The 115,343-nt window shown below is 32.4% G+C and carries 107 protein-coding genes, 15 pseudogenes, 1 riboswitch and 1 other annotated feature (1 of these 124 running past the window's edge); of the genes and pseudogenes, 94 read left to right on the forward strand and 28 right to left on the reverse strand.

Going from position 1 to position 115,343, the window contains the following annotated elements; genetic code table 11:
- The 4 genes from PQF83_RS06565 to tdcB form a co-directional block, all read left to right on the forward strand.
- Positions 1–43: the final stretch of a BadF/BadG/BcrA/BcrD ATPase family protein gene (locus tag PQF83_RS06565; protein ID WP_000876597.1), read on the forward strand. Its footprint begins 857 nt before the window's first position; 43 of the gene's 900 nt are visible here — the last part of the coding sequence; its start codon lies off the left edge, out of view; its stop codon occupies positions 41–43.
- 132 nt (positions 44–175) lie between these two features.
- Complete coding sequence (plsY, locus tag PQF83_RS06570; RefSeq protein WP_000610840.1) at positions 176–724, forward strand: glycerol-3-phosphate 1-O-acyltransferase PlsY; 549 nt, start codon at positions 176–178, stop codon at positions 722–724.
- A gap of 70 nt (positions 725–794) precedes the next feature.
- Positions 795–2,378 carry an aminotransferase class V-fold PLP-dependent enzyme gene (locus tag PQF83_RS06575; protein WP_000523074.1) on the forward strand — a complete coding sequence of 528 codons (1,584 nt, stop codon included), beginning with the start codon at positions 795–797 and terminating at the stop codon, positions 2,376–2,378.
- A gap of 74 nt (positions 2,379–2,452) precedes the next feature.
- On the forward strand, positions 2,453–3,454 hold the full coding sequence (gene tdcB, locus PQF83_RS06580) for a bifunctional threonine ammonia-lyase/L-serine ammonia-lyase TdcB (RefSeq protein ID WP_000628911.1): 1,002 nt from the start codon (positions 2,453–2,455) through the stop codon (positions 3,452–3,454).
- Between the two features lie 66 nt (positions 3,455–3,520).
- On the opposite strand, the gene PQF83_RS06585 is transcribed toward tdcB, so the two are convergent.
- Complete coding sequence (locus PQF83_RS06585) at positions 3,521–3,850, reverse strand: YkvA family protein (RefSeq protein ID WP_000414827.1); 330 nt, start codon at positions 3,848–3,850, stop codon at positions 3,521–3,523.
- Between the two features lie 224 nt (positions 3,851–4,074).
- Positions 4,075–4,212 (reverse strand): annotated as a pseudogene (locus PQF83_RS28480) (SMI1/KNR4 family protein); the annotation flags it as partial.
- Between the two features lie 216 nt (positions 4,213–4,428).
- On the opposite strand from PQF83_RS28480, the gene PQF83_RS06590 reads away from it, so the two are divergent.
- Together PQF83_RS06590 and PQF83_RS06595 are read left to right on the forward strand one after the other, a co-directional pair.
- Entirely contained in the window at positions 4,429–4,689 is a 261-nt protein-coding gene (locus PQF83_RS06590) for a hypothetical protein (RefSeq protein ID WP_000513520.1), read from the forward strand.
- A 131-nt stretch (positions 4,690–4,820) separates the two neighbouring features.
- Positions 4,821–5,507 carry an MBL fold metallo-hydrolase gene (locus PQF83_RS06595; RefSeq protein WP_000691138.1) on the forward strand — a complete coding sequence of 229 codons (687 nt, stop codon included), beginning with the start codon at positions 4,821–4,823 and terminating at the stop codon, positions 5,505–5,507.
- 43 nt (positions 5,508–5,550) lie between these two features.
- Here PQF83_RS06595 and PQF83_RS06600 read toward each other — a convergent pair whose 3' ends face one another.
- Complete coding sequence (locus PQF83_RS06600; protein ID WP_033671929.1) at positions 5,551–6,342, reverse strand: hypothetical protein; 792 nt, start codon at positions 6,340–6,342, stop codon at positions 5,551–5,553.
- 29 nt (positions 6,343–6,371) lie between these two features.
- On the opposite strand from PQF83_RS06600, the gene PQF83_RS06605 reads away from it, so the two are divergent.
- The 3 genes from PQF83_RS06605 to PQF83_RS06615 all read left to right on the forward strand — a co-directional run bounded on the left by PQF83_RS06605 (position 6,372) and on the right by PQF83_RS06615 (position 8,521).
- Positions 6,372–6,641 (forward strand): hypothetical protein, encoded by a 270-nt coding sequence (locus PQF83_RS06605; RefSeq protein WP_000054525.1) that lies wholly within the window; start codon positions 6,372–6,374, stop codon positions 6,639–6,641.
- Positions 6,642–6,714: 73 nt separating this feature from the next.
- Positions 6,715–8,079, forward strand: coding sequence for a DEAD/DEAH box helicase (locus PQF83_RS06610; RefSeq protein ID WP_002163650.1), 1,365 nt, complete (start codon positions 6,715–6,717; stop codon positions 8,077–8,079).
- Positions 8,080–8,260: 181 nt separating this feature from the next.
- Positions 8,261–8,521 carry a hypothetical protein gene (locus tag PQF83_RS06615; RefSeq protein ID WP_001177683.1) on the forward strand — a complete coding sequence of 87 codons (261 nt, stop codon included), beginning with the start codon at positions 8,261–8,263 and terminating at the stop codon, positions 8,519–8,521.
- 877 nt (positions 8,522–9,398) lie between these two features.
- Here PQF83_RS06615 and exsF read toward each other — a convergent pair.
- Both exsF and PQF83_RS06625 read right to left on the reverse strand, forming a co-directional pair.
- Complete coding sequence (exsF, locus tag PQF83_RS06620) at positions 9,399–9,902, reverse strand: exosporium protein ExsF (RefSeq protein ID WP_001257912.1); 504 nt, start codon at positions 9,900–9,902, stop codon at positions 9,399–9,401.
- A gap of 586 nt (positions 9,903–10,488) precedes the next feature.
- The gene (locus PQF83_RS06625) at positions 10,489–10,701 is read right to left on the reverse strand and encodes a hypothetical protein (protein ID WP_000033169.1); all 213 of its coding nucleotides are present in this window, start codon (positions 10,699–10,701) and stop codon (positions 10,489–10,491) included.
- 485 nt (positions 10,702–11,186) lie between these two features.
- Here PQF83_RS06625 and PQF83_RS06630 point away from each other — a divergent pair, with 485 nt between their 5' ends.
- The 6 genes from PQF83_RS06630 (at position 11,187) to PQF83_RS06655 (ending at position 17,586) form a co-directional block, all read left to right on the forward strand.
- Positions 11,187–11,822, forward strand: coding sequence for a TetR/AcrR family transcriptional regulator (locus tag PQF83_RS06630; RefSeq protein WP_001223577.1), 636 nt, complete (start codon positions 11,187–11,189; stop codon positions 11,820–11,822).
- A 62-nt stretch (positions 11,823–11,884) separates the two neighbouring features.
- Positions 11,885–13,132 (forward strand): MFS transporter, encoded by a 1,248-nt coding sequence (locus PQF83_RS06635; RefSeq protein WP_002163649.1) that lies wholly within the window; start codon positions 11,885–11,887, stop codon positions 13,130–13,132.
- Between the two features lie 6 nt (positions 13,133–13,138).
- Entirely contained in the window at positions 13,139–15,478 is a 2,340-nt protein-coding gene (locus tag PQF83_RS06640) for an FtsX-like permease family protein (protein WP_002163648.1), read from the forward strand.
- 11 nt (positions 15,479–15,489) lie between these two features.
- Positions 15,490–16,251, forward strand: a complete 762-nt coding sequence (locus PQF83_RS06645; RefSeq protein ID WP_000721687.1) for an ABC transporter ATP-binding protein — start codon at positions 15,490–15,492, stop codon at positions 16,249–16,251.
- Between the two features lie 97 nt (positions 16,252–16,348).
- Positions 16,349–17,059 carry a class I SAM-dependent methyltransferase gene (locus tag PQF83_RS06650; protein ID WP_000787480.1) on the forward strand — a complete coding sequence of 237 codons (711 nt, stop codon included), beginning with the start codon at positions 16,349–16,351 and terminating at the stop codon, positions 17,057–17,059.
- Between the two features lie 119 nt (positions 17,060–17,178).
- Positions 17,179–17,586 (forward strand): VOC family protein, encoded by a 408-nt coding sequence (locus tag PQF83_RS06655; RefSeq protein WP_000072485.1) that lies wholly within the window; start codon positions 17,179–17,181, stop codon positions 17,584–17,586.
- Positions 17,587–17,905: 319 nt separating this feature from the next.
- Here the strand turns inward: PQF83_RS06655 and PQF83_RS06665 are convergent, their stop codons facing one another.
- Positions 17,906–19,591, reverse strand: coding sequence for an alpha-keto acid decarboxylase family protein (locus PQF83_RS06665; protein ID WP_033670814.1), 1,686 nt, complete (start codon positions 19,589–19,591; stop codon positions 17,906–17,908).
- A 96-nt stretch (positions 19,592–19,687) separates the two neighbouring features.
- On the opposite strand from PQF83_RS06665, the gene PQF83_RS06670 reads away from it, so the two are divergent.
- From PQF83_RS06670 to spoIISB (PQF83_RS06690), 5 genes are all read left to right on the forward strand, one after another.
- Positions 19,688–20,170, forward strand: a complete 483-nt coding sequence (locus tag PQF83_RS06670) for a MarR family winged helix-turn-helix transcriptional regulator (protein WP_000191884.1) — start codon at positions 19,688–19,690, stop codon at positions 20,168–20,170.
- Between the two features lie 167 nt (positions 20,171–20,337).
- Positions 20,338–21,075, forward strand: coding sequence for a 2,3-diphosphoglycerate-dependent phosphoglycerate mutase (gpmA, locus tag PQF83_RS06675; protein WP_000594124.1), 738 nt, complete (start codon positions 20,338–20,340; stop codon positions 21,073–21,075).
- A gap of 188 nt (positions 21,076–21,263) precedes the next feature.
- Positions 21,264–22,001, forward strand: coding sequence for a type II toxin-antitoxin system SpoIISA family toxin (locus PQF83_RS06680; RefSeq protein ID WP_001997496.1), 738 nt, complete (start codon positions 21,264–21,266; stop codon positions 21,999–22,001).
- Between the two features lie 112 nt (positions 22,002–22,113).
- Positions 22,114–22,239: a hypothetical protein gene (locus PQF83_RS06685; protein ID WP_000594783.1), complete on the forward strand. Its 126-nt coding sequence runs from the start codon at positions 22,114–22,116 to the stop codon at positions 22,237–22,239.
- Positions 22,240–22,314: 75 nt separating this feature from the next.
- Entirely contained in the window at positions 22,315–22,491 is a 177-nt protein-coding gene (gene spoIISB / locus PQF83_RS06690) for a stage II sporulation protein SB (protein WP_000819051.1), read from the forward strand.
- A 43-nt stretch (positions 22,492–22,534) separates the two neighbouring features.
- Here spoIISB (PQF83_RS06690) and PQF83_RS06695 read toward each other — a convergent pair whose 3' ends face one another.
- Positions 22,535–22,810 (reverse strand): hypothetical protein, encoded by a 276-nt coding sequence (locus PQF83_RS06695; protein WP_001041552.1) that lies wholly within the window; start codon positions 22,808–22,810, stop codon positions 22,535–22,537.
- Between the two features lie 558 nt (positions 22,811–23,368).
- Between PQF83_RS06695 and spoIISB (PQF83_RS06700) the strand changes: the two genes are divergently transcribed.
- Positions 23,369–23,545, forward strand: coding sequence for a stage II sporulation protein SB (gene spoIISB / locus PQF83_RS06700; RefSeq protein ID WP_000852621.1), 177 nt, complete (start codon positions 23,369–23,371; stop codon positions 23,543–23,545).
- A 23-nt stretch (positions 23,546–23,568) separates the two neighbouring features.
- On the opposite strand, the gene PQF83_RS06705 is transcribed toward spoIISB (PQF83_RS06700), so the two are convergent.
- Positions 23,569–23,958 carry a YxeA family protein gene (locus tag PQF83_RS06705; RefSeq protein ID WP_000808872.1) on the reverse strand — a complete coding sequence of 130 codons (390 nt, stop codon included), beginning with the start codon at positions 23,956–23,958 and terminating at the stop codon, positions 23,569–23,571.
- 215 nt (positions 23,959–24,173) lie between these two features.
- Between PQF83_RS06705 and pepD the strand changes: the two genes are divergently transcribed.
- Positions 24,174–25,643, forward strand: coding sequence for a beta-Ala-His dipeptidase (gene pepD / locus PQF83_RS06710; RefSeq protein ID WP_000287532.1), 1,470 nt, complete (start codon positions 24,174–24,176; stop codon positions 25,641–25,643).
- Between the two features lie 580 nt (positions 25,644–26,223).
- Here pepD and PQF83_RS06715 read toward each other — a convergent pair.
- The gene (locus PQF83_RS06715; protein WP_000771836.1) at positions 26,224–26,694 is read right to left on the reverse strand and encodes a DUF5065 family protein; all 471 of its coding nucleotides are present in this window, start codon (positions 26,692–26,694) and stop codon (positions 26,224–26,226) included.
- 454 nt (positions 26,695–27,148) lie between these two features.
- Between PQF83_RS06715 and PQF83_RS06720 the strand changes: the two genes are divergently transcribed.
- From PQF83_RS06720 to PQF83_RS06740, 5 genes are all read left to right on the forward strand, one after another.
- Positions 27,149–27,808, forward strand: coding sequence for a CatB-related O-acetyltransferase (locus PQF83_RS06720; protein ID WP_000682535.1), 660 nt, complete (start codon positions 27,149–27,151; stop codon positions 27,806–27,808).
- A 328-nt stretch (positions 27,809–28,136) separates the two neighbouring features.
- Positions 28,137–28,757 (forward strand): SGNH/GDSL hydrolase family protein, encoded by a 621-nt coding sequence (locus PQF83_RS06725; protein ID WP_001997501.1) that lies wholly within the window; start codon positions 28,137–28,139, stop codon positions 28,755–28,757.
- Positions 28,758–29,204: 447 nt separating this feature from the next.
- Positions 29,205–31,172, forward strand: a complete 1,968-nt coding sequence (locus tag PQF83_RS06730; protein WP_000737753.1) for a penicillin-binding transpeptidase domain-containing protein — start codon at positions 29,205–29,207, stop codon at positions 31,170–31,172.
- A 371-nt stretch (positions 31,173–31,543) separates the two neighbouring features.
- Positions 31,544–32,077 carry an RNA polymerase sigma factor gene (locus tag PQF83_RS06735; RefSeq protein ID WP_000438320.1) on the forward strand — a complete coding sequence of 178 codons (534 nt, stop codon included), beginning with the start codon at positions 31,544–31,546 and terminating at the stop codon, positions 32,075–32,077.
- Positions 32,067–32,894, forward strand: coding sequence for a hypothetical protein (locus tag PQF83_RS06740; RefSeq protein ID WP_001060776.1), 828 nt, complete (start codon positions 32,067–32,069; stop codon positions 32,892–32,894). The genes PQF83_RS06735 and PQF83_RS06740 overlap by 11 nt, the downstream gene beginning before the upstream one ends.
- 11 nt (positions 32,895–32,905) lie before the next feature.
- Here PQF83_RS06740 and PQF83_RS06745 read toward each other — a convergent pair whose 3' ends face one another.
- Positions 32,906–34,672: a peptidoglycan D,D-transpeptidase FtsI family protein gene (locus tag PQF83_RS06745; RefSeq protein WP_000903322.1), complete on the reverse strand. Its 1,767-nt coding sequence runs from the start codon at positions 34,670–34,672 to the stop codon at positions 32,906–32,908.
- A 364-nt stretch (positions 34,673–35,036) separates the two neighbouring features.
- Here PQF83_RS06745 and PQF83_RS06750 point away from each other — a divergent pair, with 364 nt between their 5' ends.
- From PQF83_RS06750 to PQF83_RS06780, 7 genes are all read left to right on the forward strand, one after another.
- Positions 35,037–37,169 carry a peptidoglycan D,D-transpeptidase FtsI family protein gene (locus PQF83_RS06750; protein WP_000662968.1) on the forward strand — a complete coding sequence of 711 codons (2,133 nt, stop codon included), beginning with the start codon at positions 35,037–35,039 and terminating at the stop codon, positions 37,167–37,169.
- 230 nt (positions 37,170–37,399) lie between these two features.
- A complete protein-coding gene (gene bla / locus PQF83_RS06755) occupies positions 37,400–38,326 on the forward strand; it encodes a class A beta-lactamase Bla1 (RefSeq protein WP_033671989.1) in 927 nt (308 codons plus the stop codon).
- A 249-nt stretch (positions 38,327–38,575) separates the two neighbouring features.
- Positions 38,576–39,418 (forward strand): metallophosphoesterase, encoded by an 843-nt coding sequence (locus PQF83_RS06760; RefSeq protein WP_000827830.1) that lies wholly within the window; start codon positions 38,576–38,578, stop codon positions 39,416–39,418.
- Positions 39,419–39,633: 215 nt separating this feature from the next.
- A complete protein-coding gene (locus PQF83_RS06765; RefSeq protein WP_000548624.1) occupies positions 39,634–39,885 on the forward strand; it encodes a hypothetical protein in 252 nt (83 codons plus the stop codon).
- Positions 39,886–40,069: 184 nt separating this feature from the next.
- A complete protein-coding gene (locus PQF83_RS06770; protein WP_000812704.1) occupies positions 40,070–40,795 on the forward strand; it encodes an ABC transporter ATP-binding protein in 726 nt (241 codons plus the stop codon).
- Positions 40,792–41,811 (forward strand): ABC transporter permease, encoded by a 1,020-nt coding sequence (locus PQF83_RS06775; protein ID WP_001266743.1) that lies wholly within the window; start codon positions 40,792–40,794, stop codon positions 41,809–41,811. The genes PQF83_RS06770 and PQF83_RS06775 overlap by 4 nt, the downstream gene beginning before the upstream one ends.
- A gap of 24 nt (positions 41,812–41,835) precedes the next feature.
- The gene (locus PQF83_RS06780) at positions 41,836–42,489 is read left to right on the forward strand and encodes a TetR/AcrR family transcriptional regulator (RefSeq protein ID WP_000711171.1); all 654 of its coding nucleotides are present in this window, start codon (positions 41,836–41,838) and stop codon (positions 42,487–42,489) included.
- 121 nt (positions 42,490–42,610) lie between these two features.
- Here PQF83_RS06780 and PQF83_RS06785 read toward each other — a convergent pair whose 3' ends face one another.
- Positions 42,611–42,910, reverse strand: coding sequence for a WGxxGxxG family protein (locus PQF83_RS06785; protein ID WP_000728162.1), 300 nt, complete (start codon positions 42,908–42,910; stop codon positions 42,611–42,613).
- A 233-nt stretch (positions 42,911–43,143) separates the two neighbouring features.
- Between PQF83_RS06785 and PQF83_RS06790 the strand changes: the two genes are divergently transcribed.
- The 8 genes from PQF83_RS06790 (at position 43,144) to PQF83_RS06825 (ending at position 52,329) form a co-directional block, all read left to right on the forward strand.
- Positions 43,144–44,112 (forward strand): YbgA family protein, encoded by a 969-nt coding sequence (locus PQF83_RS06790; protein ID WP_001248635.1) that lies wholly within the window; start codon positions 43,144–43,146, stop codon positions 44,110–44,112.
- Between the two features lie 216 nt (positions 44,113–44,328).
- Positions 44,329–45,474 carry an acyl-CoA dehydrogenase gene (locus PQF83_RS06795; protein ID WP_000397274.1) on the forward strand — a complete coding sequence of 382 codons (1,146 nt, stop codon included), beginning with the start codon at positions 44,329–44,331 and terminating at the stop codon, positions 45,472–45,474.
- 15 nt (positions 45,475–45,489) lie between these two features.
- Positions 45,490–46,827 carry an acetyl-CoA carboxylase biotin carboxylase subunit gene (locus tag PQF83_RS06800; protein ID WP_000486739.1) on the forward strand — a complete coding sequence of 446 codons (1,338 nt, stop codon included), beginning with the start codon at positions 45,490–45,492 and terminating at the stop codon, positions 46,825–46,827.
- Between the two features lie 26 nt (positions 46,828–46,853).
- Positions 46,854–47,069, forward strand: a complete 216-nt coding sequence (locus PQF83_RS06805) for an acetyl-CoA carboxylase biotin carboxyl carrier protein subunit (protein WP_001985297.1) — start codon at positions 46,854–46,856, stop codon at positions 47,067–47,069.
- A 21-nt stretch (positions 47,070–47,090) separates the two neighbouring features.
- The gene (gene mvaB, locus PQF83_RS06810; RefSeq protein ID WP_000775427.1) at positions 47,091–48,002 is read left to right on the forward strand and encodes a hydroxymethylglutaryl-CoA lyase; all 912 of its coding nucleotides are present in this window, start codon (positions 47,091–47,093) and stop codon (positions 48,000–48,002) included.
- Between the two features lie 4 nt (positions 48,003–48,006).
- Positions 48,007–48,795 (forward strand): enoyl-CoA hydratase, encoded by a 789-nt coding sequence (locus tag PQF83_RS06815; RefSeq protein WP_000939789.1) that lies wholly within the window; start codon positions 48,007–48,009, stop codon positions 48,793–48,795.
- A gap of 2 nt (positions 48,796–48,797) precedes the next feature.
- Positions 48,798–50,339 carry an acyl-CoA carboxylase subunit beta gene (locus PQF83_RS06820; RefSeq protein WP_000566937.1) on the forward strand — a complete coding sequence of 514 codons (1,542 nt, stop codon included), beginning with the start codon at positions 48,798–48,800 and terminating at the stop codon, positions 50,337–50,339.
- Between the two features lie 49 nt (positions 50,340–50,388).
- Positions 50,389–52,329 (forward strand): AMP-binding protein, encoded by a 1,941-nt coding sequence (locus PQF83_RS06825; protein WP_000806466.1) that lies wholly within the window; start codon positions 50,389–50,391, stop codon positions 52,327–52,329.
- A 229-nt stretch (positions 52,330–52,558) separates the two neighbouring features.
- Here the strand turns inward: PQF83_RS06825 and PQF83_RS06830 are convergent, their stop codons facing one another.
- The gene (locus PQF83_RS06830; RefSeq protein WP_001112247.1) at positions 52,559–52,795 is read right to left on the reverse strand and encodes a hypothetical protein; all 237 of its coding nucleotides are present in this window, start codon (positions 52,793–52,795) and stop codon (positions 52,559–52,561) included.
- Positions 52,796–53,703: 908 nt separating this feature from the next.
- Here PQF83_RS06830 and exsK point away from each other — a divergent pair.
- The 4 genes and pseudogenes from exsK to PQF83_RS06850 form a co-directional block, all read left to right on the forward strand.
- Positions 53,704–54,033 (forward strand): exosporium protein ExsK, encoded by a 330-nt coding sequence (gene exsK, locus PQF83_RS06835; RefSeq protein WP_000535712.1) that lies wholly within the window; start codon positions 53,704–53,706, stop codon positions 54,031–54,033.
- 120 nt (positions 54,034–54,153) lie between these two features.
- A complete protein-coding gene (locus PQF83_RS06840; protein ID WP_002163646.1) occupies positions 54,154–54,693 on the forward strand; it encodes a GNAT family N-acetyltransferase in 540 nt (179 codons plus the stop codon).
- A gap of 46 nt (positions 54,694–54,739) precedes the next feature.
- Positions 54,740–55,300, forward strand: a complete 561-nt coding sequence (locus PQF83_RS06845) for a hypothetical protein (protein WP_002163645.1) — start codon at positions 54,740–54,742, stop codon at positions 55,298–55,300.
- A pseudogene (locus tag PQF83_RS06850) lies at positions 55,293–55,367 on the forward strand (alpha/beta hydrolase); the annotation flags it as partial. The gene PQF83_RS06845 and the pseudogene PQF83_RS06850, both read left to right, overlap by 8 nt.
- Before the next feature lie 100 nt (positions 55,368–55,467).
- Here the strand turns inward: PQF83_RS06850 and PQF83_RS06855 are convergent.
- The 3 genes from PQF83_RS06855 to PQF83_RS06865 all read right to left on the reverse strand — a co-directional run bounded on the left by PQF83_RS06855 (position 55,468) and on the right by PQF83_RS06865 (position 58,508).
- Positions 55,468–56,484 (reverse strand): D-alanyl-D-alanine carboxypeptidase family protein, encoded by a 1,017-nt coding sequence (locus PQF83_RS06855; RefSeq protein ID WP_001160077.1) that lies wholly within the window; start codon positions 56,482–56,484, stop codon positions 55,468–55,470.
- A 181-nt stretch (positions 56,485–56,665) separates the two neighbouring features.
- On the reverse strand, positions 56,666–57,823 hold the full coding sequence (locus PQF83_RS06860; RefSeq protein ID WP_001243301.1) for a sensor histidine kinase: 1,158 nt from the start codon (positions 57,821–57,823) through the stop codon (positions 56,666–56,668).
- A complete protein-coding gene (locus PQF83_RS06865; protein WP_001038815.1) occupies positions 57,813–58,508 on the reverse strand; it encodes a response regulator transcription factor in 696 nt (231 codons plus the stop codon). Before PQF83_RS06865 ends, PQF83_RS06860 begins: the two co-directional genes overlap by 11 nt.
- A 192-nt stretch (positions 58,509–58,700) precedes the next feature.
- Here PQF83_RS06865 and yqeK point away from each other — a divergent pair, with 192 nt between their 5' ends.
- The 14 genes and pseudogenes from yqeK to PQF83_RS06935 all read left to right on the forward strand — a co-directional run bounded on the left by yqeK (position 58,701) and on the right by PQF83_RS06935 (position 71,224).
- On the forward strand, positions 58,701–59,309 hold the full coding sequence (yqeK, locus tag PQF83_RS06870) for a bis(5'-nucleosyl)-tetraphosphatase (symmetrical) YqeK (protein WP_000965880.1): 609 nt from the start codon (positions 58,701–58,703) through the stop codon (positions 59,307–59,309).
- Between the two features lie 12 nt (positions 59,310–59,321).
- Positions 59,322–59,883 (forward strand): annotated as a pseudogene (locus PQF83_RS06875) (DUF3885 domain-containing protein).
- The gene (locus tag PQF83_RS06880) at positions 59,880–60,617 is read left to right on the forward strand and encodes a phosphorylase family protein (protein WP_000218304.1); all 738 of its coding nucleotides are present in this window, start codon (positions 59,880–59,882) and stop codon (positions 60,615–60,617) included. The pseudogene PQF83_RS06875 and the gene PQF83_RS06880 overlap by 4 nt, the downstream one beginning before the upstream one ends.
- 15 nt (positions 60,618–60,632) lie before the next feature.
- Positions 60,633–61,268 (forward strand): SDR family oxidoreductase, encoded by a 636-nt coding sequence (locus tag PQF83_RS06885; RefSeq protein ID WP_000446311.1) that lies wholly within the window; start codon positions 60,633–60,635, stop codon positions 61,266–61,268.
- A gap of 102 nt (positions 61,269–61,370) precedes the next feature.
- Positions 61,371–62,219 (forward strand): GNAT family N-acetyltransferase, encoded by an 849-nt coding sequence (locus PQF83_RS06890; RefSeq protein ID WP_000617075.1) that lies wholly within the window; start codon positions 61,371–61,373, stop codon positions 62,217–62,219.
- A 251-nt stretch (positions 62,220–62,470) separates the two neighbouring features.
- Positions 62,471–63,013 carry a hypothetical protein gene (locus PQF83_RS06895; RefSeq protein WP_002163643.1) on the forward strand — a complete coding sequence of 181 codons (543 nt, stop codon included), beginning with the start codon at positions 62,471–62,473 and terminating at the stop codon, positions 63,011–63,013.
- Between the two features lie 441 nt (positions 63,014–63,454).
- Complete coding sequence (locus PQF83_RS06900) at positions 63,455–63,829, forward strand: hypothetical protein (RefSeq protein ID WP_001059029.1); 375 nt, start codon at positions 63,455–63,457, stop codon at positions 63,827–63,829.
- 170 nt (positions 63,830–63,999) lie between these two features.
- On the forward strand, positions 64,000–66,675 hold the full coding sequence (locus PQF83_RS06905) for a M4 family metallopeptidase (RefSeq protein WP_000791133.1): 2,676 nt from the start codon (positions 64,000–64,002) through the stop codon (positions 66,673–66,675).
- Positions 66,676–66,698: 23 nt separating this feature from the next.
- Positions 66,699–67,076, forward strand: a pseudogene (locus PQF83_RS06910) (class I SAM-dependent methyltransferase); the annotation flags it as partial.
- A gap of 269 nt (positions 67,077–67,345) precedes the next feature.
- Positions 67,346–67,825, forward strand: a complete 480-nt coding sequence (locus PQF83_RS06915; RefSeq protein WP_000559856.1) for an SRPBCC family protein — start codon at positions 67,346–67,348, stop codon at positions 67,823–67,825.
- Between the two features lie 179 nt (positions 67,826–68,004).
- Positions 68,005–68,346: a PadR family transcriptional regulator gene (locus PQF83_RS06920; RefSeq protein ID WP_033671928.1), complete on the forward strand. Its 342-nt coding sequence runs from the start codon at positions 68,005–68,007 to the stop codon at positions 68,344–68,346.
- Positions 68,343–68,855, forward strand: coding sequence for a hypothetical protein (locus tag PQF83_RS06925; protein WP_002163641.1), 513 nt, complete (start codon positions 68,343–68,345; stop codon positions 68,853–68,855). The genes PQF83_RS06920 and PQF83_RS06925 overlap by 4 nt, the downstream gene beginning before the upstream one ends.
- On the forward strand, positions 68,855–70,309 hold the full coding sequence (locus tag PQF83_RS06930; RefSeq protein WP_000751421.1) for a serine hydrolase domain-containing protein: 1,455 nt from the start codon (positions 68,855–68,857) through the stop codon (positions 70,307–70,309). Before PQF83_RS06925 ends, PQF83_RS06930 begins: the two co-directional genes overlap by 1 nt.
- A 105-nt stretch (positions 70,310–70,414) precedes the next feature.
- Positions 70,415–71,224, forward strand: coding sequence for a MerR family transcriptional regulator (locus PQF83_RS06935; RefSeq protein WP_000472661.1), 810 nt, complete (start codon positions 70,415–70,417; stop codon positions 71,222–71,224).
- A 91-nt stretch (positions 71,225–71,315) separates the two neighbouring features.
- On the opposite strand, the gene PQF83_RS06940 is transcribed toward PQF83_RS06935, so the two are convergent.
- Complete coding sequence (locus PQF83_RS06940; protein WP_000772537.1) at positions 71,316–72,542, reverse strand: MFS transporter; 1,227 nt, start codon at positions 72,540–72,542, stop codon at positions 71,316–71,318.
- A 422-nt stretch (positions 72,543–72,964) separates the two neighbouring features.
- Here PQF83_RS06940 and PQF83_RS06945 point away from each other — a divergent pair, with 422 nt between their 5' ends.
- The 5 genes and pseudogenes from PQF83_RS06945 to PQF83_RS06965 all read left to right on the forward strand — a co-directional run.
- On the forward strand, positions 72,965–73,894 hold the full coding sequence (locus tag PQF83_RS06945) for a serine/threonine protein kinase (protein ID WP_000608205.1): 930 nt from the start codon (positions 72,965–72,967) through the stop codon (positions 73,892–73,894).
- Positions 73,891–74,643 carry a class I SAM-dependent methyltransferase gene (locus PQF83_RS06950; RefSeq protein ID WP_001003851.1) on the forward strand — a complete coding sequence of 251 codons (753 nt, stop codon included), beginning with the start codon at positions 73,891–73,893 and terminating at the stop codon, positions 74,641–74,643. Before PQF83_RS06945 ends, PQF83_RS06950 begins: the two co-directional genes overlap by 4 nt.
- 248 nt (positions 74,644–74,891) lie before the next feature.
- Entirely contained in the window at positions 74,892–75,686 is a 795-nt protein-coding gene (locus PQF83_RS06955) for a VOC family protein (protein ID WP_000628024.1), read from the forward strand.
- A 116-nt stretch (positions 75,687–75,802) separates the two neighbouring features.
- Positions 75,803–76,078: pseudogene (locus PQF83_RS06960) on the forward strand (aminoglycoside phosphotransferase); the annotation flags it as partial.
- A pseudogene (locus PQF83_RS06965) lies at positions 76,074–76,844 on the forward strand (AraC family transcriptional regulator); the annotation flags it as partial. The pseudogenes PQF83_RS06960 and PQF83_RS06965, both read left to right, overlap by 5 nt.
- A 14-nt stretch (positions 76,845–76,858) precedes the next feature.
- Here PQF83_RS06965 and PQF83_RS06970 read toward each other — a convergent pair.
- Positions 76,859–78,550 carry a M3 family oligoendopeptidase gene (locus PQF83_RS06970; RefSeq protein ID WP_001190019.1) on the reverse strand — a complete coding sequence of 564 codons (1,692 nt, stop codon included), beginning with the start codon at positions 78,548–78,550 and terminating at the stop codon, positions 76,859–76,861.
- A gap of 187 nt (positions 78,551–78,737) precedes the next feature.
- Here PQF83_RS06970 and PQF83_RS06975 point away from each other — a divergent pair, with 187 nt between their 5' ends.
- Together PQF83_RS06975 and PQF83_RS28485 are read left to right on the forward strand one after the other, a co-directional pair.
- Positions 78,738–80,114, forward strand: a complete 1,377-nt coding sequence (locus PQF83_RS06975; protein WP_000280090.1) for an aminotransferase-like domain-containing protein — start codon at positions 78,738–78,740, stop codon at positions 80,112–80,114.
- A 69-nt stretch (positions 80,115–80,183) separates the two neighbouring features.
- A pseudogene (locus PQF83_RS28485) lies at positions 80,184–80,464 on the forward strand (carboxypeptidase regulatory-like domain-containing protein).
- A 127-nt stretch (positions 80,465–80,591) separates the two neighbouring features.
- On the opposite strand, the gene PQF83_RS06980 reads toward PQF83_RS28485, so the two are convergent.
- Together PQF83_RS06980 and PQF83_RS06985 are read right to left on the reverse strand one after the other, a co-directional pair.
- Positions 80,592–82,022: a 4-hydroxyphenylacetate 3-hydroxylase family protein gene (locus PQF83_RS06980; RefSeq protein ID WP_001180373.1), complete on the reverse strand. Its 1,431-nt coding sequence runs from the start codon at positions 82,020–82,022 to the stop codon at positions 80,592–80,594.
- A gap of 18 nt (positions 82,023–82,040) precedes the next feature.
- Positions 82,041–82,485, reverse strand: a pseudogene (locus tag PQF83_RS06985) (cysteine dioxygenase).
- A 211-nt stretch (positions 82,486–82,696) separates the two neighbouring features.
- Here PQF83_RS06985 and PQF83_RS06990 point away from each other — a divergent pair.
- From PQF83_RS06990 to PQF83_RS07005, 4 genes are all read left to right on the forward strand, one after another.
- Entirely contained in the window at positions 82,697–82,897 is a 201-nt protein-coding gene (locus PQF83_RS06990; protein ID WP_000279690.1) for a hypothetical protein, read from the forward strand.
- 332 nt (positions 82,898–83,229) lie between these two features.
- The gene (locus PQF83_RS06995) at positions 83,230–83,397 is read left to right on the forward strand and encodes a hypothetical protein (protein WP_000343608.1); all 168 of its coding nucleotides are present in this window, start codon (positions 83,230–83,232) and stop codon (positions 83,395–83,397) included.
- Between the two features lie 213 nt (positions 83,398–83,610).
- Positions 83,611–84,108, forward strand: coding sequence for a DUF421 domain-containing protein (locus tag PQF83_RS07000; RefSeq protein ID WP_001055961.1), 498 nt, complete (start codon positions 83,611–83,613; stop codon positions 84,106–84,108).
- Between the two features lie 235 nt (positions 84,109–84,343).
- The gene (locus PQF83_RS07005; RefSeq protein WP_000397616.1) at positions 84,344–84,973 is read left to right on the forward strand and encodes a class I SAM-dependent methyltransferase; all 630 of its coding nucleotides are present in this window, start codon (positions 84,344–84,346) and stop codon (positions 84,971–84,973) included.
- 252 nt (positions 84,974–85,225) lie between these two features.
- On the opposite strand, the gene PQF83_RS07010 is transcribed toward PQF83_RS07005, so the two are convergent.
- Both PQF83_RS07010 and PQF83_RS07015 read right to left on the reverse strand, forming a co-directional pair.
- Positions 85,226–85,927 carry a class I SAM-dependent methyltransferase gene (locus tag PQF83_RS07010; protein WP_001079924.1) on the reverse strand — a complete coding sequence of 234 codons (702 nt, stop codon included), beginning with the start codon at positions 85,925–85,927 and terminating at the stop codon, positions 85,226–85,228.
- Positions 85,924–86,826, reverse strand: a pseudogene (locus PQF83_RS07015) (SMP-30/gluconolactonase/LRE family protein). The gene PQF83_RS07010 and the pseudogene PQF83_RS07015 overlap by 4 nt, the downstream one beginning before the upstream one ends.
- Positions 86,827–86,969: 143 nt before the next feature.
- Between PQF83_RS07015 and PQF83_RS07020 the strand changes: the two are divergent.
- On the forward strand, positions 86,970–87,140 hold the full coding sequence (locus PQF83_RS07020) for a DUF2197 domain-containing protein (RefSeq protein WP_000551046.1): 171 nt from the start codon (positions 86,970–86,972) through the stop codon (positions 87,138–87,140).
- Between the two features lie 72 nt (positions 87,141–87,212).
- Positions 87,213–87,469: a binding site (T-box leader), on the forward strand.
- 82 nt (positions 87,470–87,551) lie between these two features.
- Positions 87,552–89,104, forward strand: a pseudogene (lysS, locus tag PQF83_RS07025) (lysine--tRNA ligase).
- A 59-nt stretch (positions 89,105–89,163) separates the two neighbouring features.
- Here the strand turns inward: lysS and PQF83_RS07030 are convergent.
- The gene (locus tag PQF83_RS07030) at positions 89,164–89,592 is read right to left on the reverse strand and encodes a cell wall hydrolase (RefSeq protein WP_001128419.1); all 429 of its coding nucleotides are present in this window, start codon (positions 89,590–89,592) and stop codon (positions 89,164–89,166) included.
- Between the two features lie 155 nt (positions 89,593–89,747).
- On the opposite strand from PQF83_RS07030, the gene PQF83_RS07035 reads away from it, so the two are divergent.
- The 3 genes from PQF83_RS07035 to PQF83_RS07045 all read left to right on the forward strand — a co-directional run bounded on the left by PQF83_RS07035 (position 89,748) and on the right by PQF83_RS07045 (position 92,476).
- Positions 89,748–90,662 carry an acetamidase/formamidase family protein gene (locus PQF83_RS07035; protein ID WP_000285747.1) on the forward strand — a complete coding sequence of 305 codons (915 nt, stop codon included), beginning with the start codon at positions 89,748–89,750 and terminating at the stop codon, positions 90,660–90,662.
- Between the two features lie 126 nt (positions 90,663–90,788).
- Positions 90,789–91,496: a response regulator transcription factor gene (locus PQF83_RS07040; protein WP_000238970.1), complete on the forward strand. Its 708-nt coding sequence runs from the start codon at positions 90,789–90,791 to the stop codon at positions 91,494–91,496.
- On the forward strand, positions 91,493–92,476 hold the full coding sequence (locus PQF83_RS07045) for a sensor histidine kinase (protein WP_002163637.1): 984 nt from the start codon (positions 91,493–91,495) through the stop codon (positions 92,474–92,476). The genes PQF83_RS07040 and PQF83_RS07045 overlap by 4 nt, the downstream gene beginning before the upstream one ends.
- A 299-nt stretch (positions 92,477–92,775) precedes the next feature.
- Here PQF83_RS07045 and PQF83_RS07050 read toward each other — a convergent pair whose 3' ends face one another.
- Entirely contained in the window at positions 92,776–93,402 is a 627-nt protein-coding gene (locus PQF83_RS07050; protein WP_000376248.1) for a DUF6518 family protein, read from the reverse strand.
- 531 nt (positions 93,403–93,933) lie between these two features.
- Between PQF83_RS07050 and abc-f the strand changes: the two genes are divergently transcribed.
- The 5 genes and pseudogenes from abc-f to PQF83_RS07075 all read left to right on the forward strand — a co-directional run bounded on the left by abc-f (position 93,934) and on the right by PQF83_RS07075 (position 99,373).
- Positions 93,934–95,562 (forward strand): ribosomal protection-like ABC-F family protein, encoded by a 1,629-nt coding sequence (gene abc-f, locus PQF83_RS07055; protein WP_002163636.1) that lies wholly within the window; start codon positions 93,934–93,936, stop codon positions 95,560–95,562.
- A 20-nt stretch (positions 95,563–95,582) separates the two neighbouring features.
- Positions 95,583–95,681 (forward strand): annotated as a pseudogene (locus PQF83_RS07060) (acetyltransferase); the annotation flags it as partial.
- 282 nt (positions 95,682–95,963) lie between these two features.
- A complete protein-coding gene (locus PQF83_RS07065) occupies positions 95,964–96,734 on the forward strand; it encodes an ABC transporter ATP-binding protein (protein ID WP_000511813.1) in 771 nt (256 codons plus the stop codon).
- Positions 96,709–98,634 (forward strand): ABC transporter permease, encoded by a 1,926-nt coding sequence (locus tag PQF83_RS07070; protein WP_000144168.1) that lies wholly within the window; start codon positions 96,709–96,711, stop codon positions 98,632–98,634. The genes PQF83_RS07065 and PQF83_RS07070 overlap by 26 nt, the downstream gene beginning before the upstream one ends.
- 67 nt (positions 98,635–98,701) lie before the next feature.
- A complete protein-coding gene (locus tag PQF83_RS07075) occupies positions 98,702–99,373 on the forward strand; it encodes a lipoprotein BA_5634 family protein (RefSeq protein WP_002163634.1) in 672 nt (223 codons plus the stop codon).
- 76 nt (positions 99,374–99,449) lie between these two features.
- Here the strand turns inward: PQF83_RS07075 and PQF83_RS07080 are convergent, their stop codons facing one another.
- Positions 99,450–99,791, reverse strand: coding sequence for a DUF3914 domain-containing protein (locus PQF83_RS07080; RefSeq protein ID WP_001165503.1), 342 nt, complete (start codon positions 99,789–99,791; stop codon positions 99,450–99,452).
- A gap of 254 nt (positions 99,792–100,045) precedes the next feature.
- Here PQF83_RS07080 and PQF83_RS07085 point away from each other — a divergent pair, with 254 nt between their 5' ends.
- The 9 genes and pseudogenes from PQF83_RS07085 to PQF83_RS07120 all read left to right on the forward strand — a co-directional run.
- Entirely contained in the window at positions 100,046–101,287 is a 1,242-nt protein-coding gene (locus PQF83_RS07085) for an esterase/lipase family protein (RefSeq protein WP_000517043.1), read from the forward strand.
- Between the two features lie 87 nt (positions 101,288–101,374).
- Positions 101,375–102,418 (forward strand): homoserine dehydrogenase, encoded by a 1,044-nt coding sequence (locus PQF83_RS07090; protein WP_000695906.1) that lies wholly within the window; start codon positions 101,375–101,377, stop codon positions 102,416–102,418.
- A 121-nt stretch (positions 102,419–102,539) separates the two neighbouring features.
- Positions 102,540–103,973 carry a MocR-like pyridoxine biosynthesis transcription factor PdxR gene (gene pdxR, locus PQF83_RS07095; protein WP_000471615.1) on the forward strand — a complete coding sequence of 478 codons (1,434 nt, stop codon included), beginning with the start codon at positions 102,540–102,542 and terminating at the stop codon, positions 103,971–103,973.
- A gap of 171 nt (positions 103,974–104,144) precedes the next feature.
- Complete coding sequence (gene ddlB / locus PQF83_RS07100; RefSeq protein ID WP_001219732.1) at positions 104,145–105,059, forward strand: D-alanine--D-alanine ligase; 915 nt, start codon at positions 104,145–104,147, stop codon at positions 105,057–105,059.
- Between the two features lie 74 nt (positions 105,060–105,133).
- Positions 105,134–105,239: riboswitch (TPP riboswitch) on the forward strand.
- A gap of 123 nt (positions 105,240–105,362) precedes the next feature.
- On the forward strand, positions 105,363–106,052 hold the full coding sequence (gene tenA / locus PQF83_RS07105) for a thiaminase II (protein WP_000144503.1): 690 nt from the start codon (positions 105,363–105,365) through the stop codon (positions 106,050–106,052).
- Positions 106,053–106,264: 212 nt separating this feature from the next.
- Positions 106,265–106,435, forward strand: a pseudogene (locus PQF83_RS28555) (helix-turn-helix domain-containing protein); the annotation flags it as partial.
- Positions 106,434–106,535, forward strand: a pseudogene (locus PQF83_RS07110) (TenA family transcriptional regulator); the annotation flags it as partial. The pseudogenes PQF83_RS28555 and PQF83_RS07110, both read left to right, overlap by 2 nt.
- 295 nt (positions 106,536–106,830) lie before the next feature.
- A complete protein-coding gene (locus PQF83_RS07115) occupies positions 106,831–109,218 on the forward strand; it encodes an RNaseH domain-containing protein (protein ID WP_272792290.1) in 2,388 nt (795 codons plus the stop codon).
- Between the two features lie 92 nt (positions 109,219–109,310).
- A pseudogene (locus tag PQF83_RS07120) lies at positions 109,311–109,675 on the forward strand (N-acetylmuramoyl-L-alanine amidase C-terminal domain-containing protein); the annotation flags it as partial.
- A gap of 69 nt (positions 109,676–109,744) precedes the next feature.
- On the opposite strand, the gene PQF83_RS07125 reads toward PQF83_RS07120, so the two are convergent.
- The 4 genes from PQF83_RS07125 to PQF83_RS07140 form a co-directional block, all read right to left on the reverse strand.
- Positions 109,745–110,173: an SMI1/KNR4 family protein gene (locus PQF83_RS07125; RefSeq protein ID WP_001022908.1), complete on the reverse strand. Its 429-nt coding sequence runs from the start codon at positions 110,171–110,173 to the stop codon at positions 109,745–109,747.
- A 123-nt stretch (positions 110,174–110,296) separates the two neighbouring features.
- Positions 110,297–110,575, reverse strand: coding sequence for a hypothetical protein (locus PQF83_RS07130; RefSeq protein ID WP_001997557.1), 279 nt, complete (start codon positions 110,573–110,575; stop codon positions 110,297–110,299).
- 14 nt (positions 110,576–110,589) lie between these two features.
- Positions 110,590–111,591 (reverse strand): WXG100 family type VII secretion target, encoded by a 1,002-nt coding sequence (locus PQF83_RS07135; protein ID WP_000249924.1) that lies wholly within the window; start codon positions 111,589–111,591, stop codon positions 110,590–110,592.
- A 183-nt stretch (positions 111,592–111,774) separates the two neighbouring features.
- Positions 111,775–112,125 (reverse strand): hypothetical protein, encoded by a 351-nt coding sequence (locus tag PQF83_RS07140; protein ID WP_001997558.1) that lies wholly within the window; start codon positions 112,123–112,125, stop codon positions 111,775–111,777.
- Between the two features lie 189 nt (positions 112,126–112,314).
- Between PQF83_RS07140 and PQF83_RS07145 the strand changes: the two genes are divergently transcribed.
- The 4 genes and pseudogenes from PQF83_RS07145 to PQF83_RS07160 all read left to right on the forward strand — a co-directional run bounded on the left by PQF83_RS07145 (position 112,315) and on the right by PQF83_RS07160 (position 115,302).
- Complete coding sequence (locus tag PQF83_RS07145) at positions 112,315–113,505, forward strand: FtsK/SpoIIIE domain-containing protein (RefSeq protein ID WP_000571535.1); 1,191 nt, start codon at positions 112,315–112,317, stop codon at positions 113,503–113,505.
- Between the two features lie 31 nt (positions 113,506–113,536).
- Positions 113,537–114,065, forward strand: a pseudogene (locus PQF83_RS07150) (replication-relaxation family protein).
- A gap of 111 nt (positions 114,066–114,176) precedes the next feature.
- Entirely contained in the window at positions 114,177–114,305 is a 129-nt protein-coding gene (locus PQF83_RS07155) for a hypothetical protein (protein WP_255256521.1), read from the forward strand.
- Between the two features lie 208 nt (positions 114,306–114,513).
- Positions 114,514–115,302 carry a DUF3959 family protein gene (locus tag PQF83_RS07160; protein WP_272792291.1) on the forward strand — a complete coding sequence of 263 codons (789 nt, stop codon included), beginning with the start codon at positions 114,514–114,516 and terminating at the stop codon, positions 115,300–115,302.
- Positions 115,303–115,343: the final 41 nt, after the last annotated feature.

The following is a 115,343-nucleotide window of genomic DNA, read 5'->3' on the forward strand; positions in this document are numbered from 1 at the left end:
AGGAACATATTATTTAATGAAAAATACATATTTTAAAAAATAGCTGTATGAGAATTTTTGTATGATTTGTAAATATATGATGTTAAAATGTATAAAGGGATGTGGATAGAAACGTACAATATACATTGTTCTTGAATATTGTATAAGTACTCCTACGTAGAAAGTGAATGATTATATGATTAATAGTATGCAATTTTTGTATTTGGTGGCTTTTTATTTATTTGGAAACATATTGACTGCTTATATAGTAACGAAATGGAGACATAACGTTGATATTCGGGATGAAGGAAGTGGTAATCCTGGCGCAAGAAATATGGGGCGTGTATATGGAAAAGGATATTTCATCGCTACATTTTTAGGTGATGCAATTAAAGGGGCAATTGTAGTTTCTATTGCAAAATACCTTTTTGAAGATTCTACATTTGTAATGCTAACATTATTGGCTGTAATAATTGGACATATTTATCCAGTTTTATTTAAAGGTAAGGGCGGTAAAGGTATTTCAACATTTATCGGAGGACTAATCGCATTTGATTATTTGATAGCGCTTACCCTCGTTGCAGTTTTCATTATATTTTATTTAATCTTTAAAGGATTTACGAAGCCAGGACTAATTACAATTGCTTGTTTACCACTTTGCATGATTTTGTATTCTTACTCAATTGTTACGACTATTTTAAGTGCACTCATCATTGTACTTATTTTATATGTAAATCGCGAATGAAATAAACATTTAATAAGTGGGGTTAATCTCCACTTATCATTTTTTATTAAATAGATAAAGGAGATAGGGCATGGGGTTAATTTATAAAGTTGCTGATCAAGTTTGGGAATTTGAAAGTATACATAAATTGAATTATAAAACATTTGTAGAAGAAATTCCGCAACATGAAGAAACGAAAGATCGTGTTCGTATAGATCGTTTTCATGAAGAAAATACATATTTAATTTGTTTAGATGACGATAAGTTAGTAGGTATGGTTGCGTTGCGAGGAAAACGACCATTCTCGTTAGATTATAAAATTTCAAATCTAGATTTTTATTTGCAAGAACATGGAGAAAACGTATATGAAATTCGTTTACTTTCAGTAGAAAGTGAATATCGAAATGGAAGAGCGTTATTAGGTTTAATTCGCTTTTTACATCGTTATTTGCTTCTAAATGGATATGAATTGGCACTCATTTCTGCAACAACACGTGAACTACCTTTATATGAGCAAATGGGATTCAAATCTTTCCATTCGTTAGTTGGTACAGAAGCAGCAGCATTCCAGCCTATGTATGTTACCCCTGCTATGTTTGAAGCGTCGAGTGTTGGGGGAATTATGACGAAAGAGTATACGTTTTTACCCGGACCAGTAGATATTGAAGAGAATGTTCGAAAGGCATTTTCTACTAAGCCTATTTCACACCGTTCTAAGTCATTTCAAGTGACGATGGATAATGTAAAGAAACGATTACTTCAAATGACAAAAGCAAAACGTGTGCAAATCATGTTAGGAACAGGGACATTAGCGAATGATGCCATTGCTTTACAGTTACGTTCTTTAAAAGGAAAGGGGCTCGTATTAACAAATGGGGAATTTGGTAATAGATTAGTCGGGCATGCAACACGTGCAGAGTTACATTTTGATACGTATAAAAAAGAAATGGGAGAACCGTTTATTTATACAGAATTGGAAAAAATAATGGGAGCTGGACATTATGAATGGCTTTGGTTTGTTCACCACGAAACATCAACTGGAATGTTAAATGATTTAGACGAGCTAAATGTTTTATGTGAAAAGTATAAAGTGAAACTATGTGTAGATTGTATTAGCTCAATTGGAGCGATACCGATAGATTTAAAGGATGTATATTTTGCGAGTGGCGTGAGCGGAAAGGCAATTAAATCGTTGACTGGATTATCTTTCATTTTTCATAATCATAATGTGAAAGTAAACGAGACATTACCAGCCTATATGGATATTGGTATGTACGAAGAAAATGAAAGTATTCCATATTCCCATTCATGGAATTTAATTAATGCTTTGCAAGAAGCGTTGAAGAGATTTGAAGATGAAAAAGCATTTGTAAAAATTAAAGAGACATATGATTATATGGAAGAAGCTATTACTAGTATAGGGTTAAAACTTGTTTCACCTAAAGAATATGCCGCGCCAATTATACTTACGATTCAATTAAATGGAGGTCTTTCTTCTAAAGCGGTCGGTGATGCGTTAGCGTTACAAGGATATATTGTTCATTATGAATCAGCGTATTTACGAAAGAATAATTGGATCCAAATTGCATGCTTAAATCATTATAAAGAACGTGATATGAAGAGGATGTTGAATTGTTTGCAGATGTATGTATTACAGAGTGGGGTACATATATAAAGACTTTTTCATTTCGTATAAAGGAGTTGCGACTTACGAAAACTTAGGAATAGAACATTGGAAGAGGTGTTAGTATGATAACTAAAAAACTACCATTGCATATAGACGATATTAAAAAAGCTCAAACTATTTTGGACAGAAATGCTCGTAAAACTCCATTAGTAAAATCATTTTATTTGACTAGTAAAACAGGTGGAGAAATTCACTTGAAATTAGAAAATATGCAATTAACAGGTTCGTTTAAATTCCGTGGTGCGTTTAATAAAATGTCACAGCTGACAGATCAAGAAAAAGAGAGAGGAGTAATTGCTTGTTCTGCTGGTAATCATGCGCAAGGAATTGCTTTATCTGCTCATTTACTCGGTATTAAAAGTAAAATTGTAATGCCGATTTCTGCCCCTCAAGCGAAAGTTGATGCAACGAAAGGATATGGATCTAAAGTGGTTTTACATGGTGAAACCTTTGATGATGCGAAGGCAAAATGTGAGGAGATTATTAGAGAAACAGGTGAAACATACTTACATCCATATGACGATGTAGAAGTAATGGCTGGTCAAGGTACAATAGGATTAGATATTCTTGATGATATGTGGGATGTTGATACGGTCATTGTACCAATTGGTGGAGGAGGAATTATTTCTGGAATTGCTGTTGCATTAAAATCTTTTAATCCGTCGATTCATATAATTGGTGTCCAAGCAGAAAATGTTCATGGGATGAAGGCATCTTATGACAAAGGTACAATTATAGAACATTATGAGGCACCTACGATAGCAGATGGTTGCGCGGTAAAAATACCAGGCAATTTAACTTTTGAAGTTGTAAAAGAATTAGTAGATGATATTGTAACAGTATCAGAAAAAGAGCTGGAATTAGCGATGAAAGACTTATTACAACGCGGGAAAGCTGTTGTAGAAGGTGCAGGCGCATTAGCTACTGCTGCTCTACTTGCAGGGAAAGTGGATACATATATTAAGGGGAAAAAAGTAGTAGCGGTTATATCTGGTGGGAACGTAGACTTACAGCGCATATCGAGTGTTTGTGAACAATTTTTTGTGGCGAATGAAGTGAAATGAAATAGTACATTTAAACATTGTGTAATAAAAGAGGAGCTAAGTAACATTATATTAGCTCCTTTTTCATTATGTTTGTGCGGGAGTAAATAATGACTCCATTTTTACTTTGCTCTTTTCTCGAATTTCGGCGTCTGCATGGCGCATCACGTATTTATGAGCTACAGCGATCGCCAAAACATCATCTAATAAGCCAATCCCAATAATAGCAGCTATATCTGGAATAAAGTCGATTGTTAATACGAAATAGGATAGAGCGGCTAATATGATGAATTTCGCTTTAGTAGGTAACCCTTTTTTTCTCATTGTGTAATATAAAATAATACTTTCATATACGCTAGATTTACCGAGATCTGCTGAGCTTTTCTTGAATTTTTTCCAAAGTTTCTGTTTCTCCATATAAACACTCCTTTTACAAAAAAATAGATTTTTTAAAAGGATAGACAAAGAAGTGAGAGACTAATCAATTTTATAGTTTTTCTTAATGTATATTTCAATAAAAATAGGGAATTACCTGTTCAAAATAATAGAATGTTGGTTATGTAACGACTTACAGTGTATATGTTCGTTCCAAGTAAAGGTACTACGTAGATAACGTTTTGTGGTAATGCGTATTAAAGTTAATTTTTCACATTAATCTCTGCATTCGTACAATGTTGAATTACTTCTAAATAATCTATTGATGAGAAATTTAGTAATTCTTGAATAGCCCCTTTCCTCGCTGGTGATTCATAGGCTTCTAATGTGATTCTGTTATTAATCGATTAGCTGCTTCATCTAGCATTTCAGGTGTTACTTTGTTTTGAATTATTTTTTCCTCTCTTTTCTCCCATCTTCTTGAAAGTAGTCACTTCGGTGATGTTTTTTTATTTTCTCAGATGAAGCCGATGAGTTTGAGTTTTAGAATTTTATCGTGGTATTATTTATGTAACGAGGGGATGTTGTAAAAAAAAATACAATTTTTTGGGGGAATGAGAATGGGAATTTATAACTATGAAGCGAAAGAGGATTTGCAAGTAGGAGAAGTTTGTTTAGAACGAGATATTTATGAAATTGTAAATTTTTACAAGAAAGGGTCAATAGTTTTATGTGATTCAGTATCTCGGTTCAGTGCGAATTCAGACAGAATGTTTAAAGTGATAAATAGGATAGAAACATATATGCATAAAAATGAAGACTATACATATCAGGTTTCGGATAGGCCAAAGTTGATTTATGTAGTTGAACAGGTAAGATAAGGAAAGCATTCATAACGGATGCTTTTTTCTTTGCTATATAGAAAGTACACATTAAACGTAAATTTGAACGAAATGTATGTAAATGATTTAGTTTTTATTAAACATTTATTAAGTGGTATGGGGGAAGAAAAATGAAGATAATAGAACTACCAATTGAATTCGAATTTAACGAGCAAAAACAATGTATTTATCCAAGTTTAATAATAGTAAACGATGAATTAACTTTAGTAGATACAGGGTATATGAATTTTTTACCTTTAATTGAAGAGGCAATTTTAAAACATGGATACAAGATGAAAAACTTAAAAAATATAATTATTACTCATTATGATGACAATCATATAGGATCTTTATATGATTTTAAAGTGAAATATCCTCAAGTTAATATTATTGCTAGTGAAATTGAATCTAACTACATTAATGGTGATATAAAATCAGAGAGATTAGTTCAAGCAGAAGAAATGTTAGAACGTATGCCAAATGAAGAAAAAGAATTTGGTAAATGGTTTATACAACAGTTAAAAAATATAAGACATATTTTCGTCGATGAAAAAGTACATGATGGACAAATAATTTTGAATGGTGAATGTCAAATAGTAGCGACCCCAGGACATACTTCGGGACATATTTCATTATATTTTCCGGACTTACACAGTGTAATTACAGGAGATGCAGCCGTTCAAGATAATGGTGAATTAGTAATAGCTAATCCGAATTTTTGTTTAGATATAGAAAAAGCGGAAGAGTCTTTAAAGAGGATTAAAGACCTTAAAGCTGTAAAGTATTATTGCTATCATGGAGGGGAATTCAATATATAAAATAATAAAAAACCGATCTTTCTTATATAGAAAAGATCGTTTTTTAATTCATAGATTCTGCAATTTGAATTAAATCCTTGATGTTATATTTTCCTTGTATATAGCGTTTGTTACCAATTGCAATTGTGTATTGAAAACCATTTTTCTGAAAAAGGAGCTCATATGCTGAATCGAAATGAGGATTGTATAATGCTTTTATATTATTTTTTAAGCTATAGAACTTAGCGCCCCTATGTACATAGAAATTTAATTTGTTTTGAACTGGTGAAACAGTGATTTTAAAAATCCCATTAATATCTTCATTGTAGTATTGGAGGTTTAAGTAATCGTTATAGATGTATCCTTGAAATTCGTGAATTTCGAACGGGAATTTTGTAGGAGTAAGTATATGTTTCTTACACTTCATTTCATATTCTTTTACGATAGTAGCTTCTTTCATAAATGGATTCGTTCCATCATAAATTTGATTAATTCGAGATATTTTATTATTCTTTGTTACTATTTCCAAAATGAAACCGATAGTAAATTCATCATTAGTGCCTTTGAAATAAGAAATAAGAATTGTAGTATCTTCTTTTGGAGATAGTACGGTTTTAATTTCATGAATAGGTTTTTCCTTTTGGAAAGTAGGTAGTTTAACTCCTTCTGTTACATATGACTGCATTAATTCTTTATCATTTTTGAGCAAAGCATGTTTGAATTCACTGATTACATCTGTTTGAGATTTTGCCGTTATAATTGTGGTGGATTGAAAATATAGTAAGTAAAATATGCAAAAGATCCTTATGAATGGAGTTGTCAATTTTATCACCCTATAACTATATTTCCGTAACATTGAAATATATATGTACAGGAGGGGAGAAGATGAGTTTATTATTTGATGTAATAGCAGATATCATTTTATTTTTCCCTCAAAATGACATGAAATTAAAACATCATATTGCTAAATTAAGCGAATTTGAGTGGTTTCGAAAGCTACACGAAGATACAAAGTATACAAAATTAATTTGGAGTAATAGAAAAATTAAGAAGTTCATTTTGAATTCTGCAAATATGAAAGCATTAATAAATTCTGAGATAAAACAAAAAGAATTTGTCCACCTAGTACACGATGAATATAAAAAAAGAAGATAAGAATTTTTTTATTTTTCATATTTGGCGAAACAAATGGTACAATGAAAGCTAATGTGAAAAATAAGGAAAAGAAGTGGTCAATTTGAAAAACTTTTTAGAATTAGGAATTAGTGAAACTTTTAATCATACATTACGTGAAAATGGAATAACAGAAGCAACACCAATTCAGGAGGAAGCAATTCCTGTTATACTGTCTGGTAAAGATATTATTGGGCAGGCAAAAACAGGTACGGGTAAAACGTTAGCATTCGTGTTACCGATTTTAGAAAAAATCGATCCAGAGTGTAGTGATGTTCAGGCTTTAATTGTTGCGCCAACAAGGGAACTAGCACTGCAAATTACAACTGAAATTAAAAAAATGCTTGTGCAAAGAGAAGATATTAATGTATTAGCGATTTATGGCGGTCAAGATGTAGCACAACAATTGAGAAAGTTAAAAGGTAATACACATATTGTTGTTGCGACACCAGGACGATTATTAGATCATATACGACGTGAAACAATTGATTTGAGTAATCTTACAACCATTGTACTAGATGAAGCGGATCAAATGCTTTATTTCGGTTTCTTATATGATATTGAAGATATTTTAGATGAGACACCTGGTAGTAAACAAACGATGTTATTCTCAGCAACGATGCCAAAAGATATTAAAAAATTGGCGAAGCGTTATATGGATGAACCGCAAATGGTTCAAGTACAAAGTGAAGAAGTAACGGTAAATACAATAGAGCAACGTGTCATTGAGACGACAGATCGTGCAAAGCCAGATGCACTTCGTTTTGTTATGGACCGTGATCAGCCATTTTTAGCAGTTATTTTCTGTCGTACAAAGGTTAGAGCGAGTAAGCTTTATGATAATTTAAAAGGACTAGGTTATAATTGTGCTGAACTTCATGGTGATATACCTCAAGCGAAACGTGAAAGAGTTATGAAGAGTTTCCGCGAAGCTAAAATTCAGTACTTAATCGCAACGGATGTAGCAGCTCGTGGACTTGATGTAGATGGTGTAACGCACGTATTTAACTATGATATCCCTGAAGATGTAGAAAGTTATATTCACCGCATTGGCCGGACAGGACGTGCAGGTGGATCAGGTATTGCAATTACGTTCGTTGCAGCGAAAGATGAAAAACATTTAGAAGAAATTGAAAAAACGCTTGGTGCACCAATACAAAGAGAAATAATCGAACAACCGAAGATAAAACGTGTAGATGAAAATGGAAAACCGGTACCAAAGCCGGCTCCGAAGAAATCAGGCGAGTATCGTCAAAGAGATAGCCGTGAAGGTTCAAGAAGTGATTCAAGACGTGGTTCGAGAAATGGCTCAAGAAGTGATTCAAGAAATAGTTCAAGAAATGAAAACAACCGATCATTTAATAAGCCAAGTAATAAAAAAGGTAGTACAAAGCAAGGTCAGCAAAGACGTGGCCGTTAAATAATTATAATTGTAAAGAGTCGCAAAATATTGTGGCTCTTTTTTTGTTTGTATAGAACAAGGATGATAGCAAGAAAAAAACGGAAATTTCATTCACCGTATTTAAAACTTACAAAGGAAAGTTTATAGTCCAAAACCAGTAGAACAAGGGTATTACAACCATGTCGTAATTCAAGAACAAGTGCAACTTACGTATGGACAATATTTAATCGAAAAAAATCGAGAGAAAGCAATTCGTACTAGCTCCTCTGATGATGATACGAATTATGAAAAAATCAATTGGTATAACGATATAAAAACATCTTTTGCAAACAAAGAATTGGCCGATTTGGTGAAAGAAATTTGTAACTTTGTTAGTTTTGTTCGATGGGAACTTGAGATGCACAACTACCATCCTTATTGGGAAGTTACTTACTACGGCGATGAAGGTAATGTAGTGTGAAGTTAACAGAAGGGATAGTATGCGAAATAAGAAAAAGGACTAGCAGTCGTACCTGCTGTCCTTTAATAGGAGAAAAAGTAATCTTGTTTAGAACTACGCATAAACAGAAAATCTGCTTGTGATTAGTTTTACCCTAAATATAAGTGTCTATACAAAAAAAGGGATAAGTAAAAAATACTTATCCCCGGAAGGGAAATCCCAAGCACCAAAATGGCTCGTATTGGTCTGCAGGTTCAAAAGTAGTATATGTAAAACAAAAAATCTCATACAAAAAGCAGACAACGATTTTGGTTGTCTGCCAGTGAGCTCAATGAGTTAGCTAATTGTGATAATTTGCATCCCCATTGCGAGAAGAGTGAAGCTGCTAGTTCAAACAGCTTGTTCGTATTATTTTCGATTCCCTAAAAAATATACAGAGAAAGCAGATAAGTGAAAAATCTATCTGCTTCTGCTGTAACAAAAGAAAGAAGTATTAGCCGTGGACACGGCGGCTTGAAAATAGTATGTATTTTTATTTGGAAAATATTCAGGGGGTGAAGAAACATGGAATGTTTAATAAATGGTGTTTGCGAAATTAATCAACTAATTAGTAAAACAAAGTAGAAAAAGAATGAGCAAATATAACAATAAAAAGGTAAATGTTCAAAAGAGTGATGAGTATAAAGTAAAACAAAATAGCTATATTAAAGCTTGATTTTCATAAAAAATAAAGCACACATATAAGTGTGCTCTTATGAACGCTTTAGATTTGTGTGACTACATAGTCACCATACAATAAAATATGCTTGTTTGATATAAATGTGTGTCAAATCTATAACATATATTTTGGGGTGTATAAGGAATATTAAATGTTAATTAGCCAAGCATATTGTTTTTATTAACGAATTTGTGCAACTGTTAAAGCGGCAGAACGAATATCTACTGTACCAATTACTTCAACGGGTACAATTTGAATTAAATCACCAGGGTTTAAGTTTATTAGAATGACACCGCTGGATACATCTACTTCACCAGTGCCAATGATATTAGAACGGACTGCGGTTCCTGATCCTGCAATAATATTAGTTGATGAGTTTAGTGTTAAGAAAAAGCGCGCTGCTTCCGGGGCTACTGGAACATTATCGAGGCTGATTGTTAATGTATAACTGATTTGATAAATACCAGCTACTTGAATTCTAATACCAGTTCCTGTACTAATTGTATCATTGATTACAGGGACAGTAATGTTTGGATTTGGGCCCGTACTAGGTAGTAGTAGTGGCGTGAATAGTGTGGCAAATTGAGGTGAAGTAGCATTAAAAGCAAAACCGAGAGCTGGTAGTGTACTGGGGGCTTGTGCTCTACAATTAAAGTTCGTGAGCTTACGACTAGATGATCGCATATTTTCACTCCTTTCTTTCATTTAGATTGCGTGAGTAACAACCTCACGTTTTGGACAAGCACAATACAATATATGAAAATTTATAGTGAATAGTGCAGAAGTGTACTGTTATGGGTAACACTAATTGCCTATTGTACAAAGGAGATACTACGCTTACAGAAATAGTTTGTAACCTAAAGTTGAAAAAATAGTATGAATAGAGTTGAAAATGCTATTTAGAAATGAAAGGAAACATAATAAAAAGGAACATACATATAAGCATGCTCTTTGACAAGAAAGGTAGATTTTTATGAGTGGATTCCTCCATACAATAATATATGCTTGTCCGGTTAATAGTTGAGAAAGGGAGAATGCATATGGAACGAATGGAAGCGTATAACAAAATAAAGATTTCATTTTATAGTAAAGGGGAATAGATATGTGTATTTATTGGGAAAACGTAGTTAAAGAGTTCTTTAAGAGGTAAGAACTGGAACGAAATAAAAGAGCAGCTAGCAAAAGCTAACTGCTCAATACAAGGAGATACAGAGAAGACTACTTTACATGAATGTTGGCATACAGCCTACATTCAGTATTGACCGAATATTTATTTTAAATCCAATTTATTTAAAGTAAACATCCCAACAGATAAAATGGCTGCGCCTGCTACAGAACCTAGCCAGTCTCTCCAGCTTAATGTGTTTAAAGATGCATCTATTAAATTCATAATTAAGAAGATAGCAAACATTAATACACCAAATGCTAAACATCCCCAAAATGTTTGCAAATATTTAATCATCTTATTTCGGAACTTGCTCATATAAATCACCCTTATTAATAATTTATATTTTTATAAATAAATTATCGCATGTGCAAAAATTAAAAGTATGAAATATGCAAAATTACATATTGGAACTTAACAAAATAATCCATTCATAAGTAAATAGATCGAACAGAGGGAAACCGTTTCGTATGAATCAATTGTCATTTTTTGAAGTCATCGATGAAAAGGAGATGCGTAGATTTGTGGTAAAGGAGCTGAAAAACTATAAAGTATTGTGCGTTTGAATGAAGAATCAAGAAAAATAGGATCAAGCGGGGGCATCGTTCTTTTCCTCAAATGAAAGGTGACGGTAAGAAACATGAGATACATTTTAAACAAATTAAACGGAAGTTAAAAAATAAAAATTTATAAAGGAAATAGAAAGTAGGGAGTTGTATATATACGATAATAGGAAACTTTTTACTAACTAAGCATATAATTTAAATAGACCGACAGTCGGTCTGATGGGAAGGGGAACTTGAATGCGAATAGTAAAGGAATATGAGGAGCGTAGAAAAGAAATTTTAGAAACAGCTGAACGATTATTTCTTACGAAAGGTTATACAAAAACAACAGTAAATGACATTTTAAAAGAGATAGGGATAGCAAAGGGGACGTTTTATCATTATTTTAAATCGAAAGAAGAAGTAATGGATGAGATTATTATGAGGATTATTAAAGAAGATGTTGCTAAAGCGAAAGTAATCGTCTCTAATCCAAATATACCAGTATTAGAAAAGTTATTTCGAGTTTTAATGGAGCAATCGCCAAAATCAGGGGATGTAAAAGATAAAATGATTGAGCAATTTCATCAACCAAATAATGCAGAAATGCATCAAAAAAGTTTAGTACAATCCATTATTCATTTATCTCCTGTATTAACAGAAATTTTAGAACAAGGAATTGAAGAAGGGATATTTTCGACTTCATATCCACAAGAAACGATTGAACTATTACTATCTTCAGCGCAAGTTATATTTGATGATGGGTTATTCCAATGGAAGCCGGAAGAAATGATGAGGAGAGTGAAAGCTTATATTAAAATGATGGAAGTATCTGTTGGAGCGAAAGAAGGATCGTTTAATTATATGCTGGAGGTTTTAATGAAACAGAAATAATATTTTTTCTGTTTGTTTATTATAGACCGACAGTCGGTCTAAATTAAAGAAAGGGTGTGATTATGATGTCTATTAGTATAAAACCTTCGATGAAAGATTTTTATTTAATGGTGATTGGGCAAATTATTACTATTTTAGGTTCAACACTTTTACGTTTTGCTCTGTCATTATATGTACTTGATATAACAGGGCGTGCTGATATATTTGCAGGATTATATGCGGTAACAAGTATTCCGTTTTTGCTAGCTCCTCTTGGTGGAGCGATAGCAGATCGTTTCAATCGCCGTAATGTAATGGTTATTTTTGATTTTATAAATGCTGCGATTGTATTAAGCTTTATAGTTTTGCTATTTACTGGATCTGTATCTATTCTATTGATCGGAACAATTATGTTTTTACTAGCAATCGTTAATGCAATGTACGCACCAGTTGTAATGGCGAGTATTCCGCAATTAGTTCCAGAGAAAAAGTTAGAACAAGCGAACGGTATCGTAAATGGTGTGCAAGCATTATCTAATATAGTTGCTCCTGTATTAGGAGGAATATTGTACGGCATAATTGGTTTGAAAATGCTCGTAATAATAAGTTGCTTTGCTTTCTTTTTATCTGCGATTTTAGAAATGTTTATTACAATACCTTTTATAAAGAGAGTGCAAGAAAGCCATATCATACCGACAATTGTAAAGGATATGAAAGAAGGGTTTATATACGTTTTAAAACAGTCATTTATTTTGAAATCTATGCTTTTAGCCGCATTACTAAATTTAATACTGACGCCGCTATTTGTTGTTGGTGCTCCAATTATTATACGAGTAACAATGGAGAGTAGCCACACGTTATATGGCATTGGAATGGGATTGATCGATTTTGCTACTATAATAGGTGCATTATCAATAGGTTTTTTTGCGAAAAAGCTACAGATGAAAACATTGTATTATTGGATGATTTTAATAGCTCTATTAGTAATACCGATGGCACTATCAGTTACACCAGTTATTCTTAATTTAGGATACTATCCACCATTTATTCTCTTTATACTTTCTTCTATTCTAATTGCAATGATTATGACAATTGTATCCATCTATGTGATTACTGTAGTTCAAAAGAAAACACCAAATGAGAACTTAGGAAAAGTAATGGCAATTATAACAGCGGTATCCCAATGTATGGCACCGATTGGGCAAGTCATTTACGGTTTTATGTTTGAAGAATTCAGCATGAAAATTTATTTACCTATATTAGTTGTTAGTTTCATAATGTTATTAATAGCGGTTGTGACGAAGAAAATACTATCGAATGAAGGGAACTAGCTTAATATGATTAGGAGAATGTTAAAAAGAGATTTCTCTCAAAATAAAATGATAATTACCATTTTATTTATGTTTATCATGTTATCAAGTCTTTTAATGGCTAGTGCTTCAAGTAATGTTATAAATCTATTGAACTCAATGGATCAATTGGTTAAAGTATCAAACGCACCGCACTTCGTACAAATGCATGCCGGAGAAGTAAATCAAAAGTCAATTGATTCCTTTGTAGAAAAAAATCCGTTTGTAAAAAAACAGCAAACGGCTGAGATGGTTCAAATAAATGGATCTAACATTTTTATTAAAAAGAAAAATCAAGCAGAACATAATAGTGTAATGGACATTAGTTTCGTGAAACAAAATAGTAAGTTTGATTTTTTATTAAATTTAAATAATGAAGTGGTCGATGTTAGGAAAGGGGAAATAGGTGTACCCATTTATTATATGCAAAAATATAATTTGCGTATGGGAGATAAAATATGGGTTATTAAAGATAATAATGAACTAGAATTTACGATTTCAGCATTTGTTCGTGATGTTCAAATGAACCCATCAATCGTTAGTTCAAAACGATTTGTAATAAGCAATAAGGATTTTGAAAGAATAAAAAGAAATTTTGGAGAAAGCGAATATCTTATTGAATTCCAGCTAACAGACGAATATAAAATAAATGAATTTGAAAATCTATATAAGTCATCGAACTTACCTCAAAAAGGTCCCTCTATTACGTACTCACTATTTAAAACACTCAATTCATTAACAGACGGAATAATAGCTGCCGTACTTATCATAATAAGTGGATTATTAATGTTAATTGCAATGTTATGTATTAGATTTACGATCATTACTTCGATGGAAGAAGATTATCAAGAAATTGGTGTTATGAAAGCAATTGGGATTCATAACAAAGATATTCAAAAATTATATATAACAAAATATATTGTGATTTCAGCTGGTGGATGTATATGTGGATATATACTCTCACTATTTGTTACAAAAATCTTCACTTCAAATATCACCCTTTATATGGGGGCGGCAAATAAAAGCATTTTACACAATATTGTGCCATTCATAATTACAACATTGTTATTTTTAGTCGTTATCCTGTTCTGTCGTATTATTTTGCGGAATTTTAGGGGAATTACAGCAATAGACGCTTTACAATCAAGAGATAAACTAGGAAAAAGAAAGATTAGAAAATCCTTTTCACTCAAACAAACTAAATTTACAAATGTAAATATATTTATTGGTATACAAGATGTTATAAAAAGATTCAAGTTATATCGTGTGTTAAGTATCGTATTAATAATAGCTGTGTTCATGATTGTTGTACCTGTTAACTTTTTGTATACGATTCAGTCACCGGATTTTGTAAATTATATGGGAACAGGAAAAAGTGATATTCGAATAGATTTACAGCAAACTGAAAATATAGAGAAACGTTTTAAGGGTGTTATTTCATATGTAAAAAATGATAAAGAAGTAGAAAAATATGCAACATTTGTTACGAGTACATTTAAAATGGTAAACGCTGATGGTACACATGAAAACTTAAATGTAGAAATGGGAGACTTCACTAAATTTCCATTAGACTATATCCAAGGTAGGGCACCAAAAAATGAAAATGAAATTTCTCTTTCTTATATGAACGCAAATGAATTAAAAAAGAATGTAGGGGATCATATCGTTTTATTTGTTGATGGGAAAGAGAAAACACTAACGATTAGTGGTATGTATCAAGATGTAACGAATGGTGGGAAAACAGCTAAAGCTAGTTTTTCTAATAATAATGAAAATATATTATGGTATGTAGTAAATGTAGATATGAAGCCTAAAGTGGATTTGCAAGAAAAAGTGAAGGAGTATAAACAAAAATTTAGTTCTGTAAAAATAACAGATACAAATGATTATGTAACGCAAACTTTAGGAGAAACAATTAAACAATTAAGACTCGTGACACAAGTGGCTATTTTGATTGCGATATTGATATCAGTTTTAATTACTGCAATGTTTTTTAAAATGTTATTAGCAAAAGATTCTTCGCAAATTTTAATTATGAAAAATATCGGTTTTTCTAGTAAAGATATTCGTATACAGTATATAACACGTTCTATCTTCATTGTATTATTAGGAATTGTGATAGGGACATGTATAGCTGCTACGTTTGGTGAAATGTTAGTAAGTTGGTTAGGGTCTTTTATGGGAGCTGCTCATATAAAGTTTGTCGTGAATCCTATCGTTTCTTATGTAATATGTCCAGCTATATTATGTATATGTGTGACTGCAACAACGCTTTTCAGTAGTTTTACTATGAAACAAACAAACGATGTAAAGCCAAATGGGGAGTAGGGGTGTATCACTTGAAAAAAATTTTAGAAGTAAAGCAAGTAAACAAAACATATTCAATGGATGGAAATACAAATTATCACGTGTTAAAAAATATAGATTTAGAGATTTATGAGGGAGAATTTGTATCGGTCATGGGGCCTTCTGGTTCTGGGAAATCGACATTACTATATAATATTAGTGGAATGGATCAAATGTCATCAGGAAGTGTAAAAATTGATAGTAAAGAATTATCATGTATGAAAGAAGAAGCGTTAGCGAAATTACGTCTTACTGAAATAGGATTTATTTTTCAGCAGAGCAACCTTCTTAGAAACTTGAACCTATTTGATAATATCATCTTGTCAGCATATTTAGCGAAATGTGAGAGTAAGAAAATAGTAAATAAACGTGCTCTAGAGCTAATGGAGAATATGGGGATAAGTGATATAGCGTCTCATTATATAACCGAAGCATCTGGGGGGCAATTACAAAGAGTCTCTATTTGTAGAGCGCTCATTAATAATCCAAATATTATTTTTGCAGATGAGCCGACTGGTGCTTTAAATTTAAAATCAACAGAAGAAGTAATGCAAATATTATTAAATATTAATCGTGGTGGAACGACCATTATGTTAGTCACTCATGATGTGAAAGTAGCAGCAAAAACAGAAAGAATTCTTTTTATGGCGGACGGAGAAATTGTTAGTGAAATACAGTTAGGTAAGCTTAGGAACGATGATTTAAAAGCGCGAGAAGAGAAGTTGTTAAACTGGTTAGCTGTACTTGGATTTTAAAGAGAAAAACTCCTATTGAATGTAGGAGTTTTTCTTTGTCTTAAAGTTCTAAAAGATATATAATAATTTTCTGAATATTAAAATTGGAGGGGTGCAAATGAAAAATGAAACGTTGCACACGCAAGAAGATATTATTAAAATGCTGGATTCATTATTAAGACCAGCAGAACCATTTTGGAATGAATTTTATGCGAATAGAGAAAAAGATGTTCCGTTTTTTGAAAATGTTCCAGATGAGAATCTAGTTTCGTATATACAAAAAAAGCGGGTTTCAAAAGGAAAAGTACTGGAACTTGGATGTGGTCCGGGTAGAAACGCAATTTATCTAGCAAATGAAGGGTTTGATGTAACAGCAGTAGATTTATCTATAGAAGGCATTAGCTGGGCGAAAGAGAGGGCGTTAGCAAAAGGAGTAGAAATTGAATTTATTTGTGATTCAATTTTCAATTTAGAGGTTCAAAATGAATTTGATTTTGTATACGATTCGGGCTGTTTGCATCATATTCCACCACATAGAAGAGTCAATTATGTGGATTTAATTAAAAACGCATTGAAATCAGGTGGTTATTTCGGATTAACGTGTTTCGCGGCAGGTGATTTAGATGAGCGAAATGGATCAGAAATAACAGATTGGGACGTATATAGAGGATGGAGTTTACAAGGAGGTCTTGCTTATTCGGAAGAAAAACTAAGAGAGATATTTAAAGGATTTGAAGTGATTGAAATTAGAAAGATGGAACAGATTGAACAACCAAATACTATGTTTGGAGAATCATTTCTTTGGACAGCATTATTTAAGAAGAAATAAGAATGTAGATAATTGACAAACTCATCGTTTTTATAGACAATATAATAACGAGAATGTATGTTCGTTTTTGTTAACCGATGTATATTTTGCATAAATACATAACAAGGGGTTGTCTCTAAATGAGTAACACAAATCAAAAAATTACTACGTTTTTAATGTTTGAAGGAAAAGCTGAGGAAGCGATGAATTTTTACACGTCGCTATTTGATCAATCAGAAATTGTAAGTATCTCTCGTTACGATGAAAACGGACCTGGTAAAGAGGGTACTGTCATTCATGCAACGTTTACATTACACGGGCAAGAGTTCATGTGCATAGATAGTTATGTAAATCATAATTTTACATTTACGCCAGCTATGTCTCTTTATGTAACTTGTGATACGGAAGAAGAAATTGAAACAGCTTTTAATAAACTAGCGGAGGATGGAGCAGTACTTATGCCTTTAGGTGCCTATCCGTTTAGCAAAAGATTTGGTTGGTTAAATGATAAGTATGGTGTATCTTGGCAGTTAACACTTGCTGAATAAAAAAGAAAAATTGTAGCTTATTTGTTTAATGGGTTCGGTTAAGAGCTTGAGAAATTAAATAACATTAATAAAGGTATTCCAACTGTCAACAGGTTTGTAATGCCTTTTTATGAGGATGATTTTGGTGGAACAAGGATATTAGATAAGCATATTAAAACATTTATTGCTACAAAAGCTATAAAGTTAAAGGTTGATTAAGAATTTTGACTTGTCACACGAGACGTTAGTCGAAGAAGGTTCTTAAAATAGTATATATAAAAGGAAAAGGGTGGAACTTTCCATCCTTTTCCTTTTATATAATTAGGTTATGCTTTTTATATTAAGAATTTTGTTGGCCGAATCTTTTCCCAAGTTTAGCTAGCAGTTCAGGCTGATCCCCTTGGCTCATTACAACTTCAACAAAGGTAAGTTGATCCTTATCATTACTTATTTTAGTTAAGACTTCTTGTAACTCTATTTCATTTTCCACTTTACATGTTAGGCTTTTTTCTTCTGTTCCGAATACGTTCGCTAGTTTTGTGTAATCCCACATTTGTATGTCATTATACGGTTCGTTTTGACCATGAATTGCACGTTCAACAGTATAACCATTGTTGTTAATTAAAAATATAATTGGGTTTAAATTTTGACGTAGTATAGTTGATAATTCTTGGACAGTTAATTGAAAAGAACCATCACCAATAATTAAAATGTTGCGCCGCGATAAATTAGCGAGCTGTGTACCAAGTAGAGCAGGTAACGTATAGCCGATCGATCCCCATAATGGTTGCGCTACATATGTAGTGTCGTTTGGTAAAGGGATAGCGGCACTACCAAAGAAAGGTGTTCCTTGCTCTGCAAGTAAGACGTCGTTTTCTTGTAAGAAATGGTACATTTGCTGCCAAAAGCGTTTTTGTGTAACCATTTGTAGCTTTGGATTAAACTTTTCAGTAATTAATATTGATTCTGAAATAAATGGCTTAATATCAAGCGTTTCTTCATTTCGATGTTCAATTACATCACTTAACTGTTGTAAAACATCTTTCATTACAACTGGCCCATATTTTTTATCTGTAATTTTCACAGTGTAGGGATGAATTTCAATAACTTGTTCTTTCGTAAAACCTTGTGTGAAGCCACCTGTAATAGTATCAGTTAACTTCACACCAATACTAATAATACAATCAGATTCATCAATTCGTTTACGCAAGTATGGAGAACTTACATCACCAGTATAAATCCCTATAAATTGAGGGTGTTTTTCTGGAAATATTCCTTTTCCCATACTTAACGTTGCAATAGGAAACCCTGTTTTTTCTACAAATTGATATAAATATTCTTTAGCATGAAAACGATCCACTTCAAAATCAGCTAAAATAATAGGTTTCTTTGCGCTATTTATTTTTGAAATGGTATGTAGAAGCATTTTATCCAGTGTTTCTTTATTACTTAAAATCGGTTTATGTAAAATTGGTTCTGTAGGTTTATTAATTGGTTTATTATACACATCAATCGGCAAATTAATATGAACAGGGCGTTTTTCATTCCAACATGCACGTAACACACGGTCAATTTCCTCAGCAGCATGTTCAGGGGTCAAATTTGTTTGTGCAACAGTGATTTCTCGATACATTTTGGAAAAATGATCGAACTTTCCATCACCTAACGTATGATGAACGAGTGCTCCATTTTCCATTACTTTTGTTGTTGGTGTGCCCGTGATTTTTATAACTGGTACGTTTTCGGCATATGAGCCGGCAATGCCGTTTATGGCGCTTAATTCTCCAACGCCAAAGGTGGTAATAAGAGCTCCGATTCCTTTTATGCGAGCGTACCCATCTGCTGCATATGCCGCATTTAATTCATTACAATTGCCAATCCACTCTACATTTTCATGTGCTATTACATCATCTAAAAAAGCCAAATTATAATCACCAGGGACACCAAAAATATGTTCAATTCCTAATTCGCTTAGTCGGTCTAATAAATAAGTACTAACAGTATATTGCGTTTTCAAGTGAATCATCTCCTCATTGTTTTGCTGTCTTGTAATAAACGTAGAGTATGGATTTAAAAATTCATTACGAGAATGTGGTATAATTTACATACAGGGGGAAAGTAGATGACACAACATAAAGAAGAACAGATGAATGAAGCATTAGCCTTATTTTACTTTGCATATAAAACATTTACTGAAAAGCCAGATGAAATTATAAAAGAGTATGGCATACAACGAGTACATCACCGAATTTTATTTTTTATCGCACGCTTTCCAGGTATAAGCGTAAATGAGTTATTATCACTGTTAGAAATAAGTAAACAGGCTCTACACGGACCATTACGACAACTTGTGGAAAAGGGCTTAATTGAGAGTAATGAAGCTATACATGATCGCCGTGTGAAACAGTTATCTTTAACAGAACAAGGTGCCGATTTAGAGAAAAAACTGAGCGATGTACAAAGACAACAAATGGGTGCTATTTTTTCAAAATTTGGTGAATCGTGTGAAGAAAATTGGCATCAAGTTATGAATGAAATGGCACATAGCCGATCAGGTTTTGATGCTTGGATATCGAAAAGGGAAGTTGCAATCGATCAAAAATAAAAAGAAATATATCTGTTTTTATAGTTTGAAAAAGAACAAATTTTATCCATACATTTGGCAACTATGATTTGGTCATAGAGTGAATGGATAAAAAGATACATTACTAGATACTTTATACGTGTACGCAATGGAACAATAAAATTCACATTTCCGAAAGGGGAATTATTATGATAAAACTTGTACTTATTCGTCACGGACAGAGTTTATGGAATCTTGAAAATCGCTTTACTGGATGGACAGATGTAGATTTATCAGAGAAAGGATTAAGTGAAGCGAGAGAAGCAGGAGCGATATTAAAGAAAAACGGATATACTTTTGATGTAGCTTATACATCTGTATTAAAACGAGCAATTCGGACGTTATGGATTGTACTTCATGAGATGGATCTTACCTGGGTGCCAGTACATAAATGTTGGAAGCTAAATGAAAGACATTATGGTGCATTGCAAGGTTTGAATAAAGATGAAACCGCGCAAAAATATGGTGAGGAGCAAGTTCATATTTGGAGAAGAAGTATTGATGTAAGACCACCTGCTCTTACTGAGGATGATCCCAGGTATGAAATGAATGATCCAAGATATAAAGCACTGAAAAAAGGTGAGTTTCCATTGACAGAATGTTTAGTGGATACGGAGAAAAGAGTACTTGCTTATTGGCATTCAGAAATTGCGCCGAAATTAAAGAATGGTAACAAAGTAATCATTTCATCACATGGTAACACAATTCGCTCGCTAGTAAAATATTTAGATAATCTTTCAAGCGATGGTGTCGTTTCATTAAATATTCCAACGAGCATACCACTCGTGTATGAATTAGACGATGATTTACGTCCAATTCGTCATTATTACTTAAGTATGGATGGAGAAGTACCTGAAGGGGAAATTCCGAAACATATTTCTTTTTAACATGAAAATTTGAAACACATGCTTGTCTACATATACAATGTAGATTCAAGATAAAAGACGTGGTACCTTCTAATGTATATGCGATGTAACTAAATTTAGAAGCTTGTCCACGTCTTTTGTCATAAAGAGAGTTGCTTGTGCATGTAATGATATCGTGAGTAGTTTTTGAATGGAGGGTGATGTCATTGGTGATCTCTAACATTCGAATCGGCTTATTTATTTTAGCAATCGTTTTTCTAGTACTTGTTTTCTTTTATTGGAAAAACGAAGAGTTGTACGAGGAGAAGAAGCAACGTATTAGAAAGACTTGGTATGGGTTGTTTATAATATCAGTCACCGTGTATTTCATGATAAAAGGAATTGATTTAACCCTCTGGAAAAATCTTTTAATGTTCACTGCAATGGTTATTTTCGTTGATATTGCATTTATTTTAACACCTAATATTTCAGAAATATGGGGAGCGAAATTTAGCGATATCGGCAAGACGGTTCAATCGATAAAACGGTCATTAATTGCTTCTAAAGCAAGGGGAGAAATATACACAACAATCATTCAAAATGTCAATCCAGCAGTGTTCGGTACGATGGAATGGCATACGGAGGAAGAATACACAAAAAGCTTAAACGCATTTTTAGATTCGTATGGGGAAAAGATTGGAGCAAAAATTGTTGTATTTGAAGCGGCAAAGGAATTAAATACAAACTTTCGTGGTATCCGTTCTCAATTTAGTACTATGATTCCGTTAGAGTACATTGAGCAATTGAATGAGCAGAGAGCAGTACAAGTAGAAAATGTCGGAATTATACCAGCAAAAATAGTGAGTGATGTTTTCATTGTTATTGATGGAAAGAAAAATAACCTGCAAGATCGAGATTTTGAAAATGTATATAATTTAACAATACATCATAGTTATTTTAGTAAATAAGGACAGGAATTTTTTCTGTCCTTTTTACTTATACATAAAGGTAAATCGAATTTAGACAAACCTGTATAAAATCGGACAATCATTCCTACACTAGCACGTAGAGGTGATTGTAGTGATAAAAAATAGTGACAATGATTTTTTTAAAGAAGACAATGAAGATACAACGGATTTCTCGTTAATTAAAGGGGATACGATGCAGCAAGTAGAAGAGTTAGAAGAAGAATTGAAAAGAAAATGATACATGTACAAGCTGTCTGCATTTGCTATATAATATAAATAAAAGGTTGTATCCTTTTGAAAAAGGGGAGAAGAGATGGCTGAATTAAATGTACAAAAATCTTCGTTTTTTAAAGAAAAAAAAGAAGAACTAAATACAGATTTCTCTCTTGTGAAAGGTGCATTGACTCAAAATGTAGATCGATTAGAAAAATTTGTAGAGGCAATTCCATATAAGTATATAAAAGAGGGTAATGTAAAAGAGAATGCGTAAAAACATTCTCTTTTACATTACCTCTTTATGATTTGTTTATGCGTTATTTCTTTTTTTGTTTAAAAATGACTTTATACATATAATACCCAAGGGCTGCAAAAATGAATCCAATAACAGCACCAACTATTTCTTTCATAAACAATAAGTATAACGAAGCAATAATTAGTGTAAATAAGATTAAAATTAATACATACTTTGAAATAAATTCTAACCCTTTGTACACTAGTAGAATGACACCTGAAAGAACAGTGATGATAGGTAATATCCTATTTTCGAAAAAACCTTCCTTTTTTTTGCTAGAATGCTGTTGTTTATTCAATATAAATATACTCCCGTCTTAAAGGATTAATGTTTTATTAGTTTTGCTATTTCATTTTCGAAAAGATTTTTGGTTAAATAGGTTATATCAAAGGAATCATTTATTATATTTCGAGTTAATAGCCATTGGGTGTTTGTTGATTCAATAACAAAGAATCCATTGTTAGAAATAACCTCATTCTTTTCTGTTGTATCTAGACGTATAATAGTGTAAATAGACTGTGTTGTTTTTAAATCCATTATGTGTGAAAAATTATTTTAATCAAAAATATATTAGATTATAATTACAATAAAATCTACTTTTTTATAATATCAAATATTATTATTAAATAGTAGATTAATATTGGTAATTTTATGATAATTAACAAAAATGAAAAAGAGAGAATGCCAGGTAGGAGTTGAAGATACAACAGATTTCTCGTTAATAAAAGGAGATACATTACAGCAAGTAGAAGAATTAGAAGATGAATTAAAAAGAAAATGATACTTGTACATGCTGTTTACATTTGCGATATAATATAAATAGAAGGTTGTATATTTTTGAAGAGGGGGAGAAGAGATGGCTGAAGTAAATGTACAAAAGTCTTCGTTTTTTAAAGAAAAAAAAGAAGAACCAAATACAGATTTCTCTCTTGTGAAAGGTGCGTTAACGGAAAATATAAATCGGTTAGAGAAACTGATGAATAATAGCAGTTCAAAATATATACGAGTGACAAAAACAAAAGAAAATGCATAGAGCATTTTCTTTTGTTTTTTATTTTATTTAATAGTAAACTTATCTTTTACTTTTTCAGGTAAATCTGCTTTCTGGATCTCTTCATAGGACTTTACTTCAATTGATGATATTTCCTTTTTATTATTATCATCTTGATCTACATAAAGGCGTAAAAACGCGTCTTCTTTTAGCTTTTGGTCGTTTTCTTTTTTCGTACTTCTAAATGTAATTTGTTTTTTGACGCCATCTTCATCATATGCGGGCAACGTATAGTTTCGTAAGTTTCTATCTTCTACTTTTTCGGTATCTCCTTCGCCTTTAATCTGCACGTAATATACATCTTTACCAATTCGATTTAGTGATGCTCTCTCACAGCCAATAGTAAAACTAGAAAATAATAAACATAGTGTAATAATTGCTACAAACTGTTTCATTTTCTTTATCTCCTTCAATTTGTTTCTTTACACAGTATATGATTATTGTGAAATGAGAAAAATCGATATAGATTACAACATCCTTACAATGTTGTAATAGTGTTGTACATAAAATGAACATCAAATTAAAAGTTAAAAGAAAAGTAAAATTATGAATCATGGTATAATGATAAAAGACTTACATATTATTTTGTTATTTTGAGAGGAGCTTAAAAATGTATTCTACTTTAGAACAATTAACAAAGCACCCTGTATTTTATCATTTTGCAGAAATTTCAAAGATTCCTAGAGGATCAGGTAATGAAAAGGAAATTAGTGATTTTTTAGTTGGCTTTGCGAAAGAGCGTAATTTAGAAGTGATTCAAGATGAAGCATTAAATGTCATTATTAAAAAAGAAGCAACTGCTGGTTATGAAAATGTACCAGCTATTATCATTCAAGGGCATATGGATATGGTATGTGAAAAAAATCAAGCAACCGTACATGATTTTGAAAAAGATCCAATTAAATTAAGAATTATCGGGGACATGTTATATGCAAATCAAACGACTTTAGGAGCTGATAATGGTATTGCAGTTGCATATGCATTAGCTTTATTAGATTCAAAAGATATTCCGCATCCAGCACTAGAAGTAGTTATTACTACTGAAGAAGAAACGACAATGGGCGGAGCTTTCGCTGTTGATTCAAATCATTTTGAAGGAAAGATTTTTATTAATATTGATTCTGAAGAAGATCATAAATTGCTTGTAAGTAGCGCAGGTGGTGCAAAAGCTGTTGAAACGATTCCAGTAATTTGGGATGAAGCACCAGCGAATATGGATGCATACCGTCTATATGTCGGTGGTCTAAAAGGCGGACATTCTGGTATGGAAATTGATAAACAACGCGGTAATGCGAACAAAGTATTAGGACGAGTATTACATGATTTATCAGTAAATATTCAATTTGATATAAGTGAAGTTCACGGTGGATTAAAAACGAATGCAATTCCGCGTGAAAGTATAGCTACAATCGTATTACGTACAGAAGATGTAGAGAAAGTAGAAGAAAAACTAGAATCATGGACACGAGTATTACAAGAAGAAATGCGTGCTGTTGATCCAGATGTTCATGTTACACTTACAAAATTAGATGAGAAAGTAGAAAAAGTATTTGCTAAAGAAACACAAAAGCAACTTATTTCATCATTATTCTTAATTCCGAACGGCATTCAAAGTATGAGCATGGATATTAAAGGTCTAGTAGAAAGCTCAACAAATTTAGGTGTTATTGAAACGTTGCAAGATGAAATTAAATTACGTAACGAAGTGAGAAGTTCTGTAAATAGTTTAAAACAACATATTGCAGATGAGATTAAATGTATTGCCGAATTAGTTGGTGCAACATTTGAAATCGAGTCAGAGTATCCAGAATGGCCATACAATCCGAATTCACAAATTCGTAATTTATTTGAAAAAGTGCATCAAGAAAAATACAATAAAGATGTTGAAATCTTCGCTGTACATGCAGGGATTGAATGCAGTGTATTCGTTCAAAAGATGCCTGAATTAGATGCAATTTCATTCGGTCCAGATATATTCAATGTTCACACTCCAGATGAACATATTAGTATTTCTTCTGTTGTGAATAACTGGGGATTCTTCGTTGATGTAATGAAGGGTACGAAAGAATTAGCTAAGTAATAATGATGAAATGAAAAGTAGCCTATAAAATTTTATAGGCTACTTTTTTGTATAGAGTTTTATTAGAAATTCGTTTTTACGTAAGTATTTCATTTTTGCTTTAATTTCTAGAGGAGATTGTACCAAAAATTGCTCCGGATATTGCCCCTATTAAAGTCATGAAAATTGCACACCACGCTGCAAATGACATTATTACACCTCCAAATAATACATTATTGTTTCTTAAGTTTTTTAATAGAAATGATGATTGAAACAACTACTAAGAAAATAAGAGGAGACCAAGAGAAGAAAGACATATAGCATTATCCCTTCGATATTTATATAAAATAATTATCGCATATTTATAAATCGAACATGTGGAATATGCAATATTGCATATTGAATGGTAGAACTTAAAGAAGTGGAAACAGTTATTGAGTAAAAATGATAATTTATAAAGAAAGTAAGGATTTTTTCTAATTTTAAAAAGGGCAAACAACCAAAATCTCCTCAATCTTATATAAGGTAGAGGAGATTTTAAAATGGTTTTTGTTTAAGAAAATAGTATCCAATATTTAGTTGCTGGTGAGATAAACATAAATTATTTTGAGATTTTAAAGCTGCCTCCATAATAATAATTTTCTCCAAGTTTCATAACGGCTACATATGTTCCCGGATTATAAGCCTTAGTAATAGGCGTTACAAATCTACCATAATTATGTTTTAAACCCGAGTCATAAATGGTTTTATATCTATGCAAGTTTATTTCATCATTTTCATTTCCACTCAATTGATATATTTTTACAATACCGGTATCCTTACCACCAGTATATATAGTAACATCGAATGTATCTCCATGCTTTAAGTCACCAACTGCTAACTCTTCTATAAAGTCTGCATTATGATGTAATAAAAAATAGTTTTGCCACCGCCAAGTATCTAAAAATCGTGATTCTTTTTGTGTAGGTTGCGATTCAGCAGACGCAGGTGGGAGTGTAGCAATTGTATTCGAAAATAAAAATCCTCCAACAGTCAATGCACCAATAATTGTTGCTTGCCTTAAAAGTTTCATCCTCTAAACCTCCTATTTACTTAAGGATTCAGAAATCGTTTTTATGAAAAACTAGCTGTGAAATCTAATGGATGATAATATCTTCTATAATTATATTAACATTTATTGATTTATCAGACAAATTGATAAATAATAAAACTATATCGAGGGAGTTAAGGCTAATATAAGAAATAAGTTAGTTGTATAGCTAAAATATCTTTATTATATATAATTGGGATTTTTTATTTGAAAACTCGATTGTTTTAATGTTGAAATTTCAACTCACACTTTAAGGTTTAGTACATAATTTTACAATTTGACTTATGTAATTTATCACGTTATGATTTTTTTATTATAAAAGAAAGGCTTGAATATAATGATTCGTCGTTTGAAAAAGCTAAAAAATGTAGCAGTCGTAGTAAGCTTCTAAGTAAATTGCAGAAATCTACACTACTTAGAAGCGAGGAATAAAGTTATGAAGCATCCATTATTTAATCATTGGTCGGAAACAAAGTATATAAAAGATATAGTAACAAATCCACTCATTGAAGTAGGAGAGTACTCCTATTATTCAGGTTATTATGATCATCAAAATTTTGAAGATGGCTGTGTAAGGTATTTGTGGGGGGATGCTAAGTCCCGAGCACTTTTCAATCCAATTGAACAGATGGGATGGCATCTTGATAAACTCATTATTGGGAATTATGTTTGTATTGCCAGCGGAGTAGTCATTTTAATGGGTGGTAATCACAATCATCACTCAGAATGGATTACAGTATATCCATTCGTTGAGAAAATTGAACATTCATATGAACCGAAGGGCGATACAATTATAAAAAGTGATGCCTGGATTGGAATGAATGCTATTATTATGCCTGGCGTTACAATCGGTGAAGGTGCAATCGTTGCAGCAGGATCTGTTGTAAGTAAAAATGTTCCGCCATATACAATAGTCGGTGGAAATCCTGCTAAGGAAATAAAGAAACGATTCACTGATGCTGAAATAAATATGCTAATGGAAATGCGTTGGTTTGATTGGGATAGAGAATTAGTTGAGAAGGCAATGTCTATATTATCTAGTTCATCTATTAAATTATTATATGATTTTTATAACAAAGAAGTAAAACCTAGATAGATCTGTTAGGAAAACTACGTCCGATATAGGATGTAGTTTTTTGTAGTAAAAAATTAATAGTTTTGATTATGAAAAGTTTATCCCACATTAATGGATATCCTGATAGGTAAGGGCTAATAATCAGTTGGGAAGGAATGCAACCTCGATTGATTAAAGTTTCACTTTATATTTGGTATGAGTATAGTAAGTAGGTTTTCATGTTTTGTTCATGTGAAATATTTTTATCTATTTATCCTTTTCTATTTTAAAAATCTCCTATGGAATTTAATTGAAATCGAAAACCATTTAGAAATAACAATTACGTTGTGAGCTATTGTATAGTATAAATATGGTTCATAATAAAGGGGGAATACATATGTGGAAGCGATTTGTAGCGATTGGTGATAGTTTTACAGAGGGGATAGGGGATGAAATTGAGGGAATTACATTAAAAAGTTGGGTAGATCATTTTGTTCAACTGTGTGTAAACGATATAGAATATGCCAATTTTGCAAAGCGCGGGTTAGTAACGAAAGAAATTCGCTCACAGCAATTGGAAAAAGCATTAGCTTTTAAACCAGATTTGGTTAGTCTAATTGCGGGTGCAAACGATGTATTAAAAGGACGTTGGAACCTTCAAACATATAAGAACGATATGGAATTTATGATAGATAAATTAAGTAAAACAGGTGCCGATATTATGATAGCAAATCTTCCAGATTTTACAGTAAGGCTTCCTCTTGCTTCTGAAAAAAAACGAGTAATAAAAGAACAATTATTAGAGGCAAATGATGTTATACGTTCACTGAGTAGAGAGTATAAGCTTCATCATGTTGACTTTTGGAGTCATCCGTTAGTTAATGACAATACGCTTTGGTCTACAGATTTCATTCATCCAAATTCAAAAGGGTATGTAAAAGTTGCTGAATTGATTTTTAATAGTTTGCCTGTACATGACTCTTCTAAATAAGCTTTAGAATGAGCTAAACCCTTGTCGCAAACAGCGCAGGGGTTTTTTGAAACGAAAAGAAGTATATAGGGTGCCTATAAATTATACTTTAAGTAATTCTTTTATTGTTTATATTTTTGATATTTTCTGTTGCAGAACCCTTAGTATAAGGGTTCTTTTTTTATCAAATATATACAAAAAAAGTAGAATTGGAGAACCCGAACTAAGAGATATTTTAAATGAAATTTTTAAAACAATACTCATAATAAAGTTCATTAATTATATCCGCTTCTACTGCTTGTATGAGCTTAAAAACTTCTCTCTTCTAATCCAACTTAACCATAAATTAAATTTTTAGTGTAGATATGGAACAATTTCATTACTTACATTGTCAATTAAGCGTTAAAACATTTTTCATTTTATATATAAAGAAAGAAAAAACATTTTTAACTAAGGGAGAAGATTGAATTGAAAAAATTATGGATGCTGCTTTTCATTTGTTTTGCAGTGATGTTGGTAGGATGTAATAAAAACGAATCGCCAAAACAAGCATTTGAAGAATATATAAATTTATGGAATGATAGAAAATTTGCAAATATGTATGATGATTTATCAGAACATGCTCAAAAAACAATTTCTAAAAAGGAATTCACAGAGAAATACCAAAAAATTTATGAAGGTATTGGCGTTAAGAATTTAAAAGTTAAAACGAAAGGAGAGAATATGAAAAATAAAGAACTTTTTCTTTTTGAAGTTAAGATGGATACGGATGGAGGACCAGCTTCATTTATCCATGAAGCAAAACTCGTGAAAGAAAAGGAATCTTGGAAAATAGATTGGACACCAGATTTCATTTTTCCAGGTATGAAAAAAGATTATAAAGTACGTATGCAAACAGAACAAGGAAAACGCGGGGAAATATACGATCGAAATGGGAAAGGTCTAGCAACGAATGGTAAAGCGACTGAGGTTGGAATTATTCCAGAGAAACTAGGCGAAACGGCGGCGCAAACAAAAGAAATAGTAGCAAAGTTACTGGACATGTCTATAGAAGAGGTCGATCAGAAGCTTACAGCGAAATGGATAAAACCAAATTCCTTTGTACCAATAGGCATTTTAAAAGAAGGAACTAGACAGAATGATTATATTGAATTAGAAGGAGTTTCATCTCGCCCAGTCAATATTCGGACGTATCCATTAGGAGAAGCAGCGGCACACTTAACAGGATATATAGGAAAGGTGAATGCAGAGGAGTTAAAATCGCTTCAAAAAAGAGGTTATCAAGCTGATGATTTCATAGGTAAGACAGGTCTAGAAAAAGTACTGGAGAAAAAATTACGTGGTGAAAAGGGTGGACGCGTATTTATAGAAGATGAGAATGGGAAAGAGATGAAAAACGTAGCAAAAAAAGAAGCGAAGACAGGGGAAAATGTTACGTTAACAATTGATGCTGCAATTCAAGAAAAAATCTTTAATGAGATGAGAAATGAAGCAGGATCTAGTGCAGCAATCAATCCTAAAACGGGTGAAACAATCGCACTTGTAAGTAGCCCTGCTTATAATCCAAATATAATAGTTAGAGGAACCTCAAAAGCCCAAAGAGAAGCGTGGACTAACGACGCGAAACTACCAATGATGAATCGCTTCACACAAGCATTTGTACCAGGTTCCGTATTTAAAACGATTACAGGTGCAATTGGTTTGGAAACAAACGTAATAAATCCTAAGGAAGAATTTAATATTCAAGGATTGAATTGGACAAAAGATTCATCTTGGGGAAATTATTATGTAACACGTGTGAAGGATACAAATCCAATTGATTTTGACAAGGCAATGAAGTACTCTGATAATATTTATTTTGCTCAACAAGCTTTGAAAATAGGAAAAACTCAGTATGTAAATGAACTGAAGAAATATGGTTTTCATGAAAAGTTACCAATTGAATATGAATTTCCTATTTCAATTATTGCAAGGGATGGGATAAAAAATGATATTCAACTAGCAGACACGGGATACGGACAAGGACAAGTATTAATGACACCACTTCATTTAGCATTAACATATGCACCGATTGTGAATGAAGGGAATATTCCGTCACCCCATCTTTTAAAAGAAGAAAAAGTAGCGGGGAATTGGAAAGAAAATGTGGTTTCTAAAAAGAGTCAAGAGATATTAAAGAGTGCATTAATCAAAGTCATTAATGAACCTGATGGCGCAGGGAGAATTGCAAAGGTTGATGGTGTAACGCTTGCTGGTAAAACCGGTACAGCAGAACTGAAAGAGTCGAAAGAAGCAGACGGAAAAGAACTTGGATGGTTCGCAGCTTTCGATGCAAATGCGCCAGACATGATTGTTACCATGATGATTGAAGATGTAAAAGGAAGAGGAGGAAGTAACGTTCCAGGTGAAAAAGTAAAACATGTTTTTCAGAAATAATACTTAATTATAAAGTAAATTCTTTTACTACATTCATTGTTTGCTTAACTCAAATGTATAAATTGAGAAAAAAATGAAGAATTAAGTTTCGAAAAAGCATTCTTCCTAATTGAGAATGCTTTTTCTATTTTGTTGTAGTTCTAGGGAGTTAATGCCTCATTATATTCATTGTTTAAATCAAATTCTATCGTTTTAAATGTGATATTATGGAACTTGTCATTTAAGAGAATATATTGGTGATTATTTAAGATTTCTACTATTGAAAAAAATAATCAATGGAACAAATGAAACTTGTATCTTGTCTATATATTGAAACCATAATAAAAGTGAGGGTAGTTTTACGTTTATTCAAATAAGTTTGAGGTGTGGAAATGGAACAGACGTTTATTGAAAAGTGTAATCATGATGAGCTGGACGATGTTATAAAAGACTATTGGCAAGATGTATGGAATTATTCATTTATTATTACGAAAGATCCACACTTATCAGATGATATTACGCAAGATGTATTTATAAAGGTATTTAAAAATTGGAATTCATTTCGAAAGGAGTCATCTATTAAAACGTGGATATTAAAAATCACAAGAAATACGGCAATAAACTATTTGAAATCATCTTATTTTAAAAGAATATCTTTAGTAGGATTTTTTAGTGACGACAAGCAAACTGTGTCGGCAGAACAAGAGTTTTTTAAGCAAGAAGAAATGAATGATGTGTGGAAAGTTGTATTAAAACTACCTAAAAAGCACCGTGAAATAATAATATTGGACGCAAAATATGAACTATCTTATGAAGAAATGGCTGAAACACTAGGAGTATCCATTGGAACTGTAAAATCTAGATTAAGTAGAGCAAGAAGTAAGGTTTCAAAATTAATAGGGGAGGGTAGTAGTGATGAACAATAAACAAAATCCTGACTGGTATAGAAAATTAAAAAAAGGCCCAATGGAACACCGTAAAAACGAAGAAGAATATATTTATAAAATAAAGCAATCTATATATGAAAGTAATGAGGGAGGCTCTCTAAAACAAACAAGAAGATTTCGTAAAAAAGCATTGCCAATTGTTGTGGTTTTAGCTTGTACATTTTTATTTTTTATTGTTCAACAACCTTGGCTTGATAATAATAAATCACCGGTACAAAGTAGTACACAAATTAAGCCTAAAACAAAAGATGAGTCTGCTCAAGATCCAACATTAAAACAATTCATGAATGAGTTATATCAAAGTACAAATGTAAAAAATAAAAATGAATTGTATAAAGCGTTAAAAGATGAAGTTCAATTTAAAGGGAAGAGTTATAAGAAGGATGAATTGAAGTTTGATGAAGATATTTTTCATGAGTTGCAAGTCGCACTTACAATGGGGGGAGAATTTGCAAATGATACAAAACATGTATATAAAGTACCAAGTGGATTGACAGAAAGTAACCAACCAAAGCAACCTCATTTTATATATGCAACTGTTACTGGAAATAAAACGAAAATTTTAGCTGAACCAAAGCGAGAATCACAAGTTTTATATGAAGTATCTAATGAAATGGTAAAAGCTTGGATTCCAGAAAAAGCGCAGAAGGATGAATATATAAAAATATCGACAATTAACGGTAATACTGGATATGTACAAAAAGAGTATGTTTTAACTGACATTAAATACTCATTTATGTTTGAAAAGAATAATGAAGGTGAATGGAAAATAATAAATATAGATTCTATTTGGTAAAAAAGGAAGGTTCACTTTAATGAACCTTCCTTTTTGTTTTTATTCTCTTTTTGAAGAGTATTCCAGGACTCTAAAATTTCTGATGTAACGAGAGCAGCAATGTTTTTTTCTGAATTACTTCCAGGAATAACGACAGAAACGGCAATCTGTGGATCTTCGGTAGGAGCATATGCAATGAATAGAGAATGATTGATCATTCTTGCTTGCTCATTCGGAAAACCTGTAATACCTGTTTTACCAGCGACGTCAAAGGGCAACTTTTTAATCTCCTCTATATTTTGACTCATTCCACCTTGTACGACACTCCAAAAGTTCATTGGGTAACGATTTGAACTTTCTAAAATTGGTTTAAACTTTTTTGTTTCTTTACCATCTTGACCAATAATAGCACTTGCCATTTGTGGTTTATATTTATCACCTTTACTTGCTAAAGTTGCTGCATATTGAGCGAGTTGAAGAGGAGTATGCACTTCATTTCCGCCCCACGAGGCATTTAATAAAGCGGAGATTCCATTTTCAAACTTATTAGAAGGATGGAATTCATACTGACCGTCTTCTTCAAAGGGTAAATCAATCCCGGTTTTAGAACGTAGGCCGAATTGTATTAAATAATCTGTCCATATATGTGCCACTTTTTCTATATTGCCATTATGTTGGTTAAATAATGGAAGAGCTACTTTTGCTGTCATAAATGTGTTAGATGAATTAATGATAGCCTGCCTCGGTGTAATCTCACCTGTTGGTGTTCCGGGTGCATTTGTAATGTTATTTTGATTATCATACTCAAAAGTACCGTTATCTAAATACGTATCTTCAGGTTGAAAAAGTTTTTCGTTTAATCCAATTAAAATAGTAAGTGGCTTTATAGTAGAGGCCATATTTACATAAGATTCACCATACTTTAATTTTTGAATTGCTTTATTTTGCGAAAGTGATTTTAAGTTATCTATTTTAGTTGATACATGAGTATGTAATATATTTGGATCAAAAACTGCTGAGTTGGCCATAGTTAAAATTGCGCCAGTTTTTGCATCACTCACTACAGCATAACCAGCTTTAGCATCAGGTAATTTCTTAATTTGCGATCGTAATGCTTCCTCTGATTTTTGTTGCAATTTAGAATCTAAAGCTAGCCTGATATCCTTACCTTTTTGTACTTTTTGAATGTTCCATAAGAACTCTTTGTTATTCATTTTAAAAATAAGAGTTTTACCCGGTTTTCCTTTTAAATCATCTTCATATTGCAACTCAATCCCACTTTTTCCAACTGGCATATGCTTTGAATTAAGGTTATTTTCTACATACCCAATTACCTGTGAACCAATTTCATGTTTAGGATAATATCGAATCCATTCATCTTTAATTATTACATTATTCGGTTTGTTTTTGTTTATGAATGCAAGTTCATTCTCAGCTATATCAGAGTATAACGGTATATCATGCATAGTCTGTTTTTTACAAGATTGTTGTAATTGAGATTTTATGCTCTCTGAAGAAATATCATGTTGAAACTTACTTGAAAATTGATCGAAAAAAGCTAATGTATTTGATGTATCTTGTTTCGATAACTTTTCATCATTAGAAGTACAATATAGAGACTTAACTTTCTTATTTGTAGCTAGTATTACACCATTTTGATCAAAGATTTTTCCTCTTTCGGCTGAAGAAGTTGCGATAGTAACTGAAATGAAGTTGATTTTAAATAAAATTAGTAAAATCAAACCTACAATAGAAAGAACCGCAAAAAATCCCCATTTTTTTATTTTTGTATGTAACATAAAATCCTCCCTTTTGTAGCCTACTTCATCTTATAGTTAATTATTTTTTTTGTAAATGTGGAACAACTTTATTATTTAGATTGTCTATTAAGTACTACAGCATGAAGAAAGGAATAATCAGTATGAAAAGTTACTAGCCAGCCTATGTGTAAATATAGTATGAGTCACATTGCAAGCGACAAAAAACTAGAGAAAAAAAAGGAAGGGAGATTTATCAATTACGCGGCTATACCAAAAGAAATTGATACTTACAAGGATTTAGAAAAAAAGATAAGACATTATTTATAACCGAATAATGGTTTGTAATATATAGGGAACGTTTAAGTATTAGTGAGAAGTTCCAGAAGAATTATATGGAGGATTTATGAAAGAACAAAAAGGAAAGAAGCAGAAGACATATATATCTATTCGATTAAATATCATGTTCCTTTGCATATTTTTACTATTCTCAGCTATTATTATGCAGCTAGGAAAAGTACAAATCGTTGAGGGAGAGGCTTATAAGAATCAAGTGGAAAACAGTCAAAATGCAACAACTAGCATTCCAGTTCCGCGTGGACAGATTTTAGATCGAGAAGGGAAAACGGTCGTTAATAATAAGTCTCTTCGTACAATTACGTATACCAGGGTGAAGGGGATTACGAGTGACGATATTTTAAAAACAGCAAAAGACTTGGCGAAAGTACTTGAAATGTCTGAACAAGATATTAATAAATTAACTGATATCGACAAAAAAGATTTTTGGATGCAGTTGAATACGAAACGTGCGGATACAAAGATTGCTAAAAAAGATATAGAAAAGTTTAAAGAAGAGGGAATAGAGGGAAAAGAGTTAGATAAAAAAATAGAAGATTTAAGACGAAGTCGCGTTACAGAAGTAGAATTGGGTGAGTTAACAGAACAAGATTTAAAGGTGTTAGCTATTAAAAGTAAAATGAGTTCAGGTTATCAACTAACACCACAAATTATTAAAAAAGATGTAACAGATGAGGAGTATGCGCGGATAAGTGAAAATCTTGCGGATTTTCCAGGAGTAGATGCAACGGTTGATTGGGAACGTAATTATGTAAATGGTAATTTGTTTCGTTCCGTATTAGGTAATATTACGAGTAGTGAAGAAGGTCTGCCGAAAGAAAACTTAGATTCTTATTTGGTACGCGGATATAACCGTAATGACCGTGTCGGAAAAAGTTATATTGAACAACGATATGAAGATGTATTACATGGCACAAAAGAAGAAGTGAAAAACATTACTGATAAATCAGGAAACATTATGAATACAGAAGTAATCGCTAAAGGAAAAAGTGGTAAAAGTTTAACATTAACGATTGATATGGAATTACAAAAGAAAGTGGAAGAAAGTATAGAGAAAAACTTGAGAGCTTTTAAGAGTTCAGAGCCGCTACTCGATCGAGCTTTTGTCGTCATGACGAATCCAAATAACGGACAGATTTTATCTATGGCAGGCAAAAAGATTGTAGAAAAAGAAGGAGTACTAGAGATTGAGGATTTGGCATTAGGCAATATGACAACTTCGTATGAGCTAGGCTCTGCTGTAAAAGGTGCTACTTTATTAACTGGATATGAGACAGGAGCAATACATCCAGGAGATCAATTTTATGATGCACCGATGAAATTTAAAGGTACACAAGCTAAGAAATCGTGGAATGTATCTGGATTTGGTAATATTAATGATTTACGAGCTTTACAAGTATCTTCGAATGTATACATGTTCCAGACAGCTTTAAAAATTGCGGGAGTTAATTACGTACCAAATGGCTCATTGGATATTAAACAAGGAGCATTTGATACGATGCGCTATTATTTCAAGCAATTTGGTTTAGGCGTCCCAACAGGTATCGATTTACCGAATGAAATAATTGGACAAACGAGAAAAGTAGATAGTCAACCTGGATTTTTACTAGACTTTTCCATCGGTCAGTATGATACGTATACGCCGTTGCAATTAGCTCAATATATTTCAACGATTGCGAATGGTGGTTATAGAATGCAACCTCAAATTGTACAAGAAATACGAGAACAATCAATTAAAGAAGAGGTTGGTAAAGTTATTCGCTCTATAGAGCCTGTCGTATTAAATCGGATTGATATGAAGACAGAATATATTGATCGAATAAAAGAAGGGTTTAGATGGGTATTCCAAGAAGGGGATGGAACTGGCGTAAAGCATTTCAAAAATGCTCCATATAAACCAGCAGGAAAGACAGGGACAGCCCAAACTGTGTATGGTGGAGATGATCCAATTGGTAGAAATGCAAAAGGAGAACGTATGGAATGTTACAACTTAACGTTAGTTGGATATGCTCCATATGATAATCCAGAAGTAGCATTCTCAGTAGTAGTTCCGTGGCTTCATAATGATAAAAGTGGAATTAATTCTATAATTGGAAAGGAAGTTTTAGATGCATATTTTGATTTAAAACAGCAACGTATACATGGTGAGGGTGCTAGTACAGATAGTCCTAATCAAAATTAGTAAAATTTGTGTACTTTTCTCAGGGGAAGAGACCCTATTTTATATAAAGCATTTATAAGTAAAAAGATGAGGTGTGAAATAAGGGGTAGCGTCGATCATAGTTGCTACTCTTTATTTTGTTAATAACACCGATATTAGTTATAAAATTTTTTTAGATTATGGAACAAATTTATTTTGGTGATTGTCTATTATATGTAAGTAAAAAAAGTGTTAAGAATTTGAAAGGAATGATGATTTTGAAAAACAAGATGCTGCTAAAAATAGGAATATGCGTTGGTATATTAGGTTTAAGTCTTACAAGCCTAGAAGCTTTTACAGGAGGACCATTGCAAGTTGAAGCGAAAGAAAAGACTGGAAAAGTGAAACATAAAAATCAGGCGACGCATAAAGAGTTCTCTCAACTTGAGAAAAAATTTGATGCTCGATTAGGTGTATATGCGATTGATACTGGTACAAATCAAACAATCGCTTATCGACCTAACGAAAGGTTTGCCTTTGCATCAACTTACAAGGCTTTAGCGGCAGGGGTATTACTGCAACAGAACTCTACTAAGAAATTAGATGAAGTTATTACTTATACGAAAGAAGACTTAGTGGATTATTCACCTGTTACAGAGAAACATGTAGATACTGGAATGACACTAGGAGAAATTGCGGAGGCTGCTGTTCGTTATAGTGATAATACTGCAGGGAACATTTTATTTCATAAAATAGGCGGACCGAAAGGATATGAAAAAGCGCTTAGAAAGATGGGGGATCGGGTTACTATGTCTGATCGCTTTGAAACAGAGTTAAACGAGGCTATTCCAGGAGACATTCGTGATACTAGTACAGCAAAAGCAATTGCTACGAATCTTAAAGCTTTTACGGTCGGAAATGCACTTCCTGCTGAAAAACGTAAGATACTTACAGAGTGGATGAAAGGAAATGCGACAGGAGACAAACTTATTCGTGCAGGTGTACCAACTGACTGGGTAGTTGGAGATAAATCAGGTGCAGGAAGTTACGGGACAAGAAATGATATTGCTATCGTTTGGCCACCAAATAGATCACCTATTATCATCGCAATTTTATCTAGTAAAGATGAGAAAGAGGCTACCTATGATAATCAACTAATTAAAGAGGCGGCTGAAGTTGTAATCGATGCTATTAAATAATAATCTCTTAGTTATTTCAGTTTTTTACCATATGTTGTTGGGTATATAAAATTAGAAAACGATTCTTTTTCGTATGAAAAGAATCGTTTTTGTATTTTTATTATTAAGAGGATGACGGTAAAATAAATATATATGACGTATCCGATATGAAATTTCATGTACTGTACTATATTCAATAAAAAATCAAAAATGTATCATATAATTCTGTTAACATAAAATAAGTGTTTTATAAAAATAAAAGGAGAGAATATGAAGAGAAATATTAATAGAATCATATTGTTTATTGGCATATTAGTAGCTTTTATTACTTTTTTATATTTACAGAACAATTTAATAGGTATAACTGAGGTTAAAATAACCTCTAGTAAAATACCCTCCTCTTTTAAAGGGTATAAAATTCTACAAATTTCAGACTTACACAATAAACAATTTGGCAATAAGCAAGGTGTATTAATTCAAAAAATTGAAAGCATAGACCCAGATATTATTGCGATTACGGGTGATTTAATTGACAGTAAATCATACGATGCAGAAGTTAGTATGCAATTAATACGAGAAATTGTAAAGGAGTATCCTGTATATTTTGTGACAGGAAACCATGAACAATGGTCTGGAAAGTATAACCGTTTAGAAAAAGAGTTGAAGAAATATGATGTCAATGTTTTAAGGAATGAACATGTAGGCATTCGAAAGGGGGAGCAAGAAATAAATTTGCTAGGTATTGATGATCCGGAGTTTGTAACTGGAAACCGTGATGAAGGAAATATTGTAAAAGATGCAATTTTAAAAGCGAAATTTGAAATGCCTCCAAATACATTTGATGTATTATTATCCCATAGGCCTGAATTTTTGACAGAATACGCTGATGAGCAACTAGATTTAGTATTATCGGGTCATGCTCATGGAGGGCAAGTTAGATTGCCATTTATCGGAGGATTAGTTGCGCCAAATCAAGGTGTTTTACCTAAATATACAGCGGGTTTATATGTAGAACAAAATACATCAATGGTAGTGAGTAGAGGATTAGGAAATAGTATCATTCCGCAAAGGATTTTGAATAGGCCAGAAATTGTAGTCGTGCAGCTAAATTAAGCTGTACGATTTTTTTTATACAAAAATGAGTAAAGGGGCTTTCTGTATTTTGCAGGAGTAAACATTACAATTTTGTTAAAAATTTTCTACGTTACATAAAGTAACAAAATTTGACCCTCAGTGTTTGTTATAGTGTAAATAATCAAAAAACTTAAAATTTGTCGAGTGAAAAGTGTGATAAGTAATTCATGTAAAAAACTTAAAGGGGTGTACACATGCATAAAGAATACGAAATTGAAGAGTATACGGCGATTGAGGAACAAATACATTATTATTGTAAATGTTTATTAGTAACTCATCCTGATCAAATTATAAAGTATTTAGAAAAAAGATTAGAAAAATATGCAGAAACATTACAATATGCACATTTATATCCCGACACAGTTATATTACCGTTACAGCAATTAGTTATTGAATATTCTTTAGATGTTGCTAGAATTAGGAAATATATGAATTTAAAAACGTAAAGCAAATTATATAATTTAAATGAAACAGAGTCGACTTTAAGAAAGGATATTCTAATGTCGACTCTGTTTCATTGTTTAATATTATTGACGGAAAACCATACTAATCAATGAAGTTTGACATATAATTACGCAAGAGTAAAATAAAAGTGAGTACTCACTCATTTTAGAGAAGGGGGAAGAATACGTGAAGCAGCCTGCCATTATTTTACGGACTGTATCAAAAAGTTTTGGGAAAAAAGAAGTTTTACACAATCTTTCATTACAAGTTGAAAAAGCAGAGATATTTGGTTTAGTTGGGCCTTCAGGTTCTGGGAAAACGACTCTTATTAAATTGATTGCAGGTATTAACGAAGCAACGGAAGGTGAAGTGCTTGTTTACAACACGAACATGCCTAATTTAAATGAAATGAAAAGAATTGGTTATATGGCTCAAGCTGATGCATTATACGAAGAACTATCAGCATATGAAAATGCAGATTTTATGGCAACGATGTACGGATTAAAGGGAAAGTATAAAAAAGAAAGAATTGAAGAAGTTTTTGACCTTGTACAATTATCACAACATATGAAAAAGCAAGTGCAGCATTTTTCAGGCGGGATGAAGAAGCGTTTATCATTAGCAATAGCACTCCTTCATGAACCAGAAATATTAATTTTAGATGAGCCAACAGTGGGAATAGATCCGCTTCTTAGAAAAACAATCTGGGCAAAATTTTATGATTTGAAAAAGAAAGGCACAACGATAATTGTAACGACACACATTATGGACGAAGCTGAATTTTGTGAACGCCTAGGGTTAATTAGAGAAGGAAAGCTAGTTGCGACTGGTACAACTGAAGAATTGAAAAAGCGGGTATCATCAGGAAGGATTGAAGATGTCTTTTTGTTGGAAGAGGTGGCTGAATCATGAGAGTTACCGGTGTAATCATTCGTATTATTCGCCAATTTTTTCGAGATAAACGTTCGTTAGCGATGATGTTTGGGGCACCTATGTTATTACTTTGGTTATTGTCACTAGTGTTTACACAAAAGGACTATGTACCGCATATTGCTGTTGTTGATATGCCCGCTCAGTTAGTAAAAGTGATGAAAAATCAGGAAGCGTCAATTTATGAATATAATATAGAAAAGGCAATGTCTGAGCTGGAAAATCAAAAGGTAGATGCAGTCATTCGTTTGGAAAATGGAAAAATGAATATTGTATTAGAAGGTAGCGATTCGTCAAAAAATAGTGCTGTACTTCAAATATTACAAAAAAGTACAGAGAAGAACGATATATCGATTATGAAACATGAAGTGAATTATTTACATGGCTCTAAAGACTTTACAATGTTTGATGGGCTTGGTCCTGTATTAATCGGTTTCTTTACATTTTTCTTTGTATTCATTTTATCAGGGGTGTCTTTCGTAAGAGAACGTTTAAGTGGTACTTTAGAAAGGTTATTATCGACTCCAATTAAAAGATGGGAAATAGTTGTAGGATATATTATTGGTTTTGGGATCTTTGCATTTATACAATCCATTATTATCGTAAGTTTTTCAGTTTACATTTTAGACTTGTATGTAGCTGGCTCCATATGGCTAACGCTACTTATTACATGTATGCTTTCTTTAACGGCATTAACTTTAGGGACGTTTTTATCGGCATACGCAAATAATGAATTTCAAATGATCCAGTTTATACCGCTTGTCATTGTGCCACAAATTTTCTTTTCGGGTTTGTTTCCAATTGAATCGATGAATAAGTGGCTTCAAATGTTAGGGAAATTATTTCCACTCACATATGGCGCTGACGCAATGAGACAGGTGATGATTCGAAATCAAGAATTTACAGAGATTGCATTAGATCTTACCGTATTATTACTTTTTTCAATATTATTTGCAATAGGGAATGTATTTGCATTAAAGAAACATCGAAAAATATAATGATGATACAAAGGGGCATTATAGATGAAGAAAGATTGGCTGGAAGAATTAATTGCCGCAACTAACACGGATAAACGAAATGAACGTCAAATGCGTATATTAGAGGCGGCTGTTGATATGTTTGGAGAAAAAGGATACGCTTCAACTTCAACAAGTGAAATTGCAAAGCGTGCTGGTGTAGCGGAAGGAACAATCTTCCGCTACTATAAAACGAAAAAAGATTTATTATTAGCAGTCGTCATGCCGACATTAACAAAGTTTGCTGCACCATTTTTCGTACAAGCCTTCGCAAAGGAAATATTTAAATCGGAGTATGAATCGTATGAAGGGCTTCTAAGAGTTATTATTCATAATAGATTTGAATTTGCAAAAAAGCATTTTCCAATGATAAAAATATTAATTCAAGAAGTGCCATTTCAGCCAGAACTGAAAAATGAAATACAACAATTAGTAGAAACAGAGTTGCTTTGCCATTTTAAAAAGTTAATTGCAAAGTTTCAAGTAGAAGGGGAGATTATTGAAATGCCCCCATCTTCTGTTTTACGACTTACTTTATCAGCTGTATTAGGTTTATTATTAACACGGTTTTTATTATTGCCTGAAGAAAAATGGGATGATGAAACTGAAATTGAAAATACGATTCAGTTTATATTGTACGGATTAACGCCACGAAATTAATCGTCGAAGTATGAATTACATATCTTACATTTAAGTAAAATAATAAATCGCCTTTAAAAAGGCGATTTATATTTGTTATATTTTTGATAAATAAGTACTTGTTTACTAAAAACATTCTAAATTAACGTACTTCTTTGTCTCTTCTTCTAAGACCTAATAATCCTGCTAGTCCTAATAAACCGAGCCAAGCCCAATTATTATTTCTATCACGATTATCATTTAAATCATTTGTTGTATTTACATTTCGAGTTCTTACATCATTATTAACTCTGTCTAAGTTATTGTCATTCACTCGAGTTGAAATGTCAGTGTTATTAACTCTATTCATATTAGTTCCATCGTATTCAGCATGGGCAGATGTACCTAAAAACATAATAGAAAGTGCTAAAACACTTACAATAGATGATAATTTCTTCTTCATAACGATCCCTCCTTTCTTACGTGTTAATTTCTCCAGAGTATGTGTATATTATTCGTTTCACAGTATTTAAACCGTCATTATAGAGGGCGCATTTATAGAAAATAGAGTTGAATGATTGCAAATATATCATTTGCTATATTTGCAATTATAAAATTAAAGGAATCAAACTTTGCTTAAAATGTTAATCTTAGTACAATTTATATTATACGGACTAGCATTAAGGAGGTAATGAAATGCGACAATTTGCAAAACCTACAATCGTTGTAAGTAAATGTTTAGAGTTTGATGCTTGTCGTTATAATGGAGAGATGATTCCGGATGTAACAATACGAAATTTGCAGCCATTTGTTACATTTATACCTGTTTGTCCAGAAGTCGAGATTGGATTAGGGACTCCTCGTGAAACGATACGAATTGTAGAAGAAAATGGTGAGAATAGACTTGTGCAACCGTCAACACGAGAAGATGTAACTGAAAAAATGGAGCAGTTTTCAAATGACTTTTTACAAATGATATCGGATGTGGATGGTTTTATTTTAAAGAATCGTTCGCCAAGTTGTGGTACGCGTGATGTGAAAATTTATTCTAGTTTTGAAAAAGCGCCAGCAAAGGGAAAAGGATCTGGCTTATTTGGCGGAGCAGTAATAAAAAAATTTTCGCATCTTCCTATTGAAGAGGAAGGCAGATTGTCGAATTTTATTATTAGAGAGCATTTCTTTACAAGGCTATTTACAATCGCATATTACAAGATGATTAAACATAATAAAAATATGAAAGATCTTGTATCGTTTCAGTCGGATAATAAATATTTATTTATGGCATATAATCAGGTGAAACAAAAGGAATTAGGGCGTATAATTGCAAATCACAAAAATGAAAAGATTGAAGTTGTATTTGAAAATTATGAGAAGACTTTATATGAATTATTTATGCGCACACCCCGCTATACATCAAATGTAAATGTATGTGAGCATATTTTTGGATACTTTAAAACAAAGCTGAAAAAACAAGAAAAAGATCATTTTTTAAATTTAATACAAAAGTATATAGAAAAGAAAATTCCGCTTAGTAGCTTACTTGCAATTTTAAAATCATGGGCTCTTCGATTTGATGAAAAGTATTTATTAAGACAAACATATTTCGAACCATATCCTGAAGCTTTAGTAGAGATTTCAGATTCAGGTAAAGGTAGAGATTATTAAACATAAAATTACATAATTCGACAAGAAAACTCCTATGTTGTTGTAGAACAATGTAGGAATTTTTTTGTGCATTAGTACAGAATCTGTTTTAAAATTAAATTATGACAGAATTATAACAATTATCTAACTAATGTTCTTGTCTTTTCATTCGTAATGTTTGTAGTAGAAACTCGCACGCTGTCGAAACTCAATATTCGATAAGGGGTGTGTAGCGGAATGGAATTTACTCTAACTCGCGAAAAACAAATGATTAAAGAAATGGTACGTGACTTTGCTGAAAAGGAAATCGCACCGAAAGCTGTGTATTATGACAAAACTGCAGAGTTTCCATATGAAACATTTCAAAAAATGGGCGAACTAGGATTATTAGGCATCCCATTCCCAGAAGAGTATGGAGGTTCAGGTGGCGATACAGTATCGTACGCGTTAGCAGTTGAAGAAATTGGTCGTGCTTGTGGTGGGACAGGATTAAGTTACGCTGCAACAATTTCATTAGGTGCTTCTCCAATTTATTATTTCGGTACAGAAGAACAAAAACAGAAATATTTAGTTCCAATGGCATCAGGCAAAACTTTAGGTGCTTTCGGACTAACTGAGCCGAATGCTGGATCTGATGCAGGTGGCACACAAACGAAAGCTATATTAGACGGAGACGAGTATGTTATTAGTGGTGAGAAGTGTTGGATTACAAATGCAGAGTATGCAAATACAATTATTGTAACCGCTGTCAACGGTGTTGAAGAGAATGGTAGAAAACGTATTTCTGCATTTATCGTACCGACTACTAGTGAAGGGTTAACGATCTCAAGCCCTTACGATAAGATGGGCGTACGTGCTTCTAATACTTGTGAAATCGTACTTGATGGTGTACGTGTACCGAAAGAAAATATTCTTGGTGATGTAAATAAAGGATTTAAACAATTCTTATATACACTTGATGGAGGACGTATTTCAATTGCAGCATTAGCTGTTGGTATTGCACAATCTGCATTTGAACGTGCATTGCAATATGCGAAAGAACGTCAACAATTTGGAAAATCAATTTCTAATTTCCAAGCGATTCAATTTAAATTAGCTGATATGGCAACTGAAGTAGAGCTAGCGCGTAATTTAGTACATAAAGCAGCTTGGTTAAAAGATAACGATAAACCTTTCGGTAAAGAAGCGGCTATGGCAAAACTTTTCGCATCTGAGGCTGCTAGTCGTATTGCAAATCAAGCGGTACAAATTCACGGTGGATACGGCTATATGCGTGAATATGAAGTAGAACGACATATTCGTGATGCAAAACTATTAGAAATTGGTGAAGGAACTTCTGAAATTCAACGTCTCGTAATTGCTAGACATTTAGGATGTAGATAAAAAGGAGGAATCACTATGTTTCAAAAAATATTAATTGCTAATCGCGGGGAAATCGCAGTTCGTATTATGAAAACTTGTCAAAAACTTGGCATTCGCACTGTTGCTATTTATTCTGAGGCAGATGAAAATGCCTTGCATGTAAAAATGGCAAATGAAGCTTACTTAGTAGGTGGGCCACGTGTCCAAGAAAGCTATTTAAACCTTGAAAAAATTATTGAAATAGCTAAGAAGACAAATGCTGAAGCAATCCACCCGGGGTATGGATTATTATCTGAGAATCCATCTTTTCCGGTTCGTTGTAAAGAAGAAGGAATCGTATTTATCGGTCCATCAGAAGAAATCATTACGAAGATGGGAAGTAAAATCGAATCACGTATTGCGATGCAAGCTGCAGATGTGCCAGTAGTTCCGGGTATTACTACAAATATTGAAACTGCTGAAGAAGCAATTGAAATTGCTAAACAAATTGGTTACCCATTAATGTTGAAGGCATCCGCAGGCGGCGGAGGCATTGGAATGCAGTTGATGGAAACTGAGCAAACGCTCACCAAAGCATTTGAAAGCAACAAAACGAGAGCACAAAACTTCTTCGGTAACGGAGAAATGTATTTAGAGCGCTATATTGCAGATGCACATCATATTGAAATTCAGCTTTTAGCAGATACACATGGTAACACAGTGTATTTATGGGAGCGTGAATGTTCAGTACAGCGCCGAAATCAAAAAGTAATTGAAGAAGCACCTTCACCATTTTTAGATGAAGGTACACGAAAAGCGATGGGTGAAGTTGCTGTACAAGCTGCCAAAGCTCTAGGGTATACAAATGCTGGTACAGTTGAGTTTCTAGTAGATGATCAGAAGAACTTCTATTTCTTAGAGATGAATACGAGATTACAAGTAGAGCATCCAGTTACAGAAGAAATTACTGGTTTAGATCTTGTAGAACAACAACTTCTAATTGCATGTGGTGAAAAATTATCGTTTACACAAGATGATGTAAAACGTAGTGGTCATGCCATTGAGGCACGTATTTATGCAGAAGATCCGAAAACTTTCTTCCCATCACCTGGGAAAATTACAAATTTAACGCTTCCAACAAATGTACGTATTGATCACTTTTTGGAGAATCAAGTAACGATTACACCTTTCTATGATCCAATGATTGCGAAAGTCATTGCTCATGGTGAAACGCGTGAAGAAGCAATTTCGAAATTACATGATGCTCTAGAAGAATTAAAATTAGAAGGTATTAAAACGAACACGCCAATGCTGCTTCAAGTATTGGAAGATGATGTGTTCAAAAGTGGTATTTATACAACGGGTTTTGTAACGAAACAACTTGTTAAAAAATAAGATTTAACAATACTAAGGGGGAAAAAATGATGACGAAAGTATATGCATCGATGGCAGGAAACGTTTGGAAGATTGTTGTAGGAGTAGGAGATACAGTAGAGGAAGAGCAAGATGTCGTCATTTTGGAATCTATGAAAATGGAAATTCCAATCGTTTCAGAAGAAGCTGGCACAGTTATGAAAATTAATGTGCAAGAAGGCGATTTTGTAAATGAAGGAGATGTATTACTAGAAATTGAATAGGGAGATATAGGGGGAAGCGAATTGAAACTACCTAATTTTGCTGTCATTAAAGAAGTCGGGCCACGTGATGGCTTACAAAATGAAAAAAAGATTGTTGGCACAAAAGATAAAGTAAAATGGATTCAACTACTTACAGAGGCGGGATTATCGTACGTTGAAGTTTCCTCATTCGTTCACCCTAAATGGGTCCCTGCATTAGCAGATGCAAATGATGTGTTTTCTGAGCTGAAAAGGGATCCCAATGTTACATATGCAGCGCTTGTTCCAAATCAAAATGGTTTGGAACGAGCTTTTTTGCAAAATGTAGATGAGGTGAATGTTTTTTTATCAGCAAGTGAATCTCATAATAAAAGTAATATTAATAAATCAATTAAAGAAGCATTAGTTGTAATTGAAGATATAACAAAACAGGCATTATTCGAAGGGAAAAAAGTAAGAGGCTATGTTTCTACTGTATTTGGATGTCCTTATGAAGGGGATATAAGTGCTACAGCAGTTGACGAATTATGTGATCAACTATTTTCATACGGCATTTATGAAGTATCTCTTGGCGACACAATCGGAGTAGCAAATCCACTACAAGTAGAGCGAGTATTAGAGCATTTATTAAAGAAATATGATGCTTCGCAGTTTGCAATGCACTTCCATAATACGTACGGAATGGCTCTTGCGAATGTAGTAAAGTCTTTAGAATATGGTATTACAACATTTGATAGTTCTTGTGGTGGCCTTGGGGGATGTCCATATGCACCAGGAGCATCAGGTAATGTTGCAACTGATGACTTAGTTCATATGCTCCATAAGTTAGGTGTCCAAACGAATATTGATGAAGAGAAGTTATTGAGAGCGAGTCAATTTATTCAGAGTAAATTAAATATCCAATTACCGAGTCATGTGTATAGAGCGCTTCAACATAAAACGATAAGTAGGTGAGAAGATGCTACAATTACAAAACATTTCAGTTGATTATGTAACACCGCACGTTGTAAAGATTTCCTTAGATCGTGAAAGACAAGCAAACTCATTATCTTTAGCTTTATTAGAAGAGTTACAAAACATTTTAACTCAAATAAATGAAGAGTCAAATACTCGTGTAGTTATTCTAACAGGTGCTGGTGAAAAAGCGTTTTGTGCTGGTGCTGATTTAAAAGAACGTGCTGGCATGAATGAAGAACAAGTTCGCCATGCTGTTAGTATGATTCGCACTACTATGGAAATGGTTGAACAATTACCACAGCCAGTTATTGCTGCTATAAATGGAATCGCACTTGGTGGTGGTACGGAATTAAGTTTAGCTTGTGATTTTAGAATTGCGGCTGAATCTGCAAGTCTTGGTCTTACTGAAACTACACTTGCAATTATACCAGGAGCAGGTGGCACGCAGCGTTTGCCAAGATTAATTGGTGTTGGTAGAGCGAAAGAATTAATTTATACAGGTAGACGTATTTCAGCACAAGAAGCAAAAGAATATGGTCTAGTAGAATTTGTTGTACCACCTCATTTACTTGAAGAGAAAGCGATTGAAATAGCAGAGAAAATTGCTAGTAATGGTCCTATTGCTGTTCGATTAGCGAAAGAAGCAATTTCAAACGGTATTCAAGTTGATTTACATACCGGATTACAAATGGAAAAACAAGCGTATGAAGGTGTAATCCATACGAAAGATAGATTAGAAGGATTACAGGCATTCAAGGAAAAACGCACACCAATGTATAAGGGGGAGTAAATATGATAGATCAAAAAGAACAATCGAATACATTTGAAGAACGAGTTGAAACGATTAAACAAGGCGGCGCACCAAAATATCATGAACAAAACAAAGCGAAAGGTAAACTATTCGTTCGAGATCGCTTAGCTCTTTTATTTGATAATGGTGAATATGTAGAAGATGCATTATTTGCAAATTGTGAACAAACAGGATTACCTGCTGATGGTGTTATAACTGCAACGGGTAAAATACATGGTCGTACTGCATGCGTAATGGCAAATGATTCTACGGTAAAGGCTGGTTCATGGGGCGCACGTACAGTTGAAAAGATTTTACGTATTCAAGAAACGGCAGAAAAATTACGTGTTCCGTTATTTTATTTAGTTGACTCTGCTGGGGCGCGTATTACTGATCAAGTTGAAATGTTCCCAGGGCGCCGCGGGGCAGGAAGAATCTTCTATAATCAAGTGAAATTATCAGGTAAAGTCCCGCAAGTATGCTTATTATTTGGACCTTCTGCAGCTGGTGGTGCTTATATTCCAGCCTTTTGTGACGTTGTAATGATGGTAGAAGGAAATGCATCTATGTATTTAGGATCTCCTCGTATGGCTGAGATGGTTATCGGTGAGAAGGTAACTTTAGAAGAGATGGGCGGAGCTCGTATGCATTGCTCTGTATCAGGATGCGGAGATGTTTTATGTAAGACAGAAGAAGATGCGATTACACAAGCAAGACAATACATTTCATATTTTCCAAATAACTACTTAGAAAAGACTCCATTGGTTACACCTCAAGAACCGAAACAATTCGATAAAACGTTAGAAGAAATCATTCCAGAAAATCAAAATGCTCCTTTCAATATGAAAGATCTTATTAATAGAGTTATTGATGAAGGTTCTTTCTATGAAGTGAAAAAATTATTTGCTCAAGAACTCATTACAGGTTTAGCACGTATTGATGGTAAGCCAGTAGGTATTATTGCAAATCAACCGCGAATGAAAGGCGGCGTATTATTCCACGATTCAGCTGATAAAGCAGCGAAGTTTATTAATTTATGCGATGCATATCATATTCCGTTATTGTTCCTTGCAGATGTACCTGGATTTATGATTGGTACAAAAGTAGAACGTGCTGGTATTATTCGTCACGGTGCAAAAATGATTTCCGCAATGAGTGAAGCAACTGTACCGAAAATTTCTATCGTTGTTCGTAAAGCATATGGTGCTGGTTTATATGCGATGGCAGGTCCAGCCTTTGAGCCAGATTGCTGCCTAGCATTACCGACAGCTTCTATTGCGGTAATGGGTCCAGAAGCCGCGGTCAATGCTGTATATGCAAATAAGATTGCAGCTTTACCAGAAGAAGAGCGTGATAGCTTCATTGCTGAAAAACGCGAAGAGTATAAGAAGGATATTGATATTTACCATTTAGCATCAGAGATGGTCATTGATGGTATTGTTCATCCAAACAATTTAAGAGAAGAGTTAAAAGGACGATTCGAAATGTATATGAGTAAATATCAAGTATTTACGGATCGTAAACATCCGGTTTATCCAGTTTAAAAGCCCTATTTAGGGCTTTCTTGCTCAAAAAGTCAAGGAGGGGAAAACATTGAAACAAGCAGTTTGGTTTCCAACAGAAGAGTATAAAGAAAAAACGCGTTTATATGGTTGGATGAAATCATTGGGCTATGAAGATTATGAAACGTTTTATAAAAAGTCAATCGAAGAAACAGCTTGGTTTTGGGGAGAAGCTGAGAAAGCAGTTGGCTATCAATGGATGAAACCTTATACAGAAGTGCTAGATTTAGAAAATGGTACGCCGTTTGCACAGTGGTATAATGGCGGAACATGTAATGTTGTAGAATCGGTTTTATCACGCTGGCTTGCAGACGATGAAACAAGAACACAACCAGCACTTCAGTATGAAGGGGAAAATGGAACTTCAAAATCATTTACATATGAAGAGCTTGATAGCTGGGTAAGTCGCGTTGCAAACGGTTTGAAACATGCGGGTATTGAAAAAGGTGACCGTGTCACAATTTATATGCCGATGATTCCAGAAACAGTTGTTGCGATGCTAGCTGTAATGAAAATCGGAGCAATTATTTCACCAATATTCTCAGGATTTGCGTCTGATGCAGTCATGACACGCGTGCAAGCGGCAGGATCTAAAATGATTATTACTGCAGATGGTTTTTCACGCCGAGGTAAAGTTGTTTCATTAAAAGACGAAGTAGATAAGGCTTGTGAGCATTGTCCAACTGTTGAAAAAGTTGTTATCGTGCGTCATGCAGGAAATGATTTTACACCGCATAATTATGATTTCTCATGGAGTACGTTAGAAAAAGAAAAGCCATTTGTACATGCTGAAGAAATGCATAGTGATGATCCATTAATGCTCATTTATACATCAGGTACAACTGGAAAACCGAAAGGGACAGTACATACTCATGCTGGATTTCCATTAAAGGCAGCTTTTGATGCGGGGTTCGGAATGAATATTAAACAAGGTGACCGCGTATTATGGGTAACAGATATGGGATGGATGATGGGACCATTTTTACTATTCGGTTCTCTTATTAATGGAGCAACGATGGTTATGTATGAAGGTGTTCCGGACTTCCCAGAGGCAGATCGTTTATGGGAGACAGTTGATAAATATAAAATTACACATCTCGGTATATCACCAACATTAATTCGTGCGTTAATGGCAAAAGGTGATGAGTATGTAAATAAACATTCGCTTAAGAGTTTAGAAGTATTCGCCTCAACAGGTGAGCCTTGGAATCCAGATCCTTGGATGTGGCTATTTGAAACGGTTGGAAAAAGTAATGTACCAATTTGTAACTATTCAGGCGGGACTGAAATTTCTGGTGGGATTTTCGGAAACGTCCTTATTAAACCAATTGCACCGATTAGCTTTAACGCTTCTTTACCAGGAATGGCAGCGGTTGTGCTCGATGATCAGGGCAATCCGATTCGTGATGAAGTTGGAGAATTATGTTTAGAGAAACCTTGGGTTGGTATGACGAAAAGTTTCTGGGAAGACGATGAGCGTTACGTGAACACATATTGGTCACGTTTTGAAAATAAATGGGTTCATGGTGACTGGGTGGTTTATGATGGTGAGCAATATATTATTACAGGACGCTCAGATGATACGCTAAACATTGCTGGAAAACGCATTGGACCTGCTGAATATGAATCTATTCTTGTGAAGCATAATGATGTCATAGAAGCTGCCGCGATTGGTGTACCAGATGATGTAAAAGGTGAAGTTTGTCATTGTTTTGTAGTATTAAGAGACAATGTAACATTCTCAGGAGAATTAAAGAAAGAATTAATGAGTTTAGTAAACTCTCATATTGGAAAAGCATTATGTCCAAAAGATATTCACGTTGTAGAAGATTTACCGAAAACACGTAATTCTAAAGTAATGCGACGCGTCATTAAAGCTGCTTATTTAGGAAAAGAATTAGGCGATTTATCGTCACTTGTGAATCCTGAGGTAGTTCCGTTTATTCAGGGGTTGCAGTCTAGTAAATTATAAAACTCGGAATGAGCTCTATTTAATTAGAGCTCATTTTTGTATTTACTAATATAAGTGAAGAGTAGAAGATAAAAAGAAGAGTGGAAATATTAAGGTAGAAAAGTGAGGAAACGGAAGATGGAAGTTAAACAATGAGACGGTTTATATATCTAACTTTTTAAGTATTTTGTATGTCTAAAATGACTAATATAAAGGGAATTCCACTTCTCTTAAAAATTTATAAATCTAATTAAGGTTGAGTTATGTTCGTTGTAATGCAACTAGCTAAAAACTTATCATTAAATGTAATTGAGCCTTCAACGGTGAATGGCATTTTAATTGTTAGGTTCTTACTCATATAATCAAATCCAATTTCCTGTTCACATTCGCCGCAATTGATCGAAGAAGATATTAGTGTGCCAGATAAAATATTGTAAACAATGGTTAAGCAAACTGGCTGAGTTAATCCTGGTAAAACACAAGGCATTGTATTTTAACCTCCTTTTCTATTAATTAGGAAATGAAATGTAGGGGGGTTCGATTTTGGGGAAGAGTTAATAAATTAGGTTAAAGTGTAGAAATAAAAAATATTGTACAACATGTTTTAAATTGTAAATTTAATATGGAAAAAAGTTTAGGTTTTGTTTATTAATTTAGGAGGGTGAGAGAGGAAGTAGAAGTTATACTTCTATTTCCTCTGAAAAATTACTTGGACTAAGGTTGAGTTAAATTCGTTGTAACGCAACTTGCCTGGAATTTGTCATTGAATATAAGAGTACCTTCACCAGTAAATGGCACTCTAATAACTAGATTCTTACTAGTATAATCGAATTCCGTTTCTAGAGTACAACTTCCACAATCAACAGTAGAAGATATTAGTATACCCGATGAAACATTATAAACAAGCGTTAAACAAAGAGGCTGTGTTAAACCTGTAACAATACAAGACATTCTATTTACACCTCCTATGCTACTTATTAATAATAGTAAATGTAAATAGGATAACTTTTGAAACGGTAAATGCGGAAAAATTACAACAAATAGATAGAATATTTTTTGGTAATAGAAAGAAAGTTTTGAAGTAGATTTAAATAGTAATTTGATAGATCTTTCTAAAAAAATAGCTTTAACTCATATTTTCTATAGATACATACTGGCGTCAAATTATTGGAGGCCAGTTTAAAATTTTTAAATACAATTACTAAAGAGATTTTTTTGGGAATTGTACATAAATGAAGGGTTTAAATTAAAGGCAGAAACGGTAATGGATTAGTTTTTAATTAAAATAAAAAGATTTAGTACAAAAGTTTGTTTTTTCTTTTCTATGTTTTTGCCTCATACACTTTGAAGCTAGTGGACATACTATATTAATAGAAATGACTAGGGGGTGAGATTTTGGGATCTCGTTATAGTAATTCTAGAAAAAAGTGTTCATGTAAACAGTGTTCAGGCAAACAGGATGATTGTTGGGATGTTTTTGAAGAGTGTAAAAAAGAACATGAAGAGCAAAATAAGGCATGTGACTGTTGCTGTGTACAAGGAATTAGAGATGAGCTGAGAAAGTTAGTAAACAGATCAGTGCGTATTACAACAGGAACTAATAATTATGCAGGAACTGTTTCTTCAGTTACTTGTGATGTTGTAAAGCTTGCTAATAGTGCTGGCGTAGTTACAGTAATTATTTCAGTTTGTAAAATTGAAGCGATTGAACCATTGTTAACATAGGAAACATAGCATAATTAGGTTATGTTTTTTGTAAAGCCATTCTTATGAATGGCTTTATTTTCATTTCGTATAAAAGGAGAATATATTCTATATATAGAAATAAGTTTGAGGATATATAGAATGGTGTATGAAAGGAGAATGGAGTTGATTAAATTAGAATCCTTAAAAAGATCCGATTTCAAACAATTAATAAATTGGATTGATTCCGAAGAATTTTTAATACAATGGTCAGGAAATGCATTTACATATCCTTTAAATGATCAGCAATTAGAACAATATATAGAAAGTACAAATACACTTGCATTCAAAGTAATAGATGAAGAGAGCAAAGAAGTAATTGGTCATATTTCACTTGGACAAATAGACAATATAAATAAATCTGCAAGAATTGGAAAAGTACTAGTTGGTGATACGAAAATGCGAGGACGTTCTATAGGGAAACATATGATGAAAGCAGTACTTCATATTGCATTTGAAGAATTAAAACTACATAGAGTAACACTTGGTGTTTATGATTTTAATACGTCCGCCATTTCTTGTTATGAAAAAATAGGATTTGTAAAAGAAGGTTTATTAAGGGATTCAAAAAAAGTAGGGGAAACGTATTGGAATTTATGGGAAATGAGTATGTTAGAATATGAATGGAGAGCTAAAATATAATTGTTTTCTATAATTATGTTAATTAAAAGGGGATTGGGGGAAAATGATGAATAAAAAGACGAAAATCATTACAATTGCAGCTGTTTCAGGAGGAGGTAAAACTACTGTTACAGAAGGGTTAACTCATAAGTTAATGAATTCAAAAGCACTATATTTTGATAGCTACACCTTTGATAATTGTCCTGCAGATATTTGTAAATGGATTGATGATGGAGCAAATTATAATGAATGGGTACTCACACCATTAATTAAGGATATTCAGCATCTTATACGAGATAGTAATGTAGATTATATTATTTTAGATTATCCTTTTGCATACTTAAATAGTGAAATGCGACAATTCATTGATGTAACCATATTTATCGATACACCTTTAGATATTGCGATGGCTAGAAGAATTTTGCGAGATTTTAAAGAAGATGCAATGAGTGAAATACATAATGATTTAAAGCATTATATAACATATGCTAGAAAAGCCTATTTGGAGGCGCTTCATACTGTAAAGCCAAATTCAGATATTGTTTTGGATGGAGCTTTATCTATAGATGAAATAATTAATCAAATTGAAGAAGAACTTTATCGGAGAGAAGTGATCGTTCATGGTTAAATGTATAGAGGAATATGTACAAGTTGATGATTTTAAAATGTATTCAAAAGTATTTCAAGGAAAGAAGTTGTAGCCTGTTTCAGCGAATTTAATTGGGAGAGGACTATAGATTTAGAAAACGGCTTGCACTGTAAATGCAAGCCGTTTTTTATATATAAGAAGATTTCCTAGTTGAAATCCTCGGATTTTCTTTGACGTATATGTAAGAACATTAAAATTGTTATAATGAAGAAAATCAACAATGTTTGTATAATCAAATTTTTAAACTGAAGCAAAACTGTCCAAGATGTAACAGCATCTTTAAAAGCTTGGAGTGCAGAGTATGAAGAAGGATCAAAGCCGTACTGAAGTAACTTTTTTGTTTCAATAAAAGTGCTGTTTTCATTTTCGGCGTCTAATATTACTGAAATAAGTCTAGTATCTCCTCGTTTTGCTGTACTGACAAAACTATAATTACCATTAGTTGAAAAACTAGTTTGTAAGCCATCAACACCTTGGTGTTTAATGTTTTTATTAAGGGAATATATCATTTTATTGGTGTTGAAAACTTTCGTATCTTTGAAGGTGAACTGGTAAGAGGTTAGTTTTGTAACGTTCAGTACATCTGGAAAGTCTGTTACTAATTGTGTTGCTAGTTTAGCAACTTCAATTGCTGTTGTAGTTGAAAGTTTATTTGTATCGTTATTCATTCCAGTAGCGTTTAGAAACGGAGATGATTGTGATAACTTTAGGTGTTTTGCTTTTTCATTCATTAACTGTGTGAATTTATCTTCGTTTCCAGCGATATGTTCTGCAAGGGCAAGTGCGGAACGATTATTGCCTGTTAGTAACAATGCATGTAGTAAATCACGAACCGTCGTTTTATCTTTCGAAGTTACTTGTATAGGACTCGTTTCTGCTCGGAAAACTTCGTTACTTATTTTTACTACTTCATCTAACTGTATATTTCCTTCATTCAGTTGTTCTAGTGTGATATATTCAGTCATTAATTTAGATAAAGTAGCCGATTGTATAGGAGTTTCTTCATTTTTTGTATAAACAACTTCACCTGAATGAGCATCTATTAAAATAGCTGATTTAGCTTGAATAATTGGGCCATTTACATAAAGATAAAAATATAAAACGATAAGTGCAGTAATAACAAAAGATAATAATAAAATTGTGAATTTTTTTAAGAATTGCATAAGCGATCCTCCTATTATGACATCGATAATAATATTGTAAAAAGGAATGCTTAATTAGGAAGAAAGAAAAGGTAAAGAATTTCTAAAGAATTATAAAGGATTATTAAATTTTGGATGTTACTGGAAAATAAAAGGTCCAATTTCTTATATCGTAAGAAATTGGACCTAAAATTAAGCTGTATTAACATTTATATGGTTGTAGTTTTACAGTGAATGTTGTTTTTTTGTCATCACTATACACTTCAATTGTTCCTTTATGCAATTCGACAATACTCTTTGCAATTGCCAATCCGAGTCCAGATCCACCAGTGTTTGTAGAGCGCGATTTCTCAACACGATAAAAACGTTCGAAAATATGAGGTAAATCGGTACTTGGAATAGGTTGGCCGTAATTGGTTATATCGATTGCAATCATATTATTACTTTCATAAGCAGTAATATCAATATAATCACCATCGTTACCGTAAGCGATAGCATTAATAATTAGATTTTCAAATACGCGTACTAATTTGTCTCCATCAGCTAATACCATTAACTTCTTTGATGGGAAAAAGGGGCGACAATCAATATTAGCCTCTTGAAGCTGTATTCGAAATTGAACTGTTAATTGTCCAAGAAGTTCTACAATATCAATAGGGACAGAATATAAACTTAATTCTTTATTTTGAACACGTGTATATTCAAACAGATCATTCATTAATGCATTAAGACGAGTTACTTTATCGTAAATGACTTGTATATAATGACGTAATTCCACTTCATCTCTATAATTATCATGGTGGATTAAGTTCACGTATCCAACTATAGAGGTAAGAGGAGTACGTAAATCATGCGATACATTTGTAATCAGTTCGCTTTTTGCTTGTTCTGCCTGTCTTTCTTCATCAATCGAGACTTTCAATTGTTCAACAATTTGATTAACCCCGCTTGCTAACTCTTCTAGATAATTATGGTTTACGATAGAAACTTTATGATTGAAGTTTCCATTTGCAATATAGCGAATCTCTTCTATCATTTTTTTAATACAAGTTTCATAGTAAAGCTTTCTTTCATGACGATAAAAAATGTATAGGTAGGATGAGAAAATAGAAAATAAAAATAAATAAGAGACAATCATCATCCATAGAGATTCTTTTATTCCTTTATATTTTTCATAACCAAAAATTCTAATGAATTCTTTGCCAAGTTCGCTTAACGTAAGCGAACTCTCAATTACACTCGTAACGAGGCGATATATAATTAATTCAGTAATAGGAGTGAGTGTGATAGCTAATAAGAGCCAAAAAATAAGTTTCCATTTCGGGATATCTTTTAATATATCAAATGCTTCATTTCTCAATTTTATAGCCTACTCCCCAAACAGTATGAATAAATTTTTCTCCATTCATTCCTGTTTCAAGCTTATCTCGTAAATTACTAATGTGGACCATTACAGTTTTATTTGAACCATAACCATCTTCATTCCAAACACGTTCAAATATTTCTTCAGAACTAAATACTCTTCCTGTATTACTCGCAAGTAAATATAAAATATCAAATTCAATAGATGTAAGCTTAATATATTCGCCATTTACTTTCACAGTATGATTATGTTTGTGTATTTCAGCAGAACGAATGCGAATCATACCATCTTCATTCTTTTGGGAAGTGGCATTTTGGAAAGATGATCGTCGTAGCAAAGCTTTCACTCTAGCTACTAATTCTAATGGATTAAATGGTTTAATCATATAATCATCGGCGCCTGTCATAAGTCCTAATATTTTATCCATATCTTCTGCTTTTGCACTCAGCATAAGAATAGGTACAGTATTATTTTCACGAACTTCTTGGCAAACTTCTAATCCATTTCGTTTTGGCATCATAATATCTAAAATCATAAGGTCAACTTCATATGTAGAAATCATTTGTAATGCTTCATCGCCATCATATGCTTTATAAATGTTATAGCCTTCATTTCGCAAATAAACAGCAAGTAATTCAACAATTTCTTTATCGTCATCAATAATTAATATATTTTTATTCATTATGTAGTTCCTTTCCTTACAAATCATTAACATTACTATAATATCAAACATTTATGTACTTGTAGCGATGATTCTGTATAAAATTTCATGTAACGTATTAAAAAAGGGATTACAACATTTATAACGAATACAAAACACAAGGATATTAAGATTATATATTATATTGAAAGTTAGTTTTAAGGAGGATTTACTATGTTATATAAGGAGATATATTCATTTTCTCCAACTGGAAAAATAGAAAATGATATTAAAGATTTTTTATTAAAATATAATCAGAAGCCTACATATAAACATTCAATTCGTGTAGCAAATGAGGCGAGGAAAATTGCAAAAATGTTTTATGAAGATGAAGAAAAAGCAGCGATTGCGGGATATTTACATGATATTAGTGCAATTTTTCCAAATGAAGTACGGATTGTAGTTGCTGAAGAATTTGGAATAGAGATATTAGAAGAAGAACGAAAATTCCCAATGATTATTCATCAAAAACTTTCGAGAGTAATCGCAAAAGAGATATTTAAAGTGCATGATGAAGAGACTTTAGATGCAATTTGTTGCCATACCACACTGCGTAAACATGCAACGAAGATGGATTTAGTGTTATTTGTTGCTGATAAAATAGAATGGGATCAAAATGGGACACCACCATACTTAGTAGAAGTAAAAAAGGGGTTAGAAAAATCTTTAGAACATGCAGCTTTTGCATATATTTCATATTTGTGGGATAGAAAAGATACGTTGAAAGTTTTACACCCTTGGCTAGAAGATGCATATTGGCAGTTAAAAGAAATTGTAGAATAGAAAGAATATAAAATACAGTTAAAAGAATATATGAATGAAATATTTACTGGGGTTACATTAGTACCATACATATAATAAACACTTATTTGAAGATATATTTTCAAAAGAAGATAAAGTGTTTTTAATAGCAAATGTTTATTGACTTAAAAAGGGAAATATAAAAAATCCACAGAAAATAAATATATAGTCTATTTATTCAAAAAGAGATTTAAAATATCATACAAGACAAGAAACAATACTTTTTTATTTGAAGATGAAGAAACTGACTTGTATTGTACATATCAATTTTCATTAAAATATTTCGCTGGTGATATAAAGTATAAACGACTTATTAAAGCGGCGAATCATGAAGATTTACCAGATCTTTATCCTCGTTTAGGACGCAAAAAAAGAAATTTCTTATCCAGATGTATTTCTCATAAATGCAACAAAAGATATTATCATGTTTATGCATGATGATAGAGGAAGTGAAGTAATTCCGAAGAATAAAGAAACAATACGAAATTTATATGAGAAATATAAAGAGTGGATTCCAGATTATAAAAGAGAAAGCATAGATAAATTATTTAAATGACAGTGAGGGAAGTGAAGTTTGTAATGAAACGTATTGCAATCGTAGCCGCTTGGGAACCTGAACTTACGTATTTGCATCAATCTTATCCAAGTGAACGCATTGAAAAAAGAGCCGCTTGGGAATTTCATTTTCATACTATAAATGATCTGGAAATTATTTCAGTTATAACTGGTGTTGGGAAGGTAAGTTGTGCTAGTTGTGTACAATTATTAATTAGTGAGTTTCAGCCGGATGAGTTGTTTATGACAGGGATATGCGGGAGTTTATCAAATAAGGTGAAAAATGGTCATATTGTAGTGGCACTGAACGCAATACAACACGATGTCACTGCTGCTGGTTCGGGTGAAGATGTTTTTAACTTATATAATGGTAGAACAGCACCTATTGAAACAACAAAATCGCTTGTAAGAAGAATAAAAAAAATACGATCTTATGATCCGATTCATTTCGGTACATTTTTATCTGGAGATCAACGTATCCGTAGTTCAGAAATGAGATATTTACTGCATACTGTATATGGAGCATTAGCGGTTGATCAAGAAGTGGCAGCTTTTGCTTATGTGTGCCAAATCAATAACAAACCTTTTCTATGTTTAAAAGCTGCTTCAGATCAAGCGAATGATAAAACGAAAGAGGAACAAAAAATCTTTAAAATGTTAGCATGTGAACGAGCGTGTGAGCATTTAATTGCTTTTTTACGTGTATATGAGATTAATGTAGTAAATCATAGATAGTAAGAGGGGTTAATATTGGAAAGTACAAATAAAATAGCTATTTTGGGTGCAAACGGAAAAGCGGGGAAATTCCTTGTAAAAGAAGCGCTAGATAAGGGGTATCAAGTAAAAATATTAACAAGAAATTCTAATAATATCAAAATAACAAATGAAAATATAGAGATCATTAATGGAGATGCACGTGATTTTGCTTCAATACGCAAATTACTTAAAGGGTGTGGAGCTGTAATTAATGCAGTAGGTCAACCCAAAAATGAATCTTATATTTTTAGCACAGTAACGAAGCATATTTTAGAAGCAATGAAGGAGTTTGAAATAAAAAGATATATTGTAATTTCCGGAGGCTCTTTAAATGTTACAGGAGATCAAAAGGGAATTGTAAATAAAATTGGAGCTACCTTATTTAAAGTTTTTTTATCAAAAATGATGCAAGATAAATATAAAGAATTACAAATTATCCAAAGTAGTAAAGTAGATTGGACAATTGTTAGATTACCATTTGTTATAGAGGGAAATGGTATTGGACGTATAAACGAGAGTTTAGTAGATATGCCAGGAATCAAAATTCAAAATAGTGATATTGCACCATTTGTTATAAAACAAATTAATAGTGACAGATATGTAGGGAAGTGCCCGTTTATTTCAAATTAAATGGTAGGATTAAAAATTAAAGAATGATGGGTAGAGTGGAGCTAGTACATTTTATGTATTTGTATGTTAAGTTTAACACGAGTAAGTGGGGGATAATTTTATATGATTCAATACAAAAGATGCAGTGAAGTAAATATAGATTTAGTGTATGAAGCTTTTAGAGATGGGTTTTCAGATTATATTATTAAGATGGAAGTTTCAAAAGAAGATTTTATAAAAAGATTTTTTGGAGCAGAAGGGAATTCGTTAGAACACTCGTTTCTTTCTTTAGACGGTGACAAGCCAGTTGGTGTAATACTTGGTGGGATAAAGGATTATGAAAATATAAAAACAATGCGCTGCGGTACATTAGCGGTTCATCCGAATTATCGTGGTGTTGGTGTGAGTCAAAAGTTATTTGAACTGCATAAAGAAGAGGCGCTTCAAAATGAGTGTAAGCAACTTTTTCTTGAAGTCATTGTAGGTAATGACCGAGCGATTCGTTTTTATAATAAATTAGGCTATGAAAAAGTGTACGATCTATCTTATTATAATTTAAAAGATATGACTAAAATAATACATAAAGAATGTAAAGGAATTGAAATAAAACAATTAGAATTCCCTGCTTTTAAAGTTGAAATTCAGAAATGGTTACACTTCCATATAAACTGGCAAAATGATATGGATTATATCGAAAAAACAAATCATACATTTTATGGTGCATATGTCGATAATGATTTAAAAGGTTCTATATGTATGAATGAACAAGGTAAAATTAGTTTTATTTTTGTAGACAAAGATTATAGAAATATTGGTGTTGGGACGAATTTATTACAAGTAGCAATTGAAGAATTGAAGTTGTCCACGTTAACTATTGGCTTTCCTAATAATAGTTTGCTAGAAGGATATTTAAAAAAAATGGATTTCGAAAAGAGTTCATTAGAACAATATGAAATGTACTTTTTATTATAATAAGCGAAAGGAGATATTCTTTTCGCTTATTATTTTTTTATTTTAAATAATATAAGAATCACATTAAAAATGTGTGCAAAGATAATAAATTTTTTAAAGTAAAATAAAATCGTAAAAAATGCAACTTGCTTTATTGAAAGAAAGGACCATATTCTTGAATAAAGAAGCAAATAAATAACTTCTGAAATGTACAATCGTTGTATAGTTTTTAAAAGGAGATTCATTTCTTATATGAGAAGGGAGAGGCGATTTTGAACTTAAAATATGAGAAGGGTATGGGCTCAGAAATAAATGATAAAGTTTATTTGAGTAAAGGATGGGGTTATGTTGCAGCTGTTTCCCTGTTACCATATGCAATTTTAAAGTCTCTTTGGGCATGGGGATCGACGGTAGGACTTACAACAAAGCAAGCTGTTCAAAGTGTGACAGGATTTGGTGAAACATTACAGGAAGGATCCTCCTTTTTATATACGCTATATACCATTGGAATAGACTTCACAGCTCTCTTAGCAGTACTTGCATCTTTATTTGCTATAGCGCTCGTTACTTCATGGGGAGAGAAGCTACCGAGATGGTTATTAATCATATCAGGATGGGCAGTTGGAGTATTCACAGTTATAGTTAGTTTCTTAACAGTGTTTCAATTTTTAGGAATACTTCCTAAAGGATACACCGAAGGATTGGCTATTTGGGTATATGTGGTGACATATGGCGGATTATTCTTGTGGGGGATAACTGTATTTATGGCGACTCTGTCGTTCCAGCATCGAATGAAAACTAAAAGGAAAAAATAAACAATTTACTATTATTGTATATCTTAAATATTTTAACTATGGAGGAAGTTTTTTATAAATAGTTGAGGCTGAAGTATTCTGCTTAGTCGTAGGCATGCAGTTTATTTATTTTTATACTACTGTTTACTATATTGAGATTTATGTTAAGTCGGATGATAAACTTTGCACCATAAATATGTGGAGAAGAGCGAATGTAGATTCGTTCTTTTTTATGTATAAAAAGTAAAATACCTATCAAATTTGAAAGGAGTGTATATGCATCTAGACTGCCGTTTTGTTTGATATGTTTTCCTCTCGTGGACATATTGAACTTTCTATTAATGAAAGAGCTTTGGTTTTGTTTATTCTTAAGTTGATTTTTAAATTATTACTTTTATGATGATATTATATTTTGTATAATATTCTTTTTTTATGTAGAATAGATAGGATGGAGGGGATGAAATGAATAATGGATTAAAGTTTAAGATTTTTGAATTGCATTCTTTCGTTCAAAGAACTTATTCTGATATGAAAATAGCATGTGATATTGCTATTTATCAAGAAAACACTTCTAAATATTTAATTTCATTAGGTTTTTTAAATAAATCATACATGACTTATATAGAAACAAAAAGATTTTATCGTGAAAATGAAGAGCTTGTAAGTGTAGAATTTGATAATTTCTTTGATACATATGATATATTAGAACAGGAGTTAAAAAAAGTTATTTCAACTGAAGATAAGAATCCTTCATTGTTACATAGTAGATTTGATCAGTTTCAGCAGAAAGTTGAAAATATAAATGACCTAATAAAAGTAATGCAAAATGCTCGTTAATGAATGCTTTTTCTGTTTTATATAGAAATTATGCATTAAAAATATATTAGGGGTATTACATATTGAAGAGGTGACTTTTGTTGATTACAGAAGTCATCTTTTTAAATTAGAAATAGATTGTATAAATTTTAGTAATTTCATATTTTAGGAAATCATAAGAGGAAAATAACATGAAAAATAAAAAAGAAATAGCTATAGTTGCATTAACAACAGGATTAGCTTTAACAAGCATAGTACCATACGAGATAGGTTATGCGGAGGAAACGGATCAAATGCAAGTTGATATTCAAGAGGATTCGTTCCGTACAGGTGAACTTACAAAACCATCACAAAAAACGCCAGAGAACGTAGTGAAAGATGCACTTAAGGAAAAGACGGAACATGCTTTATCTCCAAAACAAGTTAGTGGAGACAAAGGGGTAGATTACAAGGTTCTTCAAAAACGTGGTTCATATGATGGGACTACACTTGTTCGTATGCAACAAATATATGAAGGAAAAGAAGTATATGGACACCAATTGACTGCTCATGTAGATAAAAAGGGTATTATTAAAAGTGTTTCAGGGGAAAGTGCACAAAACTTAGAAAAAGAAGATTTAAAGAATCCTATTAATTTATCAAAAGAAGAAGCAAAGGAATTTATTTATACGAAGTACGGAAATGATATTCAATTTATTTCTGAGCCAGAAGTTAAGGAAGTTATTTTTGTTGATGAAAATCGTGGGCAGGCTACAAATGCATATCAAGTTACATTTGCAGCTGCCACACCAAACTATGTATCTGGAACTTATTTAGTGGATGCTCATAGTGGTGATATGTTGAAAAATATGGTGCAAGAGTCAGATTTAAAAGTAAGTGAAGAGCGTGTTGAAGCTATTCAGGAGAGTAAAAAAAGTAATTTTAAATCATTAACCGGGACTGGAAAAGATGATTTAGGAATAACTCGTACATTTGGTATTTCTGAACAAAGTAACGGGAAGTATGCGCTTGCCGATTACACAAGAGGGCAAGGAATTGAGACGTACGATGTAAATTATAGAGATATTACTTTTGAAGATAAATATTATCCTGGTATATTAACAACTAGCACATCAACAACATTTAATGACCCAAAAGCGGTAAGTGCTCATTTCTTAGCGACAAACGTATATGATTTTTATAAAGACAAATATAAGCGTAATAGTTTTGATAATAAAGGAAAAAAAGTAGTTTCAGTTGTACATGCATGGGATTCTGGAGAAACAAATGATCCTAAAAATTGGGGGAATGCATTTAGCGCTAATATTAACAATGTTAGTATGCTTATATATGGTGATCCAATGGTTAGAGCGTTTGACATAGCGGGCCATGAATTTACACATGCGGTTACATCTAGTGAATCTAATCTTGAATTTTTTGGAGAATCCGGGGCAATTAACGAGGCATTATCTGATATTATGGGAACGGCTATTGAGAAATATGTAAATAATGGAGAATTTAATTGGACAATAGGAGAACAAAGTGGATCCGTTCTCCGTAATATGAAAGATCCATCTTCAGTCAAATTTTTTGATGGAGTACCGTATCCGGATGATTATAGTAAATTCAGTGATTTAAACGGAGAGGATAATGAGGGCGTTCATTTTAATTCAAGTATTATTAATAAAGTCGCATATTTAATTGCACAAGGTGGTACTCATAACGGTGTAACTGTAAATGGTATTGGTGAAGATAAAATGTTTGATATTTTCTATTATGCAAATACTGATGAATTGAACATGACTTCTAATTTCTCTGAATTAAGATTAGCTTGTCTTAAAGTTGCAACAAATAAATATGGGGCAAATTCCATTGAGGTTGAAACGGTCCAAAAAGCTTTTGATGCAGCAAAAATTAAAGGAACCGTGAAAGAAAACGAAAAAACTGAGGCAAACCAAGTCCCAGAGCTAACAGTACCGCCAACAATTACACTACGTGTCGGTGATAAGTTTGACCCAATGAGCAATATAAAAGCTATTGATAAAGAAGATGGTGATTTAACAAATCGAGTAGAACATAAAGGTGATGTAGACACTTCGAAACCAGGCAAATACATTGTGGAGTACTCTGTCGTTGATTCTCAAGGTGGGAAAGCAACGGTAACACAGACTGTAATTGTAGAGGGAGATGGAGAAACATCAGATCTAAAACCTACATTAACAGTTCCTATTGCAACGACAATTACTGTAGGAGAATCATTCGATCCGATGGCAAAAGTAAAAGCTATTGATAAAGAAGACGGTGATCTTACTTCTAAAGTAAAAGTTGAGGGGGAAGTAGATATCTCTAAAATCGGTACTTACATAGTAACGTATACAGTTACAAATTCTAAAGGCCATGAAGAAATTGCGAAACAAACTGTAACAGTCACAGGTAGAGAAGAAGTTAAGAATGACATACCAATACTAAAAGTACCTTCTACAACTACAATTACTAAGGGAGATGAATTCAATCCAATGGTAGGTGTATCAGCTACGGATAAAGAAGATGGTGATCTTACTTCTAAAGTAGTATATAAAGATATTGGAGATACCACTAAAGTTGGTACTTTTGAAATAATATATAGTGTCACAGATTCTGTAGGTAATAAGGTACATGCCATACAAAAAGTATTAGTGAAGGATACAGACGCTAGCAAAGCTAAAGGTAGTACTAATAACAGTAATAACGGTAATATCCAAAACAACAGTAATTCCGATAAAAAAGAATCTACATATAAAGAGCTTCCAAACACGGGGGGCAGTACAACTAATAGTACAACAATGGGCTTATGGATGGTTTTTGCAGGTATAGTGTTCACTTTAGTTCGCAAATTTAGAAAAATATAAAAGTAGATAGTACAGCTTATTTGTTTGAAGAAGGTGTAAGAGCTGCTGAAATTTGCTATGAATTTTTAAAGCAAGAGGGGCATATGCGGTGCGGTGTTCCTGATGCATTTTTCCGAGATGAGACGTACCAAAAGATAGTTCAAATAGGTGGACCTGGCCCAAAAGATCACCCAGCAGCAAGTCATAAAATTGTTCATAATTATAAAACTTTAACGAAAATGTTTGAAACTGCTGGATTTGAGGTAGTTTTGCTTGAATATTGTGATGAAAATGGTCAGTTTTATTATAATGAATGGGATGCAAACGACGGTGTTATTTTCCGTTCGAAAAGGTATGATTCTAGAAATAAAGGTGATAAACTTGGTTTTCCATCGTTAATTGTTGATGCGATTAAGCGGTAAATCATTCAACAAAAACAGGAGTAATTCTATAAATTTATGAGTCGCAAATGCGGCTCTTTTTATTTGAGCGTAAGTCTATATTTTGGGAAGAAACGTGCATAAATGATATTTATTTTTCAAGATTATTTAAATTGATTTAGAAAAGATTAAAATTTTTCTCATCACGTTTAACTTTAAATTACTACTTCGTTTATATAAAGATTTATTTTATATTTATATTCGTGTAAAATAAATTAAGAACATACATTCTATATAGGGAGGCAATCAATATGATAGCTGAAATCGGGAAACTAACTAATGGATATATTGTAAAATTTGAACGTCATTTTTCATATTCGATAGAAGAAGTTTGGTCAGTTTTAACAGAAAATAGTAAGTTAAAAAAATGGATGTCCAATTTGCAGATTGAAAGCCTTAAAACAAATGGTGTAATAAAGTTCGACATGATGGATGGTTCATTTATAAATATTGATATTATAGAGTGTCAACAAAACTCAGTGCTTGAATTTACTTGGGATAAAGATCGGGTCCGATTTGAAATACATAAAGAGGATAATGGAACCCTTTTACTTCTCCAAGAATATATTCACGAATTAACTGATCATACACCGAAAGATATAGCTGGTTGGCATATTTGTTTAGATCTTTTTTCTGCCGTTCTAGAAGGAGAAGAAAAAGAATTTTCTAAAGATAAATGGCAACAATGGTTTGAAATATATAAAGATAAGGTTCTTGAAGTAAGAGGGTAACAACGTTAAAAGTTATATTAATTATGTAATTATTATATTATAAAAATAATTATTAAGATTAAAAATGGTTGATGAGTGGTATTGTTTGTTTGTTAATCTTTTTGTTTTATTGTCTGTTTTTTTGCATTTAACAGAAATATATACTTGAATGAAGTATATATTTCTGTTAAATTTATCCTATGGATAGAACGAGTTTAATTAAAGGGCATTTAGAAATGTGTGTATTATCTATTTTGTCAAAAAAGAAAAGTTATGGTTATGAGATTATGAAAGAGCTAGAAGTACACAATTTAAAGTTGAAAGGAGTAGGAAGTATTTATCCAATTTTAACTAAGTTAAAAAATCAAGATTGGGTTAATACTTATCAAGAAGTAACAGACAGTGGTAAAGTTAGAATTTATTATGAAATTAATAAAAACGGTAAAATACGTCTTGAGAAGAAAATTAATGAGTGGTTAGAATTGCAATCGGATATTCAAACATTATTAAAAAGCGGTTTGAAAGGAGACCTTCTGAAATGAGGAATAGATTGATAGGTAAAGAAAAGCAATTTTTAACAGACGTACTAAAAGAATTAAAGCAATACGATATTAGTTTAGAAGAAAGGGAAAATATTAAGCGACAAATATTAGAACACATTCAAGAATGTCGTGAACATGGTGAAGATAGTATAGATGATTTAGGTACACCTCAATTATTTGTTCAAGATTTTTTAGAAATAAATGAAATTGATTTACAAGTCAAAATGACACAACTTCAAAATGAAAAAGGGAAATTTAACACATTTATGTTCCGCAGCATATTCATCGCAGTTATTACTTACCTCATCTCGCAAACTACATTTTCAATATTTTTAACTGAATCATTTAATTCAATTAATAGTAAAAATACATTTAATTATAATATTTTATATCGCATATCAGAGAATCAATGGTGGAACTCATTATTAATAATGAGTAGTTTTACAATCTCTGTAGTAGTATTCATTAGTTTAGTAAATTATAAAAAAAGAAAGCTATCTAAAGTATAATGAAGAAAACTATCTATAAATTATTCCAAATATGTATTCTTTGTAATGTATTAGTATTATGTATCGTTCATCCAAAAGTGTATGCCCAGCAAAATATTAAAGCTACTTTAGATAAGTATATTGAAGAATTTATAAATGAACAGAATATTCCAGGAGCTGCTGTTGCAATTGTACATAATAAAGATGTATTCTTCACTAAAACGTGGGGGATTACTCGAGAATCTGAAAAAAAGGTAACTAGTAAAACTCCATTTGCAATCGGCTCAATAAGTAAATCTTTAACAGCTTTAGCTATTGTGAAATTAATAGAAGATAAAAAAATAAAATTAGAGGATCCCGTTCAACGATACCTCCCCTGGTTTAAACTAAAAGATTCTCAAATATCCTCAACTATAACAATCCAACATCTACTAACTCATACAAGTGGAATAAGCACATATGAGGGCTTATTATTATCAGATAAGCAATCCAAAAGTTCTACAGCATTAAAAGAAAATGTAATGAAGCTTTCAAATGTAAAAGTAACTGCTTCACCAGGTGAAAAATATCAATATAGTAATGCAAATTATATTGTGTTAGGCGCACTTATTGAAGAAGTTACAAATGAAACATATTCATCATATATGGAAAAGTATATTTTTCAGCCATTAAATATGAATGGTGTGGCAGCAAGTAAAGAAACTGCATATGAAAAAGGTTATTTAACGGGTTATCAGTCGTGGTTTGGCATACCAAGAAAAAGTGTAGTGTCCTATGATAATGCCGGGGCACCATATGGTTATATTACCGCGAATTTGGAAGATATGATTCAATTCATTATGTTTTTGAATCGCCAAGAAAATCTTCAATTTTTAAAGCAAGAAAACATGGATCTTTATCTTTCACCACTTTATAAAATAAATTCAGAAAAAAGTTATGGTTTTGGATTAAGAACAACAAATATAAATGAAAGCGAAACGATGATTTGGCATTCAGGATCAACGCCCGATGCTCGTGCAGAAATATTTACTTTAAATAAAAGTGGCTGGAGTGGTGTGATTTTAACAAATAAAAATCATGTATTAGAAGAAACCGCACTATCAGAATTGAAAAAGGGGATTATTAGTATTTTGAATGGAGAAGAACCGGTTGATATCCCTAAAAACATCCCATTAATACAAATTGTTTTGTTGCTAGTTACACTTATACTTTTCATAATATCAATTATGTTAATTAAAAAGTATAAACATGTGAAAACTGTAAAAAAGGTAATTTGGTTATTCATAGGGAGTCTATTTCTACTATCATCTATTATTTTTATCCCACTGCTTACTTATAGTACGAGTTCACCATGGCGTACGATTAAAATATTTGCGGCAGATGTAGGTTTATTTACAAGTATTATAGTAATTTTATTAGCTGTGAACGGATTATTATCAATCTTTATAGGCATAAGGCGGTATAAGGATAAATAATTAAAGAAATATAATTCAAGTGTTATAAACAGTTGACTCTCACATAATGTCATTGTTTAAGATAAAGTTGAGCTTCGAAGTAGATGTAATTTATAGGAGGAAAATATGTTTAAAATAGGGGATTTTTCAAAACTATCTTCCATTAGTATTCGTATGTTGAGGCACTACGACAAAGTGGAATTATTACAACCAGTAAAAGTCAATGAGCTGAGTGGATATCGATTTTATTCAGCAGACCAATTAAAAAAAGTAAATCAAATTCAAATATTAAAAGCTATGGGGTTTAATATTAATACCATTAAAGAAATAATAGAATGCGATAATATAGATAGCATAAAAGAGCAATTTTTAAATCGTAGTGTTCAAATTAAAGAAGACATGTATAACCTCCAAAAACAATTACGTCTCCTCGAAGACTCAATGAAAACGATGAGAGAGGATGTAGTTGAGATGAATTATCATGTTTCAATAAAAGAAATTCCAGAAAGAACTGTAGCTAGTGTTAGAAAGATTATTCCATCGTATAATTGCGAAGGTGATTTATGGAGTATATTAATGCAAGAAATTCAAATGGAGAATATTAGTATTGACCATCCGAGTTATAGTATTGCGGTTTTCCATGATCGTGAATACAAAGAAAATGATGTAGATATAGAAATACAGCTAAGTATTCTAGGGAAGCACGAAAATACAAAAGACGTTACATTTAAAAATGTGGAATCAGCTAATGTAGCTTCTATAACAGTTAATGGAAGTTATGAACAGATGACAGCTGTAAATGAAGCTGCGGCAAAATGGATTGAGACAGAGGGTTACGAATTAGCAGGTCCAATGTTTAATATTTATCATGTGAGCCCAGCGATGGAATCGGATGCTAATAAATGGGTTACAGAAGTTTGTTATCCAGTTAAATGATTGTAAAGAAAAAAGGCATTATAATATGCCTTTTTTCTTTATAAACTTATCCGTAATTGCAATTAACCAATCATAGTTATCTTTCCTTCTATTATAGTTTTCGTATCGGACTATATAAAGCAATAAAGACTTCAATTAATTTAGTAAAAGCAGCTAAAGCAAATACAAAGACAGGATTATAAGCTGAAATAATACCTCCTACTAACGCTCCAAGTGGCATAGCTAATCGTGTAAGTACACGTGAAAACCCTAAAACTCTCCCTTGCATATTTGATGGAACTGTTTCCTGGCGAACGGTGGCTACAATTGTATTCCATGCAATATTGCAAGTCATTGCAATACCGAAAGCAATTCCGGGAGCAAGCCAATATCTACTCCAAAGCGCAAAAGTTAAACCAATTGCTCCAACAAATAGGAGTAATGGAATTAGAAGACCGCGTTGCAATCTCTTTTCTAAAGGAACTGCAATCAAGCTTCCTAAGAGCCCGCCTATTCCAATTAGTAAATAATTAAAGCCACTTTGTTCCGGCGTAAGTTGCAATGTGGATAGTAAATAATACATGAACACACCTAAAACCGCACTTGCTCCAAAGTTTCCAATCATAGCTTGAAAAGATAAAGCTAAATTTAAACGGTCATTTTTGAGCCATTTACATCCATTAACCAAATCAGCTAGTACATTTTGAAGTGTATTTTTATCTTGGCATTTCTTGTTTACGGTTTTCATAGACGGTAATAATATCACAGCAATTAATGTTGCAATAAATGAAAGAACATTAATCCAAAGCATCTGAAAGCCGCCAATAAATGAAATGAAAACCCCAGCTATCATTGGACCAAATAAACTAGCCAATTGATTAACCATTTGATAGAAAGAATTGGCCTTCGTTAAGGATGCTCCAGCAATTTGCGGAATGACTGTAACAGTTGTTACATCAAAAAGCATGGACATAACTGCTAACATAAAAGTAATTATGTATAAATGCCAGATTTGTAATAGATGTAATGAATGTAGTATTGGAACAAGACTTACTAAAATAATATTAGTAATATCCGCTACCAAAAGTAACTTTTTTCGATCATAACGATCAATTATTACACCAACTAAAGGGCCAAATAAAACGATTGGCAATACGTTAATAGCAAATAAAGAACTCATAATTACAGCTGAACCGGTTAATTGATAGGCAATCCAAGGTAACGCAAAAGTATATAGTGAATCCCCAATTCGTGAAATGAGTAAACCCAAAATAAAAATCTTGTATTCTTTAGTAAAAGTTGTCTTTACGGTAAGGCTACGTTCTTGCATAAGTTTCACACTGTTTATACCACCTTTATTATAGAGAAATTTGAAAATAATTCGTCCAATACTTGTCATATATAGAATTCTTTAATTTTTTGGTTAATCCTACTTTTTACATGTATTTTAAGGAGGAAATAAAAATGAAGAATGTAAAAGCAGTCTGTACTGTTTTAAATAGTATGTGTGGTTGGGGAGAGATGTAGATTACACACATAAATAAACCATAAAAATGTTATGTAAACTATTTGTGCATATGGAATATATTTTCCTTATAATTTGTATTTTATAATATATAATAGAAAGTAATTAAGGGCGGTTATTTGAAAGGAGTGATGTTTTATGAACAAACAGAAGAAAATCAAGCATGAGGTAAAAATAAATTGAGTATGCGTATCATACCTCTATCAACTACGTTCGCTCAAAGCTAGGAGCAGCACATGATAAATATTAAAATTGGAAAAAATCAATACCCATTAACATTGGCTGAGGAGCATAATTTTGATTGGTTAAAGGATGTAGAAGTGTTTACTGTGTTTGATCAGCAAGATTCAGGAAATATTAGCTTTGGTATTATTGAAAATGGAAAACGTTATTTTTTGAAGTATGCAGGTGCACGCAATTTAGAATACAAAGGCAAGATAGAGGACGCGATCCAACGATTAATGAAGGCAAAAGAAGTGTATGAACAAATTCAACATCCTTTACTAGTTCCATATATTAATCCTATTCAAATGCAAAACGGATTTTGTTTAAGGTTTCATTGGATTGATGGGGAATGCATGCACAATCATTGGGACTTTACACCGTTTGAAAAGCACCATGCACCAAATTCGCCTTTTGTTAAGCTAAGACAATTATCAGTGACGGAGAGACTTAACATATTGACACAAATTTTTGAGTTTGCAGCCTATGTGGAGTCATTAGGATATGTCATGGTTGATTTTTATGACGGTAGTATTTTATATAATTTTGAGCAATCAAAACTTACGATCTGTGATATTGATTTCTTTCAAAAAAAACCTGTATTCAATAAAGTTGGGGAGGATTTTTGGGGAGCAGGTCGTTTCAAAGCACCTGAAGAATATGAACTGCATGCACAAATTACAAGCGAAACGAATGTGTATGTGTTAGCCGGAATTGCTTTTGCTTTTATTGGCGGGAAAAATGATAAAAGCTATGAGAAATGGGAGAGCACACTAGAATTATATAATATATGTAAAAAAGCTCTACATAAAGAAAAAAATAAAAGATATCGCACTGTTCAAGCGTTTTATGAAGATTGGCTGGCATATATAGGGGAAATTGGTGGATCTTTTTCACAAAGAATCAATAGCATAAGCGTTAATAGAGGGGAAAATACAAAATGAACGAATTAGAGTACAAAAACTTTTATGATAAAGTAGGAAGAGTAAATGGTTGGGATTTTAGTAAAATAAAATGTGAAACTGTAGGAGATTCATGGGACTTTTACGGGGAAGTGAAAGAAAGATGTAAACTTTCAGACACCCTACTTGATGTTGGTACAGGTGGAGGAGAAAATGTACTTAATATAGCATCTTCAGCTAAACTGTTAATTGGAATTGATAATTCTAACGGCATGATTGAAACGGCACATTCCAATTTAAAAAAATCAGGTGTACAAAATGTTGAGTTTTTTCAAATGAATTCTGAAGCGTTAAGGTTTCCGCCTGCCCATTTTGATATCGCTTCTAGTTGTCACGCACCGTTTATAGCATCTGAATTAGCAAAAGTAATGAAACAAGGTGCTTTTTTCTTAACGCAACAAGTTTGCGAACATGATAAATTAAATCTTAAGGAAGCATTTGGACGAGGACAATGCTTAGGTGAAAGAGATGGAACTTTAAAAGAAAAGTATATGAGGGAACTTATTAGTGCGGGATTTAAAGTCATACAAGTACGTGAATATGATGTTACTGATCATTACAGTACGTCTGAGGATCTTATTTTCTTATTAAAACATACGCCTATTATTCCTAATTTTGGAGAAGAGGAAGAGGATTTTAATATTTTGCAAAAGTTCATTAAAGCTAATAGTTCTGAAAAAGGTATTCGTACGAATTCAAAAAGGTTTATGATTATTGCTGTTAAAATATAATATATTTTAGCGTAAGAGCTGCTTTTCTTGTATGGAAAAGCAGTTTTTTTATGTGAAAAAGAATGCAACGAAAACTTAAAAATATACCTTTATTGATGATGGATATTAAATAAAAAAACTCTTGAAGCTAACATATTCATACTAAAGTTGTAGTTTTTATATGGAAAATCCATCCTTCCGTTTGATTTTATCTATTTATAAGTGTAATACAATACGAATAGATAATAAGAAACAAGGGGGAATGTAATGTGATTACACATATTACAGATATAAAACTACAAACAATTTCCATAGAAGGGGTAAAACAAGTTTATAAGGACATATTATGTTTCCCCATAAAAAAAGAAACGACATCATTTATTCAATTTGAAGTAACACCGTACACTACAATTAGTTTTCAAGAAGTATATGAACCAATTGCATCTGCGCACTTTGCTTTTGAGATTTCATATTCAAAATTTCATGAAACTGCAAGATGGCTTGAAAAGTCTGGATTACTCATTGTGAAATGGAAAGATGGTCATACAATTGATGAAGAGAGTGGCCGATTCAACTTATATTTCAGAGATGGTGATGGAAATCTACTCGAAATTATCGCACATAGTTATGTTAAAGAAGATGTACTAATACCGCATTCACCATTAAACGTTTTATATGTAAGGGAGATCGGTCTTTCTGTTCAAAGTGTACCTGTTTTTACGGAATGGTTAAAATCAAATCTAGATATGAAAACGATGGAAGATGGGGATATTTTTAACTTTGTTATAGGTGGCACTGCATACATTGTCGCAACTTGGTGGCAGCGACCTTGGATCCCGATTGCGATGAAAGCTTTACCGCCGAAAGTACATGTTTCTTTTGGAACACCAGATCAAGCATTTTTACAACGCATACAAAATAACTTGAAGAAAAATAGTGTTCCATATGAATGTAAACATAATGAAGTATCATTTATTCAGCAAGGATATTCATTTACTATCTTGCATACACCAAATCTCCATGCTGATATTCCAAGTAAATTAAACTTACCGCTTTCTATTTAATGATGGAAAGCGGTAAGTTTTTTGTATAGTCGTGAAGAAGGTTTTAGCTAGGGGTATAGTGAATGTAAAGAGAAGTATAAGATGTTATTCTAATTTATGTTAAGGGGAGAAATGAAGTGGTTTTAGGTAATCCAATTGCAAAAGGGAACACAGCGGAAATTTATCTATATGATAATAAGATTATGAAATTATTTAAAGATTACCTCCCGAATACAGAGTCTATGAATGAAGCAAAAAAACAAAAATATGCTTATTCATGTGGGCTGTCAGTTCCAAACGTATTTGAAGTGATAAAGATACAAAATAGACAGGCAATTATTATGGAATACATAAAAGGGGATAGTATTGGTAATCTCCTGCTTAATAATTTAAATAAAGCAGAGCATTACATATGTTAAACTCAATATAAATAAGGAAGGAGAGTTTAATATGAATATTTCTAGAAAAATAGAGGTTGAGCAATTACGAAATGCGAAGAGCGAGCTGTTTGATAAAGATGTATTAAACATATTGAATGGTCAAATGATGTATGAAGAATTTAAAAATGAAAAGCTAATGGGTGATTCTGATTACGCACCATTTAATGAAGCGATGTGTGTAAACCAAGTTACTACACTAGTTTTTGATAAAGAATTTATTAAGACAAGGGCAGCAGGACATAACAGTTCAGTAGAAAGTTACACAAAAAAGGTTATAGATCCATTAAAGAAACTTTTTACGAAAGAGTATAAATGTATTGTTTTATGGTTTGGTGAAGATATGTTTTGTCAAATGAACTTACTTACAATACTTTCATACCTTGAACAGTCTCGTTATGAGGGGAAGGTATACTTAAATAGCTTCAGAGAAGATGAATTTAAAGTAAATCAAATTGAACTTGAATTAGGAAATTATTCTTCGGTATACAATGAAGTATTAGTAAATCATAAAATGACTTTCTATAAGGTACCACCTGTAATGTATCAGGCTATAGATCTATATTTAAAAATGCTAAAAGAAGATAATGCTGTAATGAAATTTATCTCTAAAAATAAAGATTTATCAACTCAAGAATTATTAACAAAGTTGTTTCAACTATTTCCAACAATCGGATATGGTGATTCTCAGTATATAGAGGTGATTAATAAAATAAAGAAGAAAGCTACACCAAAAATATAGGTGCAGCTTTCTTCTTATAATTGCTCAAGTAATTCTAATTCTTTTTCTACAAATGCCATTAGTTCCTTAATTGTTTCGTTAGAAAAATCAAAACGAATTCCAGCAGCTTCATATACTTCTTTTATAGATTGCGAGCTTCCTAGTGATAATGCCTTTTTATAATTTTCTAGTGCTTGCTTGGGATCCTCTTTATATTGTTTATACATTTGTAATGCACCAAGTTGGGCGATCGCATATTCAATATAATAAAATGGTACTTCAAAAATATGGAGTACAGGTAACCAACTCGTTGCTATCCAGTTTTCGTAGCCATCAATATGTATGACGTTAGACTGATAATGTTTTTGAAGTTGTAAGTATTTTTTATTTCTTTCTTCAGAAGTATGAGTTGGATTTTCATACAGCCAGTGTTGAAATTGATCGACAATAAGCATAACAGGTAAATATGAAATAACATCTTTAAAGAAGTTAATTTTTGCTTGTTTTAAATCTTTTTTGTCTGTATAGAAGCTATTCCAATAATTAAGCGAGAATAACTCCATTGTCATACTAGCTAGTTCAGCTGTTTCAGCTGGAATTTCTATATATTGTCGTAATTTTAATGGTTTTATAAGTTCGTTATGAATACTATGACCCATTTCATGTATAAAAGTGATAATATCATCTTGTGTATAATTTAAGTTCATAAAAATAAATGATAATTGTGAAGCTGGTAAGTACTCACAAAAGCCTCCAGCTGCTTTTCCTTTGCGGCTTGTTAAATCAAGACAATCGTGTTTATACATTCGGTTTAATAGTGTTGAAAATTCAAGATCTAGTTTATTAAAGATATGAGTGCTCTTTTCAATTAAATCATTTTCATTTGCAATTGGTTTAAGTACTTTTTGATCTGGAGTTACAGCTGATACATCCCACGGGCGAAGCGTATCCACTTGCAGTTTCTCTTTTTTCTCTAGTAATATTTTATCTTTAAGAGGTACAACATACTTACGTATGGATTCAGCTAGTTCATAGCAATCTTTCGCTGAATAATCAAAACGCTCGTATTTTTTGAACATATAATCGCAATAATTCTCTAGTTGAATATTTTTGGCTTTTTGATGGCGAATTTCAATTAATTGATTTAATATGTTTTGTAGTTCTTTTTCAACAGATAAAAATTGTTCAGAAATAATGGTTTTGGCCTTTTTACGGATGTCACGATTCGAATCTTGTAAATAGGATTGTAATTCTGTTATCGTTTTTTCTTCTCCGTCCCAAATTCCAATTAATCCTCCAGTGATTTCAAAGTACTCTGTGACTAATTTGTCTTCCTTTACTTCTAATTCAATATTTTCCTCACAAAATAACTTTTGAGCATTTTTTATTTTTGCATCCAACAAACCATATACGTTAGAATCTAATTCCATTCGAAAAGGTGACTTTAAATATTTATTATCCAATAAATTTTGGTACCGCTTTAAAAGTGGCTTTACAAATTGTTGATCATGTTCAAACGTATCTTTTATTTCTTCATCATCCGTATTACATTGAAAGGCAATATAATGTGATCTTAATTGTTCTTCGATTTCCCAAATCACTTTTGACTGCTCTTTTAACCAGTTTTCTAGTTCTAGTTTTGAAGAAATCATTTTATTTAATAAAGACGAAAGAGTTTTTTCTAATTGTAGTACATTACTAATATCAATTGTATTTACACGTTGCATTACATATCCCTCACTTTTTATTTATTCATAGAGATATTCTATTTATTAATTGTAATTTCCTTGTTAAGAGGAGGAAATGTGAAATAATGTTAAAATTAAAAATGATAGAAAGGATGTATTTCTTTTTACTTTATAATGACTGTGAGAATGAGGGACCTTTTAAATACTTCTATAAGGGAGTGAAAGAATGTATAAGTATTTACATATTTTAAATGATATAGAAAAAATGATTCAACATGGAGAGATAAAAGAAGGACAGAAATTACCATCAATACGGTCACTCGTTGTGCAATATGAATGTAATAAGGCAACAGTTATACGTGCGCTTTATGAATTGGAAAAGCGTCATATTATATATTCTGTCCCTCAAAGTGGATACTACGTTGTTAAAAAATCGGGGAGTACTATAGAAAATAAAGAGATAATTGATTTCGCTTCTTCAGCACCAGATCCAGATGTTTTCCCATATTTAGATTTTCAGCACTGCATTAATAAGGCTATTGATACTTATAAAAATGATTTGTTCGTATACGGAACACCGAAAGGCTTACCATCTTTAATTCCAGTCATTCAAAAACAGTTGGCAAATTATCAAGTGTTCACGAAAGAAGACAATATTTTTATAACGTCAGGCGTGCAACAGGCACTTGCAATATTAACTTCTATCTCATTTCCAAATGAAAATGAAACAATATTAGTTGAACAGCCAACGTATCATTTATATATAGAATATCTAGAAATAAATAAAGTTCCAGTAATTGGTATTAAACGTACGAATGAAGGTATTGACTTAAATGAATTGGAACGTATTTTTCAAACAGGTAAAATAAAATTCTTTTATACAATACCAAGATATCATCATCCGCTTGGAACTTCTTATTCTAAAGACGAGAAAGAAAAGATCGTGTTATTGGCTAAGAAATATAATGTATTTATAGTGGAAGATGATTATTTAGCAGATTTAGAAACAGATTCAAAAGCCGATCCATTATATAGCCTGGATCATGGTAATCATGTCATATATTTAAAGAGTTATTCGAAAATTATTTTTCCAGGTTTACGAGTTGGTGTAGCAGTTATTCCACCGATTATTTCGAGTGCTTTCCATACATATAAAAAGATTTTAGATATCGATAGCCCAATGATATCCCAAGCTGCTTTAGAAATTTATATAAAGAGTGGCATGTTCGAACGCCATAAAAATAAAATTAAATCTTCCTATAATAATAGATCTAAAAAACTAGCAGAAGCATTAGAAAGGATGCATAGTGAAAACCCGCTTCTATTCACATATAAAAAGCAAAATACAATTGGAATCCATACTTGTTTAGAAGTACATAAAACAAGTATTTCGGACATGTTGATACAAAGACTAAGTGAAATGCAAATCAGTATCGATGCGATTGATAAAAATTATGTGAAAAGTTTTTCGAAACAAAGACTATTAAAGTTAAACGTATCGAATGTAAAGGAAGATAGGATTGAGGAAGGAATTCGTAAAGTAGTGGAAGAAATCAAACAAGTGGAACGTCTAAATTTTCAATTTAAAAAAAGAATAAAATGAATAAGGAGGTTTGTTGTGAGGCGTAAAATAATTCTCTTGTTTGTGTGTACCGTTGTAATAATTTAAGCTATAGTTGTGACTAATTATTATAAAAAAGAAATGCATTGTCGTTGGTAAGTATTCAAGAGGTATTATCATAGGTCAAAATAACGAACCTATATTTTAATGTGAAAATTTATGAAGATTCTATTAAAGGTAAGGAACGCAGTATTTCAAATGCAGAAGGTGAATTTGAAATACTAGATGGGGTATGTGGTGAGATTGTTTTACAATTCGTTACTCCAGATGGAGAAATCTATATGAGGAAATATGATAGGAAGCATATACCAAAAGTTATAAAGCTTAATTAGAAACATAAAGGTGAATAAGATGAAACCATTACGGAAAAAGTAGCAGTTGTGGTCGGAGCAACTATATATGTAACTGGATAATTATATATTTTTTAAGAGCACTCTTAGCAAAGGGTGCTCTTTTTCATCATAAATATTTACTTAGCATCTTTTTAAAGTGATTTTTATCATAATTTACATATTGTGTAGCTGTATTTCGTATTGGATCTCCCGCGTAAAATCTTTCGTATAATTCGTGTCTTGATCCTAATGGGCTTCCAATAATATCCCAGGCTAACTTAAATAATTTTGTGCGTTGTTCGGCATCTATATTTGTTCCTTTAAAGTGCTTTTTTAATAAATCAGCTATTGGACTCTGGAAATCAATCGAGCTTGAAGGAAGTTGAATGAAGCCACCTGCTCCAATTAATTGTAAAATTTCTATTGCGCGGGGATAATATTTAGAACCAAGATTCCTTGCAGTTTCGATATATTTAAAGTTTGGTAAATAAGTTTTTGTTTCATTTGTAGTACCTTCAACTTCCGCAGCAATTAAAAGTGCGCGAATTGTTTCGATTTGCATAATTAATTCTCCAAGTTTTTCTTGAACATGCAAATAAGTGTGAGCTCCAATTGCTTCAGCAATTTCAAAAGCAATCGCAGTTATAAATTCTAGCTTTATTAGTAATCGTACTATAGCTTGATGATAAGCTAAACTACTAGAAGCTGTATCTGATTTTATAGCCCAAATTGCTTCTGGATTGTTATAAAGTAAAACACGTTCCCAAGGGACAAATACATTATCGAAGATTAATAGTGCATCCATTTCATCATACTGTGAGCTAATAGGGGAATCAACTGTGCTTGAAGTTGTATTTGCATATGGTTCTCTACAAACCATATGTAATCCTGGAGAATTGGCTGCCACGATAAGAAAGTGAGCTAAATCTTTTTGAGCGTCAGTCAGTTTTGTTAATGGGTAGATTAATAAATCATTTGAATAAGGAGAAGCAGTTCCTATCATTTTCGCACCACTTAAATAAATTCCATCAGAAGTTTCCTTTGTAACTCTTAGCAACCCTAAGTCATTTGCATTTAACATTGATTCTGTTGAGCGATTTATTTGTGGATCACGTTGGACTACACTTAAAAACAAGTGATTATCCCTAGCTTTTTCGTAATAAGATGCGATTTTATCTGGAAACTGTGCATCGAACTTTTTATAAAAATCTCTTGATACGTACCAGCCAGTAAGTCTCGATCTTGCGTAATCAGATAGTCTACTCATTACACCGTCTGTAGCATAACCCCATGTTTCAAATGCAGTTCTTCTCATTAATAATTCATTATAGGAATTCGGAACTAAAAATGATTTATGAACAAAGTCTTTCGTTTTTGGGCTCACATATCCAATAGAATCTCTCTGTTTGGGATCATCAAATAACGAAAATAAATTAGAAATGGTACATAGTGTCCCCGAAAAATTGTTGTCTGTAGTTACATCTACTTTTTTTCCATAGAGCCAAACATTTCGACCATCTTGTAAGCTCTTTATATAGTGATCCTTTAAATTTTGCATATTTCCTCCTTTTAAAGACTACTCATATATTTGTACATCTTTTAATGGTGGTGAATATACATGGAATGTTATTGCTGTTGAATCTGTAGCATTATACATTTTATGCACAGTATCTTTTTTTACGGTGAAAATATTTCCCTCTGTAAACTCTTCAATCCATTCTCTATTTTTTTTCGTACGTAATATTTTGTAGCGTACCATTGACTATTAATATACATCCTATAGATATTCCGTGATCATGAATAAGAGTCTTTGCTTTTCTAGGGAAATTTAATACTAAAATCTCCACAAATTCAGACTTATAGATAACATTTCTTCCGTATTCAAGGTTAAGTGGTGAAGTAATAAAAGGAGATATTTTATGAAGTGTAATATTTAATGATTGAATAGCGGATATTAGATTTGCCGTATCGTAGTCACATAAGTTATGAAACGCTTTTTTTATGTTATGAATCAATTGCATGTAAAACTTCCTCCTAAGCATGTACATTAAAAGAAAAAGTAATCTAATATTATATAGAGCGTAGTGAATTACATAATATTGTATTGAAACATTAAAAAAAGTGACTTCTTTTACTTAGGAAGATTATTTAATTTGAAAATTAAGGTAATTACTTCCATTAACATGATATGCTTGAACTATATACTTTTTTATTGGAAAGGTGATGAAATAAATGGCAGTTCTTTTAGTGGAAAATCTATTTCAAATGTCTATTGTTTTATTACTTCTATGTTCATTTTGTTTTTATAGATATTTAAAGAAAATCAAAAGGGAAAGAAAGCTTACAGGTTTTGAAATTACGATGTATATCATGACGCAACTTGCGTATTTCATTTGGGCGGCAACAACTTTTCTTAAAATGTTGTCAGAATAGTTAATGTAGGGCTAATTGTTTTATTAAATGCTGGGCAGAAATGTACAATAAATAAAGGCAAAGGACAAGGATAGGCTTATCAATTAGGTAAATAAATATAGCCGTTATCTAAATCGATTACAATATCACTTATAACGTCTTTACAAAAAGAGTGGGGAATACGTTCATAATTATGTCAAACACAAAACAGATCGATAAATGACCAGGTATAACGAGTTGTGTAAACAAAGAAGAGGTTTTGCTTTTCCAATATGTACAAATAGTATATTATCTTTCTTAATGTACATATTAAGTAAAATGTTTCATATCATGTACATAAAAGGCGGGGTAATATGGATGAAAAAAAGAAAAATGAAGAATTAATTAGATTTAAGAAACAATGGTTTAATGAAGATAATCAACCAATAGCTGGAATAGAGTTAGCTTTACCGCCTGATATAGGCAGCATGTTAGACTCCAAATCAGTTGATGATGAAAGTGAAGAAAGTAATAATGAATAAGTTTAATCTATATGCATCCATTCGGGTGCTTTTTATTTTTTTGATAATGGAAGATGGATTATCAAATCCTTATTGAAAAAAGGTTGGTCAAAATAGATTCTTTTTCAGTATATGTAAGTTTAATTTTTACAAAAAAGTTTAATTAAAATACATTTAGAATGCTATATGAAATGGGAATGCTAGTAACATTCACCATTAAAGGATTGGGCTATTATGAATATGATTTTTGAAAGCATTATTTTAATTTTAACTGGGATTATTGCATTAAAAATGACAGGTAGTAAATCTGTTAGCCAAATGACAAGAGCTGAAATCATTATAGTAGTATCAATTGCACGTATTATTGTAGAACCGGTATTAAGTAGGAAAGTAGTCCCATCTATATTTGCAGCTGCAATATTTGCGTGCGTACTTCTTATCATTCATTTCTTTGAATTGAAATCAAAGAAGATGGAACAATTCCTAAATGGCAGTAGCATTATAATAGTAGAAAATGGAGAGATTGTAAAAGAGAATTTGATGAAGGCGAAAATGTCGGAACAACAACTATATATGCAATTAAGAGAAAAAGGGATTCATGATTTAAAAAGTTTACAGCAAGTTACAGCTGAACCAAATGGGCGGATTGGTTACCAATTAATAGAGAAAGCTCAGCCAATCACTTTAGAAGTGTTAGAAAAAGTAATAGATCAGTACAATATAAAAAGATAATTTCTTATGTGAAATGCCAATATACAATTGAAGTATTGGCATTTTTTATTTTTTCTAATTGTAAAAGCTAATATTTAGAATAGATATTCAGCCAATCTTTAAATTAGATATAGGCTTATTAATATGCTATATTCAATGGACCTATAGTGACTGTGGTGAAAAAAGCAGCGTTAAAATGGAATAGGTCTTTCATGTGATATTAAACATGAGATAAAAATAAGGAGATAGAAATATAATGGAATTTTGGGAATCAAGTTTTATTGAGAAACAAACGATGTGGGGGTTTGAACCTACAGAATCTGCAATTTTGACAAAAGATTTTTTTGTGGAAAACAATGTTAAAGACATATTAGTTCCGGGTATTGGCTATGGAAGAAACGCAAAGGTATTTATCGAAAATAGTATAAATGTAACAGGTATTGAAATTTCGAAAACAGCGATCGATTTAGCAAGAGAAAACGGACTAGAAGATGTTAGTATCTATCACGGTTCAGTAAATGAAATGCCTTTTGATAATAAACTGTATGATGGTATATTTAGTCATGCACTTCTTCATTTGTTGAATGAACAGGAAAGAGAGAAATTTATTAAAGATTGTTATAATCAGTTAAAACCTGGTGGATATATGGTTTTTACAACTGTTTCTAAAAAAGCTCCAATGTATGGCAAAGGAAAACAGTTGGATAAAGATTATTATGAGATAATGGAAGGTGTAAAAATGTTCTTCTATGATTCTGAATCTATAAAACAGGATTTTAAAAAATATGGACTAGTACAAGTTTCGGAAATTGATGAACCAAATAAGAACATGGCAAATAAACCTTCAATCAACTTTTTAACGATAAAATGTAAGAAAGAACTATAACTAAAAGTTATTAAGAATGATTGAATATGTTTATATATTAATTATGCACAAATAAAGAGGACAAGCATATAATAGAAATACCTTTTAACTTTAAGTAACCTTAACTTTCGTTAATAGGGTATCTCAAAATCCCCAAAAGAGCACTTGCGGAAACAAGTGCTCTTTTATTTTTTGTTTCATAAATATTTAAAGTTGCAAATTTCGTGCAATAAAAATAAATCTGAGAGAAATAATCATATCTTTATTATACGATTATTTCTGAACTACAAACGTAATAGCATTTGTTTTTAATTGAATATGCCTTTCATCGCGAACAATATCATAGACTAATTCTTTTATTTCAACTTTAATTTCTTTCCATTCCTTATAATTGCTTTTTAATAGATATATCATATCTTCAGTAGGAAGGTTAATTTCAATTAAAGCATCTAACTCTTCATTTGTATGTAAGTCAATTTCTTGTATGTTTGAATTAATAATTAAACAATTCATACCGCCGCTTTTTGTACCTTCTTTCATAGAATGGAGCACGTTTTTTAAATCTTCTTCTGATTGAACATGCTCTAAACTGGATACTGCAACGATATAATCATAAGTATTACGTTGAATGTAGTAGTTTTCAATTGCTACTTGTTCTATTTTAATATTATTAATTACACCATATTCTTTACTATAAGTTTGTAATTTTGTTAAAGCAGAATCAAGTAAATCCACACATGTAACAGTACCACTCGCATTTTGAATCTTTTGGGCAATGGGAATACTATTTCTTCCAACGCCAGAGCCGAGATCAAGTACTTGCAAGTTGTTTTTTCCTTCAAAATAATCCATCAAATCCATAACCGTTTTAACCGGTTTGTACAGCCAAGAACCAGTTTCAAATAGTTTATATTGTTCATAACAAAGGTCGTGATATTTCTTTTCTTCTTGTCTTATAAAATTAATGCGATTCATAGTGTTTCAGCTCCAATATTATTATTGTAAAATGAATGGGTAGGACAACCTTTTACATTTGTTTGAATTCGAAAAATACCACCAGCATGTGGATATTGCTTTAATTCGTCATCCGTCATTCTTGTTCTGGCTGTTGTAACATATAGGTCGGTTAAATTAGGCCCTCCAAATGTACAAGATGTTACATATGGCACTGGAATCGGGATACTTAATATTTGTTCACCAGTTGAAGGGTTCCATCTAGTAATCTTTGAACCTCCCCAATGAGCAATCCATAAGCAACCTTCCTCGTCAATTGTCATACCATCAGGTAGACCGTCATTTTCGGGGAAAATAATTACATCACTTGGATTACGAATTACTCCAGAGCATATATCATAATGAAAACGAACTACTTTTTTAGTAGGTGTATCGATATAGTAAAGGTATGTATGGTCAGGTGACCAAGCTATGCCATTTGATGTATTTACATGTGAAACTTTTTTCTCTACCTTTAAATTATTATTTAAACAATACAAGGAGCCAGCAGCATTAATACCGTATGTATCTGTAGTACCTGCCCAAAAACGTCCTGCCGGATCGCATTTTCCATCATTAAAACGATTTTTAAATAAATGTGGTTCAGGGTCAAAAATATGTGTCAGTTTTTCTGTTTCTACATTAATAGAATAAAAGCCATTTTCCATAGCTAGGAGTAGTATGTCATCTAAATATGGAACAACACAGCCAATTTGTTGATTGAGAGCAATTACTCAGTTTGTATTAGCGGTAGGACTAAATATGCATAATTGTTTCTCCACAATATCAACCCAGTATAAAAGTTGTTTTTTTTCATTCCAAGATGGTCCTTCAGCTAAACTTGCTTTCGCATCTAAAACTAATTCTATATTACTGTCCAAGATGTTCACCTCGCTTTATAAGATATTTATATAATTCGATAAGAATAGGGACAAACCTTTTAATCAGAAAATATTAAGATTTGTACCATGGAAAAACTGATTTTCTCGAGTGATTAAAACAATGTATAAATATTGAGAGGAAAATGCATATGATGTTTTATGAAATTGTTTGTTTTTCTTGTAAAAATATATTTCGTGTTTATGAAGGCAGTGAAAAATATAAGCGATTTAAAGAGAAACCAAAAGGGGTATATTGTTGTGATGAGTGTAGCCACAAAATTCAATTAGAAGCGATAAAGAATTTTTTTAGATAATTATACTGTTTTATTTCGGAAAAGTTTGACAATGAAACTATTTTAAATTATCATATGAAAAAACTAATATGTAAAATGGCATGGAAGAGAAGAGTAGTTAAGAAAGAATACGTACAGAGAGCTCTGGTAGCTGAGAAAGAGCAGTATACATCTTAATGAAAAAAGACTTGGAGCTGCGCAAGGAACTAATTTATTTAGGGATGGTGCGACGGGATCTCCCGTTATAGAGATAGGGTATAAGCATATTTTGCCGTACCTGAAGAGGTTAATATGGCGACATATTGACAAACTGAGGTGGTACCGCGAAGCTAATAACTCTCGTCCTCAAGATGAATAATCTTGGGGGTGGGAGTTTTTTTATTGTATAAAACTGAAAATCTGAAAACAAAAAACAATTGAGGTGAGTAACATATGCATTGGGCGTATGAAGTAGCACACGAATTAATTAGAAAACATCCAAACAAAGAAACTTTTGTTTGCGCATCTGGAATTAGTCCATCTGGTTCTGTTCATATTGGGAACTTTCGTGAAATCGTAACGACTTATTTTGTTGTAAGGGCGCTTCAAGATTTAGGGAAAAAGACTCGTTTTATATTTTCATGGGATGATTACGACAGATTTAGAAAAGTCCCTAAAAATGTTGAGTCATCTTTTGTAAAGTATATCGGAATGCCATACTTTGATATACCAGATCCGTATGGATGTCATAATTCATATGCCGAGCATTTTGAAAAAGAGTTTGAGGAATCGCTTCAAGTATTTGGGATTGAAGTGGAATTCATATATCAACATGCTGAATATAGAAGTGGAAGATATAACAAAAACATATTGGAGGCTTTATATAAAAGAAAAGAATATATGATATTTTAATGAGTTTTAAAACGGGAGAGTGTAGTGAAGAAGAGCGAGAGGGCTTTTATCCGGTTACATTATATTGTGAGAAATGCGGGAAAGATGCGACAACGATTACACATTTTGATGAAGTATTAAAAACAGTTCGGTATGAATGTGAATGCGGAAATCAAACTGAATTATCGGTATTAAATACAAATGAAATGAAACTGAATTGGAAAATCGATTGGCCGATGAGATGGATGATAGAGGATATTGTTTTTGAGCCGGGCGGAAGAGATCATTCATCAGAAACGGGTAGTTATAATGTATCAAAAGAAATTGCGAGAAAAATATTCAATCGTGAAGCGCCTCATTACATTGCTTACGATTTTATTGGAATTAAAGGGCATCATGAAAAAATGTCTAGTTCCTCAGGGAATAGTATTACACCTAGCGAGTTGTTAAAAGTGTATTTACCAGAAGTGATTCTATTTATGTTTGTAAAATATAGACCAAGCGCATCTTTTCATATCGGTCTTGATGAAGATGTGATTCGCAATTATACAGAGTATGAACGATTAAAAGATAGTTATAAAAATAAAACGCTCAAAAATGAAGATTTATTTGATGCAATTAAACTTTCTAGAGTTGATAGCGGATTTAAAGAATATCCGAAATTTAATCAAGTAGCAGGAACGTTGCCGTTATTAAATTTTGACTCATTTATTTTACAGGAGATATTAGAGAAAATAGATAGGAGCTATGCGTTAGATGAAATGAGAGCGATAAGTAATCGTGCAGAGCATTGGATAAGAAACTTTCAATCTGAAAAATTAATGGCGGTAAATCAGGAGAAAAATACAGAGTTTTATAACACATTAGAGGAAAGGCAAAAAAAATGGCTGGTAGAAGTTTGTAAAATACTGCGTTCAAATAAAGATTATTCGAACATAATGGAGCAATTTTATTCGATTTGTCATCATGAAAATAAAAAAATAATGAAAGAAAATCAAAAACAATTATTCAATATTATATATAAACTCATTATGAATCAATCAAATGGTCCTCGTATACCATTATTAATACATGTGGTAGGTATAGAAAAAACCATTGCATTATTAGATTTCTAAAACAAAGTTAAAAGTAACGCAAGTACCCAAAATTCTAAGTACTTGCGTTCCAAATTTTACTACCGTGAATACAATTTCGGACATTCATCACCACTAGGTTCATAAAAACAATGACTTTTAAACTGTCCTACAAATGGCTGATTATACCATTCGGGCGGACAAGCTCCAACTGGACGGAAATACCAAAGAGCCCATCGTGCAGGCCAGCGCCACTCACCTTGTAAAACTTTTCGTGCGATTTCTTTTTCTGATTCACGAGCCCGTTGATAAAAATATCCGTATTGCACTGCTTCGAATCCACCAGGGCTTTGATATACAGCATCACGTACGGTACGGAGTTGTTTAAAATCTAAGCAATCACAAAATACACGATTTACTACTACGCAGCCAACAAGTTGTTCACCTTGTCGACCTTCGCCTTCAGCTTCAGCACGCATTAAACGAGCTAGTAAATCAACATCGCTTTCGTTATATGGAATAAGGGGCATAGTGATACCACCTTTCTTTACCTGTTATAGTAAAGAGTGTATGTATGAAAATAAGCTAAGTGCTTTTCTATATGTAAATTTATTAATTATTAAAAGGAGCTTTTATGAAAAAAGCTAATTAGTAATTGTAGACAAATATAAAGAGGAGAGATAATATGTATCGAATTCAGAAAGAACATATCATTTACGCAATGTCACCAGAAAATAAACCATGTATGGAAGTGGAAATTGGGAGTCGCCTTATATTCGAAACATATGATTGCTTTGAAAATCAAATTGATTCTGAAGATGTTGTGTTTCAAGAGTTAGATTGGAACCGGATTAATCCAGCGACTGGTCCGGTATATATTAATGGTGCAGAACCTGGTGATATATTAGTTGTTACCATTGAAAAGATAAAAATTGCAGAGAAAGGCGTTTTAACTACAGGTGCAAATCTTGGTGTAATGGGTGAAGAGCTACATGAAAATACAGTGAAAATTGTCTCAGTACATAATGAACATGTTTTGTTTTCAAATGAACTACAAATCCCGATTAATCCAATGATCGGTGTAATTGGAACAGCGCCGAAAGAAGCGAGCATTTCATGTGGCACACCACATGATCACGGCGGGAATATGGACTGTAAAGAGATAAAAGAAGGGACAACATTATTATTACCTGTAAATGTTCCTGGTGCTCTATTAGCATTAGGTGATTTACACGCAGCGATGGGCGATGGTGAAATTGGGGTTAGTGGAGTAGAGGTTGCTGGTGAGGTGACGGTAACAGTTCAGATTATAAAAGGAAAGAAATGGCCATTGCCAATGGCTATTCAAAAAGAAAAAGTAATGACGATAGCTTCAGAAAAATTGCTAGATGATGCAGCGAATCGAGCTGTACGTAATATGGTGACATTTTTACATGAAGAATTAGAAATGTCTAAAGCTGATGCCACGCTTTTATTATCAGCAGCCGGCGATTTAAAAGTTTGTCAAGTTGTGGACCCGCTGAAGACTGCTCGAATGGAATTAGGGATGAATTATGTGGAGAAATTGGGGTTTACTATGAGTGAATTCCATATTAAATAAGAAATGATAGAAGAAGGATGATTTTGTATAAAAGTATCTTTTTTGATTTACGGATTATATAAAAAAAGGTAGTATTTATTTTATATAATTGAATATAAGATTGTGGATCGAAAAAGGAGTAAACACATGGTTAAAATTATGATTGTAGAAGACGATATGAAAATTGCAGAACTATTATCAACACATGTTGCGAAATATGGGTATGAAGGGATTATTGTATCGGATTTTCATAATGTATTAAATATTTTTTTAGAAGAACAACCAGAGTTAGTTTTATTAGATATTAATTTACCGAGTTTTGATGGTTACTATTGGTGTCGTCAAATTCGCGGAGTTTCTACATGTCCGATATTATTTATTTCAGCTCGTGAAGGTACGATGGATCAAGTTATGGCGCTAGAAAACGGTGGCGATGATTTCATTTCAAAGCCATTCCATTACGAAGTTGTAATGGCTAAAATTCGAAGTCATTTAAGGCGTGCTTACGGAGATTATGCACCGAAAATAGAAGAACGGATGGTTGAACAACATGGTCTTTGTTTATATCCTGAAAGGCTTGTATTGAAGCTTAAGAATCAAGAAATTGATGTAACGAGAAATGAAGCTATTTTATTAGAAATGTTAATGAAAAATTATCCGCGTGTTGTGAGTAGAGAAGTGCTATTAAATAAATTATGGGATAGCGAATCCTATGTTGATGATAATACATTAAGTGTAAATACAACACGTGTGAGAAAAAAGTTAAAAACGTTACAGATTGAGGGTGCGATTGAAACGATTCGTAGTGTTGGATATAGATTGCATATTACTTGGGATACTGGTATGGAAAAATGATAAGATTGTTTATTCGTGATCATATACCTCTTATTTGTTTTACAGTCATCCAACTATTATCCATATTTCTCGTATATTGGTTTGATGGGCATAAGCATATCGCGACGGCATTGTATGCAATGTTTTTAGGTGCCTTTTTTATGGTAGGCTATTTAGTATTTCGTTACTTTACTCATCGTACTTTCTATGAACGATTAGCAAACCCGATGCAATCTTTAGATGAATCGGTTCAAAAATCTGATTTTGCAGCTATATCTGCTGCGCTTCAAGACTTACTTGAGGTACAATATCGCCATTATCAAAATCAGCTCCACATACAAGAAAGAAAAAATAATGATCATTTAACTTTTATGAATCAGTGGATTCATCAAATGAAAACACCTTTATCTGTAATAGAATTAATTACACAGGATGAAGTCGATTCGCGTTTTGAAAGTATAAATGAGGAAACAGATAGGCTGAAAAAGGGGTTAGAGATGGCACTGTATGTCGCACGTTTAGAAGCATTTACACAAGATTTTTATGTGGAAAGAGTACAATTACATAAAATAGTGAATGATTCTGTGCATGAACATAAACGCTTCTTTATCCGGAATTTTGTATATCCAGAGCTTAAAATTGATAAGGACATTACAGTAGAAAGTGATGCGAAATGGTTACAATTTTTAATTGGACAAATACTATCAAATGCGATTAAATATTCATCTGGTAGTCGAGAGAAGATTAAAGTGAAAGCTTGTAAGGAAGGTAATAATGTTATACTTGAAATTGCTGATAATGGTGTAGGCATACCGAAGCAAGATTTGCCAAGAGTGTTTAAACCTTTCTTTACAGGAGAAAATGGTAGAGATTTTAAAGAATCAACTGGAATGGGGCTATATCTCGTATATGAAATTACGAAGCAATTAGGACATAGTGTAGAAATCCATTCAGAAGTTGGTAAAGGTACGGTTGTACGAATTAAATTTTATAATGTATAAATAAGTGATCTAGGCTAAAGAGCTTTGGAAATAAGTTTTTTAGCCTTTTTTTATAGCGGTTATATGAAATGATAAAACGTTATATTAGTATGTATAATGACACACTAATAAATACGATTGTTAAATTTGAAGGATTTAATAAAAAGCTGATAAATATTTTTGTAAGAAAAAAGCCACCCCTTTGAAAGAGATAGCTTCATGGATCTATCCTATGTATAAGTGTAATGTTCGAATACGTGATATGTTTTGTGGACTATAATACAATTAGTCTTTTGTTTTTTCATGATACAGTATTGTAATTAAGTAAACAAACTTAATAATTTATACCCAATTAATCCTAAAATAGTGATAGGAATCATCATTAAGAAAGAAGACACACGATAAGCATTAGAGCGTTCTAATACAAGAATCAAGATAATTCCGACTATCACTTCCGTATATCCAACAGGTAACATGTGACTGTAATCTTCAAAGTTTAATAGAATGTGAAGTCCGTCCGTTACAAAAACTCCACTTAAAAGTGCGCTTCCGAATTTATGAAGTGGATTTGTAGTATCTTTCCATAGAAAACCTGCAATTCCAAAGATCGTTCCTCCTATACATGCACATACAATCCATACAGATATAAAATAAATAGAGTGAGCTACATTTTTAATAACTATTGCATAACCATAATAGCCTAATACCATACCGAGTAGTGCAAGGATACCAGAAAGCATAGCTGTACGCTTAGAATAACTAAAGCTAGCCACGAAAAAGGATGGAACTAACCAAACGCTTCCTAAGTTAGCTAATGAATGCCAATTTCCTGGAAGTATACCTTGCCCCAATTTCGTTAGTATACCAACAAGTATCCCTACTATAATCGGGAGGATAAAAATCCTTACAAACATATTTAACTTTGTGATTTCTAATGTCCTGTCCATAAATTCAATCCTTACATTAATATTTTCTGTAAAGATATAATAGCTTATTACAAGGGAATAATCAATAAAAATTTATCGAAAAACAATAAGTGGTTATTGGATAACGAATAAGATTTTGTTTTTATATAAAATTTATTACTGGGGAAACCTAAAGGATGTATTACAATCAATGTAATTTGTGCTTATTCAACATGAAGTTAAGGAATGATAAATAAATCTAAAAGAAAGCAATCTTTTTAACAGCACATATAATTACATTTACTCATACAGTACTAGTATGGTACAATATGGTTATTAACGACAGAAAGGAATGATGGGTGGACGATGATTAACTAATCTTATTTTTAAATGTTGAAATTCAATACATTTCAATTTCTAAAAAATAGGATTAGTCTGCCCAATTTCCATACAACGGTATTGCTATTTATGTTGCGCAATAGCTTATTTGGGTATAAATATTTTAACGACTAATCCTGCCAAATTTATTTGGGAGGATTTTTTTATTCTCCCTTAATGAAAGGGATCGGTATTATGAAAGAACTATTAAAATTAAATGATGTTTATGTTGAAATAAAGGAAAATATGTTGTTAGAGAAAATGAATGTGACAGTAAAACAAGGGGATGTTATCGGATTAATTGGTAAAAATGGTGCCGGTAAATCAACGTTACTTCAATTAATAAATGGGAAGATTGAACCTTCAAAAGGTACTGTTGAATGGCTGCAAATGAACATGACAACAGCATATGTTGAACAAGAAAAAGAATCTTTTGTTAGTAAGGATATAATTGCAAAAGAAGCAGAACTTCTTGCGAAATGGGGCGTGCCAACGAATGATTTTCTTACTTTAAGTGGTGGTGAAAAGCTAAAAGTTCGATTAGCAAAAGGATTTGCTGAAAATCCTAATGTCTTAATATTAGACGAACCGACAAATCATCTAGATGAGATGAGTACGGAATTTCTTATTAAACAAATAAAAAATATGAAAGGTACAGTTATCGTCGTATCGCATGATCGATATTTTTTAGATGTTGTCGCGACTAGAATATGGTCAATTGAGGATAAGAAATTAATTGATCATAGCGGGAATTATACGAGTTATATGAAAGCGCGTGAACATAAAAGAATGGCGCAGCAGCGTGAATATGAAAAACAACAAAAAAAGATAGAACAAGTAGAAACTCATATAAAAGAATTAAGCTCATGGTCACAAAAGGCACATGCGCAGTCCACAAAACAAGAAGGTGTGAAAGAGTTTTATCGTGTAAAGGCGAAGCGAATGGATGCGCAAGTAAAATCGAAACGAAAACGTCTTGAAAAAGAGCTTGAGAAAACGAAAGTTGAACGTGTGAAAGAAGATTATTCGGTTGAATTTTCTATTCAAGCGAGTAAAAAAGTAGGGAAACGTTTCTTAGAAGTAAAACAATTGCGGAAAGAATTTAATAATCGAATATTATTTGAAAACGTTAATTTTACAATTCAACACGGTGAGAAGATTGCGATTGTTGGACCAAACGGTAGCGGGAAAACAACTTTACTGAAGATGATTATGGGAAACGAAACTGCTGAAGGAGAAGTATGGATTTCACCTTCAGCAAACATCGGTTATTTAACACAAGAAGTATTTGATTTACCGCTGGAAAAAACACCAGAAGATTTATTTTTCAAAGAGACGTTTGAAGAAAGAGGAAAAGTCCAAAATTTAATGAAACATTTAGGGTTTGAATCTTCCCAATGGAAAGAGCCGATTCGATATATGAGTATGGGTGAACGAGTAAAATGTAAGCTAATGGCTTATATTTTAGATGAAAAAGATGTACTTATTTTAGATGAACCTACGAATCACCTTGATCTTCCTTCACGTGAACAGCTTGAAAATACATTAGCTGAGTATAACGGAACGCTCGTTATCGTTTCTCACGATCGATATTTTCTGGAGAAAACAACTAATACAAAGCTTGTGTTTGTAAACAATACAATACAAAAGCAGCTCGAAGAACCTACGAAAACAAGAGACGAAATCGAAGAGCTACGTTTAACATTAGAAACAGAAAGACAAGAAGTATTAGGTAAATTAAGCTTTTTAACTTCTAAAGATAAAGAATATAAAGCTCTGGATGAACGATTTATGGAACTTACGAAGCAGATTAAGGAGCTTTAATATAAGTAAGGGGGATTAACATGGAAGAAGATAGATTCACTAAGTTATTTAAAATAGATTGTGGAGATCTATACCTACAAGAGTTTACGATCAGTGATGCAGAGAGTATTTATCAAATACATTTCAATTAAAGGCGTAAGTTAAAAATATAACTTCGGGAAGGAAAAGACCATTATCGGTCTTTTCTTTTTCGTATAATAAAGATAGGAGATTGTATGTCCTACCACTATACAATTATTATAAGATAGTTATGCGTTAATTTTAATTTGTAAATAATGTTATTATCAGTTTTTTTAGAAATCTTACAAGCGTGTAAGATAAATGAAAGAAGAATCAATATGAACTGTAAGACAATTCATTTACACTCTGTTATGAGACGTGCAAATGAAGGGAGAATAGAAATGGGAATTTTACATGCGAAAAATATTAGTAAAGTATATAAAGGGAAAATACCTTTTAAAGCATTAGTAGATATTGATTTATCAATTCAAGAAGGTGAATTTATAGGGATCATGGGGCCATCTGGTAGCGGGAAAACAACGTTATTAAATATGGTATCTACTATTGACTCTCCAACATCGGGAGAAATAGTAATAAATGGTACGAATCCTTTCCAGTTATCATCTGAAGATTTGGCTTTATTCCGTAGAAAACAATTAGGATTTGTATTCCAATCATTTAATTTACTTAGTACGCTTACAGTGAAGGAAAATATCGTATTGCCGATGACATTAGATGGTGTTTCTGTGCAAGAAATGAACAAACGAGTAGAAGAAATTGCAGAGAAATTAAATATTACAGATATCTTGAATAAAAGAACGTTTGAAATTTCAGGGGGACAAGCTCAAAGAACAGCAATTGCTCGTGCAATTGTTCATAAGCCGCAATTATTACTTGCTGATGAACCGACCGGGAATTTAGATTCTAAATCTTCAAATGATGTAATGGAGATGCTGGATACGCTTAATAAGGAAGAAAAGGCAACGATGATGTTAGTTACACATGATCCGTATGCAGCTAGTTTTTGCAGCCGAGTAATCTTCATAAAAGATGGTCAACTGTATAACGAAATTTATCGTGGTGAAAGTCGGCAAACTTTTTATCAAAAGATTATGGATGTCCTTTCTTTGTTAGGAGGGAAAAGGCATGACTTTTCGTCAGTTCGCATTTAATAATATTTTTCGGAATAAGCGTACATATGCTGCTCATTTTTTAAGTAGTGCATTTTCTATTATGATTTTCTTTACATATGCCCTTTTATTATTTCATCCTGATTTACAAGGGGAATTAAAATCAACAAGTGCAACAATAAGTGCATATGGTACGATGGGATTTACAATTTCGCAAGGTTTGATTTTTGTATTTTCATTTTTCTTTATCCTATATTCAGTTAGTTCATTTTTAAAAACTCGTAAGAAAGAATTTGGCATATTAATGATGCAAGGTATGTCAATGAGACAATTTAAGAAATTATTATTAATTGAAAATATGTTGATTGGATTTGGTTCAATTTGTATAGGGATTTTCATTGGACTCATATTTTCTAAACTAGTCTTATTGATAAGCGCAAGTGTATTAATGATTAATAATGGTTTGCCTTTTTATACACCAGTGAAGGCTGTATTATTAACGATTATCACTTTTCTTTTCTTATTTTTCATTGTTTCACTATTTACATTTAAAATGGTAAAAATAACGGAACTTGTGGAACTTATTCGAGCAGAGGAAAAACCAAAACCTGAACCGAAATCTTCAATTTTATTATCACTACTTTCTTTAATTAGTATAGGATATGGATATTTCTTAGTATTTCGTTTCATTTCAAGTTCCAGTTTTACTACGCTCGGAATGGGTGTCCTACTAGTAATTATAGGAACGTACTTTTTATATACACAGTGTAGCGTGTATATATTACATCTTGCTAAAAGGAGAGAATCTTTCTTTTTAAAGAGAACAAATATATTAACGATTTCTGAATTAATTTACCGTATGAAAGATAATGCAACAATGTTTTTTATAGTTTCTATTGTTTCAGCAGTTGCATTTACAGCGATTGGTACAACAGCTGCAATTGGAAGTAAAGATTTAGTAAGGATGACAAATCCGTATACATTTTTATATGAGGATTTTGAAAACAATAAAGCATTAAATAAAAATCTTTCTATTATAAAAAAACATCTTGCTGATGCTAATATTCCATATCGAATGGCTTCAGCTTCATATATATACACAGAAAGTAATGTAATTGTAATGAAGTTAAGCGAATATAACGATCTTGCTAAAGCACTTGGATATCAACAAGAAACAATTGAAAATGAAGGTGAAACTTTATTAATTCCTGGAGTCGTATCACAAAAACACGAATTTAAAAATGGCGACTATAAAAAAAGTATAGAAGTCATTCAAGGTGAATGGACAAAGACATTTCAAGTGGAAAAAGCTGTAGAAAATTTAGTTTTACCACATGATACTAGAAAAATATATATCGCTGTTCAAGATCAAGTATATGATGGAATACCTATTACTAGTGATCCAAATAATATTCATATTCCATATCGTACTTACGGATTTGTTGTAGACGATTGGATAAAAACGAAGAGAATTTCAAACGAATTAATTAGTACATTCGCGAAAGAAGAAGGTAGTTTTCAATTTCGAGCTTTAACTCTAGATTTGTTAAGTGCGAAGCAAACGAATGGACTATTACTTATGGCAAGTGTTTTAGTCGGAATCGTCTTCTTTACATTCGCTGCTAGTTTTATCTATTTCCGATTATATACGGATTTGGATCGTGATCAACAGCAATATAAAATGATTTCGAAAATGGGATTAGGTAAACGCGAGCTAAAGAAAGTTGTAACGAGACAGTTATTATTAATGTTCTTCTTACCGATTATCATTGCAGTGATACATACCGTAGTCGCTTATATGGCATTACAACAATTACTCGATTTTTCTATTATGAATAGTTCTATCGTAATTTTAATTTCATTTATTTGTATACAAGTTTTATATTTCTTTATAACCCGTTGGCGTTACCTGCAAAAGCTTTATAAGGTTATGGAACAATAGAGTTTATTAGCTTGTAAGACTATATGAAAGTATGTGAAAAATCAACTGTATGATGAAAGGAAACGCGATGAAAAGAACTCTAACTATTTTTATGTTAACGATACTACTATTAATAAGTTTTAGTGCATGTTCTAAAAAGGAGAATCTATTTCCTGCAAACGGTATATTAATCATTGGAGATGAAAATAAAATTTCACCAATTATTAATCGTTATCAGGAAATTACGAAAGAAAATGAAGTATTTTCTGTAAAAAAAGGTAAAGTTGGAAACGGACAGGTATTAATTTTAAATGAGTCTACAGCACAAGCATTGATTAAAGCTAAAGTTTTTCGTGAACGAGACAATGGCTCTAATTATATACCTGTAAATACGTTACCGAAATTCCCAAAAGAGGGTTCGCTACTGTTTGCGCAAGACGACGAAAAGACTTTGAAAAGTATTAAACTAGAAGGGAAAGAGATTCCTGTCATATACAATAGTGACGCTTGGATAGGTAACAAGCGTATTTATCCAACACAATGGTATGTGATTGTAGCAAAAAATAGCGTATATAAGGAAATAAAAGCAAATGAAACAAAAATGCATCTTCTTCAATTTAAAAAATCTATAGGTGACGAAAAACCTAAAATGTCGACAGATAATACAATGATTAATGAAAATGTCAAAGTAAAAAAGCTAATTAAAGGTTTGGAAGGAGAAGTATCTTTTCAGTTTGTAACGATTGGAGAAAAATCTTAAAAAAGAGTTCGAGCTTGATAGAAACTTTATCAAGCTTGAACTCTTTTTAGTTTATAGACTATTTATATAAAAAAGATTACATTACTTCATTTAATCGAGTCTCGTTTGTTTCCTCAATCGCATTAGTATTTTGAGTCGAATTATTTTGAGCTTCTTTTTCTTTACGAACTTTTTGTAGCATTTCAAGGATGATCCATAAAGGAACACCTTTATCTTTTAGCATCTTCCATAAATCTAATTCATTAAATTTATGCTCTGGCTGTTTCATTTCTTTTTCGGATGAACGAATATCGAACTTGATGGGATCATTTACTTTCTTACTTTCAAGTTTAGTAGAAGAGATAGTATTATGCTCAAGATTAGATGGAGTTATTTTAGTAGGTTGAGACAATGTATGAATATTTGATCCGATTTGCATGATTTTTCCTCCTTTTGAAGCAATGAGATTAGTTTTCTTATGGTTTTTAAATCTTTTTAACATGAGGAAACTATATCTAATTATAAATTCAAATAAACAGATTTACAAGATGTATTGTAAAAAGTAAATATTTATCAACATTTGTATATGTTTTCTATATATACAACGTATATAAAATACTTTACATTATGTTTAAGTTATTAAAGCATGCTGTAAATTTAAAAAATGTAAACGTTTTATTAGGGGGAGGAAGTATGGGGAAGTTATTTTTAAAAATATGTTTTTTTGCATTGATGACTGTATGTTCATTCGCCACGAAAGTAATATACGCTGAAGAGAGTCAACAAAATAATTATCCGATCATTTTAGTAAACGGATTTGCCGGATGGGGTAGAGAGGAAATGCTAGGGGTTAAATATTGGGGTGGTGTTCATGATATACAGGAAGATTTGAAACGCAATGGTTATACAGTTCATACCGCAGCCGTTGGGCCAGTTTCTAGTAATTGGGATCGTGCATGTGAATTATATGCCCAAATTAACGGTGGAACAGTAGACTACGGTGCCGCACACGCTGAGAAACATGGACATAATCGTTTTGGAAGAACTTATAATGGTTTCACGCAGAGTTGGAGTGAAACAAATAAAGTACATTTAGTTGGACATAGCATGGGTGGACAAACAATTAGAACATTGGTACAGATATTAAAAGAAGGCAGTTATGAAGAAAAAAATTATGTAAAAAATCACCCAAACACCAAAATATCACCACTATTTGAGGGCGAGAAATCATATGTTCATAGTGTTACAACATTAGCAACTCCTCACAACGGTACAACACTTGCGGATGGTAGTCTTCTACTACCGTTCGTTAAAGATTTACTCATTACAGCTGCAAGTTTTGGAGGAAACGATAATTTATCACTATATGATTTTAAATTGGATCAATGGGGGTTAAAGAAGAATGCTGGAGAGTCCTCTTTACAATATACTGATCGTATTCTAAATAGTTCAATTTGGAAAAATACAAAAGATATAAGTCAATGGGATTTAAGTACAGATGGTGCAAAGGAGTTAAATAATTGGGTAAAGACGCAACCAAATGTGTATTACTTATCCTATAGTGGACATGCATCACAAGCAGCACCTATAACAGGTTTACATTTGCCTCATATAACAATGAATAAGGTGTTAATGGGGAATGCATTTTTCTTAGGTTCCTATGCAAGGTATGAAGAAAATCGTCCATTAATTGATACTACTTGGTGGCAAAATGATGGTGTAGTAAATACAAATTCTATGATTGCACCATCATCTCATGCTACTGTAAATAATAACGAGTCATTACAGATTGGGAAATGGAATCATATCGAAACGAAAGCAAATTGGGACCATCTCGACATGGTAGGATTAAGTGTTTCGGACACGTTAGGTTTTTCTAGCATTCAAGAGTTTTATAGAGCAATTGCTGAAAAGTTATCACGTTTACCGAAATAGATAGTAATAAAGCGCTCTCGATGGAATTCGAGGGCGCTTTATATTATATTGAAAGAGGGCTTTGGTAGAAAAATATGGGGGGATATTATGAAAATTAAAGTTGTACTATCAGGATATGGAACAGTAGGAAAAGAGTTTATAAAATTATTAAACGAAAAATATTTATATATAAATGAAACGTATGGAATAGATTTAGTGGTAAGCGGTGTATTAGGCAGAAATGTTGCAATACATAATGAAGATGGAGTATCTATTCATCATTTATTAAGATATGGTGGCGGTAGCTGTGCAATTGAAAAGTATATAGAATATCATCCGAAGGAACGTGCAACAGATAACATAAGTGGTACAGTGCTGGTAGAATCAACAGTTACAAACCTTAAAGATGGAAATCCAGGGAAACAATATATAAAACAAGCGATTGAGAAACAAATGGATATAGTAGCAATTTCAAAAGGTGCGCTTGTTACAAACTGGAGAGAAATAAATGAAGCAGCAAAAATTGCGAATGTACGAATTCGATATAGTGGTGCAACTGCGGCCGCATTACCTACACTTGATATTGGTCAATTTAGTTTAGCTGGTTGCCATATTGAAAAAATAGAAGGAATATTAAACGGGACAACAAATTATATTCTGACGAAAATGAATGAGGAAAATATTACGTTTGAAGAAGCACTGAAAGAAGCGCAACGTAAAGGAATTGCTGAAACGAACCCAATATTAGATGTAAGTGGTTCTGATAGTGCGTGTAAATTGTTACTTTTGACAAACAGTTTAATGGGAACAGAGCATATGCTTACAGATATACATATAAAAGGAATTGAACATGTTACAAAACAACAAATTCGAAATGCTAAGGAACAAAATAAATTTATTAAATTAATTGCATCAGCATATAAAGATGAGGATGGCAATGTAAATTTAAATGTTGAACCGTGCAAAATAGATAAAGATCATCCGCTAGCAAATGTAAATGGGACAGAAAAAGGGATTACGTTCTTTACAGATACGATGGGCCAAGTTACTACAATTGGTGGTGCATCAAATCCACGCGGAGCCGCAGCAGCAGCTTTAAAAGATATAATTAATTTATATCGTAAAGATTTGTCACGTATTAACGGGGAGTAAAGTTACTAATTGATTAAAGTTTCACTTTATAAAACCGTACCGCCCTTTATAAAAAATACATATGTAGTGGACCTTTTAAGAATGAAATAATTATGCAAAAATGATTGCAGGGGGTAAGGAATTGTTTAAAGATTTTAAAGTTGTGAAAGATCGTCCCGTTTATATTCAATTAAAAGATTATTTAAAGAAGATGATTATGAAAGGGCATTTGCTCGGGGATCAAAAAATTCCTTCAACAAGGGAACTAAGTGAATTACTTAGTGTAAGCAGAAACACTGTACTCGCTGCTTATGCAGATTTAGAGCAAGAAGGGCTCATTTATGCAGTTAAAGGAAAAGGGAATTTTGTTGCGAAGGTTGATATATCGAACACTTCGTCTGTTGAAATAGATTGGAAAAATAAACTTAATACAGTTACTTTATTAGCGGATGAATTAGATTTAATGAAACATGGTGTTCGTTGGGAAAAAGAAATGATTGTTTTTAACAGTATTGCTCCGGACGAAAAGCTATTTGATGTGGAAAATTTCAAAAGAGCTTTTCTTACTCGTATGTCCATTGAAGGTGATGTCGTATTAAATTACGGATACGCAAAAGGCTATAGACCGTTAATGAAATATCTACTTCATTATATGGAAATGAAAGGTGTAGATATTTCGAACAAAGATATTTTAATTACAAATGGATTTACTGAAGGGTTAGATATTGTTCTATCCTCGTTATCAAAGAAATCAGGTCGAGTTATTTGTGAGAATCCAACTCACCATGCTGCGCTGAAGCTATTCCGCTTACATGGCCTTGAAGTTCATGGTATTGATATGAATGAAGATGGTATTGATACGAATCAAGTTGAAAAAAGCTTGCGTGAAAAAGAGTTTGATTTTGCGTATTTAATTCCTTCCTATCATAATCCAACCGGCATTGTGACGAGTTCAGAGAAAAGAACGGAACTGATGAGATTATTTTCAAAATATAAGATTCCTATTATAGAAGATGGATTTAATGAAGAGTTACGTTATTCAGGTTCACATTTAGCACCATTATTAACTTTTGCTGGTGCTGGTAATAATGTGATTTATATTAGTAGCTTTTCAAAGGTACTTTTCCCTGGCTTGCGTGTAGGTTGGATCATTGCAGATAAAGAACTAATTCATTATTTAGAAAGTGTGAAAAGAGCAAGAACTATTCACACATCTACTTTAGATCAAGCTGTCCTATTTCAATATTTACATGAAGGATATTTTGAAAAATATTTAAAAAAGGCAAGGTCTGTTTATAAGAAAAAATATGAGTTAGCTGTTGGGGCGTGTAACGAGTACATTCCGTTTCAAAGAATGACCGGTGATGGTGGACTTCATTTATTTATAGAGTTAGAAGAAAAAATTCATGCCCGCACACTTTTGCAAAAGTGTTATGAGCAAGGGGTTACTTTTTCTCCTGGAGATGTGTTTTATTCTGATGGAGGAGGAGCGAACACGTTTCGATTAGGATTTTCACGTTTGAAAGAAGAAGAAATAGTTCGGGGAATCAAAATAATCGGTGATACAATAAAGTGAAACTTTAATCAGTGGGGGGGTGTTCATTCCCCACTGATTATTAGCCCTCACCAATCGGGCTTTTACGGGCAGTTGATCCCCCACCTAACTGCATTGCTTCCGCTGAATTTTGAGGTGGGGGTCTTACTGCTCGTTAATGCGGGATAAAAAACGAAATTTGGAGTTGAGGAAATGAGAATTGGCGTTATTATGGGAGGAGTATCCTCTGAAAAACAAGTATCCATTATGACTGGAAATGAAATGATTGCAAATTTAGATAAAAATAAATATGAAATTGTCCCAATTACATTAAATGAAAAAATGGATTTAATCGAAAAAGCGAAAGACATTGATTTTGCGCTGCTCGCATTACACGGAAAATACGGAGAAGATGGAACTGTTCAAGGAACGCTTGAAAGTTTAGGTATTCCTTATAGCGGAAGTAATATGTTATCTAGTGGTATATGTATGGACAAAAACATGTCAAAAAAGATTTTACGTTATGAAGGAATAGAAACACCAGATTGGATTGAACTTACAAAAATGGAGGATCTAAATGTTGATGAATTAGATAAGTTAGGATTTCCATTAGTGGTAAAACCAAACTCTGGTGGTTCGAGTGTGGGGGTAAAGATTGTCTATGATAAAGACGAACTAATTTCAATGCTGGAAACTGTGTTCGAATGGGATTCTGAAGTAGTAATAGAAAAGTATATTAAAGGTGATGAGATTACATGTTCCATTTTTGATGGAAAACAGTTACCTATCATTTCAATTCGACATGCGGCTGAGTTCTTTGATTACAATGCGAAATATGATGATACTAGTACAATTGAAGAAGTTATTGAACTTCCAGCTGAACTTAAGGAACGTGTAAACAAAGCGTCACTGGCTTGCTATAAAGCATTAAAATGCAGCGTTTATGCAAGGGTGGATATGATGGTGAAGGATGGTATTCCATATGTAATGGAGATTAATACATTACCAGGGATGACGCAAGCGAGTTTACTACCAAAAAGTGCAGCTGCAGCGGGAATTGAATATAGTAAACTATTAGATATGATTATTGAAACTTCATTAAGAGTAAGAAAAGACGAAGGATTTTAAGTAGTGGTATCATGAATAACTTTTGACAGTTACATGAAGTATGTTATGATGAATACAATACGAAAATTAAATATTTTATCCACTAGGGGGGCCTATTATAGGCTGAGATCAAATTGGAATTTGAGACTCTTAGTACCTGATCTGGTTAATGCCAGCGTAGGGAAGTGGGAAAGACATTGCTGTTTCATGTATAAATACTGTCAATTTCACTTTCTTTACGCCTGTAAAGAAAGTTTTTTTGTTTTACAGATTTAATAATGGTGGGTAAATACTTAAATTTCATACATAATTGGAGGGATTTACATGACTTTTTCACAATCATTACGTAAAGAAGTAGACTCAATTTGGGAAGCTAGTTTTCATCATCCTTTTGTAAAAAAACTTGGTGAAGGAACGTTAAATTTAGCTAGTTTTCGCTATTATGTGCTTCAAGATTCGTATTATTTAAGTCACTTTGCTAGAGTACAAACTTTAGGAGCTGCAAAAGCACTAGAATTAGAAACGACAGCTCGTATGGCACACCATGCTCAAAATACATATGAAGCGGAATTATCTTTACATGAGAATTTTGCGAAGAAATTAGGGATAACACAAGAAGAAAAAGATAATTTTATCCCTGCTCCAACTGCATATGCGTACACTTCACATATGTATCGTGCTGCGTATGAAGGACATTTAGGCGATATTATTGCAGCAATTTTACCTTGCTATTGGTTGTATTATGAAATTGGTGAGCGTTTAAAAGAGTGTAAGCCAGAAGAGCCGATTTATAACGAATGGATTTCTGCTTATGGATCTGATTGGTTCCGAACATTAGTTGAAGAGCAAATTACAAGGTTAGATACTATCGCTGAACAAGTAACAGAGGCAGACCGTAAACGAATGAAACAACATTTTATTATTAGCAGTCAATATGAATATTCATTTTGGGAAATGGCTTATACTTTAGAAAAGTGGCCGATAAGTACAGAAGAGAAAAACGTAATAGGGTAAAGAGAAGAGGTATTGCTATTTACAGGTATGAATCATACTTATGTATATGATTTAACAAAAGAAGTATCGTAAAAAGACGCATCAATCTAAGTGCGTCTTTTTTTAATTTGACGAATTGTATTATTAAGTGCGACACCTAAAAAAACAAAAAACTCACCTCGCTTCGTGTAAAGTAGAAGTTACCACCCCACTTACTTACACGGAGGACGAGTATGGGCTATTCCCATGTTACTACGTTTGAATGTGGATAACTAGAAGCACTTCATAAATTAGGTCATTCAACGAGAGAAATTGGTGCCATTCTGAAGCGACATCACTCCTCTATTGCACGAGAATTAAAAAGAAACGTACAGAAAGATGGTACGTACCGCAGTGAAATAGCATTTTATTATTAGCAGTCAATATGAATATTCATTTTGGGAAATGACTTATACATTAGAGAAGTGGTCAGTGAATAAAGAAGCGAAAAAGGTAATAGGATAGTGAAAAGAGGATTTGATATACATATGTATGGTCAATACCTCTTTTATAATCTTTTGTAAAATTATTGTAAATCCCAAATACAATACGTGACTAATATTATATAATCTTAATATATTATATTTATTATATAAAAGGAGGGATATGTATGAAAATTTCTTTTAACTTTTATCAGAGTCATGTCATTAATATATAAGTCGGATAAGCAGTATTTGCTTCTCTTTTAAATAATTAAATTATGTGATGATACTTTAGTTTTTTGAGATCAAGAAAAATGAAGAAAGGAAGTAATCATTTTATGGAAAAATTAAAGTTGTTAACATTTGAAAATATAGTAGAACCTCTTTTAAACGAAAGCGTATCATTTATATATTTTCCTATTGAATGGCTCGATATTGTAGAGATACATTATAAGACATTTTTATTAACGAGTAAGTTGAAACAATTGAATGAAAGGTTATATGATATGTTTTCTGATATATTATTTATTCAGCATAATCCATATGTACTAAATGAAAATACACCATGGATTGTAAGTAAAGAACCTATTAGAAAAGAACAACTTGATTATATTTTTCAAAGTTGGTATGAGATTATTCATGATTGGAAACCTAATAAATTAATAGGATCGCCAAAATATGAATGGCATTACGATTTAATTTCTAATTTAACAGTACTACATGATAAGGAAGTATATTCTAAATGGGTGCCCGCTTTAATTTCACATATTTTTTGTGAACGTCCTGTACAATTAGAAAATATAAATGAAGAAGATATATATTTTTCTCCTCTTAGATCACAAAATATTTGTGAGGCGATGTCAGAGCCTATTAAAGATGAAAAAACACAAGACTATTTCGCCTATGTATTTCGGTTCGAATATATAACGCGCGGAGGAGAGAACATTCCATTATTAAATGTTTCAATAGGAATTCGGAGATTTTATCAAGAATATAACCATCCAGACATCCCTTTGCTATTAAGACGAAAACGGGGCATGATATTAATTTCTACTCCAGAATTTGCATTGAATAATAAGAAATTACGATTTGTAAAACTAAAAGTTCAGCAGGCTACAAACGGCATCAAATGGATTAAGATATTTAGAAATTTAAAAGATGATTTTCGTATAGGTGGAGAAGTTGAATTAGATCATATTCTTCAATATCCGAAAGATTATATGCTAGGAGCAAATCTTAGGGTACTTCTTCCATACAATGAGAGAATATATAAAGTTCAAGGTACTAAAATAAGATCTGGTATAAAAGCAAAAGAAAGAGAGTATCTATTTAAAGGGTTTCAGCAAAAATTTTCTTATTTCACATTACTACCAGAATGTAAAAAGATTGAAACAGGCAATAGGAAAGAAGTATTCCCTTTAATTGCACCAAAAGGATTAGAGACTATAACGCTAGAAATATGGTCTGAAAAAATATCGCTGGAAGTAGAACAAGCATTATTTGAAAGTGAAATGGTGTTAGCTCAAATCAGTGAGTCATCATATATATTAAATGCAGATTCTCCAGTGTTGTTAAAAATAGTAAGATGTAATATTGAAAAAGTATTGCAAAATCCATATAAGATGCAATATTGCCAGAAGTATAAAACGAATTTAGTAGAGGATGTTATGAAAGCGGTTTATGCTACTGCAGGTAAGCGTAATGATGCGACATTGGCGTTAATTGCAATGAAAAATTGTGATGGACGTGAAAAAATTGATCCAAAGCAAATTGTTAGAGAAGGATTTGCACGAACAAACCGTATTTCAGCATTTATTAATTTATTTATAGGCCAAAGTGTGTCTCGTAAAACGATTATAAATGGTATTTTGAGTTTATTAGAACAAAAAGGATTTTTAAAACGTAGTTGGAATAAGATAAATTTACCTTGTACATATGTTAATTTATCAATTGAACGAATCTCGAAATTTGATTTCTTACCCATTTTTTCAAAAATAAAAGGAAAAGAAATTTCATATAAATTATATGGGAATATAGAGTGGCAAACGATTGATCGTTTATTATTAAATGTAGATAAACATAACACTTTTTTACCGCAGCCTTCAAAAAGAAATGATATGGGCATTCAATTTAAACAATTTGTTTCTGAAACATTAGCGGAAATTTTACAACCTGCAAAAGAGCAAAATGAGCAAGTATACTTCATTATAGATGCGAATGTAAGAAAACATTGGATAAAAGAGTTACAAAATGAAAAAATTGATATAGATACTTTCCCTGACATTGTTCCAGATGTGCTAAAGGTTCCAAACTTAAATGCTGTAAGAATAAATACATCTTTTGATGTACCCAAATACGGTGTGATAGAATGTGATGACGTATTAGATAGTACGAGTTTATATATAGATCAAAAGGGAATATATTATAGCACTGGTGAGTATCTGTGTAATGATAGTGAAACATTGCATCGATATATACTTGAAATATTACCTCTAGGTGTAAAAGCTGTTGAAAGGAACTATATTGCCAAAATGGTACATTACATGTGCTGTAATTCAAGTATGCTTTTGGAAAAGAATATACACATGCCATATTCCATGCATATGGCGAAAGTAATAAAGAGCTATATGACGGATATAGATGCAAGAGAGTTTAAAGAGTTTGATGATGAATTGGATGTAGATATTATAAAAATAGAAAAGAAAGATTCAATTATTCTACTTTAAATAATAATAGACAAATCCATGGAGGATATGAGAGCCGGCATATAAGCCTTTATCGATGAGTTATACTGTTGAGGTGCTAAGAAAGTTGGTAATATGTTGGTAATAAGCCAGCATATCCTTGCGATTTTTGGCGTACATGGAAACAGGAAATGTACCTGGTATCGGTAATTGTGATTTAAATCAATTGATAGGAGGAAAGCTGCTTTCTTGGTTTACTGGAGCAGTGCAAGAGCAAGTTCAAACAACTAAACTAAATATCATCCAATCAGGAGCATTTTCAAGAGAGTATATTGAAGATGTTATGGGAGCATTGACATCGTTAAAAATGACAGCTAAGTTCATTTTACAACCTGATGGATTAGCATATTTTATTTCTGATCCAACTTCAGATGCTCAATTAAATGCGATGAAGGAGTACCTTGATCGTAGAGATTGGTGGTATGAGTATTTGAAGTAAAACAAAAGGATAGCTTAATCAAAAATAACAGCCGACTCGATATAAATGATTCGGCTGTTATTTTATTAACTATGACAACAATTCCTCTACTCCGACACCATCTATTAACAATGCTTTTAATGAAGGAGCTATTTTAATTGCTTCTTCAATATCTAAATCTCCAAAATCCACTGTATATAATCCGAATCCTTCTTTTCCATCTCCATATAATAATGCTTTTCCGCCTTCATCATCACCGATTGCCAGTGAATTTGGTATATATTTTTGAATATCATGTGCTTTATTCATCTCTATGCAATCAGTAGGGCCCCAAATACGTATGTAAAGTTCATTTTGTACATTAATCTCTGCGTTTGTACAATTTTGGATTACTTCTAAATAATCTAATGGTACATCTATTGATGAGAACTTTTGTAATTCTTGAATGGCCTCTTTACTCGCTGGTGATTCCTGAGCTTCTAAAGTGAAGGAATCGTTTAATTTTTCTAGAATATTCATTAATGATCAATCCTTTCATACTCTTGGGTGGTATGAAGTTAAGTGAGATTTACTATGTAATAGCAAATGAAACCTATGTATATGTGAAGTGAAAAAGGTTCTCTTAACTGAGAACCTTTTTATTTATCTCCAACGCCATTCTATTTCATTTGAATCAAAGTAGACGGCAGGTATTCCAATTCCCTCTAATTGATTATTTTTAGATACAAACCAATTATTTTCATCCAATAGGATTGGATTTACATCATCTAAAGGCGGATTATTTTCATCTACCATTTTGTTAAGAAACTCTTTGAAATCAGAAATGTTATTAGTGAAATTAATATTTCCATACATCCAAAAACCATCACCATTTACATTTGAAATGTCTCCTAAATGTATATCTTTAAAGTATAGTTTCATAGCGAATATCCCTCTCATTTCTTAATGTTAAAATATTTACTAGGAATTTCTCCTCTAATAAGGTATTCAGTATCTCTTTTAGTCCAATTTAAAGCGAGATTTTTCCAGTGATCTGTAGTGGCGGAATCTTGCTTTATTAAACGCTCTATTTGCTTAGGGCTTAAAATAGCAACATCTTTTACTTCACCGTCCCTAATCCCCTTTCTTAGAGCAGGTAAATCAATATCAATAATATTTTTACCATAATTACTTGCAACCTCAGGTTTTATCGAGAAACTAGTATAAGGACTATTATGTTTTGCTCCTCTGCGATATCCACCTAAGATATGTTCAGTTACAGTTACTTGTCGGCCTTTATACATCCCTTCTTTATTTGCTGGGATTAGGTTTCCGTTCTCACCAATATGTGGTTTACCGATACCATTTGGTCTTGTTGCTGCTTTTAAGTAATCTTCTCCTCGTAAAAGGTTTTTACTTTCTATTGCAGCATGCGTCATCTTAACGCCTTTTCCCACTTTAGCAAGTTTCCCGACTGGTGTAAGACCAGCTACTGCCATCCCACCCGCAAAGATTCTATCCCAGGTTGATAGTTTTTCACCAGTAGATGGATCAACACCATCCCACGCTCTTTTAATATCATACTCACCACTTATTTCACCGGCTATATCTCGAGCTAGTTTACCGCCATCAAAACCTTTTTCTTCAGAGGAAGGTTTACCACACATTGCACCTTCTTCCATTGTAACATCTTGATTATCTGCATTGCGGAATTTTTCAGCAATCCGTTTCAAGTCTTCTTCTACTTTTACAAGTGAATTGATAGATGTAAAAGCTTTTGGTCTCGCATCATTGAACATTTGAATGAACTGTTGATTAGAGGCACCAATCCACTGAAAACACAATTGATCTATTTCGTTACATAAATTATTATGTATAGATTCTAATGCGATTCTGGTATTATTTGCACGATTAGCCACTTCTTCTAGCATTTCAGGTGTTACTTTGATTTGAACCATTTTTTTCCTCCCTTTCCCAATTAAAATTATGAGATAAAAAGAAAAAAATGTAAATACGGAAATTTTAGATTAGTATAATAATATTTATGTGAACTAAAATCTGCTTAATTGTAAATAAAGCGTATGTGTATGTGAAATAAAAAAGAGCCGTCCTGTTGGGCGGCTCTTTTTTATTTCTATCAATTATTTTCTTTTAACACTTATGTCTATTCTTTCATAACCATTTGATGCAGGCATTGTGCCTAACTCCATTTTGTAGTTACCCTTATCTAAATATGCGTGATAATCTCGCTCCCCTGAATTTTTGAAAGGCAATGCAACAATATCGTTAATTTCTTTATCTAGATTTAAATCTGGATTTATTAAAGTAATCCAATTTTTTGCTAACTCTACAGTAGCTTTATCAATTATAAATGTAATCATGAAATCATTTTCATTCTCACCTACTAAATAGAGTTGCCCTTGTCCATAATCATAAATCTTTCCTAAATTAGGATTAGAGGAAAGTAATTCTACCCTTTCACCATCGCCCATCTGGCCGCCGCTGATATATACGCTTTCGTATTTGAAATCTTCATTATAATTCTTGTTTATTTTAGTAATTAGATTTTGAGCTTCTTTAGATACAGATTTTAGTAGCAACGGTGAACTGTTTATCCAGCTACTACTGTCGTAATGAAATTCACTTGTAATCATAGAGCTTGGGAGATCAAACGGTGGTAATTGATTGAATTATTACTCGTTCCAGCTGCAGGTTTGACAGTGGCATTATTCGGTGAAAAGTTCAAAAGTAAAAATGATGATAAGAGAAAAATACAGGTGTTTTTTGAGGTGGCTGGAATTGCGATTAAAAGAAATAATGAAGACAAATTGCAATATCCAAAGTTCCAAAAACAAATTGATGATGATCGTAGTACGACTTATGTATATACTTTACCGCTTGGTATGCCGAGTAAAATCATACAGAAGGTTGAGGATGTAGTTTCAGAAGGGCTAAATAAACCAGTACGTATCCAGTACGATAATTATAAATTGAACATCCGTGTGTTCCGTAGAGAAATACCGAAGAACTGGTCATGGTCAATGGATTTAGTAACGAAAGGGAAATGGCGTATTCCAGTTGGCCAGAGTTTAGAAACAATTGTTTATCATGATTTCGATGAAACACCGCATATGGCTGTAGGGGGATTAATTCGTATGGGGAAAACAGTCTTCCTTAAAAATATGTTCGCTTCCTTATCATTAGCAAATCCTGATCATGCTCATTTTTATTTGATTGATTTAAAAGAAGAAGGACTTGAATTTAGTGAATATAAAAAACTGAAACAAGTCGAACAAATCGTAGAAACTTCAGAGCAAGCACACGGCATGCTGCTGAAAGTGATGGAAAAAATGCATGAACGTGGGAAGTACATGAAAGAACGTGGTATCAAGAATATTGTTCACACGAAAGAAAAGGACCGGTATTTCATTGTAGTGGATGAAGGAGCAGTACTTGCACCTGCAAAAGGGCTACCGAGAGCTCATAATAAAATGCTGGAAGAGTGCCAATACATGATTAGTCATATTGCGCGTGTTGGAGGGGCACTTGGGTTTCGTATTGTCTTCTGTACGCAATATCCTACAGGAGATACATTGCCAAGGGTAGTAAAACAGATGGCGAACGCGAAACTCGGCTTCCGTTTACCGACTCGTACCGCATCAGAGGTTGTAATCGATCAGTCCGGATTAGAACAACTACCATCTATTCCAGGAAGAGCTATATATATGAAGGAAAGCTTCACCGTACTGCAAGTGCCGTATATCGATGACATAGTTATGTGGAAACATCTAAAAGAATATGAGGTGGAAAAACATGAACATCCAGAGCCATATGAAAATCAACCGTCAGATGGCGATACTTGCGACGATTAGGAAGCTTCAGTTTGCAACGAGAAGACATTTAATGAGTGTGCATAATATGGGTGGTATACGTAATGCAAACCGTATTTTGGGATTTAAAACCATACGTGAGTAAAACCATGCAAGGGAAAGAATATGTGTATTATCTCAATAACGAAGGGCACGCGATGTTTGGTGATGATGGTAAGGTTGTTTCGAGAGGGAAGCTTGCGCATGCGTTATTACGGAATGAAGCGTGGTTACATTTATTTTGTCCAGATAACTGGCAGATTGAAACGGATATACGTTATATAAAGAATAAAGAGAAAAAGAAAATAGTTCCGGATGTGAAGTTTCGGGATGAAGAAAATATACTTCATGCAGTTGAGGTAGATCGCTCGCAGAAAATGAAAGTGAATGAAGAGAAGATAAAAAAATATGAAGAGTTTACCCAAATTTATAAACAGAAGCATAACGGGAAAATGCCAGTGATTCATTTTTTTACAGTGACGAAATATAGAGAAAAGAAATTGGAAGAGTTAGCTGCTAAATATGATGTTCTTGCGAAGGTGTATGTAATAGAAGAAATATAAAAAAGTGCTAACAAGTTTGCAAACGAACTTGCTAACACCTATTCGGAATAGACGTAAATTATCGCTGATATGTCGTCTTTGAAAATAGCTTTAGTTAATGAAATCACACTTATGCGAAATGCTTATAAAATCATTCGTGATATGACGGATATAGATGCAAGAGAGTTTAAAGAGTTTGATGATGAATTGGATGTAGATATTATAAAAATAGAAAAGAAAGATTCAATTATTCTAATTTAAATAATAATAGACAAATCCTGTTCATTATATAGGTCAGGATTTGTCATTTTTTCATGTAAATAAGGATATCTTTTGTCATGTATCTTCTCTTTTACATATTTACTTTATTTCCATACAGGATTAAGATGTTTTTTAGAAATAAAAAACTACATCATATGGAAAAGCAATATGTATTAACTCAAAAGAAATTTGAAAGGAATGAGGAATTGTGAAGAAATTAGATGTGCTATTAATGCTATTGAGCGGCCTCTTTCCAGTTGCAGGAATTTTAAAGCAAATCCCGCTAGAACAATCTTTATATATTGGAGGCCTTTTATTTTTTACTAGTTTCGGTAGTTATTTTGCGAAAAAAATATATTCACGTATATGTAGTTGGATAGCGTATGCACCATTTATTACACTATTGTTAGTCATTTGGCATCAAGATATTTCAACTAGTTCAATAATAGCGAATGCGAAAATTGCCGCTTGTATCGCTTTAATTCCATGTTTATTTCGTTTTCGTACATATGGACTTACTTTCGGTTTATTCGCATTATGGGCCGCTTTAATATGGGATATGAAAGAAGTACAGTCGTTAGTCATACTTGAACGTATGTCTAGTTTAATGACAAGCAATTTCAAATATATCATGCTTTTAGTTGGTGGACTGATATTAGGTGGATTACTTGCGATGTTAATTCACCGCAGAGAGAAAAATGATAATAAAGAAAATATAAATCTATTTAAACAAAAAAAGAAACAGAAAAAATTATCCTTTAAGATTCCACTTCCAAGATTACCGAAATTTAGGATGCAATTATTTAAGTTTGGTGGAAAAGTATCAAAACGAAAAACGCCAGAAAAAATACGTGAGCATAATTACGAAGAACCGGCTCCAGCTGCAACATATGAACTGAAAGAGCAAATACATCAATATAAAGAAGGTACTGTTCAAGGACAAACAAGGATGGAACGTCGTAGAAATAGGTATAGTATAATGCATAAGAAACTTTAGTAAGCCTTTAATGAGTTATCATTGAAGGCTTTTTTGTAATT

The sequence above is a fragment of the Bacillus sp. FF-1 genome, assembly GCF_028548245.1.
GTDB classification, from domain to species: domain Bacteria; phylum Bacillota; class Bacilli; order Bacillales; family Bacillaceae_G; genus Bacillus_A; species Bacillus_A paranthracis.

What these genes read in the sequence shown, in the direction of transcription:
- plsY (WP_000610840.1), top strand. Translation starts at nt 176, where the DNA reads ATGATTAATAGTATGCAATTTTTGTATTTGGTGGCTTTTTATTTATTT.
- PQF83_RS06575 (WP_000523074.1), top strand. Translation starts at nt 795, where the DNA reads ATGGGGTTAATTTATAAAGTTGCTGATCAAGTTTGGGAATTTGAAAGT.
- tdcB (WP_000628911.1), top strand. Translation starts at nt 2,453, where the DNA reads ATGATAACTAAAAAACTACCATTGCATATAGACGATATTAAAAAAGCT.
- PQF83_RS06585 (WP_000414827.1), bottom strand. Translation starts at nt 3,850, where the DNA reads ATGGAGAAACAGAAACTTTGGAAAAAATTCAAGAAAAGCTCAGCAGAT.
- PQF83_RS06590 (WP_000513520.1), top strand. Translation starts at nt 4,429, where the DNA reads ATGGGAATTTATAACTATGAAGCGAAAGAGGATTTGCAAGTAGGAGAA.
- PQF83_RS06595 (WP_000691138.1), top strand. Translation starts at nt 4,821, where the DNA reads ATGAAGATAATAGAACTACCAATTGAATTCGAATTTAACGAGCAAAAA.
- PQF83_RS06600 (WP_033671929.1), bottom strand. Translation starts at nt 6,342, where the DNA reads ATGTTACGGAAATATAGTTATAGGGTGATAAAATTGACAACTCCATTC.
- PQF83_RS06605 (WP_000054525.1), top strand. Translation starts at nt 6,372, where the DNA reads ATGAGTTTATTATTTGATGTAATAGCAGATATCATTTTATTTTTCCCT.
- exsF (WP_001257912.1), bottom strand. Translation starts at nt 9,902, where the DNA reads ATGCGATCATCTAGTCGTAAGCTCACGAACTTTAATTGTAGAGCACAA.
- PQF83_RS06625 (WP_000033169.1), bottom strand. Translation starts at nt 10,701, where the DNA reads ATGAGCAAGTTCCGAAATAAGATGATTAAATATTTGCAAACATTTTGG.
- PQF83_RS06630 (WP_001223577.1), top strand. Translation starts at nt 11,187, where the DNA reads ATGCGAATAGTAAAGGAATATGAGGAGCGTAGAAAAGAAATTTTAGAA.
- PQF83_RS06635 (WP_002163649.1), top strand. Translation starts at nt 11,885, where the DNA reads ATGATGTCTATTAGTATAAAACCTTCGATGAAAGATTTTTATTTAATG.
- PQF83_RS06640 (WP_002163648.1), top strand. Translation starts at nt 13,139, where the DNA reads ATGATTAGGAGAATGTTAAAAAGAGATTTCTCTCAAAATAAAATGATA.
- PQF83_RS06650 (WP_000787480.1), top strand. Translation starts at nt 16,349, where the DNA reads ATGAAAAATGAAACGTTGCACACGCAAGAAGATATTATTAAAATGCTG.
- PQF83_RS06655 (WP_000072485.1), top strand. Translation starts at nt 17,179, where the DNA reads ATGAGTAACACAAATCAAAAAATTACTACGTTTTTAATGTTTGAAGGA.
- PQF83_RS06665 (WP_033670814.1), bottom strand. Translation starts at nt 19,591, where the DNA reads ATGATTCACTTGAAAACGCAATATACTGTTAGTACTTATTTATTAGAC.
- PQF83_RS06670 (WP_000191884.1), top strand. Translation starts at nt 19,688, where the DNA reads ATGACACAACATAAAGAAGAACAGATGAATGAAGCATTAGCCTTATTT.
- gpmA (WP_000594124.1), top strand. Translation starts at nt 20,338, where the DNA reads ATGATAAAACTTGTACTTATTCGTCACGGACAGAGTTTATGGAATCTT.
- spoIISB (WP_000819051.1), top strand. Translation starts at nt 22,315, where the DNA reads ATGGCTGAATTAAATGTACAAAAATCTTCGTTTTTTAAAGAAAAAAAA.
- spoIISB (WP_000852621.1), top strand. Translation starts at nt 23,369, where the DNA reads ATGGCTGAAGTAAATGTACAAAAGTCTTCGTTTTTTAAAGAAAAAAAA.
- PQF83_RS06705 (WP_000808872.1), bottom strand. Translation starts at nt 23,958, where the DNA reads ATGAAACAGTTTGTAGCAATTATTACACTATGTTTATTATTTTCTAGT.
- pepD (WP_000287532.1), top strand. Translation starts at nt 24,174, where the DNA reads ATGTATTCTACTTTAGAACAATTAACAAAGCACCCTGTATTTTATCAT.
- PQF83_RS06715 (WP_000771836.1), bottom strand. Translation starts at nt 26,694, where the DNA reads ATGAAACTTTTAAGGCAAGCAACAATTATTGGTGCATTGACTGTTGGA.
- PQF83_RS06720 (WP_000682535.1), top strand. Translation starts at nt 27,149, where the DNA reads ATGAAGCATCCATTATTTAATCATTGGTCGGAAACAAAGTATATAAAA.
- PQF83_RS06725 (WP_001997501.1), top strand. Translation starts at nt 28,137, where the DNA reads ATGGTTCATAATAAAGGGGGAATACATATGTGGAAGCGATTTGTAGCG.
- PQF83_RS06735 (WP_000438320.1), top strand. Translation starts at nt 31,544, where the DNA reads ATGGAACAGACGTTTATTGAAAAGTGTAATCATGATGAGCTGGACGAT.
- PQF83_RS06740 (WP_001060776.1), top strand. Translation starts at nt 32,067, where the DNA reads ATGAACAATAAACAAAATCCTGACTGGTATAGAAAATTAAAAAAAGGC.
- PQF83_RS06745 (WP_000903322.1), bottom strand. Translation starts at nt 34,672, where the DNA reads ATGTTACATACAAAAATAAAAAAATGGGGATTTTTTGCGGTTCTTTCT.
- PQF83_RS06750 (WP_000662968.1), top strand. Translation starts at nt 35,037, where the DNA reads ATGAAAGAACAAAAAGGAAAGAAGCAGAAGACATATATATCTATTCGA.
- bla (WP_033671989.1), top strand. Translation starts at nt 37,400, where the DNA reads ATGATTTTGAAAAACAAGATGCTGCTAAAAATAGGAATATGCGTTGGT.
- PQF83_RS06760 (WP_000827830.1), top strand. Translation starts at nt 38,576, where the DNA reads ATGAAGAGAAATATTAATAGAATCATATTGTTTATTGGCATATTAGTA.
- PQF83_RS06765 (WP_000548624.1), top strand. Translation starts at nt 39,634, where the DNA reads ATGCATAAAGAATACGAAATTGAAGAGTATACGGCGATTGAGGAACAA.
- PQF83_RS06775 (WP_001266743.1), top strand. Translation starts at nt 40,792, where the DNA reads ATGAGAGTTACCGGTGTAATCATTCGTATTATTCGCCAATTTTTTCGA.
- PQF83_RS06780 (WP_000711171.1), top strand. Translation starts at nt 41,836, where the DNA reads ATGAAGAAAGATTGGCTGGAAGAATTAATTGCCGCAACTAACACGGAT.
- PQF83_RS06785 (WP_000728162.1), bottom strand. Translation starts at nt 42,910, where the DNA reads ATGAAGAAGAAATTATCATCTATTGTAAGTGTTTTAGCACTTTCTATT.
- PQF83_RS06790 (WP_001248635.1), top strand. Translation starts at nt 43,144, where the DNA reads ATGCGACAATTTGCAAAACCTACAATCGTTGTAAGTAAATGTTTAGAG.
- PQF83_RS06795 (WP_000397274.1), top strand. Translation starts at nt 44,329, where the DNA reads ATGGAATTTACTCTAACTCGCGAAAAACAAATGATTAAAGAAATGGTA.
- PQF83_RS06800 (WP_000486739.1), top strand. Translation starts at nt 45,490, where the DNA reads ATGTTTCAAAAAATATTAATTGCTAATCGCGGGGAAATCGCAGTTCGT.
- PQF83_RS06805 (WP_001985297.1), top strand. Translation starts at nt 46,854, where the DNA reads ATGATGACGAAAGTATATGCATCGATGGCAGGAAACGTTTGGAAGATT.
- PQF83_RS06815 (WP_000939789.1), top strand. Translation starts at nt 48,007, where the DNA reads ATGCTACAATTACAAAACATTTCAGTTGATTATGTAACACCGCACGTT.
- PQF83_RS06820 (WP_000566937.1), top strand. Translation starts at nt 48,798, where the DNA reads ATGATAGATCAAAAAGAACAATCGAATACATTTGAAGAACGAGTTGAA.
- PQF83_RS06830 (WP_001112247.1), bottom strand. Translation starts at nt 52,795, where the DNA reads ATGCCTTGTGTTTTACCAGGATTAACTCAGCCAGTTTGCTTAACCATT.
- PQF83_RS06840 (WP_002163646.1), top strand. Translation starts at nt 54,154, where the DNA reads ATGGTGTATGAAAGGAGAATGGAGTTGATTAAATTAGAATCCTTAAAA.
- PQF83_RS06845 (WP_002163645.1), top strand. Translation starts at nt 54,740, where the DNA reads ATGAATAAAAAGACGAAAATCATTACAATTGCAGCTGTTTCAGGAGGA.
- PQF83_RS06855 (WP_001160077.1), bottom strand. Translation starts at nt 56,484, where the DNA reads ATGCAATTCTTAAAAAAATTCACAATTTTATTATTATCTTTTGTTATT.
- PQF83_RS06865 (WP_001038815.1), bottom strand. Translation starts at nt 58,508, where the DNA reads ATGAATAAAAATATATTAATTATTGATGACGATAAAGAAATTGTTGAA.
- yqeK (WP_000965880.1), top strand. Translation starts at nt 58,701, where the DNA reads ATGTTATATAAGGAGATATATTCATTTTCTCCAACTGGAAAAATAGAA.
- PQF83_RS06880 (WP_000218304.1), top strand. Translation starts at nt 59,880, where the DNA reads ATGACAGTGAGGGAAGTGAAGTTTGTAATGAAACGTATTGCAATCGTA.
- PQF83_RS06890 (WP_000617075.1), top strand. Translation starts at nt 61,371, where the DNA reads ATGATTCAATACAAAAGATGCAGTGAAGTAAATATAGATTTAGTGTAT.
- PQF83_RS06900 (WP_001059029.1), top strand. Translation starts at nt 63,455, where the DNA reads ATGAATAATGGATTAAAGTTTAAGATTTTTGAATTGCATTCTTTCGTT.
- PQF83_RS06905 (WP_000791133.1), top strand. Translation starts at nt 64,000, where the DNA reads ATGAAAAATAAAAAAGAAATAGCTATAGTTGCATTAACAACAGGATTA.
- PQF83_RS06915 (WP_000559856.1), top strand. Translation starts at nt 67,346, where the DNA reads ATGATAGCTGAAATCGGGAAACTAACTAATGGATATATTGTAAAATTT.
- PQF83_RS06920 (WP_033671928.1), top strand. Translation starts at nt 68,005, where the DNA reads ATGGATAGAACGAGTTTAATTAAAGGGCATTTAGAAATGTGTGTATTA.
- PQF83_RS06925 (WP_002163641.1), top strand. Translation starts at nt 68,343, where the DNA reads ATGAGGAATAGATTGATAGGTAAAGAAAAGCAATTTTTAACAGACGTA.
- PQF83_RS06930 (WP_000751421.1), top strand. Translation starts at nt 68,855, where the DNA reads ATGAAGAAAACTATCTATAAATTATTCCAAATATGTATTCTTTGTAAT.
- PQF83_RS06935 (WP_000472661.1), top strand. Translation starts at nt 70,415, where the DNA reads ATGTTTAAAATAGGGGATTTTTCAAAACTATCTTCCATTAGTATTCGT.
- PQF83_RS06945 (WP_000608205.1), top strand. Translation starts at nt 72,965, where the DNA reads ATGATAAATATTAAAATTGGAAAAAATCAATACCCATTAACATTGGCT.
- PQF83_RS06950 (WP_001003851.1), top strand. Translation starts at nt 73,891, where the DNA reads ATGAACGAATTAGAGTACAAAAACTTTTATGATAAAGTAGGAAGAGTA.
- PQF83_RS06970 (WP_001190019.1), bottom strand. Translation starts at nt 78,550, where the DNA reads ATGCAACGTGTAAATACAATTGATATTAGTAATGTACTACAATTAGAA.
- PQF83_RS06975 (WP_000280090.1), top strand. Translation starts at nt 78,738, where the DNA reads ATGTATAAGTATTTACATATTTTAAATGATATAGAAAAAATGATTCAA.
- PQF83_RS06980 (WP_001180373.1), bottom strand. Translation starts at nt 82,022, where the DNA reads ATGCAAAATTTAAAGGATCACTATATAAAGAGCTTACAAGATGGTCGA.
- PQF83_RS06990 (WP_000279690.1), top strand. Translation starts at nt 82,697, where the DNA reads ATGGCAGTTCTTTTAGTGGAAAATCTATTTCAAATGTCTATTGTTTTA.
- PQF83_RS06995 (WP_000343608.1), top strand. Translation starts at nt 83,230, where the DNA reads ATGGATGAAAAAAAGAAAAATGAAGAATTAATTAGATTTAAGAAACAA.
- PQF83_RS07000 (WP_001055961.1), top strand. Translation starts at nt 83,611, where the DNA reads ATGAATATGATTTTTGAAAGCATTATTTTAATTTTAACTGGGATTATT.
- PQF83_RS07005 (WP_000397616.1), top strand. Translation starts at nt 84,344, where the DNA reads ATGGAATTTTGGGAATCAAGTTTTATTGAGAAACAAACGATGTGGGGG.
- PQF83_RS07010 (WP_001079924.1), bottom strand. Translation starts at nt 85,927, where the DNA reads ATGAATCGCATTAATTTTATAAGACAAGAAGAAAAGAAATATCACGAC.
- PQF83_RS07020 (WP_000551046.1), top strand. Translation starts at nt 86,970, where the DNA reads ATGCATATGATGTTTTATGAAATTGTTTGTTTTTCTTGTAAAAATATA.
- PQF83_RS07030 (WP_001128419.1), bottom strand. Translation starts at nt 89,592, where the DNA reads ATGCCCCTTATTCCATATAACGAAAGCGATGTTGATTTACTAGCTCGT.
- PQF83_RS07035 (WP_000285747.1), top strand. Translation starts at nt 89,748, where the DNA reads ATGTATCGAATTCAGAAAGAACATATCATTTACGCAATGTCACCAGAA.
- PQF83_RS07040 (WP_000238970.1), top strand. Translation starts at nt 90,789, where the DNA reads ATGGTTAAAATTATGATTGTAGAAGACGATATGAAAATTGCAGAACTA.
- PQF83_RS07045 (WP_002163637.1), top strand. Translation starts at nt 91,493, where the DNA reads ATGATAAGATTGTTTATTCGTGATCATATACCTCTTATTTGTTTTACA.
- PQF83_RS07050 (WP_000376248.1), bottom strand. Translation starts at nt 93,402, where the DNA reads ATGGACAGGACATTAGAAATCACAAAGTTAAATATGTTTGTAAGGATT.
- abc-f (WP_002163636.1), top strand. Translation starts at nt 93,934, where the DNA reads ATGAAAGAACTATTAAAATTAAATGATGTTTATGTTGAAATAAAGGAA.
- PQF83_RS07065 (WP_000511813.1), top strand. Translation starts at nt 95,964, where the DNA reads ATGGGAATTTTACATGCGAAAAATATTAGTAAAGTATATAAAGGGAAA.
- PQF83_RS07070 (WP_000144168.1), top strand. Translation starts at nt 96,709, where the DNA reads ATGACTTTTCGTCAGTTCGCATTTAATAATATTTTTCGGAATAAGCGT.
- PQF83_RS07075 (WP_002163634.1), top strand. Translation starts at nt 98,702, where the DNA reads ATGAAAAGAACTCTAACTATTTTTATGTTAACGATACTACTATTAATA.
- PQF83_RS07080 (WP_001165503.1), bottom strand. Translation starts at nt 99,791, where the DNA reads ATGCAAATCGGATCAAATATTCATACATTGTCTCAACCTACTAAAATA.
- PQF83_RS07085 (WP_000517043.1), top strand. Translation starts at nt 100,046, where the DNA reads ATGGGGAAGTTATTTTTAAAAATATGTTTTTTTGCATTGATGACTGTA.
- PQF83_RS07090 (WP_000695906.1), top strand. Translation starts at nt 101,375, where the DNA reads ATGAAAATTAAAGTTGTACTATCAGGATATGGAACAGTAGGAAAAGAG.
- ddlB (WP_001219732.1), top strand. Translation starts at nt 104,145, where the DNA reads ATGAGAATTGGCGTTATTATGGGAGGAGTATCCTCTGAAAAACAAGTA.
- tenA (WP_000144503.1), top strand. Translation starts at nt 105,363, where the DNA reads ATGACTTTTTCACAATCATTACGTAAAGAAGTAGACTCAATTTGGGAA.
- PQF83_RS07115 (WP_272792290.1), top strand. Translation starts at nt 106,831, where the DNA reads ATGGAAAAATTAAAGTTGTTAACATTTGAAAATATAGTAGAACCTCTT.
- PQF83_RS07125 (WP_001022908.1), bottom strand. Translation starts at nt 110,173, where the DNA reads ATGAATATTCTAGAAAAATTAAACGATTCCTTCACTTTAGAAGCTCAG.
- PQF83_RS07130 (WP_001997557.1), bottom strand. Translation starts at nt 110,575, where the DNA reads ATGAAACTATACTTTAAAGATATACATTTAGGAGACATTTCAAATGTA.
- PQF83_RS07135 (WP_000249924.1), bottom strand. Translation starts at nt 111,591, where the DNA reads ATGGTTCAAATCAAAGTAACACCTGAAATGCTAGAAGAAGTGGCTAAT.
- PQF83_RS07140 (WP_001997558.1), bottom strand. Translation starts at nt 112,125, where the DNA reads ATGGGCGATGGTGAAAGGGTAGAATTACTTTCCTCTAATCCTAATTTA.
- PQF83_RS07155 (WP_255256521.1), top strand. Translation starts at nt 114,177, where the DNA reads ATGCGAAATGCTTATAAAATCATTCGTGATATGACGGATATAGATGCA.